The organism is Rhodopirellula sp. UH5 (assembly GCF_056839225.1).
The window spans coordinates 6,714,190-6,829,532 of record NZ_CM166390.1 but is presented as its reverse complement, the minus strand read 5'-3'; the positions used below and the strand labels follow the sequence as shown (position 1 = coordinate 6,829,532).

Annotated in this window: 85 protein-coding genes and 1 pseudogene (1 of these 86 running past the window's edge); 41 read left to right on the top strand and 45 right to left on the bottom strand. The window is 55.5% G+C overall.

Features of this window, described 5'->3' with window-relative positions; all coding sequences use genetic code 11:
* The 10 genes from UH5x_RS24520 to UH5x_RS24475 form a co-directional block, all read left to right on the top strand.
* Window positions 1-2, top strand: partial view of a group I intron-associated PD-(D/E)XK endonuclease gene (locus tag UH5x_RS24520; protein ID WP_482633979.1) — a 2-nt sliver only. 391 nt of this gene lie to the left of the window's left edge; just 2 of its 393 coding nucleotides fall inside the window; its start codon lies beyond the left edge, outside the window; the stop codon is cut by the window's left edge — 2 of its three bases fall inside, at window positions 1-2.
* 273 nt (window positions 3-275) lie between these two features.
* Complete coding sequence (locus tag UH5x_RS24515) at window positions 276-1,397, top strand: hypothetical protein (protein WP_482633978.1); 1,122 nt, start codon at window positions 276-278, stop codon at window positions 1,395-1,397.
* Window positions 1,398-1,458: 61 nt separating this feature from the next.
* The gene (locus UH5x_RS24510; RefSeq protein ID WP_482633977.1) at window positions 1,459-1,812 is read left to right on the top strand and encodes a hypothetical protein; all 354 of its coding nucleotides are present in this window, start codon (window positions 1,459-1,461) and stop codon (window positions 1,810-1,812) included.
* Between the two features lie 595 nt (window positions 1,813-2,407).
* The gene (locus tag UH5x_RS24505) at window positions 2,408-2,827 is read left to right on the top strand and encodes a hypothetical protein (protein WP_236696705.1); all 420 of its coding nucleotides are present in this window, start codon (window positions 2,408-2,410) and stop codon (window positions 2,825-2,827) included.
* Window positions 2,828-2,878: 51 nt separating this feature from the next.
* Window positions 2,879-3,175: a hypothetical protein gene (locus tag UH5x_RS24500; protein WP_047817187.1), complete on the top strand. Its 297-nt coding sequence runs from the start codon at window positions 2,879-2,881 to the stop codon at window positions 3,173-3,175.
* 1,051 nt (window positions 3,176-4,226) lie between these two features.
* Window positions 4,227-4,829: a transglutaminase-like domain-containing protein gene (locus UH5x_RS24495; protein WP_482633976.1), complete on the top strand. Its 603-nt coding sequence runs from the start codon at window positions 4,227-4,229 to the stop codon at window positions 4,827-4,829.
* 127 nt (window positions 4,830-4,956) lie between these two features.
* Complete coding sequence (locus UH5x_RS24490) at window positions 4,957-5,247, top strand: hypothetical protein (RefSeq protein ID WP_150122705.1); 291 nt, start codon at window positions 4,957-4,959, stop codon at window positions 5,245-5,247.
* 201 nt (window positions 5,248-5,448) lie between these two features.
* Window positions 5,449-6,702: an HlyD family secretion protein gene (locus UH5x_RS24485; RefSeq protein ID WP_482633975.1), complete on the top strand. Its 1,254-nt coding sequence runs from the start codon at window positions 5,449-5,451 to the stop codon at window positions 6,700-6,702.
* 25 nt (window positions 6,703-6,727) lie between these two features.
* On the top strand, window positions 6,728-8,017 hold the full coding sequence (locus tag UH5x_RS24480) for a prenyltransferase/squalene oxidase repeat-containing protein (protein WP_482633974.1): 1,290 nt from the start codon (window positions 6,728-6,730) through the stop codon (window positions 8,015-8,017).
* Window positions 8,018-8,571: 554 nt separating this feature from the next.
* Entirely contained in the window at window positions 8,572-9,975 is a 1,404-nt protein-coding gene (locus UH5x_RS24475; RefSeq protein WP_482636066.1) for an alkaline phosphatase D family protein, read from the top strand.
* Between the two features lie 1,245 nt (window positions 9,976-11,220).
* On the opposite strand, the gene UH5x_RS24470 is transcribed toward UH5x_RS24475, so the two are convergent.
* From UH5x_RS24470 to UH5x_RS24430, 9 genes are all read right to left on the bottom strand, one after another.
* Window positions 11,221-12,024 (bottom strand): hypothetical protein, encoded by an 804-nt coding sequence (locus UH5x_RS24470; protein WP_482633973.1) that lies wholly within the window; start codon window positions 12,022-12,024, stop codon window positions 11,221-11,223.
* Window positions 12,021-12,914, bottom strand: a complete 894-nt coding sequence (locus UH5x_RS24465; RefSeq protein ID WP_047817194.1) for a DUF1559 domain-containing protein — start codon at window positions 12,912-12,914, stop codon at window positions 12,021-12,023. Before UH5x_RS24465 ends, UH5x_RS24470 begins: the two co-directional genes overlap by 4 nt.
* A complete protein-coding gene (locus UH5x_RS24460) occupies window positions 12,911-13,297 on the bottom strand; it encodes a hypothetical protein (protein ID WP_482633972.1) in 387 nt (128 codons plus the stop codon). The genes UH5x_RS24465 and UH5x_RS24460 overlap by 4 nt, the downstream gene beginning before the upstream one ends.
* On the bottom strand, window positions 13,294-13,803 hold the full coding sequence (locus UH5x_RS24455; RefSeq protein ID WP_482633971.1) for a PulJ/GspJ family protein: 510 nt from the start codon (window positions 13,801-13,803) through the stop codon (window positions 13,294-13,296). Before UH5x_RS24455 ends, UH5x_RS24460 begins: the two co-directional genes overlap by 4 nt.
* Window positions 13,800-14,117, bottom strand: coding sequence for a hypothetical protein (locus UH5x_RS24450; protein WP_482633970.1), 318 nt, complete (start codon window positions 14,115-14,117; stop codon window positions 13,800-13,802). Before UH5x_RS24450 ends, UH5x_RS24455 begins: the two co-directional genes overlap by 4 nt.
* A gap of 70 nt (window positions 14,118-14,187) precedes the next feature.
* On the bottom strand, window positions 14,188-15,447 hold the full coding sequence (locus UH5x_RS24445) for a type II secretion system F family protein (RefSeq protein ID WP_482633969.1): 1,260 nt from the start codon (window positions 15,445-15,447) through the stop codon (window positions 14,188-14,190).
* 6 nt (window positions 15,448-15,453) lie between these two features.
* A complete protein-coding gene (locus tag UH5x_RS24440; protein WP_482633968.1) occupies window positions 15,454-16,260 on the bottom strand; it encodes a hypothetical protein in 807 nt (268 codons plus the stop codon).
* Window positions 16,257-17,312: a type II secretion system F family protein gene (locus UH5x_RS24435; protein WP_482633967.1), complete on the bottom strand. Its 1,056-nt coding sequence runs from the start codon at window positions 17,310-17,312 to the stop codon at window positions 16,257-16,259. Before UH5x_RS24435 ends, UH5x_RS24440 begins: the two co-directional genes overlap by 4 nt.
* Window positions 17,309-18,514: a GspE/PulE family protein gene (locus UH5x_RS24430; RefSeq protein ID WP_482633966.1), complete on the bottom strand. Its 1,206-nt coding sequence runs from the start codon at window positions 18,512-18,514 to the stop codon at window positions 17,309-17,311. Before UH5x_RS24430 ends, UH5x_RS24435 begins: the two co-directional genes overlap by 4 nt.
* Before the next feature lie 130 nt (window positions 18,515-18,644).
* On the opposite strand from UH5x_RS24430, the gene UH5x_RS24425 reads away from it, so the two are divergent.
* Window positions 18,645-19,919, top strand: a complete 1,275-nt coding sequence (locus UH5x_RS24425; protein ID WP_047817217.1) for a DUF1559 domain-containing protein — start codon at window positions 18,645-18,647, stop codon at window positions 19,917-19,919.
* 251 nt (window positions 19,920-20,170) lie between these two features.
* Here the strand turns inward: UH5x_RS24425 and ypfJ are convergent, their stop codons facing one another.
* Complete coding sequence (ypfJ, locus tag UH5x_RS24420; protein ID WP_047817199.1) at window positions 20,171-21,022, bottom strand: KPN_02809 family neutral zinc metallopeptidase; 852 nt, start codon at window positions 21,020-21,022, stop codon at window positions 20,171-20,173.
* Window positions 21,023-21,401: 379 nt separating this feature from the next.
* Between ypfJ and ygfZ the strand changes: the two genes are divergently transcribed.
* From ygfZ to UH5x_RS24405, 3 genes are all read left to right on the top strand, one after another.
* A complete protein-coding gene (gene ygfZ / locus UH5x_RS24415; protein ID WP_482633965.1) occupies window positions 21,402-22,430 on the top strand; it encodes a CAF17-like 4Fe-4S cluster assembly/insertion protein YgfZ in 1,029 nt (342 codons plus the stop codon).
* The gene (locus tag UH5x_RS24410) at window positions 22,427-23,071 is read left to right on the top strand and encodes an ECF-type sigma factor (protein WP_047817201.1); all 645 of its coding nucleotides are present in this window, start codon (window positions 22,427-22,429) and stop codon (window positions 23,069-23,071) included. The genes ygfZ and UH5x_RS24410 overlap by 4 nt, the downstream gene beginning before the upstream one ends.
* Before the next feature lie 62 nt (window positions 23,072-23,133).
* Window positions 23,134-26,094, top strand: a complete 2,961-nt coding sequence (locus UH5x_RS24405; RefSeq protein WP_482633964.1) for a protein kinase domain-containing protein — start codon at window positions 23,134-23,136, stop codon at window positions 26,092-26,094.
* Window positions 26,095-26,150: 56 nt separating this feature from the next.
* On the opposite strand, the gene UH5x_RS24400 is transcribed toward UH5x_RS24405, so the two are convergent.
* Genes UH5x_RS24400 through UH5x_RS24380 form a run of 5 tightly spaced genes read right to left on the bottom strand, consistent with a single transcriptional unit; the run spans window position 26,151 to window position 34,625 of the window.
* Window positions 26,151-28,406 (bottom strand): efflux RND transporter periplasmic adaptor subunit, encoded by a 2,256-nt coding sequence (locus UH5x_RS24400; RefSeq protein ID WP_482633963.1) that lies wholly within the window; start codon window positions 28,404-28,406, stop codon window positions 26,151-26,153.
* On the bottom strand, window positions 28,352-29,785 hold the full coding sequence (locus UH5x_RS24395) for an efflux RND transporter periplasmic adaptor subunit (RefSeq protein WP_482633962.1): 1,434 nt from the start codon (window positions 29,783-29,785) through the stop codon (window positions 28,352-28,354). Before UH5x_RS24395 ends, UH5x_RS24400 begins: the two co-directional genes overlap by 55 nt.
* A 3-nt stretch (window positions 29,786-29,788) precedes the next feature.
* On the bottom strand, window positions 29,789-30,706 hold the full coding sequence (locus UH5x_RS24390; RefSeq protein WP_083435176.1) for an efflux RND transporter periplasmic adaptor subunit: 918 nt from the start codon (window positions 30,704-30,706) through the stop codon (window positions 29,789-29,791).
* Window positions 30,703-32,730, bottom strand: a complete 2,028-nt coding sequence (locus UH5x_RS24385; RefSeq protein ID WP_482633961.1) for a preprotein translocase subunit SecA — start codon at window positions 32,728-32,730, stop codon at window positions 30,703-30,705. Before UH5x_RS24385 ends, UH5x_RS24390 begins: the two co-directional genes overlap by 4 nt.
* On the bottom strand, window positions 32,727-34,625 hold the full coding sequence (locus UH5x_RS24380) for a TolC family protein (protein WP_482636065.1): 1,899 nt from the start codon (window positions 34,623-34,625) through the stop codon (window positions 32,727-32,729). Before UH5x_RS24380 ends, UH5x_RS24385 begins: the two co-directional genes overlap by 4 nt.
* 501 nt (window positions 34,626-35,126) lie before the next feature.
* Between UH5x_RS24380 and UH5x_RS24375 the strand changes: the two genes are divergently transcribed.
* The 3 genes from UH5x_RS24375 to UH5x_RS24365 all read left to right on the top strand — a co-directional run bounded on the left by UH5x_RS24375 (window position 35,127) and on the right by UH5x_RS24365 (window position 48,320).
* Window positions 35,127-43,865, top strand: coding sequence for a DUF4347 domain-containing protein (locus UH5x_RS24375; protein WP_482633960.1), 8,739 nt, complete (start codon window positions 35,127-35,129; stop codon window positions 43,863-43,865).
* Complete coding sequence (locus tag UH5x_RS24370; protein WP_482633959.1) at window positions 43,862-46,825, top strand: hybrid sensor histidine kinase/response regulator; 2,964 nt, start codon at window positions 43,862-43,864, stop codon at window positions 46,823-46,825. Before UH5x_RS24375 ends, UH5x_RS24370 begins: the two co-directional genes overlap by 4 nt.
* A 214-nt stretch (window positions 46,826-47,039) precedes the next feature.
* Window positions 47,040-48,320, top strand: a complete 1,281-nt coding sequence (locus tag UH5x_RS24365; RefSeq protein ID WP_047816337.1) for an HD domain-containing phosphohydrolase — start codon at window positions 47,040-47,042, stop codon at window positions 48,318-48,320.
* 315 nt (window positions 48,321-48,635) lie between these two features.
* Here UH5x_RS24365 and UH5x_RS24360 read toward each other — a convergent pair whose 3' ends face one another.
* Window positions 48,636-49,562, bottom strand: coding sequence for a class I SAM-dependent methyltransferase (locus tag UH5x_RS24360; RefSeq protein WP_482633958.1), 927 nt, complete (start codon window positions 49,560-49,562; stop codon window positions 48,636-48,638).
* Window positions 49,563-49,815: 253 nt separating this feature from the next.
* On the opposite strand from UH5x_RS24360, the gene UH5x_RS24355 reads away from it, so the two are divergent.
* Window positions 49,816-50,913, top strand: coding sequence for a tyrosine-type recombinase/integrase (locus UH5x_RS24355; RefSeq protein WP_236696539.1), 1,098 nt, complete (start codon window positions 49,816-49,818; stop codon window positions 50,911-50,913).
* Between the two features lie 228 nt (window positions 50,914-51,141).
* Here the strand turns inward: UH5x_RS24355 and UH5x_RS24350 are convergent, their stop codons facing one another.
* From UH5x_RS24350 to UH5x_RS24340, 3 genes are read right to left on the bottom strand one after another with little or no spacing between them, the layout of a single operon-like run.
* On the bottom strand, window positions 51,142-52,116 hold the full coding sequence (locus UH5x_RS24350) for a DUF1559 family PulG-like putative transporter (protein ID WP_160311475.1): 975 nt from the start codon (window positions 52,114-52,116) through the stop codon (window positions 51,142-51,144).
* Between the two features lie 19 nt (window positions 52,117-52,135).
* Window positions 52,136-52,984, bottom strand: a complete 849-nt coding sequence (locus UH5x_RS24345; protein ID WP_053061259.1) for a carboxylesterase family protein — start codon at window positions 52,982-52,984, stop codon at window positions 52,136-52,138.
* The gene (locus tag UH5x_RS24340) at window positions 52,968-53,894 is read right to left on the bottom strand and encodes a MauE/DoxX family redox-associated membrane protein (RefSeq protein WP_150122656.1); all 927 of its coding nucleotides are present in this window, start codon (window positions 53,892-53,894) and stop codon (window positions 52,968-52,970) included. Before UH5x_RS24340 ends, UH5x_RS24345 begins: the two co-directional genes overlap by 17 nt.
* A gap of 1,408 nt (window positions 53,895-55,302) precedes the next feature.
* Between UH5x_RS24340 and UH5x_RS24335 the strand changes: the two genes are divergently transcribed.
* From UH5x_RS24335 to UH5x_RS24325, 3 genes are all read left to right on the top strand, one after another.
* Window positions 55,303-56,289 (top strand): hypothetical protein, encoded by a 987-nt coding sequence (locus UH5x_RS24335; RefSeq protein WP_160311476.1) that lies wholly within the window; start codon window positions 55,303-55,305, stop codon window positions 56,287-56,289.
* On the top strand, window positions 56,282-57,091 hold the full coding sequence (locus UH5x_RS24330) for a hypothetical protein (RefSeq protein WP_047816343.1): 810 nt from the start codon (window positions 56,282-56,284) through the stop codon (window positions 57,089-57,091). The genes UH5x_RS24335 and UH5x_RS24330 overlap by 8 nt, the downstream gene beginning before the upstream one ends.
* 573 nt (window positions 57,092-57,664) lie before the next feature.
* A complete protein-coding gene (locus UH5x_RS24325; protein ID WP_047816344.1) occupies window positions 57,665-59,563 on the top strand; it encodes an ArnT family glycosyltransferase in 1,899 nt (632 codons plus the stop codon).
* 24 nt (window positions 59,564-59,587) lie between these two features.
* Here the strand turns inward: UH5x_RS24325 and UH5x_RS24320 are convergent, their stop codons facing one another.
* The 3 genes from UH5x_RS24320 to UH5x_RS24310 form a co-directional block, all read right to left on the bottom strand.
* Window positions 59,588-61,720: a hypothetical protein gene (locus UH5x_RS24320; protein ID WP_150122658.1), complete on the bottom strand. Its 2,133-nt coding sequence runs from the start codon at window positions 61,718-61,720 to the stop codon at window positions 59,588-59,590.
* Between the two features lie 524 nt (window positions 61,721-62,244).
* On the bottom strand, window positions 62,245-63,369 hold the full coding sequence (locus tag UH5x_RS24315) for a DUF1559 domain-containing protein (RefSeq protein WP_160311477.1): 1,125 nt from the start codon (window positions 63,367-63,369) through the stop codon (window positions 62,245-62,247).
* Window position 63,370: 1 nt separating this feature from the next.
* Entirely contained in the window at window positions 63,371-65,575 is a 2,205-nt protein-coding gene (locus tag UH5x_RS24310) for an EF-hand domain-containing protein (protein WP_047816347.1), read from the bottom strand.
* A 743-nt stretch (window positions 65,576-66,318) separates the two neighbouring features.
* Here UH5x_RS24310 and UH5x_RS24305 point away from each other — a divergent pair.
* The gene (locus UH5x_RS24305; protein WP_047816348.1) at window positions 66,319-67,908 is read left to right on the top strand and encodes a type IV secretory system conjugative DNA transfer family protein; all 1,590 of its coding nucleotides are present in this window, start codon (window positions 66,319-66,321) and stop codon (window positions 67,906-67,908) included.
* Here UH5x_RS24305 and UH5x_RS24300 read toward each other — a convergent pair.
* The 14 genes from UH5x_RS24300 to UH5x_RS24235 all read right to left on the bottom strand — a co-directional run bounded on the left by UH5x_RS24300 (window position 67,890) and on the right by UH5x_RS24235 (window position 80,103).
* The gene (locus tag UH5x_RS24300; protein WP_150122659.1) at window positions 67,890-68,240 is read right to left on the bottom strand and encodes a hypothetical protein; all 351 of its coding nucleotides are present in this window, start codon (window positions 68,238-68,240) and stop codon (window positions 67,890-67,892) included. The two genes, UH5x_RS24305 and UH5x_RS24300, sit on opposite strands and share 19 nt — an antisense overlap.
* Before the next feature lie 47 nt (window positions 68,241-68,287).
* On the bottom strand, window positions 68,288-68,566 hold the full coding sequence (locus tag UH5x_RS24295; protein ID WP_047816350.1) for a hypothetical protein: 279 nt from the start codon (window positions 68,564-68,566) through the stop codon (window positions 68,288-68,290).
* Between the two features lie 497 nt (window positions 68,567-69,063).
* The gene (locus UH5x_RS24290; RefSeq protein ID WP_083435100.1) at window positions 69,064-69,270 is read right to left on the bottom strand and encodes a helix-turn-helix domain-containing protein; all 207 of its coding nucleotides are present in this window, start codon (window positions 69,268-69,270) and stop codon (window positions 69,064-69,066) included.
* Window positions 69,267-70,040 (bottom strand): hypothetical protein, encoded by a 774-nt coding sequence (locus UH5x_RS24285; RefSeq protein WP_047816352.1) that lies wholly within the window; start codon window positions 70,038-70,040, stop codon window positions 69,267-69,269. The genes UH5x_RS24290 and UH5x_RS24285 overlap by 4 nt, the downstream gene beginning before the upstream one ends.
* Before the next feature lie 128 nt (window positions 70,041-70,168).
* Window positions 70,169-70,867, bottom strand: a complete 699-nt coding sequence (locus UH5x_RS24280; protein ID WP_236696540.1) for a hypothetical protein — start codon at window positions 70,865-70,867, stop codon at window positions 70,169-70,171.
* A 34-nt stretch (window positions 70,868-70,901) separates the two neighbouring features.
* Window positions 70,902-71,441, bottom strand: a complete 540-nt coding sequence (locus UH5x_RS24275; RefSeq protein WP_150122660.1) for a hypothetical protein — start codon at window positions 71,439-71,441, stop codon at window positions 70,902-70,904.
* Between the two features lie 82 nt (window positions 71,442-71,523).
* Complete coding sequence (locus UH5x_RS24270; RefSeq protein WP_047816355.1) at window positions 71,524-72,432, bottom strand: hypothetical protein; 909 nt, start codon at window positions 72,430-72,432, stop codon at window positions 71,524-71,526.
* 248 nt (window positions 72,433-72,680) lie between these two features.
* A complete protein-coding gene (locus UH5x_RS24265; RefSeq protein ID WP_150122661.1) occupies window positions 72,681-73,700 on the bottom strand; it encodes a vWA domain-containing protein in 1,020 nt (339 codons plus the stop codon).
* Window positions 73,693-74,433: a MotA/TolQ/ExbB proton channel family protein gene (locus UH5x_RS24260; protein WP_083435101.1), complete on the bottom strand. Its 741-nt coding sequence runs from the start codon at window positions 74,431-74,433 to the stop codon at window positions 73,693-73,695. Before UH5x_RS24260 ends, UH5x_RS24265 begins: the two co-directional genes overlap by 8 nt.
* Window positions 74,430-75,257, bottom strand: coding sequence for a FliH/SctL family protein (locus UH5x_RS24255; RefSeq protein WP_047816359.1), 828 nt, complete (start codon window positions 75,255-75,257; stop codon window positions 74,430-74,432). Before UH5x_RS24255 ends, UH5x_RS24260 begins: the two co-directional genes overlap by 4 nt.
* 172 nt (window positions 75,258-75,429) lie before the next feature.
* On the bottom strand, window positions 75,430-75,969 hold the full coding sequence (locus tag UH5x_RS24250; RefSeq protein WP_160311479.1) for a SprT family zinc-dependent metalloprotease: 540 nt from the start codon (window positions 75,967-75,969) through the stop codon (window positions 75,430-75,432).
* A gap of 280 nt (window positions 75,970-76,249) precedes the next feature.
* Window positions 76,250-77,632: a hypothetical protein gene (locus tag UH5x_RS24245; RefSeq protein ID WP_047816361.1), complete on the bottom strand. Its 1,383-nt coding sequence runs from the start codon at window positions 77,630-77,632 to the stop codon at window positions 76,250-76,252.
* The gene (locus UH5x_RS24240) at window positions 77,632-78,684 is read right to left on the bottom strand and encodes a hypothetical protein (protein ID WP_047816362.1); all 1,053 of its coding nucleotides are present in this window, start codon (window positions 78,682-78,684) and stop codon (window positions 77,632-77,634) included. The genes UH5x_RS24245 and UH5x_RS24240 overlap by 1 nt, the downstream gene beginning before the upstream one ends.
* A 345-nt stretch (window positions 78,685-79,029) precedes the next feature.
* Window positions 79,030-80,103, bottom strand: a complete 1,074-nt coding sequence (locus UH5x_RS24235; RefSeq protein ID WP_047816363.1) for a replication initiator protein A — start codon at window positions 80,101-80,103, stop codon at window positions 79,030-79,032.
* A gap of 685 nt (window positions 80,104-80,788) precedes the next feature.
* Here UH5x_RS24235 and UH5x_RS24230 point away from each other — a divergent pair.
* A complete protein-coding gene (locus UH5x_RS24230; RefSeq protein WP_047816673.1) occupies window positions 80,789-81,763 on the top strand; it encodes a DUF3991 and TOPRIM domain-containing protein in 975 nt (324 codons plus the stop codon).
* Between the two features lie 637 nt (window positions 81,764-82,400).
* On the opposite strand, the gene UH5x_RS24225 is transcribed toward UH5x_RS24230, so the two are convergent.
* On the bottom strand, window positions 82,401-82,625 hold the full coding sequence (locus tag UH5x_RS24225; protein WP_047816365.1) for a hypothetical protein: 225 nt from the start codon (window positions 82,623-82,625) through the stop codon (window positions 82,401-82,403).
* A 273-nt stretch (window positions 82,626-82,898) separates the two neighbouring features.
* Here UH5x_RS24225 and UH5x_RS24220 point away from each other — a divergent pair, with 273 nt between their 5' ends.
* The 3 genes from UH5x_RS24220 to UH5x_RS24210 all read left to right on the top strand — a co-directional run bounded on the left by UH5x_RS24220 (window position 82,899) and on the right by UH5x_RS24210 (window position 84,980).
* Entirely contained in the window at window positions 82,899-83,342 is a 444-nt protein-coding gene (locus tag UH5x_RS24220; RefSeq protein ID WP_047816674.1) for a DUF6876 family protein, read from the top strand.
* A gap of 144 nt (window positions 83,343-83,486) precedes the next feature.
* Window positions 83,487-84,488 carry an ArdC family protein gene (locus UH5x_RS24215; protein ID WP_047816366.1) on the top strand — a complete coding sequence of 334 codons (1,002 nt, stop codon included), beginning with the start codon at window positions 83,487-83,489 and terminating at the stop codon, window positions 84,486-84,488.
* Between the two features lie 201 nt (window positions 84,489-84,689).
* Window positions 84,690-84,980 carry a hypothetical protein gene (locus tag UH5x_RS24210; protein ID WP_236696541.1) on the top strand — a complete coding sequence of 97 codons (291 nt, stop codon included), beginning with the start codon at window positions 84,690-84,692 and terminating at the stop codon, window positions 84,978-84,980.
* 209 nt (window positions 84,981-85,189) lie between these two features.
* Here the strand turns inward: UH5x_RS24210 and UH5x_RS24205 are convergent, their stop codons facing one another.
* Both UH5x_RS24205 and mobF read right to left on the bottom strand, forming a co-directional pair.
* Entirely contained in the window at window positions 85,190-85,597 is a 408-nt protein-coding gene (locus UH5x_RS24205) for a hypothetical protein (protein WP_047816368.1), read from the bottom strand.
* Window positions 85,598-85,599: 2 nt separating this feature from the next.
* Window positions 85,600-88,506 carry a MobF family relaxase gene (gene mobF / locus UH5x_RS24200; RefSeq protein WP_047816369.1) on the bottom strand — a complete coding sequence of 969 codons (2,907 nt, stop codon included), beginning with the start codon at window positions 88,504-88,506 and terminating at the stop codon, window positions 85,600-85,602.
* Window positions 88,507-88,696: 190 nt separating this feature from the next.
* On the opposite strand from mobF, the gene UH5x_RS24195 reads away from it, so the two are divergent.
* The 6 genes from UH5x_RS24195 to UH5x_RS24170 all read left to right on the top strand — a co-directional run bounded on the left by UH5x_RS24195 (window position 88,697) and on the right by UH5x_RS24170 (window position 92,542).
* Window positions 88,697-89,428, top strand: a complete 732-nt coding sequence (locus UH5x_RS24195) for a hypothetical protein (protein ID WP_047816370.1) — start codon at window positions 88,697-88,699, stop codon at window positions 89,426-89,428.
* A gap of 74 nt (window positions 89,429-89,502) precedes the next feature.
* Entirely contained in the window at window positions 89,503-89,652 is a 150-nt protein-coding gene (locus tag UH5x_RS24190; RefSeq protein ID WP_236696542.1) for a type I restriction-modification system subunit M N-terminal domain-containing protein, read from the top strand.
* Window positions 89,653-89,691: 39 nt separating this feature from the next.
* On the top strand, window positions 89,692-89,964 hold the full coding sequence (locus UH5x_RS24185; protein WP_047816371.1) for a hypothetical protein: 273 nt from the start codon (window positions 89,692-89,694) through the stop codon (window positions 89,962-89,964).
* A 286-nt stretch (window positions 89,965-90,250) separates the two neighbouring features.
* Complete coding sequence (locus tag UH5x_RS24180; protein WP_482633957.1) at window positions 90,251-90,697, top strand: hypothetical protein; 447 nt, start codon at window positions 90,251-90,253, stop codon at window positions 90,695-90,697.
* A 218-nt stretch (window positions 90,698-90,915) separates the two neighbouring features.
* On the top strand, window positions 90,916-91,533 hold the full coding sequence (locus UH5x_RS24175) for a DUF6088 family protein (RefSeq protein WP_063838448.1): 618 nt from the start codon (window positions 90,916-90,918) through the stop codon (window positions 91,531-91,533).
* Window positions 91,526-92,542, top strand: a complete 1,017-nt coding sequence (locus UH5x_RS24170; protein ID WP_047816372.1) for a nucleotidyl transferase AbiEii/AbiGii toxin family protein — start codon at window positions 91,526-91,528, stop codon at window positions 92,540-92,542. The genes UH5x_RS24175 and UH5x_RS24170 overlap by 8 nt, the downstream gene beginning before the upstream one ends.
* Window positions 92,543-92,647: 105 nt before the next feature.
* Here the strand turns inward: UH5x_RS24170 and UH5x_RS24165 are convergent, their stop codons facing one another.
* From UH5x_RS24165 to parA, 4 genes are all read right to left on the bottom strand, one after another.
* On the bottom strand, window positions 92,648-93,184 hold the full coding sequence (locus UH5x_RS24165) for a transposase (RefSeq protein WP_047816677.1): 537 nt from the start codon (window positions 93,182-93,184) through the stop codon (window positions 92,648-92,650).
* A 303-nt stretch (window positions 93,185-93,487) separates the two neighbouring features.
* A complete protein-coding gene (locus tag UH5x_RS24160) occupies window positions 93,488-95,068 on the bottom strand; it encodes a DUF4365 domain-containing protein (RefSeq protein ID WP_047816373.1) in 1,581 nt (526 codons plus the stop codon).
* A gap of 170 nt (window positions 95,069-95,238) precedes the next feature.
* Window positions 95,239-95,469 carry a plasmid partition protein ParG gene (locus UH5x_RS24155; RefSeq protein WP_047816374.1) on the bottom strand — a complete coding sequence of 77 codons (231 nt, stop codon included), beginning with the start codon at window positions 95,467-95,469 and terminating at the stop codon, window positions 95,239-95,241.
* Window positions 95,466-96,086: a ParA family partition ATPase gene (gene parA, locus UH5x_RS24150; RefSeq protein ID WP_047816375.1), complete on the bottom strand. Its 621-nt coding sequence runs from the start codon at window positions 96,084-96,086 to the stop codon at window positions 95,466-95,468. The genes UH5x_RS24155 and parA overlap by 4 nt, the downstream gene beginning before the upstream one ends.
* Window positions 96,087-96,318: 232 nt before the next feature.
* On the opposite strand from parA, the gene UH5x_RS24145 reads away from it, so the two are divergent.
* Entirely contained in the window at window positions 96,319-96,945 is a 627-nt protein-coding gene (locus UH5x_RS24145) for an ankyrin repeat domain-containing protein (protein ID WP_236696543.1), read from the top strand.
* A gap of 261 nt (window positions 96,946-97,206) precedes the next feature.
* On the opposite strand, the gene UH5x_RS24140 is transcribed toward UH5x_RS24145, so the two are convergent.
* Entirely contained in the window at window positions 97,207-98,535 is a 1,329-nt protein-coding gene (locus tag UH5x_RS24140) for a glycosyltransferase family 25 protein (RefSeq protein ID WP_047816376.1), read from the bottom strand.
* A gap of 299 nt (window positions 98,536-98,834) precedes the next feature.
* Between UH5x_RS24140 and UH5x_RS24135 the strand changes: the two genes are divergently transcribed.
* Both UH5x_RS24135 and UH5x_RS24130 read left to right on the top strand, forming a co-directional pair.
* Window positions 98,835-99,605, top strand: coding sequence for a sulfotransferase domain-containing protein (locus tag UH5x_RS24135; protein WP_236696544.1), 771 nt, complete (start codon window positions 98,835-98,837; stop codon window positions 99,603-99,605).
* Between the two features lie 184 nt (window positions 99,606-99,789).
* Window positions 99,790-99,894 (top strand): annotated as a pseudogene (locus UH5x_RS24130) (hypothetical protein); the annotation flags it as partial.
* A 35-nt stretch (window positions 99,895-99,929) separates the two neighbouring features.
* On the opposite strand, the gene UH5x_RS24125 reads toward UH5x_RS24130, so the two are convergent.
* A complete protein-coding gene (locus UH5x_RS24125) occupies window positions 99,930-100,379 on the bottom strand; it encodes a hypothetical protein (protein ID WP_053061264.1) in 450 nt (149 codons plus the stop codon).
* 355 nt (window positions 100,380-100,734) lie between these two features.
* Between UH5x_RS24125 and UH5x_RS24120 the strand changes: the two genes are divergently transcribed.
* The 6 genes from UH5x_RS24120 to UH5x_RS24095 all read left to right on the top strand — a co-directional run bounded on the left by UH5x_RS24120 (window position 100,735) and on the right by UH5x_RS24095 (window position 114,404).
* Window positions 100,735-107,631 (top strand): RHS repeat-associated core domain-containing protein, encoded by a 6,897-nt coding sequence (locus UH5x_RS24120; RefSeq protein ID WP_482636064.1) that lies wholly within the window; start codon window positions 100,735-100,737, stop codon window positions 107,629-107,631.
* 13 nt (window positions 107,632-107,644) lie between these two features.
* Window positions 107,645-108,682 (top strand): WG repeat-containing protein, encoded by a 1,038-nt coding sequence (locus UH5x_RS24115; protein WP_047816378.1) that lies wholly within the window; start codon window positions 107,645-107,647, stop codon window positions 108,680-108,682.
* Window positions 108,683-108,726: 44 nt separating this feature from the next.
* Window positions 108,727-111,009 carry an RHS repeat-associated core domain-containing protein gene (locus UH5x_RS24110; protein WP_083435105.1) on the top strand — a complete coding sequence of 761 codons (2,283 nt, stop codon included), beginning with the start codon at window positions 108,727-108,729 and terminating at the stop codon, window positions 111,007-111,009.
* Window positions 111,006-111,446 (top strand): hypothetical protein, encoded by a 441-nt coding sequence (locus UH5x_RS24105; protein ID WP_047816380.1) that lies wholly within the window; start codon window positions 111,006-111,008, stop codon window positions 111,444-111,446. The genes UH5x_RS24110 and UH5x_RS24105 overlap by 4 nt, the downstream gene beginning before the upstream one ends.
* A 993-nt stretch (window positions 111,447-112,439) precedes the next feature.
* Window positions 112,440-113,843, top strand: a complete 1,404-nt coding sequence (locus UH5x_RS24100) for a hypothetical protein (RefSeq protein WP_150122666.1) — start codon at window positions 112,440-112,442, stop codon at window positions 113,841-113,843.
* Window positions 113,844-113,876: 33 nt separating this feature from the next.
* Entirely contained in the window at window positions 113,877-114,404 is a 528-nt protein-coding gene (locus UH5x_RS24095; protein WP_150122667.1) for a hypothetical protein, read from the top strand.
* The last annotated feature ends 939 nt before the right edge of the window (window positions 114,405-115,343 follow it).

Sequence of the window (115,343 nt, the reverse complement as noted above, 5' to 3'; positions counted from 1 at the left end):
GACCGGATGGGGGCGATCTGGTTGTGAAGGTTGTTTTTCGATGCCTGGCGCCATTCGAGTTTCCACAGGCAGTGGCCCCGTCGAATCGCCAGAAGGCTCCCTGCCCGAAACCCCGAGATTGACTAGCATGGTGCACCGAGAGTTGTTCACGGGAATCCAAAATGACGCCCGTTGCCAGTCAAATCCATTGCCCTCCAAAGATATTTATCGTGCCGTACACCCGATTTTTCATCTGCTCCGTCTTTGCGTTACTCGCCGGAATTCCAATCAATGGAATGGCCCACGAAGGTCACGACCATGGCGATGCCGCCGAGACATCCACGGAATCCGCCGCTGCGTTTGACCCAACCGCTCCAACGAACAAGTTCCAAGCGAACGGCAAAACGTATCGTTGGGAACACCGGGCTGATCTTGGCAAGCAATCCGAAGCCATGTTCAACGCCGCAAAAGGCGGGCTGCACAACAACGCCGACCGGGATTTGCTGACGGGTGAGATCGTGACCGTGGTCGCCAAGCACGGGCTGGTGACGCTTGATCCCAAGTTGAAAGAATGGACGTTGGTCGACGACCAAAACGCCGTGTTCTCCGGCGGCATGAACGCTCACGGAACCGACTGTTTCGTACTGGACGGCGAATCGCACTGGGCATTTGCATCCACGAACACCCAACAAGTGTTCGTGACCAAACGCGGGAAAGTTCTTGCGACTCTGTCTCAGCCCAAGGGAGACGAATTCGACAACCCAACGGTCAACGAATACTTCCAGGCCGGCGGACGATTCACTCCTTGTGATGTCGTCTTTCTACCTGAAGCAAAACGATTGGTGGTTGTCATCGGTTACGCTCCTGGCGACTTTGCGTTGTCAGCCGAATTGGTGGACGGCCAGTGGCAATGGGGCGGCCCGGCATGGGGCGGACGAGAAGGCAACGGTGGCATGCTGAACACCGGCCATGGTGTGCAAGTTGCCACCGAAGGCGGGCGTGAAATCGTTGAAATTGCTTCTCGTTCTCACGGACGCATTTTCTCGTTCACACCCAATGGAGCACAAATCCGAACACCGGGTGCTGACAAGGATTACTTCATCCAACTGCCCAAGGGTTCGAACCCTTGCAACCTCTTCAATGTGGGCGACAACATGTTTTTGCCGCTGTTGAACTCACTGCCCAAGACCAATGGATCGGCGCCCGTGTTGGTGTTGGAAAACGGCAAGCCAGCCGGTGCCCTGGTGCCTGCGACCTACGACACGTTGAACTTGATGCAGCACATGCACGGTTTCTGCCCTGTCGAAATCGATGGCAAACTGTTCGGCATTGTCTTGTCATGGCGTAACGGTGGCGAGAATGCAAATGGCAAACCCAACGACGGTCAAATCGCGATTTTCGAAGCCGTCGAAGAGTAAGTCTGTCCTCTTGGCAGTGGACGTTTTCGTATCGCAGTCGCGGATTTGATGGATCGATGTCATGACCAGCTACCAACCGATTTTGATCTGGTTGCTGTTTGCGTTGATCTCAATTCCGCTGGCGGGGGTGGCTTGGAGTGCTCGCAAACAGTCGCGTCAACTGATGGCGACGACCGACTTCACTCCCAAGACAACTTACGAAGGTCCGTTGGTCGAAGATGATGATGGGACCCGTTCGCAAACCCTCACCGTATCGACGGTGACGTCAATTTCGGCCTGGCAAGTCGTTCGGCTGGGGCCGTTCGCCATCGTGGTGCACGCCCGGGAGTGGGCGGCCAATGCGGTTCTGCTGGCGATCGTTCTGATGGGAATTGGTTTGGCTGGGTTGCTGCACTTCCCCACCCAATCCCCCTAGTGGTTCGTCACGACTTATTTTTAGGGTAGTGGATGAGCTTTTAGGGTAGTGGACGAGGCCACGAGTCCTGAACTGGCGTCAAATCCAAGGACTCGTGACCTCGTCCACTACGATCAACCCTCACTTTTAGCTGTGACAGCTTTCCGAAGCGGCCAGCGCCCAAAATCTCGAGTGATCCAGCCTGACAAGGAAGCGTCAGTCAGCAAGCGTCTGGCATTGAGCAGGTCAGCAAGAGTCATTCGGCATTTGAGATATTTTGGTACGCGTTGTGGCTCCCACGTACAACCGGGGCTAACGCCCAAACGGCTCACATGATTAAGCCCGATCATTCCTGCCGTCCGGTACTAGTGGTCTGTCAAGACTTGTTTTTAGGGTAGTGGACGAGCTTTTAGGGTAGTGGACGAGCTTTTAGGGTAGTGGACGAGGCCACGAGTCCCGAACTGGCGTCAAATCCAAGGACTCGTGGCCTCGTCCACTACGATCAACCCTCACTTTTAGCTGTGACAGACCACTAGGATCATGTTTTAGCGAAACGGCTCCCACCTTCCCCTTGGATGTTCTCATGCAAAGAAGACACTTCCTTTCGATCTCTGCCATGACGGCCGCTGCCTCGGTGACCGGTTGTGGTTCAGGCGAGGTGACGAAGCCGATTGTTGCTTCAGCGGAGCGAGTGGCATCGGAGGTCGAAGAAGCCGTCGAAGAAACTTCGACCGAAAACTTGGAACGCTATCGCGTTGCCTTGCGAGGCTACGAAATCGTGTCGGGAATGATTGGCCCACGAGTGTTCTTCTTGCCATATCCTGGGATGCGAATTCTTTCCGTGGTGATCGTGGCCACCACGGTTTCTGCGAAGTTGGCGATCAAGTACATCGACACCGAATTGATTCAGCGACAGTTTGAAGAAGAGCTGACCGACGAAGAACGCTCGCTGGTCGAGTCCGATGGCCACGTCCGATTTGAAACTGAAAGCGGTGTCTCAGAGACGGTCATGCTGGGACCGAGCGAGTACGTCTGAGTTCCATTCATCGACCACCGGAAATCCCTGAGCTCAGCATCGGAGCCAATCTTGAAAGCCCCCCGCCCCACCATCACTCTCTGGTTCAATGTTCTGCTGATTTTGTACTCGGCGGGGACGGGGTTCATCACGTTCGCGTTTTCGGACAAAGCCCAGAACGTTCCCATCCAAGGCTTGGTGCTCACATCGTTGATCGATTTTGTTCGCTACCTGATCATGATGTTCATTTCCGCATGGTTCATTCGCGAATTCTGGAATCGCTTGGTCGCGGATTTGTTCACCGTGCGTCTGATCGCCTATCGCGAGGCCATCACCATGGTCGTCCTCTTGGGTTTGTTCGGTTTGTGATCGAACAACCATGGATTGCCGACTGGCAATTTGACTCGTCCCAGTCGGGGCAATAAGATCCTGTGATCGCTTCCCTTTCGTGACCATGGTCGACGGAGTGCCTTCGGCGAACTTTCCAGTCCATTTGTTTGTTGGAGAATTCAGCCATGCACCTTTCTGTCGGTATCCCTGAGCTCATCGCGCCCTTCGTTCTCGGGCTTCTTTCACTGCTTTTGCGGTGGCGTCGGAGCAAGCATCTGCAAACGGCGGCGATTGCCTTTGCCTGTTCCTGCGGTGCGACCTTGCTATCGCCTGCGGACCTTGCATCAACGTTGATCTTCACCATCGCGTTCTTTCTGTGTTTCCAACTTGGCACGCGTTCCAAGCATCCGGTGAAAACAGACGAGACGATGGAAAAGGACGTCGACCAATCACAATCGAGCTGGACGAATCCGCTTCGATTGGGAGCCGTGGTGGCTGCTCTTGGAGTCGCCTTCTTCGCATTCGGACAAATGCAACTCTGGCAGCAGGCCACCGAACCGCTGGCCCATCACGTTTTCCGAGCATGGGCAGCCAGTTGGATTGGAACCATGCTGCTTGTACTGTCAGCTACTTGGTGGGGCTACCATTTCGCGAGCCGACAAGTGCTGGTTAAGAAAGACGTCTCCAGTTGACCGCAATGGGGCAACGCGTGAGAAACGAATGACGCAACGGACGAGGCGACGAGCTGTTGATTGCTCGCAGTTCTTTTACGCCGGAGGCGTTGCAGCAGGTAGCCGGCGGTCGAGCGAAGCGAACACCGCCGGAGACGCGGTGAAAGACTCCCTGGCCGACCCCGAAGGTGGTCGCACATCGGCCAGATTGAATTCTGCGACGCCCTATCGGGGTCGAAACGCGATGGTGTCTTCCCATGATCCGTAGGTGCGCTACGCGACCTACGGCTACCGTCTTAAATCCCTCACGGGATAGGATTCTCACTTGTGGGCAATCGACACCTTGCTGATTTGTCCACTAAACACTCGCCAGTTGTTCTTCACACGTTTACCTCCCATTACCGTCCAACGGAACCCACATGAGTTCATCTCCCAATCCAGACGACTACCTGGGGCATTGCGAGGACATTGATGCTGACCATCCAGACATCATCGAGCGCGCCCAAAAGTTGGCGGGTGCGTCGATCGAAGAGACCGCGAAAAACTGCTTTGAGTTTGTGCGTGATTCGATCCAGCACACGGGAGACGAAGAGCGAAATCCGGTGACGTGCCGAGCTTCGGATGTGCTGTGGCATGGGATCGGATACTGCTACGCCAAGAGCCATTTGCTGTGTGCCTTGTTGCGTGCCAATCAGATTCCCGCGGGGCTTTGTTATCAGCGTCTCTCCATCGACGGCGACGGAGCTCCGTTTTGCTTGCACGGGCTCAACGCGGTCCATTTGCCCGACCATGGTTGGTATCGGATCGACGCTCGCGGAAACAAACCCGGTGTGGACGCTCAATTCATTCCTCCCCGAGAACAGTTGGCGTTTGCAACTGACATGGCAGGAGAACGGGACCTGGATGAGATTTGGCAGACGCCACATCCTGCCGTGATCGAATGCCTGCGGAGACATGAAGACTGGCTGGAATTGTCGCAAGATTTGCCCGATCAAGATTTGCCCGATATCGAAGAACGGTGAATGGCGTGCTGGAAACAGTACAATGGACGGTGCGGTCTTCGTTTCGGCGGTTGCAAAGATTGAGCCTGAACGACGTCGACGGCATTCGGATTTCATTTCAAACGTCCAAACTGAGCGGGGATTCCACATGCCAAACCCTTTCAAAACACGTGTGCAGTGCATCGCATTCCTTGGTGTCTGTGTGGCGGTCGGTTTCAGTTGTGCTGCCTCGATAGCAGTCGCGGAAATCTTCATGCCTGAGAACGCAGCCGGGCAACAAGGCGTGGCCACTTTCTATCGGACTTTCACACCGATGGCGGTCGTGTGGACCTTGCTTGGCATTTGGGCACACGCGTGCATGCCTCCTCGCGTTTGCGGACCGGATGACACGGAATCGAGAGAGGGGGCCGGCCCCTTGCCGCAAACCGCAACGCGCTGATGGCCCGCACTGGCTTGCTTCAGGGGATCTGAACGGACTCCTTGGATTTCAATTGATTGATTTGGCGGTGGATGGAGATACTCTGAACAGCCATGCTTCGAATTCGGCTGTGTGCCGCCTCTGTTGGAACCGCACCCTAAAGCCGACGAAAAGCATCCCGCCAATTACTGTCGTCCCGCATCGCCCTGAGAGAATGGCATCATGAAGTGTTTGTTTGATCTGATGACCCGAGCCGTCATCGTCACGTTCTGCGTGAGCCTTGCGTCCAACTCGATTTTGGCCCAAGACACTCCTGAGAAGGCCGCTCAGCCTGAGACAAAGAAGACGACGGACGACACAGACGAGGTCACCGTCAAAGTGCAAGGGACGTTCGAGTCGACTCAAAGCTGGGAACTGAGCCACGGGTTGGATCAGTTTGGTGAACTTGAAATCAAGAAAATCCTTCCGCATGGCACCGAAGTCAAAGAAGGCCAGACCGTCATTTGGTTCGACACCGAATCGATCGACAAAAAACTGTCCGCCGCCGAGATTGACATTCGCTTGGCCAGAATTGCTGCCGACGACGAACAGTTTGCTCATGATCAATTCGTTGCCGCTCAAAAACTCGATCGCCAAGATGCAGAGCGGGCACGTCAGGCTGCCAAGCAGGCCTATGACAACTACATGCAATTCGATCGCGATCGAAAAATCAAAAGTGCTGAATTCGACATCAAGATGTCCCAAGCCTCACTGGACAACGCGGCCGAGGAACTGAAGCAACTTCAGCAAATGTACGACGCCGACGACTTGACCGAGGAATCCGAGGAGATCGTTCTCAAACGCGCCAAGCAGTCCGTCGAGTCCGCTCAGTTTCGATTGGAAAGCACCGAGATTCGTTCCAATCGAACCCTGAAACAATCCATTCCTGCCGAAGAAGCGCGAACCGAGGCCACCTGGGAACGCGCCCAAATGGCGTACGAGAAAACCCTTCGCAATCTCGAGAGTGCGAAAAAGAAACGCGACCTGGAACGCCGCAAGGCCGCGGATGCCTTGTCCGAAAAGGAAACGGACTTCGAAGAACTCCGCGAACAACGCAAGTCGATTGTCATCCAGGCTCCCGGCAAAGGGATCCTGCTGTATGGAGAACTGAATCGAGGCGCACTCAATGCCAAGCCGAGCCCGATCAAGGTGGGGTCGAAAGTCTCCACCGATCAGGTCATCGCCACCGTGGTTCAGCCAAACAAGATGCGAGTTCGCTTGACGCTGAGCGAGGCTGATCTGGCCGGCATTCAAGTGGGCGACTCATGCGTTATCAAGCCAGCGATTGCCCCGAAGGAGGAGGTCAAGGGCAGCATTGATTCGATCGCATCGGTGCCGTTCATGGGAACGAAGTTTGATGCAACAGTGAAGATCACAGGCAAATTGCCCGAAGCGGTGAAACCGACGATGACCGCGACCGTTGAATTGACGAAATGATCGTGATCATCCTCGGGAAAATGCTATGAATATCAAGCAAACGGATCGCCCGGTCGCGACGACCAGGATTGCTCTGCGGGTTCGCCTTTTGTCGCTTCGCGTCGTCTTGATGCTGAGTGCCTTTTGTCTGCTAGTACACAGCGAGACATTGCCAGCGGAAGACGTGGCTGCGGTGAAGCCCTTTGATTTGTCACGCACTCCGGTGCCGCCAGAAATCGACGCCCCCACCGAATCGGAAATCCGCGCCGCGATCGTTCGCGGGGTGCAGTTCATGCTCGATGACCAGAACCCGAACGGTTCCTGGGGATCACCCACGCGGACGAAAGGCCTGAACATTTACGCCCCGACGCCCGGAGCCCACCATGCGTTCCGAGCCGCGACCACGTCGCTGGGAATCGCGGGGTTGATCGACACACTGGAACACCTGCCTGAGAACACACCGGAAAAAAATCTACGGGCGCAAGTCCGCGATTCAGTCGAACGAGCTGAGACGTGGCTGTACCGCGAATTACCGAAATTACGACGAGCAGATGGTTCGGCCATGTACAACGTCTGGGGTCATGGCTATTCGATCCAAGCACTCGTGCGGTTGCATGGTTGGCACAAAGGCGATGCGGATCGCCAAGCGAGCATCGTCAGCCTGATCGAAGACCAATTCGAAATGCTGCAGCGTTACGAATCGGTCGACGGCGGCTGGGGCTATTACGACTTCCGCTACCAAGCCGACCAACCAACCTCCTCGTCGACCAGCTTTGTCAACGGTGCCGTGTTGGTGGCACTCAAGGAAGCCGATTCCATCGGGGTGACTCCGCCAAAACGCATGGTGGATCGCGCCGTCGCAGCTTTGGGCCGACAACAGAAACCCGACTTCAGCTACTTGTACAGCGAAGACTCTCAGTACCGACCGATGCGAGAGATCAACCGCCCCGGCGGGAGTCTCGGTCGGTCCCAGTGCTGCAATGCAGCAATGCGATTGTGGGGCGATTCCCAAATCACCGACGACGTCGTGAAGGTCTGGCTGTGTCGACTCTATCTGCGCAACGGCTGGCTCGACATCGGCCGCAAGCGGCCGGTTCCCCACGAAGCTTGGATGCAGGTGGCTGGCTACTTCTACTACTTTGGTCACTACTACGCCGCAGTGGGAATGGACTTGTTGCCCGAAGAGGAACGTGCGCCGTATCAGTCGATGTTGGCCAAGCTGATGCTCGACCGTCAAGAATCCGATGGCTCGTGGTGGGACTACCCGCTGTACGACTACCATCAACCGTATGGCACCGGGTTTGTCCTGATGACGCTGGACGCCTGCTTGCCGTGAACGCGAAAAAGCCCAAGCGTTCGACCACGAGAAAGTTCAAACGCAGTGGAGGAGGCGACCGGCGCGTTCTCACCCCTCTGCGACTCCGCGTCTCTCCGCCTCTGCGTCCCATTTCAATCGCGATCGCATCAGTCCTCTCGATGCGTTGAAGCTGGCACGCAAACAGTGGAGAACAACTGTTCAAAGCAGGTACGCAGGAGTCATGGGGTATGTGAGCCGTTGGCGTTCGCCACGGTTTTCACGCACAACCGGGGCTAACGCCCAAACGACTCACATGGTTGTGCTTGATCATTCCTGCCGACTTTTGTTCCGTGTGCGAAACCCAACGCTTCAGCGCCCGCCTCCACCCAATCCAAACTCAAACAGTTCGAAACAGACCTTGGGTCGGTACCTTGCGAGACGGAACAGTTGAGGACAACTGTTCTACTCTGACGATGCCGGAGCCGCTTGTTCCGGCCCACTGGCATTCTCGCGCATCCGGCTGTGATAACATGGTTGCCCCACCTTGAAACGGGCCACGCCAGACTCTCTCCCAGAACGCCACCATGAAGAGAATGTTGTCCGGGATCCTCCTTGCGATCCTTCCTGCCGCAACGGTTTCCCTCGCCAAACCACCGATCCCAACGCCCCGCGAAACGCCGGTGGTGGGCGACATGGACCACTACTTCCTCGAGTCCATGTACGACCTCAAGGAGTCGGACGCTGGGTTGCAACACGTGGTCGATTCACCTGCGTTTCGTGAGTTGGTGGCGAAGCATGACCTCAAGCTTCTGGGCGGCCCCATGTTGGGCTGCGTCACCGATCACAGTGCCCGGATCTGGGTCCGGACAACGCAACCCGCCAGCGTGCAAGTCGTGATGGATGGGCAGTCCAGCGAGGTCGTCCAAACCTCGGCGGAGATGGACTACTCGGCACTCCTGGACCTCGAAAATCTGCAGCCTTCGACGTCGTACACCTACGACGTTTTGGTCGATGGACAAAGCGTGTTCGCCGACCAGCAACCAACCTTCCAGACTTATCCGTCCAAGGACGAGAAGGCAACGTTCAGCGTCGCGTTTGGCGGCGGAGCCCGCTACAACCCGCCGAAGGAAAAGATCTGGGATGTGATTGCGGGGCGTTCGCCGGAAGCGATCCTGTTGCTCGGTGACAATGTCTACATCGACCAACCCAAGTCGCGCACGAAGCAGCGTGTGCACTACTACCGTCGGCAACTGCGACCTGAGTTTCAACGCCTGACCGCGTCGACGTCGGTGTACGCGGTCTACGACGATCACGATTTGGGCGTGGATGACTCCTCGGGTGGCCCCCGCAAATTCAAACCGAGTTGGAAATTCGAATCCTGGAAAGTCTTCCGTGAAAACTGGAACAACCCATCGTACGGGGGCGGCGATGAACTTCCCGGTTGCTGGTTTGATTTCTCGATTGGGGACGTCGACTTCTTCATGCTCGACAATCGCTACTATCGATCGTTTGAAGACGGGACGATGCTGGGCCCGGAACAAAAGGAATGGTTGTTGGCGAAGTTGAAAGCATCGGATGCCACGTTCAAAGTTCTCGCTTCAGGGACGCTGTGGACGGAGCACGCTGACAAAGGCGGGAAAGATTCTTGGTGGGGCGTGAAGGAAGAACGCAACGAAATCTTTGACTTCATCGACCAAGAGAAAATCGGCGGCGTGATTCTGCTGTCGGCTGATCGACACCGCACCGACGTGTACAAGATCGAGCGTCCCAACGGCTACGACTTGTTCGAGTTCGAGACGTCGAAGATGACGAACGATCACACGCATCCCACCAAAGAAAAAGCCGTCTTCTCTTACAACGAAGGCAACTTCTTTGGGATGTTGCGATTTGATTTGGAGAAGGCCGATCCAGAAATGACGTTCCAGTGCATCACGATGGAAGACCAACAGGTCTACGAGATGACCTTGAAACGCAGCCAACTGCAGGCGGCAGAGTGACGCGACGAAATTCGATCGTTTCAATCGGTCTCGTCAATTGAGTCGTCCACAACGTTTCAACGAATGTAGGATGGGTACTCTTGCCCGTCAGAGTGGCGGACGTCGGCCAAGAGTGGCCAACCGACAGCAAATTCCACAAACCGGTCAGCGAGGCCCACGCGGCATGCCCGACGCCGGCCCCGTCCGGGGCGAGGATCGCCGCCATGATGCACGTTCGGTACGCACCCCGTCATCGCCTCCACCGTCCAGATTTTGAAATTTACAATTTACAATTTCACTTTTTCAATCCATCCCCCATCGCATCCCTCGCCACCTGTCGCCGCTCCGCGGCTTGTCGAGCGAGATCGTGACACCCAAGACCTCGGGTTGAAAACCCGAGGCTAACAACTGTCACCGCTCCGCGGTTGCTAGAACACCGAACCCCCACATCCAGTCGCGGAGCGACGGAAGACGAAAGCCTTGGGTTTTCAACCCAAGGTCACACACCAACGACACACAAGTCCTCAAGTCGCGGAGCGAAGACAGTTGATTGCAGCCCCGCCACCGAACGACCCACCGGTTCGCATCCTCGTACGATGGGCTTCCAAGCCCGTCGAATCGAAACCCCAACGCGTCACGGCTCGTCGATTGAGTCGTCCACGACGTTCTAACGAATGTAGGATGGGTACTCTTGCCCGTCAGAGTGGCGGACGTCGGCCAAGAGTGGCCAACCGACAGCAAATTCCACAAACCGGTCAGCAAGGCCCGCGCGGCATACCCGACGCCGGCCCCATCCGGGGCGACCGTCCGTGGTCCGCCATCAGTCTCGGGGCTCCCGCCCCGAGCTAAGGAAGCCGGCCCCATCCGGGGCGAGGATCGCCGCCATGATGCTCCTTCGGTACGAGCCCCGTCATCGCCTCCACCGTCCAGATTTTGAAATTTACAATTTACAATTTCACTTTTTCAATCCATCCCCCATCGCATCCCTCACCACCTGTCGCCGCTCCGCGGCTTGTCGAGCGAAATCGTGACACCCAAGACCTCGGGTTGAAAACCCGAGGCTATCAACTGTCACCGCTCCGCGGTTGTTAAAACACCGAACACCCACAACCAGTCGCGGAGCGACGGAAGCCGGAAGCCTTGGGTTTTCAACCCAAGGTCACACACCAACGACACACAAGTCCTCAAGTCGCGGAGCGACGACAGTTGTTCGCCCCGTCGCCGAATGATCCCCGGTTTGTGCCGGTCGTTGGTCTGCTTTTTATTTCAGATCGAACGAAACCACTTGTGTCCGCTTGATCTCAGCAGCAACACGTACAGCATCGCGAACAGATAGAAACCGATGAAGGTGCCGCTGACGATCATCGCTTGCTCGTCGGCGTTGCCGCTTTCCATGTCCACGATCAACAGGACCACAAAGGGTTGGCCGATGAGAAGCGGAATCAGCCCAAAGATCCAGGCCCATTGGCGGCTCAACAGTGTGAGTAAAAGCAGTGTCCAACCGACGGCGAGACTGAGCACCAGCGTGATCATCCCTTGGGACAAATCCATCCAGATACCGGCGATTTTGAAAAGCACATTGGCGACCGCGATCGTGAACGCCATCCCCAGAATCTGCCGGATGTTGCGTTGGCCGGTCGGAGGAGTCTTCCCTCGATAAATGGGACGCCGAAACCATTGCCAAATTAGAAATGGCCCCAAGCATGAAAGGCCGGCCACAAGCATCAACTGCGTCGCGATCGATGGCATGGACAGCCACGCCAATGCAATCACGATCGCATCGACGAGCAGGAAGCACCCCACGCCCATTTGACAACGTCGTGTACGCCTTCTGGAACGGCCTTCGGCAGGCACATGAATCAGCGAGCACCAAGTGCCCAACGCAACCCAACTCGCGGTGAGTCCACCAAGTGAACATGCCAGAAACAACTGGTTCTCGTCCGCTAAATCCTTGAGATTCTGCAACCCGCCGAAGCTTGCCGCAACAATTGAGAGAACGACCGACCAAACCAAGCACCATCCCAACAGCACCCCATCGACTTGATCCTCCTCCGGCAACGAGTCATTCATTCCAAACTCTGCTCGCGAAGAGACTCGATCGATTGAAACTGAAGTGGCAATTCACCGTCACGACGGTCGGCCATTTGCTGCAAGATCCGCGGGTCGGTTTGCGCCGACTGGAAACGAACTTCGCCAGATCCAAACAAGAAGTGGACACCGCCGGGATGGCGACTGCCGACCGAACCCACTGCTGACGCCGGTGGTTTGGCAAAGCGATCGTCGACGGTTTGGATTCCCCCACCGACATTCCGCAGCGTGGCGCGGGTCCCGCTCAACCATCCCAGATCATCGAGTGGCAACAACTTCTCTGAAACGAAGGCGGTGTTCGCCAATCCATCCGTCACATCGTCACGCGTGATCGCGACGTTGAGAAGGAAGACGCCATGGTCGCTCTCATCGATGGATTTTTCAGTCGGATGGTGCAACCCAACATAACTGCTGGCGTTGTCCGGCGTTCTCGCGGCAGATGGACACTGAACATGCGGGACACTCAATGCCAACACAGGCCGATTGGCCTCGTCGTAAACACTGACCGAACGAAGGATGCGATCACCAATGACGGGTTGGTCCATCAAGTCCATCAACCGCCCTAACCAATTGTGATGGTTCCCCACCGCGGTGCTGGCGATTGGTCCGGCGATCCCATCGTTTGGATCCAAGACCGTTCCCACGGGAAAGTGCATCCAACGATCGTGATAGCTTTGGATTGCCAAACCAATCGGGAGCATTTTCGATTGGCAGGACGCACGCCGGGACGTTTCGCGAATCGATTGGAGCGCCGGAGTGAGCATCCCAACCAGGACCCCGATGATCGCGATCGTGACCAGCAATTCGACCAAGGTGAAGCCGTGCTTTGTGCTGCCGAAACAAGCGAGAGGTTTTGACTGGCGAACGTTCATGAGTTGCCTCGTTGTAGACGTCGGATCGACATGCCAGGCTGGTTGTTGCGAACCAAAGTGGCTTCGATTTGGTTGGGTGGTTCACTGGAGGTGATGACTTTCACATCGATCCAAACTCCGGCGTCTTCGTCAACAGGCAGCCGAAGGTCGAATTCGAGCTCGTCGCCCAGCGTCTGAGCGGTCCGGATCGCGGATTCGAGCAACGCGACGGATTGATGATGCAGGTCATGTCGTCGTGATTGGGTGGCTCGTCCTCCCGTCGCGATGGCGAACGTTCCAACCAACAAGGCCAGCGCGAGCACCAACCCCATGGCGGCTAAACCGCGGCGAATTGGCAAAGGATGTCGGCGATGAATCCGGCGACGGGCGTGTGTCAAAATCAAGGGGACATCCTCGGGGCAGCCAGGATTTGAATCGGTTGAGTGGGACGATCAGGCAGTGCAACGGTTAGCTCGACGAGCGATGTTTCTCGATCGGAATCGGTGTCGTCTTGCGAAAGTGGCTGCAACCGGAGCTCGACCTGAGAACTTTCGTTGATCAGGTAGCGGTCGGATGCTTTCAACGAATCTTCAGTGGATTGGCCAATGGACTCAACGGTGCGAGCGAAAGCGGGTTCGGAACCGAAGTCGTACACGATTCGTGAATTAGAATCGCTGAAGTCGAGGATCAACTGCGCCCCCTCCACTTCGACTTGGTTGGCATCCGCAACATCCCGCCGGATGTCATTCGCCAATCGTCGAATCTCTTGCCGGTCGAGCGCGGCCGTCGTTGCGTGCTGGCTGCTGGTGCGCATCAACGACACCAACCCCAGCGTCCCGCCCAACATGGCGATGACGAGGGCCAGCGTGACCAGCGTTTCAATCAGGGTGAAGCCGTGTCGTTGATTCATTCGTTCGGCTCCATTCGCCACATATGATGCTGCAGCGTTTGCGAATGGACGGTGGTTTGGATCGTCAAATGCAAACCGTCTCGGGAATCCGTTTCAAAGGGCTCCATTTGGATCTGAACACTGGAATCCGGGTCACGTTGCTCGACGACGCCCGCCAGGTCGTCGTAGGGAATCAATGACAGTCGTTGGGCTTCATTTTCAATGGCAAGCTGGCGTTCCAGACGATCGGTGGAGACACGATCGAACGCTCGTCCACTGTGATGCATTTGCACCGCGAACCCAGTCGAAATGGCGAGGAACGCAACCCCAGCCATGGTTTCCATCAACGTGAAACCATGGTGTGCGTTCGTGCGTGATCGGTTGGAAGAAGCCGCTCTCATTCGTTCAACTGAGTGCTTGGGTGAGGGTGGTCAGAAACAAAAACACAGCCATGATGTGGGCCATCACGTAGACTCCCACCAAGACGGTCCCCAGCGGGACCAACCACGACATGCGAAGTTTCCATCGTAACGATCGACGACGCGTGAGATTGTCAACCAATTGATTGATCGCGGAGGGCAGATGATGGTTGCCGGCGGCGCTGGTCAGCCATGTTTGCTCTTTTGAAGTGACCACTCGCGAACGGTGGAGAGCATCCGGCAAGGTGGTGCCATTTTCGATCAACCGGGATGCCTTGCGGCATCGATTCCGAATCCAAGGAACCCGAGAGGATTGCGACGCAAGCGACAGCAACTCAGGTTCAGCGTGCCCCGCACGAATGCCGATGGCCAGCGACCGCAGAATTTCGCAACGCCAGCGTTCGATCGCGTCTTTCCCAAACCAAGGGATCCAGCGGATCAACCAGGTCGGTTGCCAACGAATCAGGATCGCCATCAAGAACCAGACCGAAAGAACGATCATCATCGTCTCGTAGACCGTCGTGATCGTTTGTAGCACACCACCGAAACTCGATCGCGTACTGACGAACTCGTCCCCAAATTCATCAAACAGTTCGATCAAGTTTGACCGAAACAAGCTTCCCATGCCCCATGCCAAGAACATGGTGGCAAGCAAGTAAATGAATTGTTCGGCAATGATGGGGGCGGACGCCGGAGTGGTGGCGTCGATGTCTTCGAATCGCGACGTTTCTTTCGCGGACGCGGCAGTCGATTGCGGCTGGGCATGCTGGATCGCCGCCAGCGTGTCGGCGGAAACCGGCAGTTTGGATCGCCGGACGGCTTTGACCAGTGACTCGCCTCGCATCAATCGGGCAGAGAATGATTTGGCTTGGCAGGCGATGCGGCTGGTCGAACCATTGGCGAGCGATTCTGCCAAGACGGGGTAGGACGCGCGTGTGCCCGCCGCCAATCGCATCCAACGATTCAGCGATTCCGCTTCGTCAAGGTAAGTCCAACGCCGGGCAACCAACAGCGTCCCCATCAGCATGGCCAACAACACGAAGGTGACGGGATGAGGCGCTGAAATTGCCAACGCCACCACGCAAGCCAACCAAAACAACCATTCAAAGAACGCAAAAATACGAACCGTTTTCGGGCGGAATTGCGAGGCTGGTTTTGCGATCAGATTCCGCTTGATGGTCCGCAAGGTCGCAGCGAACAGTCCGCAGACGATGGCAATGCCGATGAAAATGAATTGATGTGACACTGCTTCTCACCACCATCCAAAGTAGGTCAGGCCTTCGATCACCGAGACAATGGCTGTGTTCGCAGCCAAAATCGCGAAACCCGCCGTCAACACTGCCCCAATCAGTCCGATCCGAAACAGATGTCTGACACTGCGTTGGGATCTGGACTCAATCAGAGAATGACTGTCCGAGGCCGCCTGATACCACATGCGGATGGTTTCCTCCCGCGACAATTGACCTTGTCCGAGTGCCGTCACGGCTGCCAACGGATGATCCTTGATCGGAGGGTGACTCAGGGCATGTTCCCAAGACTGTCCGGCATCGAGCCGCAGAGCCGAATGAGCGGCCCAGTTTTGAAGCGGAGTGAAGCGTGCTTCCTGGGAGGCAAATCGAAACGCGTCCCCGTAGGTTTGCGACCCAACCACGGACCGGTAAATCGATTCGCAAAAATCCGCCAGAGCAATCGTTTGTATCGCTCGTCCGACACCAGGGATCTTCGCCGCAACCACTGAAGGGAAAACGGGCAAACGACCTTGCAAAGAAAGCAGAACCAACAACCATCCCGCCAATGCGATCACCGCCGCCCCCGCATAGATCCACATCAGGGTGTACATCCAAGTGACCACGAATTCTTCCTCTTCCCAACCGACGTAGTAGACCGCTCCTTCGCAAATCTGTGCGACCGCGAAAAGTAGAAACGCTCCGACTGCCAACGCCGCCAGCAGGTACAGCAGGCTGAGTGTGGCAGCTCGAGCGAGGCTGGAACGCCCGTTGTCACGGATGGCAGCCCAGGTCTCCACTTCGGCTTGGTCGGCAATGCTCCAGGGATTCATCGGGGAACCTCCCCGATGGCATGGAGCAGTGGCGAAATCGCAGCCTGCAACAAAACAATGATGATGGCAATCATCAGGATCCAAGCGATCCAGTGAGGAACGTTCTGCAGCCACCAAGTTTGCTGTTGATTCGCTCTTTGTTCGTGCAGTTCACTGAGTTTGCGCAAGTCATGGGCGATCGCTTGCGGATCGCGTTTTCCAGCCACCAAGTCCACGACGCACTCCTTGATCGGAGCGGGAGCCTGCTGAGGAATCTCGAGCGAGTGCTCGGAGGTAGCGCCGCGGCGAACGTTGGTGGCGACGGCCTTCCAGCCTCCCGGTGCTCCCGAAGCAGCGACTTCTGCGGCGCACTCGATCGCTCGAGCAGTGTCGATTTTCGCGTCAGGGATCTCGATTTGAATGGCCAACCATCGACAGAACGTCGCCAGAACACGAGAGGGCTGGGCTCGTCGAATCGAACGTCTGATTCCCCAGTGAATCCAAACGGCAAAGCACGCCAGGATACAAATCACAACCACGGCGGCGAGGGCGTAGTTCTGCGCAAATGTCTGGCAGATTTCTGTGACGGAAGGAGCAAAGGGCGATGGAATGGGTTCCGATTCCGAAATCGCTATCAAGATCCACGGCAACACGAAGAACGCCACGACCGAGGCGACCAACATGTTGAGAAGCGGGTTGATCGCAGCCAACCAAACGTGTCGTCGTTGGTCGTCGCGTTGCCGAATCAAGCGAACCGTTTCGTGAATGGGCTGCGTCGATCCCGTTTCCGCCATGATTTGCATGGCGATTCGAATCGGCGTTTGGTAGGGCAACGACAGCGAAGCCATCGCGACCGAAGGAGACTGACCTTGCTCGATTCGCGCACGAACAAAATCCGCTGCTCGACCGAGACGCCCGAGCGCCACGTCATTCAATCCAGCCAAGCCTGAGACGAGCGAACGTCCGGAGTTGGCCATCGCGGAAACTTCCTCCAACAACATCGCGAGCGACTCGTCGTTGAGTTGGATCGAGTCGGCGGTGGAGGCAGGCGTTGGAGCGGGGCCGCTGTTCATGAACGGTGTCCCAAAACGCGGAACACTTCTTCTCGATCCGTCACCCCCGCTTCGATCAAGCGTTCGGCTTGGGCTCGCAGGGAATCGATGCCCGCGTCTTCGATGATTCGATCCAGCTCGGATGCGGGAAGCTGATTGGCCAACGCGTCGAAGATGGCCGATCCACATTGGGAATCGTTCAGGTCCACGATTTGAGCGATCGGAATCCGCCCGGCGTAGCCCGCTCCGTGACACTGATGGCAATCACGGTTTGCGTCGGCATGGCAGGCATCACATCGTCGCCGCAGCAGGCGTTGGCACATCACGCCACGCAGTCCACTTTGAATCGCGAACGTTGGCAGGTTCATTTGCACCAACCGACGCAAAGTTCCTCCCACGGTTCCCGCATGAATCGACGAGAAACAAAGGTGACCTGTCATCGACGCTGCCAGCACAGCCTCGGCGGTTTCCACGTCGCGGATTTCGCTGACCAGCAACACCTCCGCGTCCTGGCGAACAGCGGCCCGCATGGCGGACGCCAACGTCAAACCGCTGCTGGACTGCAGTTGGCTTTGACTGATCGAGTCGATCACCGATTCGATCGGGTCTTCGATCGTCAACACACTGCGTCGGAAGTCCCCGCTGGCGATGTGTGACAGGCAAGCGTACAGAGTCGTCGTCTTCCCGCTTCCCGCAGGACCGGCCACCAACAACCAACCGTCGCGAGCGTTGCAAATTGTTTGCAGACGACTCCGTGTGTTTTCATCGAGCCCAAGTTCATGCAATTGCCGAACGTTTTCGCGGTCTTCCATGATTCGAATGGCAGCCCGATTGCCATGCACGGTCGGGAAGACTCCCAGTCGCATTTCACGTTCGGTGTCGCTTGCGTTGCGATCTGCGTCACCACTTCGCCATCGCAGCGGACCTTCTTGGGGCACGCCCATTCGATAGGACGGCAATCCCGCGAGCGCCATCAGTCGTGCCACCGGATCGCTTTCTTCGCTTCTCGGAAACGACTCGACCGTTTGCAGAACGCCATCGATTCGAAAGGAGATCTCCCATGACTCCGCGCGAGGCTGAAGGTGCACGTCGCTGGCACCGCGCTGAATCGCGGAGGTCAAGCAGTTCTGGATCACTTCGGTGGCGAAGTTCGGATCCATGGGGGACAGACGAGACGCGGGGCTGATCACCGATGAAAGTTCTCCTGCGAAAATCTTGGGCACGAAACCGCCACGCGCCGCGGAACGTTAGACTAGCGGATTCCCCCGAGGGAAGTATGCGATGAGCCTAAAAAGTTTCGAACAAAACGACAGGCTGGAAGCCGATCCCACTTTCTATCTGTGCGAGGATGACATGACGCGATCACAACGTCGAAACGGATTCACGCTGTTGGAGTTGCTTGTTGTGACGGGCGTCATCGGGATCTTGATCGCGCTGTTGTTGCCAGCGGTGCAAGCGGCACGAGAGGCAGCCAGACGGATGAGTTGTTCCAACAATTTCGGTCAGATCGCTTTGGGCGTGGCGCAGTACCACGATGCGTTCGGGCATCTGCCGCCGCATGGAACGGGGACCTTCAACAACGCCAATGATCCGCTGACAACGAATCAGTTTCGATTGAGCTTCTTAGTTTCCATCACACCCTTCGTTGGCCAGGTTCCTCTCTGGGAAGCGATCAACGAAAGCCATGAGGGTGATCCGCCGCAGGGTGACAGCAATGAGGGAGAGAACTACTACTCTGGATATGACTATGACGAGATGGAGTTCTACGACGAGATGGACTTCGGAGACCTGGGCGAGGGCGAAGTGCGACACACCTACCCGCCCATGGGCCCCGCACCTTCCATCTCCGCCTACGAACCGTGGCGGAATGAGGTGGGGACATTTCGTTGTCCGTCCGATCCGGGAATAGGACTCCCTGCACTCGGACGCACGAACTACGCCGCGTGTCTTGGCGACGCGATCCAAGGGTTGGACGAAGGCTTGTGGATACACGACGGAACCGCTTGGTCACCCAGTGGCAAATTGCAAATGGAAGCGACCGGTCGCGGCATGTTCGTGCCACGCATGATCACCTCTTACGACGACGTGAGGGACGGATTGTCCTCGACGATCATGTTGGGTGAGATCTGCACCGACTTGGGCGACAAAGACATCCGAACGTTTCCTTCGTTGAACAATGGTTGGGGCGGTGGCGTGCTGGATGACGCGGGGATGTGCAGGTCACAGCAAGATGTAGACCGGCCCATGTTTTGGGATGTTTCAGCGGGTTCGGCTCAGCTTTCATCCAACCAAGCTCAGGGGCGTGGTTTCCGCTGGGCCGACGCACTGCCGTTGATGACTGGATTCAACACAACGCTGCCTCCCAATGCAGCACTCTGTTTTGGAGGGGACGAAACCACGATTGGAACATTGACGATGAGCAGCCGTCACCAGGGTGGCGCGCATGTCGCGATGGCGGACGGCGCGATCAAGTTCATCACCGACTCGATCGACGCCGGTTACGAAATCCCCTCGGTCATTCTTGGCGGAGAAGGCGAGCAGGCTCCAGGGAATCCCAGCAACTTTGGATTGTGGGGTGCACTCGGCACTCGCGATCAAGGTGAATTGATTGACACTGGTTTTTATTGACACTGATTTTTGACGCAAGAGATGAACTGACGAGTCAACGCGTCGAGAAGCCAGAAGGCCATCGGCCAACCCAATCCTGTTTCTTTCCATCGCAGGGGCAATGTCCCTGACGATTCTCCGCCTTTGCGTCCAATTTCAATCGCAATCGCATTAAGCCTTTCGAAGCTTCGAAGCTGGCACGCAAACAGTTGGGGACAACTGTTCTACTCTGAACTGCCGGAGCGGCACCGAAGCGGCTTGATCGTGGCACTCTAAAGCTGGTCGGTTTGGAAGGTGTCGCCTTGGTTCAGGTCGCCGGTTTGCAGGCCCTTGGTGAACCAACGCAGACGCTGTTCGCTGGTGCCGTGGTTGAACGTTTCGGGTTGGACATAACCTCGACTGCGTTTTTGCAGCGTGTCGTCGCCGATGGCGCGCGCGGCCGTCATCGCTTCTTCGATGTCACCGTCTTCGATGATGCGGTATTTCTTTTCCGCATGGTGCAGCATCACGCCGGCGAAGAAGTCCGCTTGCAGTTCCAACTTGACTGAATACTTGTTGTATTCCACTTCCGGAACCCGTTGCCGAATTTGATCCAGTTGATCGGTGTAGCCAAGCAGGTTTTGGACGTGGTGGCCGACTTCGTGAGCGACCACATACGCTTGGGCAAAATCCCCCGGTGCACCGAGTTGGCGAGCGAGCTGGCCAAAGAAAGAGGTGTCCAGGTAAACCTTTTCATCCGCCGGGCAATAGAACGGTCCCGTGCCGCTGCTGGCCATGCCGCATCCACTGTTGACTTGGTCTTTGAACAGCACCAGTGTCGGTTTCTTGTATTCGCGGCCGGCCTGGGCAAACAGATCCGTCCAGACGTCTTCGGTATCGGCGAAGACGGTGCTGACAAATTCACCGGCTTCGATTTCTTGCGGTGTCAGCTCGACCTCGCCACCAGCACCACCCGGGGCAGGTTGCTGGGCGGCTTGTTGCAGGAACTGCTGAGGGTTGCCGCCCAGCAAGCCGATGATGATCGCGATCACGATCACGCCGATCCCACCGCCAACGACCGCGCCACCGCCACTGGTCCGACGATCTTCCACATTGTCACTTTGTCGTCGTCCACGCCAACGCATGCCGCACCTGTTGTTTGATTCGTTTTTTAGAAAAGAGCTGGGCGTCGACCCGAACGGGGACGCCGTTCAAATTGTCACACAATTGTTCAGGTGAGAAAAGCGTCGGGGGGCGAAGTGTGGCCCGGATTGAAAATCATCCGTCCGGCTGCGAACCAGCTCGGAGGTGATGGTCCAAGTCTATGAAATGGGGGTCAGCGGAAACGCCCACTTTGCGTTGGATTGTCGCAAAAGCGGTTGTGACCTAGGTTTGGCGTGAGAATCAGCTTTTGGGTGGTCAAATGAGACACATTGCCCCCTCAGCTGGCTGTTCCTGGATCGCGAATGGGCACCTTCACGGTAAGATGAACAGCCTCATCAGCCCTCTTTTCAATTCGCCAATATGCCATCTTCTTCGTTGCTGATCCGTTTGCCCGCCTTGTCCGTTGTGGATTTGGTCGGTGCAGACGCCACCGCGATCCTGCACAACTTGACCACCAACGATGTCAAAAAGCTGACCTCTGAAAGTCCGAACCGCTTCGGATTGGAGACGTTCATCACGAATGTTCGCGGCAAGTGCTTGGGCCACGTCGTCGCCTTTGCCACTGAAAACGGGTACCGAATGATCGGATCCCCTGGCGTCATCGCAACCGCGGATAGCGCCAGCAGCATGCGGCAATCGCAAGCCATCGCCGAGCACGCCGACCGCTACACGATCCGCGAAGACGCGGCGCCGGTGATTCGCGACGAAGACCTGGCCGCTTGGATGGTCATCGATGGCAACGAAGAACCGGCCCAGACGACTCCGTCGCCACGCATGACGACCCAAGACGGCATCGATTCGTATCGCTTGCCTTGGGTGAAGTCCGGCACGTTGTTCTTGCTGCCCGTGGAAACCGCCCCGGAACACCCCTCGGTGATTGCCGAACGATTGGGAGTGGAGTCCGATTCGTTGGTTGCGGGGGACGAAAACGATTTCCACGCTCATCGTCTTGCGGCCGGGTTCCCTTGGTTTGGAATCGATCTGACGGACGCTCATTTGCCTCAGGAAGCCGACCGAGAGACGCAAACGATCAGCTTCACCAAAGGCTGTTACTTAGGGCAGGAAACGGTCGCTCGCTTGGACGCACTGGGGCAAGTTCAAAAGAAACTGGTGCGTTGGAAGCTGTCTGGATTGCCAGCGGGGACCCAGCCCGAGGCGGACGACAAACTTCGTGCTCAAGACGCGGCCGCGGATGCCAAACCGGTGGGGCGAATCACCAGTGTGGGACGCATCAACGATCAAGGGGAAGGTTTGGCCATGGGATATGCTCGCCGCAGCCACTTTGAGGCGGGATCCGTTTTGGCGGGTTCGAGATTGGCGGAAGATGTGGGCGAAGTGACCTACACCGCAGAAGTGTTGCCGCCAGTGCGAGGAGAATCGCCAGAATGAACGATTTGACGCTCGAAGAGTTCGCCGATTTGCTGGAACTCGTTCGGCAAGGCGACGACGATGCCACCGCCGTTCTATGGGAACGCTACTTCCAACCCCTCGTTCGGCTGGCAGGAACCAGATTGCCCAAGAACCTTCGGCGGTCTGGCGACGAAGAAGACATTGCGCTTTCGGCGTTCCATAGTTTCATTGCGGGGGTTCGGCGAGAAAAGTTCCCTGATTTGTCAGGCCCGGATAATCTCTGGGGACTGCTGATCACGTTGACCAGTCGCAAGGTGAACGCTCATTTGCGTCGTCAAACGCGACAAAAACGGGGTGGCGGCCAGGTTCGAGGTGAGTCAGTCTTTCTGGACGCTTCGGGGGATTCCGGTCGTGCAGGGTTGGAGCAGTTCGCCGGACGAGGCGAATCCGACAACGCCCCGCCCGACTTGAGACTGGAGCTGGCCGAGGCATGTGAGAAATTATTGGATGATCTACCGGACGAGCAATTGCGGGAAATCGCAGTGATGCGAATGGACGGTTTTTTGGTAGATGAGATCGCGACCAAACTGGGCGTGAGCAAGCGAGCGGTCGAACGACGCCTGCAATTGATACGAAAAACATGGACGGAAGCGGCGGAGTCCGTGCCGGACCAAACATAGAAGCGTTGCCAAGCTCCTCGCACACACGCTTCGATCAGAGCACACTACGGAAGTGATTCCCGATGAATTTGAGTGATCTGCCTGCCCGCGAATTAGCCCGCCTCGACGCGGTGTGCTTGGAATATGAGTCCGCTCTTCGGCAAATCGCGGATGGAGAACCAGCAACCTCCGATTTGGTCAGCATTCAATCGCTTGTCGAACGACATGGCGGTGAGCACGCCGATCTGCTGCGTTCCGAATTGGAAGCGATTCGAGCCGAGATCGACGGGAACCTGGGTATCCACGGTGATTCAGGGGAGCTGACGCAGGTCCTGGCGTCTTCCAATGACACGCCGTCGCAGAACCTGGCATTGCTGAACACACCCGCCCTGGAAGCGAACGGGACCTCCAACGGCTTTGGATCGCCTGCCTCGGCGGAAGAACGCGTCCAAAAGGCCTTGGCGAAGGCATCGTCCAACGACCCGATCGATTCGCTGCCGCCGATGGGCACCGAAATCGGCCCGTACCGCTTGGATGGAGTTCTGGGACGTGGCGGGATGGGCGTGGTGTACCGTGCCACCGACACCCGACTGGAACGCAGCGTCGCCGTCAAAATGCTCTCGACCAACGGGCATCCCACCTTGGTCGAAAGATTCCAACGCGAGGCCAAGGCCGTGGCTTCGTTGACCCACCCCAACATCGTCGAACTGTTCGATGTCGGGGTGCACGATGGGATGCCCTACGCCGTGATGGAGCATCTGCGTGGCGAGACACTGATGCGACGGATGGAACAGCGGCGAACGGATGTGGCACCGGTCACCACGCAAATGGTCCGGGTCTGGGGCAGGCAACTGGCCGAAGCCCTGGCAACCTCTCACGCGGCCGGAGTGATTCACCGCGATTTGAAACCCGAAAACGTGATGTTGGTTGGACGTCGCAGTGGTTCTCCCACGCCGTCAGCAGCGACCACCAACACGATCAGCAGTCATTCCCTGGCGACACAGCCTTCGAGCGAAAACTCCTTGCCATCGGTCAAACTCTTTGACTTTGGGTTGTCGCGTGTCGGTCGCGCTGTGTTTGGCCCTGGGGAATCGGATCCTGAGAATCAACACGACGACGCCAGCAATGACGAAGATGACGCGAAAACCCGTGCGGGCATGATCCTGGGGACGCCAGGTTACATGGCGCCCGAACAGGCTCGCGGCGAAACGGTCACGCCTGCCGCGGACGTGTTCTCGCTCGGGTGCGTGTTGTTCGAAGCGTTCTACGGACGCCCCGCCTTCACCGGAAAATCACCGGCCAGCCGTTACGCAGCGGTTTTGGAGAAGACTCCCTTGCCTGATCCTGGCCGCCGTCGCGACGACATCGCGCTGGCAGATTTGATCATGGCGATGATGCGAAAAACTCCTGCAGAACGTCCCACTGCGGCGACGGTGGTCACTGCGCTTTCGAGTGGCGGTGCAACCATGCCGCCTCAGGAGGGCGAGACGCTGGCATTGCCAATGGACGGCGTGTCGCTCACGCAGCCGATTCATATGGCTGGCGGCATTTCTCGTCGTCGGTTCGCTGAAATGGTCGGCGGAAGTTTCGCGGGCGCGTTGGTTGGGATGTCTGGACTGAGCGGCAACTGGAGCAAGTTGAACCAGATTCGCTCGATTGGCGTGCTCAGCTTCACTCCCGCCACACAACCTGAATCGACCGCGCAGGTTGATCCTCAACCCGCCGGCGGACGCATGCTGCAACGCGGTGAACTGTTGGCTGGCTTGGTCGCCAATGAACTGAGCCGCTTGGAAGGGTTGTCGGTACCCAAGTATGTGCCGATGACCGCCAGCTTCCCCGATCAATATCGCGATGCGGCATCGAGACTCGAAGTGGATGCCTTGGTCGCCGGCACCTTCACCGAGGCAACGGGCGCTCAAGGCGGTGTGATGGATGTCAATGTCCAAATCATTTGTGCCGAAACCGGCACGCAGATTTGGGGCAAAGTCATTCGCACCACCGCGGGCGACAACCTGATCGAACAAACCGACCTCGCCCGGCAAGTCGCGACCGCGATCAATCGGAGCTTGCTCGAACATCCCGGCGAATCCAAACCGCGTGACCCGGGCGCCTTCACCTGTTTGCTCAAAGGACGAACTCAAGCCGACCCGGACAGCATCGACGGAATGCGTTCGGCACTGAAGTGCTTCGACAGTGCGCTTCGAGAAGACCCCAATTACGCACCCGCACACGCGGGAAAAGGCCTGACATCGTTGACCCTGGCAGGCCGCGTTGGCGACGAAGAGGCTCAAGAGTTGATCATCCAAGCCCGGCAATCCGTTCAGATCGCATTGGAAATCGATACATCAAACGTGGAAGCTCGCTTGGCGTCGGCGATGTTGATGTATCAGAGTCTCGGCGATCTGATGCCAGCTCGCGATATTCTGCGTGGTTTGGCGAACGAGACGAGAAACTCATGGCAAGTGCACCACCAACTCGGCTGGGTCGAATTGATGTTGTACGAGGAGATGGCCGGTGTTCGTTCCCTTCGCATTGCCGCGTCGATGCACCCTTCTTCCAAGTTGTTGCAGTCGGACTTGGCACGTGCCCAGTGGTTCATTGCAAACAAGACTCGCGCGGTCAATGAAGCCAAGGCCGTGATGCCCAAGAGCGACGGGGACAAAATCGGTCCCGAGAGTTTCACTCGTGGTCTGCTGATTGATTTATACGAACACAGCAGCGACTTCAAATCCGCGGCGGACTTGGATCCAGAACTCAAGTGGACTGCAACCGACGGTGCTGATCGCTACTGGGAACAACGCGAGACGCGTTTGCAAACGCTCCCGTATGGTCCCTACGGGCCTTCCTTGAACGAAACCATTCTGCAGCTCCGCCGCACCGATGTTCCAACGCGAGAACCGGCCGAGCAACGATTGGCGAGACTGCTTCAAACCCGCAGCCCGATGCTGCCGTTGCTGTTGATCAAACACCCGCAATTCGATTCCATGCGGACGCTGCCAGCGGCTGGTGAAGCGTTCCCGGTGCTGAACCCACGCAACATCTGAACCGTGATTCAGGACTGGAAACAGGCTCCATTCCTGCTTCCTGCTGCAACAACAGCTCATTCCGTGGCCTCGGCGGCTTCCGCCAGAGCGTTTTGGAACCAGCGTTTCAGTCGCGTGGCGATGGGAGCTTGATGCCAACCGAAATGGGCTTCCAAACGCATCCCTGCTGGCACGCGTTGGGCCTCGGTTGCCGACAGTTTCAGGACGCCTCGAAAATGCGGTTGCAGCAATCGCATCGCATCGATCGTTGCCTCTCCTAAACGATCATCACTCGAGGATACCGCCGAGGACTCATCCTTCATGCGAACCGCCAGTGGTCCCCCGTGAGTGGCGGCCAACGATGCGTTGGGCACTCGGTCGGATGCTCGTGGCTGAAGTTGATCGAGCGTGCCCCAAAACGTCTGCCGTCCAGCCGAAACCAACCGCACCGGTTCCCCGATTTGCTGTCGAACGTCTTCGACCTGAGACTGATTGATCACCGCCAAGACTTCTTTGTCCGTCGGCGTCGCAACCACCATCAGCACATCACCTTCGTTCACGTACGTGTTGAGTTTTGACAGCAAATCCTCGGCGATCACGCATCCCGATTGAACGGCCCGAACCTGCAACTGATCGGACTGCTTTCGAAGCGTTTGCAGTTTGTCCGAGATCGCTTGGCGATTGTCCAACAAAATCAGCCGCTCGGATTCCTCTCGTGACTCGATCGCTTTGCGAAGCCGGATGTCATTTTGCTGCTGTGCAATTTCCAACTCCGCGACTCGCTGCAGCAGCTCGCGGTTCTCGATGACCGCCAACCGGTCGCCCGCCTGAACCTGGTCTCCCGCATTCACCAACAGTTCCACCAGGAACCCTTCCGCACCGACTCGCACGGCCGACTCCGGGCGATACTGAACCACCACCGGAACTCGAACCGATGAGGGCACTGGCATCGCGACCAACATCCATCCGAGCATCCCCACTGCCAACGAACCGAGCCCCGCGCCGCGGCACACCTGAAGCGGGTGCGTGCGCCACAGCGTCCGCATCGATTGCAGCCAAGTCACAAACGGTTTGCCCCACCACATCCATCCTCCCAACACCGACAGCAAAACCCCTGCACCACCGAGCATTGTCGACGCCGCGATGCCCAGCGACACGCAGACGAGCACCCGCCAAGCGACCGCGCACCATCCGTAAACGAACACGGCCGTCCGTCGCCAACCCGTGTGGGAGCGAACCCAAGTGGCATCCCCCAAAAACCAACGCCGCAAGAACTGGCGCACCGATTGGTTGGCTTCGGTGGCCAAGTTGGGAACGTCCATCCCATCCGAAAGCATGAAGTAGCCATCGAATCGCATCAGCACGTTGGCATTGAACAGAACCGTCGAAAGTCCCGCCGTGAGAATCACATGGTGACACCACCAGCGGATCATCTCGCTCTCACAGAACACCCATCCCACGATCGCAAAGGAAGCAACAACGCCTTCGACAAACATGCCTGCCGAAGCAACTCCGATTCGCGACCAACGCGACGACAATCGCCAACAACTGGAGACATCAACGTAGGCCAGCGGTGTCATCAGCACCCAAACCACACCGGCTTCTCGCACCGTCCCGCCCGCGCGGTGACAGGCAATCGCATGCCCCAGCTCATGCACCAGTTTCAGCCCGATCGCCGTGAGCAACAACCAAGCCCAGTTGGACGGATCAAAGATCGACGCCGCCCCGGCAAGAAATTCCGACCACCGCGTCGTCAGCCCAAACAACGCCGCGACGATGAACAACACCCCGACCACCAACATCGACGTTGAGAACAGAAACCCCAGAGCGCGTGAAAGCGGCAACAGCAACTTCGCCGCACCCGGAACCGGTGTTTTGATCCAAAAAGGATTCCACCGCATCAGTGATTGGGCCTTGGATTCGCTGGAATTTGACGTCTGACCGGAACGCCCCCTGCGAGGTGGCGGTGCATCGGCAAAGTGAGCCAATCGATGATCGATCAGCCAGCGAGCGATCGACTCACATTGGGAAGACGAGGGAGCAGCACGTCCCATCTTCGCGGTGACCAACCCGCAGGCTTGCGCGATCGTACGATGCCCGTCGAGCGCAGACAGAAACGTGTACTCGGGCAGTCCCACGCGAAAGAATTCATGTGTGGCGGGAATTTCAATCCGATAGATCGGCTCCCCCGTTTCGCGGACGGGCCAGACCTTCACGTCACTCGCGATGCGAATCGGTTGTTGCTGCCAGTCGATGGTTCCGGGGTCACGCTGCGTCATCAGACACCCAACCAGCGAAGCAGCAAGTTCCACGGACGATGAAAGACGATCCATCCGATCGGACGCTTGTTCCCATAGATCGTCGCGCGGCCCTTCATACCGGGTCGCAGCAAACCGTCTTGATCATCCACTGTGACCTCGGCCAGAAACACATTCTCAGAATCACGCAGGGTCGCCGCAGGGTGAATTCGCGTGATCGCACCGTGCATGACTCGGTCTGGCATCGCATGCGTGTGGATCTGCGTTCGCATTCCAGCACCAACGTAGGCGATGTCTTTTTCAGGGACTTCGATCTCGACCTTCATCGCACCGACCGGCGCGATTTCAAACAATGTTTCACCGCGAGTCAGGGGAGCGCCTTCGGATTGCTTCCAATCACCACTGACGATGATCCCATCGATCGGGCTGCGGATTTCCAGGTTGTTTTTGCGATGGTTCAGCAGTTCCGTTTGCGTCTTCAACCGATCGGCTTCGAACGCCGCAATCTGGCTCTTGCCAAAGTCGTGTGTCGCCATCGACCCGCGTCGTTCCTGGTCGGCTTGGCCGTGCAACGCTCGCAACCCAGCCAGCTCGTATTCCAATTCGCGAGGGTTGATCTTCGCCAATAATTCGCCAGCCTTGACGGTGTCACCCGGACGCACCAAGCACTCCTGCAGCGGGCCATCAAAAGGAGCGGCGATGAAGCGTCGTTGGACCGGTTGCAATTGCACGTTCGTGCGAATGTTGTGGTGAGCGGGCAGGAACATCAACAGGATGACCGCTGCGACGACACACACGGTGGCCCGTTGCCAGGTGGCACGGAACGAGCGAATCCCACGCACCAAGGACGCTTCCACACCGGTGGGCTGCAGTCGCTGAATGCTTTGAAGTTTGCTGCTTAACAACGGACCGAACGCTTCCAAAATCGAAGCCGCAGAGGGTTCATGCGGGTCCAGCACCAACAACACACCAAGATTCTCACCCGCCGTGTCGGCCAACGGGCAAGCCATCAAATTCCCGGATCCGATCGTCTTCAGCCATTGTCGCATCGCCATCGTGCCGGGCGACGATGCCACCTCGGTCGCGGCGACTTGGCTCAGTCCGTCTCCCAAACAAGCTTCTTCCGCGGCGGCCAGAGCTTCTCGCTGCTGTGTTTCCCCGTGCGATGAAGATGAAGACGATTCGACCGCGAATTTGCCACCGTTGCAAGCGTGATCGCTGATGCACTTCAATCCAGCACCAGGACGATTTCGCCAGCACAAAACAGCGCCCTCGGCCTGCAACCACTGGCTCAACAAACGCGTGGCGATGGAGCCCGCTTCTTCGAATTCGTGACACCTGTCGAGCGTGGATTGCAGCTCAATCGCCGCCGCCAAAGTTTCGGCGCGACGCTGCAAATCGTGATGCGAGTCACGATCGAGCGAGTCGGGGGAATGGGTCGTGGCAGGGAACACGTGCTAGCGCACCGCAGGCGAAAGGGAAAGCGGTGCGTCGCTGACTCGGGTCCGTTTCGATTCGATCGATCGCGCCGACGCTTCCAAATCCAACCAGCAAACCACTCCACTGCGTAGGTCTCTGCTTTCGTTGTCCAAGACCACTCGAACGCGGACCGTTCCCGACTCGGCGTTGGCAACCGGCGAAATGTGTTCGAGCGTTCCCAGCACTGCGCGGCGAGCCCCACCGACGCGAACAACAACGGTTTGCCCTTCGGACAAGCGATCGACCCGTCGCAACGGGACGGAAAAGATGGCTTTCAGGCGATCGAGTTGCACCAATTGCAACAGCACCGGATCGGTTGGCGAAACAAACTCCCCCGCTTCCTTGGCAAACGAGACCACGACCCCATCCGCTGGTGCCTGAATCCGTCGTTGTTCCAACTGACAGATCACACGCTGGTGTTCCAACGCTCGAACGCTCAACTCCTCCGTGACGCTTTGCAATCTCGCCAAGGCTTGTCGGTGATCGTTTTCGGCGCGTTCCAGCTCGCGTGGCGTGGCATTGCCTTGCGTGAACAACCGGCGATAGCTTTGGACTTGTTGTTCACGAATGCCCACTTCGGCTTCCGCGGCCGTCTTGCCGCCAACGGCATCTTTCGCCGCTCGTGACACCTCCAGTGTTTTGCGCAACAACGCGTCCTCCAGTTGAGCCAACAGCTGACCTTCCTTGACCTCGTCGCCTTCACGAACTTTCAGTTCGGTGATCACGCCCATCTCGGATGAGGAGACGCTGATCCGGCGATAGGGTTCGGTGAAGGCTTCGTACTCATCCGCTGACACGGTGTTCACGTAGCCGGTCCCCAGGGCTCCTGAATCCAACCAGCCCAAGCACTGCACACTCACCAAGACGCAAAGCGTCGCTATCCATTTGTGGTTCATTGTCCTGCATCCAATGCATGAAGTTGTGGGGCCGGATCACGGTTTGATTGAGCCTTGCGAACCAATCCGCGATCGCGTTCGTCCGCTTCCAGCAATTGCCGTCGGGCCGCAGCGGCCCGTTTGGCTTGCCGCTGTTGGATCGAGGCGATCTGGGAATCCACGGAAAGTGTTTCCATTTGGTCAGTCGCGATGGCACGCCGAATCGCTCGACCAACCCACGGGGCGGATTGGCTGACCAAATCATCTTCGGCCGACAAAAATGGCCGGCAACTGCCCGAGTCACCGCAGCGAGCACAACGGCCGATCAGCTGCCGATCGACACGTGCCGAACGATGGTGCTCCGCCACGATCACGTGCAATCCGCCTTTGGCTGCCACATCGGGATGCAGCCGAATGTCCGTTCCGCGACCGGCCAAGTTGGTCGCGACCGTGATCGCGTGTGGTTGGCCCGCACGGGCGATCACCTCGGCTTCCTCGGTGTTTTGCAAGCCGTTGAGCAACTCACAGGAGAGGCCTTGCCGACGAATTTCCTCCGCAACGCAGTGGCTGGTCGCGATGTCCAGCGTGCCGACCAGAACGCAACGCCCCGCGTCGGTCATTCGGCGAGCTTCCCGGGCGATGGCAGCCACCTTTTCCTTGAACGTGTTGGTCACGTGGGTTGGGTGAACCACTCGTTGAGACGGCAGGCGAGGTGGCACCGTTTGCACATGCAAGCCATAGACCGACTTCAGCTCTTCCCGACAATCCCCCGCGGTTCCAGTGACTCCCGCCAAGTAGTCATACGAACGATAGAAACGCTGCCGGGTGATCTTCGCCAGTGCTTCGCTTTCACGCTGGATCGGCAACTCTTCTTTGGCCTCGATCGCTTGTTGCAAACCGCCGGACCAGGTTCGATCTTCAAATATTCGGCCCGTGGATTGATCGACGATCCGAACGGATTGTTCGTCGATCACATAGTCCATTTCGCGACGGAGCGAATGCTTGGCCTGCAACGACAACTCGACGTATTCGTGCCAAGGCCGCCGCAGCGAAGCATCCGACCAATCTTCCAATGATTGGTAGGCGAGATCCAATCCCATGTCTGTCAGCTCAATCAGTTGACCGGTTGTTCGAAAGTCAGCCCCTTCCCGGAGTGATTCCGCGACTGAGCGGGCATGTCGATGGACCGCGGCGTCCTCCGCCTCACCCGGCCGAGTGCCTGACAGCAACAAAGGTGACAATGCGTCATCAATCAGGACATGATCGATCTCGTCGACCAAAGCGACCGCGAGCCCACGTTGCAATCGTGCGTTGGTGGACGTCGTCGCACTCAGTCGGTTCAAGAGACCGGTGCCGGGACGCTGGCGAGCGGCCGTGTCCATGGCCAACTGGTCGCGAAGGTAGTCAAATCCAAACGCGTGCCCCGGCCCATAGGTCACATCGGCACGATACGCCGCCTGGCTCTGTTCCGGTGAGACGTCTTCGGGCAAGCAACGGGACTCGACGCCCAGCAACGCCCACGTTTCACGCAGCTCCTCATGATCCCGCTTGGCCAAGTACGCGTTGGGCGTTGCCACATGCACTCCTCGCCCCGGCAACGCGGCGATCAACGAAGCCACAAACAAAGCGTACGTTTTGCCTTCGCCGGTCTGCATTTCAGCAACGCCGCCGCGACGAGACATCCAGCCAGCCGAAACGATCAACCCAGCCCGCAATTGGACTTCAAACAATTCAATGCCGTGGGTTTGCTCCACGGCATCAAAGGCCAACACCAACGCGTCGACCAAACACTGTTCCCAGATCGCATCGTGTTGTCGCGATTTGCCGCGTGGATCACTGGCCAAATGTTGCACAAGACGAGTTCGCTGTGTCTGCCATCGACACGCCAAATCGCCGCGTGAACACTTCCGTCGTTCACTCAACTGGTCGCCGACGACTTGCAGAATCGTTTCGATTTCCATCGCTGGTCGTCCGGGCAACCAAGAGTGACCGGAGGCCGAAGTCAAAGCAGATCGCCAGTGGGTGGCCGCATTGAGAACGCTCATGGCAGGCTCCATTCCGGAACTGTTGGCAGCGTGAGTTGTTCGCCATCAATCATCCCGCCAAACGGTTCTGGCTCCGCTGGAATGAGCGTCGGTGTGTTGCTCAGAACGGGAGAAACATCCGCCACATCACACACCAACAGCACGCCCATGGCTTTGCGAAGCATGACCCATGAGAGAGCATGTGCAACTTGAGCTCGAACGAGACCACGTTCTTCGTCGGCCAAACGCTCTTGTGCATCGAGCAAATTCTCGATCAGCAAAATCGCGTTTTCATTCGGATCCGGCAGGTGAATCCAACGTTGCCGCAGGTATTCCACTTCGCGGGTCGCGGCGACGGTCGAATGTTGCTTGGCAATCAGCTCATTGAACAACGTTTGTGTTTCGCGAACGGCGATTTCGACTTCGGTGATCGCCGCTTCGGTGGTCTGCTGGAACTCGGCATACGAACGCGTCCATTCCCAGCGGTTGCGTCGCAAACGAGCTTGGTTGGCACGGTTTCCCCAAGGACGTTCAAAGATCAAACCCGCGGAGTAGGTCGGACGCCCTTCGCTGAACTGGCGGCCAATGGCGCCCACCGTGTTTCGACTGGTGTCCAACCCCGAAACATACGAACTGAGCAGCAAGTCCAATTGCGGCAACACTTGGTTGCGAGCGGCACCGACGCGTGTCGAAACCGCATGCATTTGTTGCAGGCTCTGCACAATGTCAGGACGATTGTCGAGGGCGGTCAGCGTCGCGTCACGCGTGCTCAACTCGATCGACTGCATCAACGGTCGCTCGACCGGCACCATTTCGAACTGCGCGAACTGGACGAATTGGCGGTCACCGGTCAGCAATCGCAACTTGGATTGCGCGTTGCGAATCCGAGTTTCGATGCGGACCAAATCCGCCTGACGTTTCGCCACCGCAACATTGGCACGCAAGATTTGCCGCTGTTGAGAATCGACCGCGCCGCGAGCATTGAGTACCGATTGCATTTCCACCGCACTGGCCAACAAGCGATGGCGTTGCAACCATTCGGCACGGGCTTGGTAAAGTTCCCAGTACGCAGTGGTGACATCGACAAGGTGCGTCTGGATTTCTTCACGCACTTCGCTGTTGGTGATCTGCGCATCAATCTTGGCCAGGATCACGCGAGTCCGATTGACCGCTTTGCCATGATCCCGAAGCAGCGGTTGCGAGAAGTTCAACTCCAACCGCGAGGTGCCTTGCGGGTTGGGTGTCAGGAAGGTGGAGTTATTGCTTTGAAAGCCACCACGCTGCACCACTTCCAGATTCCCGCCGCTGGTCAGCTTTTTGCGAACACCGGCCGAAGAGGCAAACAGATTGTCACGGAAACGATCGGATTGGTCACCGGTGGTCAGTTCGCTGCCGACCGGATCGTTTGTGTCCGTGTAATTTGCATCCAAGAAAGTCAGGGGGTCGAACTGCGCGTCAGCGATCACGATGTCCGTCATCGAGATCTGTGGTTCGGTCAGCAGGCTGCGGATGTAGGGTGAAGCGACCAGAGCCGTCTGAGCCAATCCCGACGCATCAACCGCAGTGTGTTGTTCGGCCAAACCCAGCGGACGCGAGACGTCGGCGTCCCACCACACGACTTGAGGATCGAGCTGGCTGACTTCACCACTGAGCGGTGCATAATTGGACAACGCAGGAGAATTACGGAACCAGCAATTCGCGTCGCCTTCGGCGGGCACTTCGCTCTCCAGAACTCGGTCCCGGTAAGGGTCCACTTGGTTCGCGTACGGACCGCTCGGAATCGCATCCGGGATCGGCAACTGAACCGTCACGTGAGAGCGATACGGATTCGGCTTGCTTTCGATGGAATGCTGGTTGGCAGAAATTGACTCGGCTGCATGAGACTCCGTGGAATGATCCAACGGTTCAACCGGCATCTCCCCCTTCAGCGTGACCTGACTCGATCCCGCGATCAAACCCAGCACCCCGATGGCACAAACCCACCTGCGGCTGACCGCAAGTGAATCGCGCAGCGCCCCGCAAAGTTTGCAAAGACGCAATCCTTCGTGGGGACCGTCGGTGGGTTTCACGCGTTGTTTCATTGAGTTGCTGAGGCAAGTTCGGTCTGGAATGGCAAATCGGTATGACTCCAGACACCTGTTCCTTGGTGTGATCGACCGAACCCGTGGAACTAATTCAGGTGCAACGATGCATTTATCCTGCACGACCGGCCCCGCGGATGAAACGAACGTTGCAAACCGCACATCTTCACCAGGCCAGAAAGAAAACTTGGTTTACCCAACCTGTTTTCGCGGCCTCCTGTTGTTTTGTCGCCTACGTTTCGGCGGACGACCGGCCCACACCAATGGGTTGTACCGTGAGCAAACCTGTGTCGAAGCTGTTGTCCCTTGTTCGAACACAGATGTGCGAGGGATCCAATGTCAAAATGGACGAAACACTGGTGGCAGCATTGCTGCTTGAGGGTGGATCACGTCGTGACATTGGCGCAGCATTCCGTTTGGTCTCGCGGCCCAGCGTCTCACGGCAAGCGATCCCCCAATGTCAGCACGCTCGAACCCATGGTGCTGTTCAGTGCCACGCCGATCGATCCCGCGATGATGGACGGGGCCTCCTTGGGGGAAGCGTCTGCCACCGCAACGGTGATGGAAATCCCCTTGGATTCGGAAACCGAAGCTCAACAGAGCACCACCTCATCGAGCGTTCAAAACCCCGAGGAACAGTCGGCCTCTGTCACCGGTGAACTCATCGTCATTGATGCGCTGACACCGGACCTGGAGGCGTTGCTGGAAGACCTGCGTCTGCATCGCGAGGGCAGCGAAGTGATTGTCCTGGACGCGGATCGAGATGGGATCGCGCAGATCACTGAGATTTTGGAATCACGCACCGGCATCCGTTCGTTGCAAATCATTTCGCACGCGGAAGATGCCTCCGTTCGACTGGGAAACCTGTGGCTTGGGGCGGACAACCTGGATGCCCACGCGGGTCAGATCGCATCTTGGCAGCACGCCCTGACATCGGATGCGGACATCCTTTTTTATGGCTGCGATCTGGCCGCCGATGCCTCGGGCAGAACGCTAGTCGACTCCATCGCGGCACTGACGGGCGCGGATGTGGCCGCCAGCGATGACGACACCGGACACGCTCGTTACAACGCGGACTGGGACCTGGAATATGCGACCGGGATCATTGACAGCGATGTCGTTGTCAGTGAAGCGTTCCAAGAGACCTGGGGTCACAAGCTGGCCACGATCACAGTCACCACGTGGATTGACGAGTCCAACGACAATGGCGAAATGTCGTTGAGAGAGGCCATCACATTGGCCAATGCGGGTGCCGGCGGGGACACAATCGTTTTCGACGCATCCCTGGACACATCGACGGTCTTCCAACTCACCCGTCATCAATCGGAAGATGACGTCAATTCCTATGGCGACCTCGATATCCTGAAGGATGTCACCATCGTCGGGCATGGGATCAACAACACGATCATTGACGGGGGAGAACTCAGCCGAATCTTTGACGTTCGTGGAGGCACGTTGACAATCTCGGATGTGACCTTGCAAGGCGGACGTTCTGGTTCCAACTCGGGCGGTGGCATTCAAGTCAACGCCTCGACCGGACTGATCGTGGATCGAGCTCTGCTGACGAACAACTCCGGGGTCGACGGTGGAGCAATCAGCAACTACGGAACCATTGAACTGACCGACGTTTCCATCATCGACAACGGTGGCATCGCCGGGCAAAGCACCAACACCGGCGGCGGGATCCAAAACCGCGGAACCGCCCACTTGAACCGTGTGACCTTGTCTGGCAATGTGGCAACCGTTGGTGGTGCTATCTTCGTTGAGGCAGATGCCACGCTGACATCGTTGACCAACGTCACCATCAGTGGCAACACGGGCACCAACGTCGGTGGCGGAATCTACACGAAGGCAGTCACGAACGTTGTTCATTCGACGATCACGCTCAACACCTCCACCGTCGGTGGGGGGATCTTTGTTGAGTCGGGCACCACAACCGTTGCCAATTCGATTGTCACTGGCAACACGGGAATCAACGCGAGTCCTGATGTCCAGGGGACATTCACTTCCAGCGGTGGCAACCTGATTGGAAATCTCGGATCGGCATCCGGGTTTGGCGGCGACGACCTCATCGGCCAAAACGCGGATTTGGGGACGCTCGCCAACAACGGCGGCTATGTCCAAACACACAAATTGCAAGGCAGCAGCGCGGCGATCGATGCTGGCCAACCAGAGAATGAAGTTGGCGAAGACGCACGCGGGTACAGTTCGCTGGACGGACGACTCGACAGCGGATCCTATCAAGCCCAGGCTGGCGTGATCGATCGTATCTTCTGGATCGACAGTGGAACCGATGAGATTCGTTCATCCAAACTGGATGGGACCGATGTCCAAACGGTCCGCAGTGGATTGTCAACGCCAGACGAACTGTTCGTGGATTCCGTCAATCAACACATCTATTTTTCAGAACCGAATAGCGATCGCATTCGCCGTGTCAACTTCGACGGCACAGGACTGGTGAATGTTCTCACGGGATTGGATGAGCCTCGAGGGATGGCGATTGATCTCGCCAACGACAAGATCTATTGGGTGGAAGACGGTGACGCCTACAATGCCGTCAAACGCTCGGACCTGGATGGCGGGAATACGGAAACACTTGCGTTGGTGACGGCGGGCTTTAACCTGACCAAACCAGACGACATCAAACTGGACCTCGTCAACGGCCATATCTATTGGAGTGACGAGCTGACAAAAAAGGTCGAACGCATGGACTTGGACGGGTCCAATCGCATCACTCTTTTCACCCAGGCTGGCTTTGGCAACGCAGTCAATGGTTTGGCTCTCGACATCGCCAATGACACGCTCTATTACACCGTCGCCGGAACTGACAATGAAATATGGCGTGCCGATCTCGACGGGACGAATCGCAGTGCCTTGATTGATTCCGGCCTGACTCACCCCGACGGGTTGACGATCGATCACGTCAACCAAAAGTTGTACTGGACCGATTCCAACTCGCCTGGGATCTCCATGTCTGATCTGGATGGCAACAATGTCACCAGTCTCGGAATCACAGGTTTGGGCACGCCGCGTGGGATCTCACTGGGAGCCTCGCAAACCAACCAAGCTCCCATTTCAATTGGGTTTCAACCCAATGAATTGGTCGAGAACACAAACACCGTGGCGGGCCTGAGTGTGGGTCAGTTGTCAGCCATCGATGCGGATGAAAACGAAACCTTCACCTACACCGTCGCGGGTGGCCCGGACGCCGCAAAGTTCACGATCGGTGGCGGAAATTCAGATGAATTGATTTTGACCGACGGGGTGTTGGATTACGAAAACCAATCGTCGTACTCCCTCGTTGTGAACGTCGCTGATTCCGAGGGAAACATCACGTCGCAAACCCTCACGCTGCGTGTTCAAAACCAAGCCGAACTCGACGGCCTTTGGTTCAGCACGGACAAGGATGTCAGCGAGTCAGGTGTCACAGGTTTGCCCAACTGGGGAAATGACCAAACGATTCAAATCAGTGACCCTGGATTGACTCTGGGGAACAGCACCAGCGGCTCGGCATCCACTTCCGGTTTCCGTTTAGAAAACTTCATCTCGGAAACGAATGTTTCCATTGCCGGGATGCATGCCGTTTGGTCCGGGTTGAGCGTCGGTTCGGGGACCAACAGCTTTGAGTTGCTGGCAGGCGACCTGATCTTTGCGATTGACAAGAGCGGCATCGATTTTTCGAGTGCCACGGAACCCGACAAGGAATTTGACAGCGAAGACGTGATTGTGTTTCGTGCGTCCACGCCAGGGGATTATTCCTCCGGAGACTTCTTTCTCTTGCTCGAAGATCCTCTGGGAGGAGATGACATCCAAGGGATTTCGCTGGTCGAAAGTGTCGGTGGCGTCACGGTTGGGGACACCACTCTCAGCCAAGGAACCTTCCTGTTCACCCGGTCGGGTAGCGAAGACGATCGAGTCTACACCTACACCGCAGACACAGTCGGCGAATCAAACACATCCGGTACCGAAGCAATCCTGATCGAAGGAGATGACTCCGTCGAAAACAACAACGGCGGCAACTTGGACTTCAACGAAGAAATCGCTGGGCTGCATCTCGTTGAGTCCAACACAACGATTGGCGGCGTCGCCGTCAACGCCGGCGATCTCCTGATTTCCGTTCATGCAGGTGGAGAATCGTCGACCACCATCGGTGGAGTGACCGGGACAAACCAAGACGTCTTTCGGTTGACCATGACGTCCACCCGAATTGGCGGCAATGCATCCGTCGCTTCCGTGGAATTGCTGTTCGATGGCACGGACATTGGACTGAACCAATTCGACGATCAAGAAATCAACTCACTCACCTTCGTGGAGGGAACCTCCGCCAATTCGCCGATTAGCTCGATCGCTGACAGCGACACCGATTCCAACGAAGTCGATGAAGATGCTGACATCGGCGACACGGTCGGCGTCCAGGCCTTCGCCGCCGACACGGATGGCGAAACGGTGACATACAGCTTGGTGAGTGATCCCGATTCTAAGTTCACGATCAACTCGGCAACCGGAATCGTCACACTGGCTGCCACACTGGACTACTCCACCGCATCCGAGCACAGCTTCACGGTCCGCGCCACCAGCACGGATTCATCGTTCACCGAAGAAACCTTCACGGTGGATGTCATCCAGGCCAACGCTGCTCCTTCCTTCAATATCACGACGGTGTTGGGATCCATTTCGGAAGACGCTGACCTAACCGGTGGCGTGCATGTGGCCAACGTCGTGCTCACCGATGATGGACAAGGAACCAACACATTCAATTTGTTTGGTGCCCACGCCGCCTTCTTTGAACTGCGTGATTCAAACACGAAGTTGTACCTAAAGGAGAGCGTGGAACTCGATTTTGACACTCAAAGCGTCTTAAATCTCTTTGTGTCGGTGGACGACGCAACCGTTGGTTCCAGTCCGGACGATACCGACCCGTTTTCGCTCACGGTCACCGATGTGAACTCCGCCCCGGTCGTTTCGCTGAGCCAGAGCGGCGACTCGTTGCCAGAATCCACCGCCACCGGTTCACGCATCAAGATGGCCGACATCATCCTCACCGATGATGGAACCGGCACGAACACGCTGTCGCTGTCAGGCACCGACGCCGGCCTGTTCGAAATCGACGGAACCGAATTGTTCTGGACCGGTGACTCAGCCCTCGACTTCGAATCAAAACCCGCCCTGAACGTGACCGTCAATGTCGACGACACCGCGCTGGGCGCGGGCATCGACTCATCGACCAACTTCACGTTGACCGTCACCGATGTCAACGAAGCACCCACGCTCAGTCTGTCCAACCTCGTCACAACCATCAGCGAAGGACAAGACACCTCGTCCGGAATGAAGGTCGCCGACATCACGATCACCGATGATGCCCTCGGTACCGAAACGTTGTCCCTGTCCGGTGCGGATGCCGCGTTGTTCCGAATCGATGGCACCGAGGTCTGGTTGATCGACAACGCCACACTCGACTACGACAGCAACAGCGTCCTCGATGTCACCGTTTCCGTTGACGACAACACCGTCGGATCCACGCCGGACGACAGCCAAGCGTTCTCGATCAACGTCACCGATGTGAACTCCGCCCCGGTCGTTTCGCTGAGCCAGAGCGGCGACTCGTTGCCGGAATCCACCGCCACCGGTTCGCGCATCAAGATGGCCGACATCATCCTCACCGATGATGGAACCGGCACGAACACGCTGTCGCTGTCAGGCACCGACGCCGGCCTGTTCGAAATCGACGGAACCGAATTGTTCTGGACCGGTGACTCAGCCCTCGACTTCGAATCAAAACCCGCCCTGAACGTGACCGTCAATGTCGACGACACCGCGCTGGGCGCGGGCATCGACTCATCGACCAACTTCACGTTGACCGTCACCGACGTCAATGAAGCCCCCACGCTCGGTCTGGCCAATCAAGTCACCACGATCAGCGAAGGTGCGGACCTGTCCTCCGGCATGAAGGTCGCTGACATCGTCGTCACGGATGATGCCTTAGGCACCGAAACGCTTGCGCTAGTCGGAGCCGATGCCGCCTTGTTCCGCATTGATGGCACAGAGCTCTGGTTGGTCAACGACGCCGCACTGGACTTCGATAGCAATCCGACGCTGGACGTGACGGTCGAAGTCTACGACGCGAGCTTGTCCGCCAGTGCTCTGGATAGCGTCGCTCATTCGATGTCCGTGACAGACGTGAACTCGTCGCCAACGGTGAGCCTGAGCCAAGCAGGAACGTCGCTTGCAGAAGACACCTCAACAGGCACACGAATCAAGATGGCGGACATCACCGTCACCGACGATGGCACGGGAACGAATGAGCTGTCTTTGTCAGGCGACGACGCGGCTTTGTTTGAGATCGATGGTAACGAATTGTTTCTGAAGAGCGGCACAAGCCTCGATTTCGAGACCGCATCGACGCTCGATGTGACAGTCAATGTAGACGACTCCTCGCTCGGCGCCGGAATCGATTCCTCGACAGACTTCACGTTGACCGTCACCGATGTCAACGAAGCCCCCACGCTCAGTCTGTCCAACCTCGTCACCACCATCAGCGAAGGACAAGACACCTCGTCCGGAATGAAGGTCGCCGACATCACGATCACCGATGATGCCCTCGGCACCGAAACATTGTCGCTGTCCGGTGCGGATGCAGGCCTGTTCCGAATCGATGGCACCGAGGTCTGGTTGATCGACAACGCCACGCTCGACTTTGACAGCAACAGCGTCCTCGACGTCACCGTTTCCGTTGATGACAACACCGTCGGTTCCACACCGGACGACAGCCAAGCGTTTTCGATCAACGTCACCGACGTGAACTCCGCCCCGGTCGTGACGCTCAGCCAGAGTGGCGACTCGTTGCCAGAATCCACCGCCACCGGTTCACGCATCAAGATGGCCGACATCATCCTCACCGATGATGGAACCGGCACGAACACGCTGTCTCTGTCAGGCACCGACGCCGGCCTGTTTGAAATCGACGGCACCGAATTGTTCTGGACCGGTGACTCGGCCCTCGACTACGAATCAAAACCCGCCTTGAACGTGACCGTCAATGTCAACGACACCTCGCTGGGTTCTGGCATCGATTCATCCACCAACTTCACTCTGACCGTCACTGATGTCAACGAAGCACCCACGCTCGGTCTGTCCAACCTGGTCACAACGATCAGCGAGGGACAAGACACTTCGTCCGGTATGAAAGTCGCCGACGTCACGATCACCGATGACGCCCTCGGCACCGAAACATTGTCGCTGTCCGGTGCGGATGCCGCGTTGTTCCGAATCGATGGCACCGAGGTCTGGTTGATCGACAACGCCACGCTCGACTTTGACACCAACAGCGTCCTCGACGTCACCGTTTCCGTGGACGACAACACGGTGGGTGGCACGCCCGACGACAGCCAAGCGTTCTCGATCAACGTCACCGATGTGAACTCCGCCCCGGTCGTGACGCTCAGCCAGAGCGGCGACTCGTTGCCAGAATCCACCGCCACCGGTTCACGCATCAAGATGGCCGACATCATCCTCACCGATGATGGAACCGGCACGAACACACTGTCGCTGTCAGGCACCGACGCCGGCCTGTTCGAAATCGACGGAACCGAATTGTTCTGGACCGGTGACTCGGCCCTCGACTTCGAATCAAAAGCCGCCCTGAACGTGACCGTCAATGTCAACGACACCTCGCTGGGCGCGGGCATCGATTCATCCACCAACTTCACTCTGACCGTCACTGACGTCAACGAAGCCCCCAGCTTCACCTTGGATTCTCCTCTGACCTTGGTGACCGAAGACGAGGATTTGTCGAGCGGGCTCAAAGTAGCGGACTTGTTGATCACAGACGATGCGATCGGATCTGAAACCTTTTCACTCCGTGGCGATGATGCCGCGTTGTTTGAAGTGATTGGAACAGAACTGAGACTCAAAGCGGGAGTCGCACTCGACGCCATCACGAACCCAAACTTGGACGTGACCATCGACCTGGATGACGCCAGCCTGGGTGGTGGTCCGGAAGACACGCAAACGCTGCAGATCCAAGTCACCACCACGAACACACCACCGACGCTCAACAACTGGCAAAACAGTTCGTTTGTCGGCCAGACCATGGAGATACCTGCCTCCGTGTTTGCGGGGCTATCCGACGACGTGGATGGTCAAACGCTGACGGCTCACCTTCATTCAGGACCATCCATTGGCACCTTGGACCTGCGCACCAACGGCGGATTCACCTTCACGCCGCCTCCTGGATTCATTGGTTCCATCACCTTTGAATGGACGTCGCACGACGGACGCCAACACAGTGCTGCTGCGACGGCCACCCTGACCTTCCTCCCCATTCCCACCATCCCGACGCCTCCTGCACCACCATCGCCGGATGATGGGTCAGGGTCCAATTCGGATGCGTCTGATAGCGACCAAACGGATTCCGAATCCGATTCCGATAGCAAAGACGATTCCGAAGACAGTTCCAGCGATTCGGAATCCGAATCCAATTCCGAAGCGGAATCAACCGACGTCCCAGTCGGCATTCCCAATGCTGTCACCGGCCCGGATGGAAGCGGGCAACCAGGATCCCAATCGGCTGGTGCCGAAGAGACATCGTCGGAACTCGAACGCATGAACGCCAGTGTCAACGAGGCACGGCTAGCGAACGAGGCTGCTGAACGCGAGCACGAATTCGCGAGCACGCAACTTGCACTGGGCCACTCGAGCGGACGCATCCAACGTTTGGATCTGGATTTCGACTTTGGCTCCGATGGTGCCACCATGACATCCATTGATTACGCCCTGATGAGCCAACCGGGTGAGATGTGGGACCAACTGGACAACTACCAACAAAAGGTCAACTCACAAATCAATGGTGACTTGATCGTGGTGGGCACCGCCGGTGCAGCCGCCTCCAGTGTGACCGTGGGTGTCGTTGCCTGGGCACTGCGAAGTGGATTGCTGTTATCAGGTTTGATCGCCCACATGCCCGCCTGGAGTGCCGTGGACCCGTTGTTGATCATGCAAGGGTTCTCTGGAAACGGTGACGGAGAAACTCTCGAAGAACTCATGGACCGCCACGATAAAGCGATGACAGACGAATGATGAGCCTCTATCAGCGTATCCCGATTCGCATTCGGATTTCACTCGGTCTGGTCGGTCTGATGGCTGGCAGTCTGCTGGTTGCCAGTGCCGCCGGTTTCTTCCCCAATGAACAGGAAGAAATCCTGCACGGCCGTGCGAGGTTGTGCGAGTCGTTGGCGATCAGCGGCACCGCCATGGCCAGTCATGGGCAAGTCGATTCGTTGCGGGTCACCCTGGAATCGGTCGTTCACCGAGACCCGCAGATCAACTCGATTGGCTTGGTTTCCAGTGAAGGACAACTGCTTGTCTCTGCCGGGGAACACGACGACTTCTGGGACGAAAGCCTCGAAGACGACGTCAATCAGATGCGTGTCCCGGTGTTTCGCTACGGCAAGCAGTGGGGCGAACTGCAGGTTGCGTTTGCCTCCACCGGCGGTCTGTTTGGTCTGAACTACTGGGCCCCCGCTTGGTTGTTGATCGTTCTGATCCCCGCCTGCCTGATTCAGTTTTCGTTCTTCCTGAAGAAGACGCTGGAAAGCCTGGATCCCTCCGGTGCCGTCCCCACCCACGTTGAAAACGCATTGGACACGATCACGGTCGGATTGGTCCTGCTCAATTCACGAGGCCGAATCCTGTTCACCAACCGGCGTCTGAACCAATTGCTCTCGCAAGAACCCACGGAGATGATGGGCAAAAAGATCGACGACCTGGAATGGCAAGCGCTCGCCGACAGCAATGAATTGTTGCCCTGGGAAGAAGCCAAGCAGAACGATGATTCGGTCATGGATCGAATCCTTCAATACGACAACAGCGGTCGCATGCTGACGTTCAGCGTCAACTGCACCCCGATCGCAGGCCAAGGTTACCTGGTCACCTTCGAAGACATCACTCTGATCGAAGAAAACAAAGTCGCACTGGCAAAAGCCCGTGACGCCGCGGAAAACGCCAACGCGGCCAAGAGTGACTTCCTGGCCAACATGAGTCACGAGATTCGCACGCCGCTCAACGCCGTCCTCGGTTTCACCGATGTGCTGCGCCGTGGGTTGGTTTCCAGCGGTGATGAAGCGGTTGACCACCTGAACATGATCCACCGCTCCGGCGCCCACCTGCTGGAACTGATCAACGACATCTTGGATCTGTCCAAGATCGAATCGGGACACCTGCAAGTCGAATCGATCGACACCAACCTCGACGACATCGTCACCGATGTTGCCAACACCTTGAAGGTCAAAGCCGATGAGCAAGGCCTGGAACTGAAAGTCGATTTCCGGACCGCCATCCCGCGAACGATCCAGTCCGACCCGACCCGACTGCGCCAGGTCGTCACCAACTTGGTCGGCAATGCGATCAAGTTCACCGAAAGCGGTTCCGTCTCCATTGTGACCTCCTTGCTGAAGACACCTTCGAACTCCATCGAAGGCTTCGACCCCATCATTCGAGTCGACATCATCGACACGGGGATCGGAATGACGCCGAATCAACAAGCCAAAATCTTTGACTCGTTTGTGCAGGCCGACAGCTCCACGACGCGCAAGTTCGGCGGCACCGGGCTGGGGCTTTCCATCAGCCGCCGGTTGGCCGAAGCCATGGGCGGAGCGTTGACGGTGCACAGCGAAGTTGGCATCGGCAGCACCTTCCGCGTCGAAATCCCAACCAGCGTCGCCAATCTACAGGACATGATCAGCCCCGAAGAATTGGCTCGCTTGGCACAAGAGAAATCGGCCGGTGAAGTCAGTTCCGAATTGCTGCGTTTGCCTTCCAAACGCGTCCTGGTCGTCGACGACGGGGAAGCCAACCGCCGCTTGATCGAGTTGGTGCTCAAACGGGCCGGTGCGGTGGTGTTGACCGCCGAACACGGACAAGAAGCCCTCGAGATGATCGAACAAGGCCATCAAGCCAGCGATCCGTACGCACTCGTGTTGATGGACATGCAAATGCCGGTCCTGGACGGGTACTCCGCCACTCGACAACTGCGAGCACAAGAGGACAAAACTCCCGTCATTGCCCTGACCGGGAACGCCATGCGTGGTGACCGTGAAAAATGCATCGATGCCGGTTGCGACGACTTCCTCACCAAACCCGTCAACCTGGACGAGTTGCTGCAAATGGTTTCGGAGTACCTCGGCCCGGTCGACCCAGGAACCTTGACCAACGCCAATGTTCTGTCTTCCCCCAATGTCCTCTCCCCTGAAACAACGTCTCGCTTGGCTCACAGCGGGCTGAGTGGCATCGCATCGCTGCCGTTGACACCAGTCACTCCCGCCACCACCACACTCTCATCGTCCGCGATTGTGCCGACCTTGCCGATGGACGACGAAGACTTCCGCGCCATCGCCGGCGACTTTGTCTCGCGTCTGCAAGCACGCTTGGACGGCATTGAACGGGCCATCGAAGAGGCCAAGTTCGATATCGTTCACGGCGAAGCCCACTGGCTCAAAGGTGCCGGGGGAACGGTTGGCCTGGACGTTTTCACTCAACCCGCACGCACGTTGGAACAAGCCGCCAAGGATGAATCGGCCGGCAACGCCCAATCGATCCTTCAACAAATCCGCAAATTGCACAGTCGGATCATGATCCCGGGAATGGACACGCTGTCCCCACCCGACGCAGACGGCTTGACCGACGCGTCCCACGCTCCCCTGGATCCGATGCAAATCGTCAATCCGATTCACTGCACCCTGCCCCTGGAAGACCCTGATTTCCATGCCATCGTCTCGGACTTCATCGTGCGACTCGATGCACGATTGAAGGACATGCGATCAGAATTGCACTCCGAACGATTTGAGGAATTGGGACTCAGCGCTCACTGGCTGAAGGGAGCCGGCGGAACAGTCGGCTATGGCGACTTGACCCAACCATCACGGGAATTGATTGATGCCGCACTGGCGTCCAATTTCGACGAATGCGAGTCCTGTCTGTCACAAATCGAGGCCGTGCGTCGCCGCATGATTCTTCCAGGCCCCGTGCCACACACCGTTTGATCCCACGAACCGGAAGTTCCCCAGGCATCAGCGCCTTCGCACACTCGTTTCCCTGCACCGCTGCAACCGTTGTAACCGCACAGGTCGGTCGGGGGGCAAAAAGCAATCCGCGACATTTTCAATCGCTTGATCGTTCGCTGCACGCCGTGAGGCATGTTTAGGAACGACATCTGTTTCACCACGTTTTGAAACCGCTTCCTTCGGAACAAACTCAATGCATGCTCCTAGCACCTCCACCGACACCGCCATCTTCAGCGCGCCGGTTGTCCCAGGAAGTCATGGTGTTCTCCCGCAAGGAAACTCAGCCAAGCCTGTCGCGGCGTTGCCCGGCAAGGTCATGATTGTGGACGATGAGATCGCCAATGTCCTGGTCGTGAAGAAGTACCTGGAACGAGCCGGCTACCGCGACTTTGAAACCACGACCGATTCCACGTCGGCGTTTCGGATCCTCGAAACCAGCATGCCAGATGTGCTGTTGCTCGACATCAACATGCCCAACGTCGATGGCATCCAAGTCTTGGAGCGGGTTCGACAAGACCCCCGTTTCAAACACCTGCCCGTGTTGATCCTCACCGCCAACACCGACGAACGAATCAAATTGGTGTGCTTGGAATTGGGCGCGACCGACTTTTTGCTCAAACCCGTCGACCCAATGGATTTGACGCCTCGCGTTCGCAACTCACTGCAAAACAAAAACTTCCAAGACCGACTGCAACACCACGCCGCTGAACTCGAACTCAAAGTCGAACAACGCACCCGGGAACTCGAAGCCTCCCGTCGCGAAGTCATTTACTGCTTGGCTCGCGCCGCCGAAATGCGTGACAACGACACCGGCAACCATGTGATCCGAGTGGGACGCTTCGCCGGAATCATCGCCGCCGGAATGGGATTGCCCGATTGGTTTGTTCGCGACATCGAAATGGCCGCGCAGCTGCACGACGTGGGCAAGATCGCCATCCCCGATGCGATCCTGTTGAAGCCAGGCAAACTTGAACCAGAAGAGTTCGATGTGATCCAAAATCACGTCAAATTCGGGCACCAAATCATCCAGCCCCACACCAGCACCGATGCTCGCCGGATGCGAACCCACGTCGAACTCGGCGCCGACATGCTCAGCAACGGCAGCGCGCTCATGCGACTGGCCGCCAGCATCGCGCAAACCCACCACGAGAAATTTGACGGTTCGGGATACCCGCTCGGATTGGCCGGAAACGATATCCCACTCGAAGGCCGAATCACCGCCGTCGCCGATGTGTTCGACGCACTCTCCGCCGAACGGCCCTACAAAAAAGCCATGCCCCGCGAAAAGTGCTTCTCCATCCTGGAAGAAGGCCGCGGCACCCACTTCGATCCCGACGTCTTGGACGCCTTCTTCGAATGCACCAAAGAGATCGTTCGCGTGCAGCTCGACTACATGGATCACTGCGAACCCACGCCCGCGACCACCACGGCCCAACCCACGACCACGGCCCCGCCCAGCAACAACGAAGCCTAAGCAGGTCGGCAGGAATGATCGGGCATCATCATGTGAGCCGTTTGGGCGTTCGCCCCGGTTGGACGTGGGAGCAACGACGCTTACCCAAACAGTCCAAATGCCGAAAGACTCCTGCCTACCTGCCTAACAAGCTTCGCCCCGGCTTTTCCACTCGCTGCACAGGGGCAATCCTCCCGTCCTAACCCGCCGCGTCAGCAAGATCGCTCGACCGACTTCGCTAGCGTTTGTACACCGTGTTGGCTGATGCTATCCCAACCCGAATGCGTCAGCGAGGGACCAGGCCCCCTGCAGGGCATCCCACGGCCACCGACACAACTAGCGTTCGTTCCAAACGCGAACAAAGAACCCCGCGTCCAGTTTCCGGCCTGCCTGATCTGGCAACCGCAATCGCCCGGTCTCGAACTGGAGCGTCCCTCCTGGTCGGACCACGCTCGGAATTCTCTCCGCCAAGTACGTCTGCACATCGACCTGAGTCACGTCCGGCGAATGCCCCGTGATCAGCAATCGAAACGCATCCGGTTCCAGCAACTTCAGGCTGTCGTCGATCAACGGCCACACATCGCGAGCCAATCGCCACGCCTTGCCGCTGGGACCGTGCCCGTACGCCGGCGGGTCCATCACAATCGTGTGATAGCGATTTTCGCGGCGGACTTCTCGAGCGGTGAACTTGACCGCATCATCGACCAAGAACCGGATCGGTGGATCCTCCCATCTATTCACCTTGGCCGCGTCGCGAGCCGATTGCACGTTCGGTTTGGCCGCGTCCACATGAGCGACCGCGAAGCCCGCCGACACCAGCGCCATCGTGGACGCCCCCGTGTAAGCGAACAAATTCAGAGCCTTCGGGCGATCGTCGGCCGAGATCTCTGGCAACGCATGCGTTCGCAGCCAATCCCAATTGGACTGTTGTTCCGGGAAGACGCCGATGTGCCCAGCGGGAGTCGGCGCGACCGGCATCCGGAATCCGCCACACTCCACGCTGCGTCCCGGTGTCCACTCCACCCGATGATTCCAACGTTTTTCATTTTCGTCGAAACGGCTGGCCACCACCTTCCACCGCGCTCGTTGCCTGCTGGCGTGACCCTCCGCGGCGGGCGAAGGTCGATCGATCAATCGACCTGCAACCCGTTCCAATTTCCGCCCGGCACCAAAATCAACCAGCTCGTACCGATCATCCGTGCGGCCACCAGCCATCCCCGAGGGAGGTGATTCAGTCGAGCGAGAGGGATCCGAAAAGTTCATGGCGAGCAGTGTATCCCCAACCTCCCGCCTCGTGTCCCCAGGGCAAATCAATTGTTCACTCCCAACCCGACCGCGTCAGCGAGGGACCGGTCATCCTGCGGAGATTCCCGCGCTCACCCACCAACCATCCCCCATCCGGCAATCGACTCTTGTCACACCGCGGCGCGGAAGTTAATCTTTCCGCCACGAAGCCCCTGATTCCGCCGCGAGTCCCACTCGCAGCGGAATCAGGCCCTTCGGGCGATTAGCTCAGTTGGTTAGAGCGCTGCTTTCACACGGCATCGAGAAACCATCGAAATTGCTTGCTTTTAGGCACTTCCACTCTGAGAATGCACGTATCAGTGCACGATTCCAGAGGGAACCTATGCCACGCAAACCAAAACCCTACTTCCGCAAGCAAACCAAAACCTGGTACTTCTCCACCGGCGGAAAGCAATTCAATCTCGGTAAAGACCGTGAAGCCGCGTTCACGAAATTCTACGAGATGATGGCCGATCAAGAGTGCCTGACGGTTTCGTCTGACACGCTCTACGATCTGTCCCAAGCCTATCTCGACTGGGTGCAAGCGAACCGCAAAGCCAACACCTACGACAAGCACAAGCACTATCTTGCCAGCTTCATTGGCAGTGTTGGCAAGCGGCTCAAACCGGTGGGACTCAAGCCGTTTCACTTGACCCAGTGGACGAACAAGGACAGTTGGAATTCCAGCAGCCGCCACGATGCCATTTCGATCGTCGGCCGAATGTTGAACTGGGCCGTCCGTGAAGGCCACCTCTCGTCTAATCCGATTGCCGGCATCAAGAAGCCGAAGATGAAGCGGCGAGAAATCGTCTACACAGCCGAACAGTGGATCCAGATCAAAGCTCATGCGACTGGTCCGCTGATTGATTTGATCGATTTTCTATGGAGCACAGGATGCCGCCCAAAAGAAGCACGCACCATGGAAGCCCGGCATGTGCACGAAGACCTCGTCATCTTTCCCCCGATCGAGTCCAAAGGTGAGGCCGATTCCCGCGTCATTTTCATGGCACCAGAGGCGAAAAACATCGCTCAAAGGTTAATCAAGCTTCATCCGACAGGGCCGATTTTTCTGAATAGCCGCGGAAATGCGTGGACGAAAGACGCCGTGGTTTGCAGGCTTAGGAGGATTAGCCGAAAAGTTGGTTTCCGAGTAATCGCATACGGCGCCCGGCACAGTTACGCAACGAATGCGTTGATCCGATCCGTGGATACGGTGTCACTTTCCCATTTGATGGGGCACAAGGACACGCGGATGATCAACAACTACGCTCATCTCAGCCAAAACACGAAATTTTTATTGCAGCAGGCGATCGCGGCCCAGGGTAGCTGATCGACAGCTTAACGTTGGTTGCTGAGCATCTTGATCCAGTCACAGACCTCCGATCTGTATCGGAGAAGGCTTTGGCGGTTAAATGGAAAACGTTCTGACGTCTACCAGCGGTAAAAACTCGTCCCAAAGAAAAAGGCTTGATCGCAACAACTTGCAGCCTTCGCTAGCAATCCGCTTGTGATCTAGATCCCACCTGTAGATCTGAAGCCGAATTACAAGCGAACGATACTATTCGAGTTGCCGGGTTGATGCGTCGGCCATTCCTCCAATCGCCTCTAGCAAGTCCAGCTCGATTGAATCTGTAGTGAACCGAACCGCACCGTCGGCGGTCACAATATTTAGACCACCAGTATGATGGCTGCCTGGCGTTTCGAAATGAGGCTTGTTTGGTGATCTGCAACCGTCACCGCATAGAGAAAAGTGTGTTGAGACTCCGCCTGTGGCCCAACCATCGTGACTGGTCGTTTCGTAATCTCCGTCATCGAGACGCTGAAGCTCTCCAAGCATTACTGTTTGGGACAAACCATCTAGGATCTCAGAGAACTTCGTTCCGTGATTCATTTTGTAGAAGATGCCTTTGAATTCAGAAAAGGTTCGTCCTTGGTAGTCCGTCTGCCAGAGTTCGTGAGAGCCGCAGTTGTGGTAACCATTCGTCGAGCCTAGGCAGGCACCATAGTCATTTCCGCCAGAAAGCCAACCGCGGAACATGATTGTGGGATTGTCTACCGAACTGCGTCTCGAGGGGCAGTAAAGAATTGGAAGGTCCAGCCGAGCAACCGATTCGTTTCCCACAACACTCGTCGAAAAATCCCACTTCTCGTATGCAGACGCTAGCTCAACGTGGGGCAGCAACGCCAGGATCCAGCTTGTCCCATGATGCCCGTCTCCTTGGGCAGCTTCATGCCAAATATTTGCTGCAGGTAAAATCGTTGCGGACCCGCAAACTGGCACGAGATGAATCTCTCGGGTCATAACGACGGGAGGCGGCAGCGACTTGAATGCGGTCTGGTAGTTATGCAGGCCCAATGCGAGTTGACGCAGGTTGTTTTGGCAACTTGAACGGCGCATTGCCTCACGTGCGGATTGAACCGCAGGTACGGTGATCGCCACTAAGACACCGATGATGCTTATCACCACCAATAGTTCAACAAGAGTGAATGCGTGTTTGGCTCGTAGCTGCGACCGGCATTTGTAATGACTCACTCTTCCTCCCCTCAGGTTGTCACTGCTTGAACAGCCATTCAAGGTACTTATTCGAAGGCTGCCTGACAACTTGAAAACTGTTGTGGCCAACGTTCTCCAGAATGGTCAACTTAGCTTTTCCGTTTGCGGCCAAGGCCGCGTCGACCATTTCCTGCGATTGCTCGGGAGGAACGACGCCATCGTTTTCACCGTGGATAGCCCAGACGGGAGTGCGGGCGATCGCGTCCGCCGCGCTCGGATCACCACCGCCGGCGACGGCAATGCAGCCGGCGAATCGATCCGGCATCTCCGCTAGGTAGTGCCAACAACCGTAGGCTCCCATCGAGTATCCCACCAGATAGATCCGAGACTCGTCGACCGCTTCTGATTCGACCAGTTCCATGATGATCCCAAGCACCGCACTTTGAATATCGAGCGGACCGCTCGATCGCCAATTTAGATTCTCAGGGCATTGCGGGGCGATCACGTAACAAGGCTGCGACGACTGGAATGATGGTTCGACGAGGAAGGTGCCCAAGGTGCTCAATTGAGCACGGCAATCGTTGCCCCGTTCCCCCGACCCGTGCAGCACGATAATCAGCGGCGCTTTTTGGGCTGCTTGCAAATCGGGCCGGAAAAGCAGGTAGGGCAGAGTGGCCTTTGCTTGTCCAGGTGCAGCAAAGCCCTTCGTTTCGTAACGGGACGCCTTCTGCTCGATACGCCAGTCGGCCAGCGATTGCTGACCGGATTCCCACAGACCGGGCGCGAACCAAAGAACAACATCCGCAGCGAGCCAGACCAGAAACAGTTTTAGGAACAATCTTCTGCGTCCATCGCTGGCCTCGCAAGTCGCACTAATTGCATCGGCGTCGCTATTCATCGGCAGCACCAAACAACTTTCGGATCCAGTCGTTTGTTTCAATCAATTCGGACGCATCCTTACCGGTCGCAACGCCGACGACAATTCGGTCCCGCACAGCAATAAAAGTCGGTGCGGCGATGAAGGGTTCTTCGGTGTCCTCCCAAGTGATCACAAATTCATCGCCCGCACCAATCGGCATCGGCGAAACCTCGTTCGGCATGACGGTCCATCGGCCCTCCGCTACGGAAATACCGATCACGCTCAATGCATCGCGTTGGCCTGCGTTCCGAGATTCCCACTCTGCCGCCACCTCGCGGCAATGCTCACAATCTGGCCTTAGCATCACAACTAATGCATCGCCCGTCGCAGGCATGGCTTCGGCAAATTTCTCGTCACAGAGTAGCGGAAACCACATCCCGATCAGGTTATCGCCAAACCACGTCGGAATTTCGTTAGGGCTACTGATCCGCTCAATCTGCCACATCGTCCCACCAGCGGCGAGCAAACCAGCGGTAACTGCAATGCCAGCCGGCATAAACAAGTGGCGTCGCAGAAGATTAAAGCCTTCGCGAAGTTGATGCTGTCCCAGCCCGCGACTGCAAAGCAGCAGCCCAACTACCGCCAGGTCGACGATCAAAGGCACACCCTTCGGTGTTCGTGCCCCGAAACAGCCGCAGTCGGCTTGAGTCAACCACGCCCACGCAGCGATGCAAGCAAGCGCGGAAAACACCAGCAAAGCAAAACGATGGGCAAAGCGTGGCGGTGCCATCGCGATCAATACTGCGGCGAACACCTCAAACCCAACCGCAAGCGAAAGCCGCACCGGCGATGCGAGCAAACCGCCCGACCCCAGAACCGCTGACGCACCAAGCATTTTCAACGCAGCAGTCAGCATCAGAAGAACGCTTAGGCAGATCCGCCCCGCATCGAAAAGCATTGCTTTGAAACCTGCCCATGTTCTGAACGTTTATTTCAGGATCTGCCGTCCGCCAAGGTTACCGTATATTTGCAACTATCGCGATGACAACGAACCCGCACGAACGCGTGTCGCAGGAAGACAACGCGTGTCGCGAACTTGATTGAACGTTCTCGCAGGCACCGGACAGGGCGACCGACACGTCGAACTCACCGGAGCGATTTAGTCGATTGCCCCAAACTGCGTGTTGCTGGCTTGTGACATCGGTTTTCTTCGGAGGCACCGGAACAAAGCCCTTCAAGCCAATAATCAGCGTTTTGGCACGCCCCACACCTCAGCGAGAATTCCCAGCGGTTGACCGAACTGCACCTCGTGCAATAGACTGCCGTAGCAGCAGCGATTCCAGAAGCGGCCCTCCTTCAGGATTGCTCTTGCTAAAGATGTCGTTTGGGCATTTGGGTGCGAAAGTGGGAGCATCCAATCGGTTCGGTCTTCTATAGGTTTTAGTTGCTCTTACAGTAAAAAATTATGTCGCACTCGAAAAAATCAAAGGTTCTGTGCTTGGCCCTGGGAATATGCGCCGCTGTATTGTGGAAAGCGGCGATTTCCGCACAAGAGTCACCACAAAGATGCGAGCCCCCGAAGACCTATCCTACAGGCCCTGACCCCGCGGGTGAATGTTGGTTCAATCCTATTTTGCAAGATTGTGGAATGGCGCCCGGCGCAGATGAACACTGCGGGGATTTTGTCGACCAAAATTTTGACGAAGGTACATGTGTTGACTCGGTGTATAATAACTCCTGTTCGACGACCGATGACGAAGGGGAACCGATTGAAGAGAATTTAACCATCATTACAGGAATCGAAACATGTTACGGAGACGGGGACGGCGGGTGCGAATGTGTTTATTATCTTCCAGTACCGCCTAGGACGCGTGTCGAAACGGTTCAAGGCTGCCGTACGATCGAACTGGGCGTAGCGTCAAGCGGTTTCCAAGCGGAGTCAAAAGCCTTTGTTGCGCTGATTTCTTTGTAAAGCCATCAGGACGAAGTGGAATGCGGTCCATGCCCCTACGCAGGGTTACAGGAGGTGCACAACTTGTTTCTGCATGTAAAAGTTAATGGCGTTGACTGCATTACCAGTGGGTGTGTATGGATAAAAAGCCTTCAGTCCTCGATTCTAGTCCATGCTTTACAGCTTGCTTGGCACAGCCTGCCTAGCGGTTGCATTGGCACTTCAAATGCAGTCCCGGAGTTCTTTCGTAGGTATGCACGCTTTCTCATCTAAAAACGTTTGCTCAAGATTCGAGCCTCCTGGGCGGGTCACGATTCCGCTCGGGGTGGTCCTATCGGCGATTCTATTTGTTGGACCGTCTGCTTGCGCGGAGGCCCCCGTGGGAATCGAGCAAACTTGGTCCAACTGGAGAGTCTTGCCTGCGACTGCTGATGTTTTACTGCTCCGGTATTCTCGTTCTCCCACGGAGCCAGTTTCCCCTTCTGAATTCGAGGCCCTTTTGGCTGCGAAAAACCTTATGGTTGCGGACGAGAGGGACGAGTTTCTGCGATCGCTTGACAAGGACCTGGCGCCAAACGAAAGCACGATGTCATCGACTAGGCTGCTTCTAAGGGGAGCAAGCGTGAAGGTGGTTGACAAGCATGACTCAGGTAGTCTTAGTTCACTCAGAACTGGCGACACTGATATCCTTTCGACTGACCTTAAGAGTCCAGAAAGCAGTAATTCCCAGATAGCTTTGTACCCAAGCGGAGGTCTTGGTCTGCGATCCCTGAAAATAAGTGACTTGTCTTTCGTTCTTTCGCAACGTAATTCCCGGCTTATTAAAATCCGAGAAAACACGTCATCCAGTTCGTATATCGTAGGGGACTTAAGGGAAGTGGTGGGTGGCACCGTTTCTGAAGCCGTGGTTTCGATTGAGCGAGATACTGCACTCGTGGCTAGCTACAGAGCCACGGTTCGTTCGGATGAAGGTGACGAAGGTTCAGTTCCGTTTTTTCGCCGGTTGATCTTCCAAGAGAACCTAGTGGACGATAGCCGAGAGTCGCCTCTGCCCCAGTTATTTGTAAAGGCTGATTTTCGCAAGGATGTGTTAACCATGCTAACGGTGAATTTGATTAGCTCCTCGGTTATTGATGGACTTATTGAACCGGAGTCATTTTCGGTTCCGGTTGATGAGGGGGCGGTTGTCGTAGACAGCAGGGAAAGCCTCTCAAGACCTAAGGTGTATGTTGCCAGCCGTGGCGATTCCGATGTTATCAAGCAGGCTGATCGAATGGCTGAGCCTACAGTAAATGTTATTGAAAGACCCGCGGCCAGAAGATTATTCCTCCCTTTGTCCGCTGGAGTTGGAGCTGCTCTCTTAGCCGCTTTCCTTTTTCTGGGTCGCAAGAGAAGTGAATAAGATTGCTGGGCCGGCATGGCATCGCTGGCTTTTCTGTATTGTTTTTGTTGTATTCGCTACTTTCGTGACGCTGGCCTTCCCCATCCGGGGTTCGCGAGAATGCGATCCTTTGATTGGGACTGAAGACCGGGCTGTTACGATTTACAGATTGCTTCAACCCGATTCAACCCTCTCGGAAACCTGCTTTACTTTTCCGTTGACACTGCGGGATGCAGGCTGCCCTGCTCGAAAGCTCAAGTATATGGGAATGAGCTGCAGCTGCGCGTCAGTTTATGCTGATCAACAGAAGCTATCGAAAGGTGACGCAGTTGTTGTAACTCCTGCTGAGCAGCGGAAAATTACAATGCTGTTGCCTGCAGTCGATCGCCCTACGGTTCGTTCGGTCAGTGTCGTGCTGCAGGATTCTGAAAGGTCGAATATTGTCTTGAAGTCCTCTTTGGTGCTCGTTGCGCCAATCTCAGTTTCGCCAGATGTTATTGACGAGATCGTGTTTGACGAAACAGGGCAATGCGGGACTTTCTCGTTAGATGCCAAGGTTACATCGGTTTCGAAGCTTGCGATTGGGGAGTTTAGCATTAATATTTCTGACGAGAGTGTTCACCTAATGAAATTGGAGTCAATTCGAAGTCAAGGTCTTAACGGAGATGCTCTAGTCTCTGAGACTTGGAGGTTAGCTTTCAAAATATCTGACGTCAAATCTAAGCCAGTTTCTTTTTATATTTCGCTGGTCAGCCACGAGGGGGTGGAGTTGGGTAAGGCAAAGGCTCTATTGAGGATTGACAAGGCACTGGAACGCCTGTGACTTTAGTCTTCGAGCGATGTTCGGAAATGGACCTCAGGTTCTGCTTGTCCGCGCTCGAGCTGAGCAAACGGCCCCAGTTGAGCTGGTTCAGCGGGAATCGGAAATCGACCGATGGATGGAAACGTAGCCTGATGGCGTCCTTCGCCTCGTGATTTAAGCATCCACTTTGGAAGTTTTTTCGCTTTTTGGCGTAGTCCCAGAGGGAAAGGTGACAGTCATCGACTCGCGAAAGCCGCCTGCCTTTCGGCCTCTAGGGCGATACAGTGTTGGTGCTCGGTGTTGAAGCGGCGACGCGCCGCTTTCTGTGTTAGCTCGGGATCTTTATCGCTGGCGATTTCGGTCACATCTATATCGTTATGCTTTCAACTCTGATGTAATTCAAAGTAGTCTTACGCATGTTGGGACAAATGGGAGGCGCCCCACGAACCTCTTTGATGCAGAATGTCAATGTTTCGACTTCATCCAGATAGGGTAGACTAACCTAAACGTCTAGGCGAAGATCAGAAGTCTCATCTTTATCACCGTTTAGCAGGTTGTTGACGGTTCGCTCTCCTGCGCGTTTGAGAAGTCTGATTGAATCGAAAACACTTCTCCCTTCGAAACTTGAAAATTTGCCTTGCATTGCTGCTCGGGGCACACACCATGCTGTTGGCGTACAGCGGGTGGTGGCAAAGTCCAACGCTGAATGAGCCTGGTCACTTAGTCGCCGGGTCGCACCACTGGAAGACCGGGGATTTTTCGCTGTACCGTGTCAATCCGCCACTAATTCGCTTGGTGGCCTCGGTTCCCGCTACGTTTCAGGGCTACGAAGAGGATTGGTTGGTTAACCAGGAGCATGTGGGCGGTCGACCGGTATTCGGCCTGGCCGAAGATTTCGTTAAAGCCAATGGGAGCCGTTCGCTGCTCTATTTCCGCCTGGCTCGTTGGTCGCTCATCCCGTTCAGCCTGTTGGGTGCCTGGGTTTGCTTCGCTTGGGCGAAAGATCTTTTTGGCGATCTGGCCGGACTGATGGCGGCGACGCTTTGGTGTTTCTCGCCGGTAGTGCTGGGACATGCCTGTATGATTGCACCGGATGCACACGCGACGTCGCTTGGGCTTTCTGCTTGCTATACGTTTTGGCGGTGGTTGACAACACCTTCTTGGCGGCAGGCCATCCTGACAGGTTTCGTGCTTGGCTTGGCCGAGTTATCGAAGACGACGATGATCCTGTTCTATCCGCTTTGGCCGATACTGTGGATCGCGTATCGGTGGAGTGAACGACCGTCGATGACGTTCCGTCGATGGCGTGATGAACCCGGGATGTTGATTCTGCGCATGTTGATCGGGCTGTACGTTCTCAACCTCGGCTACTTGGGCGAAGGTAGCTTTGCCCAGTTGAAAGACTTCCGATTCGTCAGCGACATGCTTACCGGCGACGATGATAACGTCGGTATCGGCGGCAACCGGTTTGCCGATACCTGGCTCGGCGAAGTGCCGGTTCCTCTTCCAGCCAATTACGTCATCGGCATTGATGTGCAGCAGCGAGATTTTGAAAATTTCAGTCGGCCATCATACTTGCGTGGTGAATATCAGGCAAAAGGTTGGTGGTACTACTACGCATACGCGATCTTGGTGAAGGCTCCGCTGGGGACGCTCGGTCTGATTCTGATGGCTTTGATGGGCTCGTTGTTCGGTTGTGGTCCGCGAGCCGACCGGCGGGATTTGCTTATCTTGCTGGCTCCGGCGGTGATCATCTTCGTGGTAGCCAGCTCAAAGTTCGGGTTCAGCCACCATAGCCGATACATTCTACCATGCGTCCCGTTCGTTTTCATTTGGATCGGCGGTCTGTCACGCCACGTCGTTTCGCTTTGGGAGACGGCCTCGGCAATCTGGCGACGACGAACCGTGCTGGTATCAATCAGCCATCGTCGTTGGCGGTCTACTGCGATAGGCTTCATTTCGATTTGCCTACTTAGCTGGACGACTGCCAGCAGCTTAGCGGTCTATCCCCATAGTATTTCGCACTTCAATGAACTGGCGGGTGGTCCGAAAAACGGGCCATCGCACTTGCTCAACAGCAACATCGATTGGGGGCAGGATCTACTGTTCCTCGAAGAGTGGATTCAAGATGAGGGCCACTCGCTAAAAACGCCAGTTCATCTTGCGTTTTACAACTACTACAACCCGTTTGATTTGGGAATCGAAGACATCGAGCCCTGGCCGTTCCGCCGTGACGACTCAAACGAACAATTGGTGCCCGACGGACTTTACGCGGTCAGCGTTAATCTGCTTTACGAATTTCCCTGGCCCGTTCGCGACCGCGATGGGCGGCGTTACTTCATTGACAACCGCCCTATGGCTTACCTGCGAAGCCAAGAACCGGTCGGCTGGGCTGGGTACTCAATTCGCATCTTTTCGGCTCAGCAGGTTCGCGATGCCTACGCCGCACCAACACAGCCACGACTTTGGTTAGGGTTCGATCGCGATCGGTGAATGAAACCTGGTACGTGAACTTCGTTATGTTGTTGTTGGGGTTCGATAACGTCTGAACCCGATGCCCATCATGACCAACCCGGCTAAGCATGCGGCTATGCGAGCAACTGAAGTCGTTGAAAAAGGGTAGTTTGATCCAGTCTGGGTAAGATGCCTAACTGACGGCACGAATGCTGACCTGATGCGCTGCCTCTCTCCGGAGTCCATCGTGACGTACTGCTGCTTTTCAACCTTATCGACGACCCACACATCGGGTTCGTTAAAACACTGTTCCGAACTATCCGTTGAATTTGCTGGAGTTTCACCGTCTGTTTGAGCGGACGCAACGTCGACAAATCGTATCGGTGCCTCCTTCGATTGGCCGTTGACGATTGTCCAGCCTGCCGGATTATTGCTCTCGTCGTAATTGATTTCGATGCACACGTCACCGAACATCGGTGGGAGCGGGCGGCCGTATTCGAACTCGATGGACTCGTCCGCAGTGATAACTTTTCCGTAGTAGCAGCGGATCAGCCCGCCTGCGTCCAAGTCAATCCAAAATCGCCGGATGTATCGATCGTCATCGGGATGGACCTCCTCGAATACTTCGCACTTGTGACCGGCGACGAATTGATCTGACGCAACTTGTTGCAGGTTGGTGATGTCGACATCGAATGGTTCGATGTCGATGCGTCCGAGAGACAACAACGCTGCGGATTGGTGCAGGGAGTCGATTTGGTCTGTTGGATCAAACTCTGGTGAAAGCCTTGCCCACGAAGCGGGATCGTCGAGAAGATTGGAGCGACGAACGGCTTTTGAAAGCCCATGGTCGCCGCAGTCTAGGAAATCGATTGACTCATTTGCTTTGATCCAGCGTTGGAAGGTTTTGACGTTCCGCTGCCGAGGTTGACGATTAGCGAAGCCATTGGCGATCGCTGTCGCAAAATCGGATGGTGCTTCTGGCATATTGAGCATGTATGGCCGGAACTGGACGACCGAGGCTTCATCGCCGCGCGCAAACGCTAAGTTCATTCGCGCCGGATCGTCGTCAATGCGTTGTGAAGCAAAGTAGGTTTGATCTGTGGCGACTTCGACGCGGCGTTCGAAATCGCTATCTGCGAAGCTTCGGACAAACTCGCTTGCACTCTGTCTGCTCCAGGTAATATGCTCGCCAATGGCTTGCTGGGAGCGGGCTTGCAGTAGCTCGATGGTTGATGGCTTGATCCTCTCGCGGTTGGTTCGCATAGCGGTGGCTTCGATCTCCGACGGAGTAATTGCCTCGACGATCACGGGTTCGGACTTCGCACTGTCCATTCGATATCGCAAACGTCGAAAAGCGGCTGTTGATTGCGGTTCTTCAGAAACATCCATCTGGCCGGAACGCGCATGCTGAATACTCAGTTGTGTGAATTCTGCCGCTCCATCGGGCAGGCTCCAGATGGGCCAGCCGTTGACCGATGCGGTGACTGCTTCACCGCTACGAGAGACGCTGACCGTGTTCCATTGCCCAGCTCGGATCGCAAAGCTGCCTGTGAGGTCGAGAGGTTCGTCCTGAGCGGTTGTTCGCGGAACGATCTGGTCGGGGCGAGCGACGCAAAGGCGATGTGACGATACTGGTTCGCTCAAACCACCGGAGTCCAAGATGAGATAAACCGGTTCAGCCAATGTGGCTTCGAAGACCAAATCGAAGTCCTGGCGTTCTTTGAAACTCAATTTTAGGTTAGTCGCCATTGCGTTGGACGATGGGGCCTGTGACTGGGGACTTGTTGTCTCGCCTTCTACTAAGGGTGTGGCAGAAAGCCCCTCACCCCCAGCCCCTCTCCCCGAAGCGGGGCGAGGGGAGCCAGATCTTTGGATAGGTTCTAAAGCTGCAGGGGAATTGATGGGCTGATAGGTTAGCGTTGCTTGATTGATCGGTCGTGATTTGGTGAGCAGCCAGCGATACATCGCGGGGTCGCGATAGGCGTAGTTCCAAGTATCATGCCCCGGTCGGTCGTACTCGGTGACTCGGTAGTCACAGCCCGCGGAATGCAACGCCGCGTTTAGCGATCGGTTTTGCTTGACGACGCCCGGATTGTCGCCTCCGTTGTAAAACAACCAAATCGGTAGTTTCTTTTCCCGCAATACATCAACGGTTGCGTTGGTATCGCCGTACGACGTCGCGGCGACAGAAACCACGGCCGCGAACCGATCGACATTGTCCCCGAGCATTTGAAACAGACCGGCACCGCCGGAAGAAACTCCCGACAAATACACTCGGTCGTCATCGCATTGGTAATCACTCAGCACGGTATTTAGAACTTCGAGCGCAATCGATGGATCGGGCTCACGCGACCATGAACCGCCTTCGGCACACTGCGGAGCGACCGCCAGAAACGGAAAGTCCCGCTGCATTTCCCAAACCGGTCGGCCGAAGTTGTTCGAAATTTGCAGCAGTCCATCCTCGCCGTTTTCTCCATGGCCGTTAAGGAAGAAGAAGACCGGATAGCCATCGCAGTCCGGTGGCGGATCGACGTGCGGAACGAAGACGATGTACCGATGCTCGGTCCCGTTGTCGTCAATCAACACTCGACGAACAAATCCGCGATCGTCTAGCTTGCGTTCATCCAAGAAACGAACGATGCGATCTTGCGTCAGCCAACTGGCAAGTCCCAACGCGTAGATCACGACACCGGCAATGATTGCGTTGCGTTTCCACCGCTTCATGGGCCGGCTCCTGATGCTGGCTCGCTCGTCTGCAAGCTGTCGTTACGAATACCAAGCTTCTGAAATAGTCCGAGTTTGTCGATGTTAGGAATTGGGTCGAGAGGATTGGCTCCTTCGGCTGGAATGGTGTTGTGGAAATCAATTTGGTCGTCGATAAATCGAACGCTTCCATCGGCCATCAAGAAGTTTGCTCCGCCGCCGAGGTGGTAGCTACCAAAGCCGTTCCTCGCCGTGTGTGGCCGGCTCACGGTCAGCCCGTTCTGGCGAGTCACTAATGTCGGGGGCTGGCCTGTCATCTCGGACGTGGTCGACTGGGGCAATTCGTTGATCCGCCACCAGACTCGCCCCAGGCACATCCCGCCGTCTCCGACGCCAACGCCTCGAATGTTGGCGGTCCCAACCCAGCTTGCGCCACCCTGATACCACGCTCGCTCTCCCACCGCGATCGTTTGGCTCACTCCGTCGACGATCTGGCGTCGATGAACTCGGCTGGCCGGATAGAACAGACCGTTGTTCCGTCCGGTGGCTTTCTGGAATTGCTTGGACCATTGGTTCGGCGGAGCCAAATAGAACGGGTGCTGCAGTTCAAAGTAACCAGCACTTCCAACGTAGCTGGACGCGCCGGCATACACACTACCGGAACCTCGATCGAGCGATCGCTGATATCGCGGCAATGGCGCGGAATCCATCGCTTCGCCCAGGCGGTCGCTGGCGCAGCGAAACTCGCCGACGTGGAAACGCAGCATGTTCGCTCTTGCCGGATCACGAATCGCCACCGGCAAGTCGCCGCTATCAATCTGCAGTGACTCATGTAATTCCGGATGCCCTAGATCGGACAACAACAGGGCTGACCAGGCGTACGATGGTTCATTCCATCCCCACGTTTCCGCTCCGTCGGAGTCAATGGTGTAGCCCGATGGAGCATAACCGCTCGGCATCGATAGGTGTCTTTCGTGATAGGCGTCCATTGCCACACCGATTTGACGCAGATTGTTCTGGCAACCCCAATTTCTGGCCGACTCACGCACGCTCAATAATTGCGGCAAGAAGAGGCCGACCACCAAACAGGCCGCACCGCATAGAAAGAACACCTCGGTCAGCCCAACACCGCGACGTAGCATCTCACGACTCCGAGGCGACATCGGTCGCGGCTGGCTGTTTGTTCTTTCCATGCAACCGGCGAATCACCGCACGTCCTATCAGGAACACTAGCAGGACATCGAAGATGACGATGACGACCGTCAGCCAGTTCATCGGCGAACCGATCAATCCGGCGATCCACGCCCAACGCTCGCGACCGGATCGACCGTTCTCCAGCCGGATAAACTCCTCTGGCGATAACGCCGCATCTTTGTCTTGGTCATAGTCATCGAAGACCACTTGTTCGCCCTGCTGAGCTTGCGGCGGAATCCAGCGTGCGTATTCCTCGAAGGTAAGCATTGCGTCGCCATCCGCGTCACGTTTGGCAAATATCACCTGCGGGATCGGCTCGTCCTTAGAAAGAAATTCATTTAGATCCAAGCTGCCGTTTCGATCCCGATCCAGCACGCGAAAGTAACGTTTCTCCTGGGTCTGAACGAACGATGACTCGCCATGACGCGACGCGAACTCGTCCTCGCTAAGCCGTGAATCCCGTGATTTGTCCAGCCTTGCAAAGCCACGTTCTTCCGGCGGCAGGCCACGAATACGTCGTTCTTCGGCCGCCTCCTCGTCAGTCGCTGTAAACTCATTTAAAGACAGCGAGCCATTTTCATCTTGATCGTGCAATTGGAACGTCCGCCGAGCGTGCGGCTCCCACTTCTTGCCAATCGCGTTGGCCAGAAACTCCGCTTGGCTGAGCGATCCATCGCCGTCTTCGTCTTTCTCCCCAAACTTAACTCGAATGTCATCCTTTGAAACGGAGAATTCATCCAACGACAACGTTCCGCTATCGTCAAAGTCGTGTGAGCGGAAAAAGATGCGATCCCACTTCTCGCCAGGATTGCCGAGGTTCTTAGCGACGTGCTCGTCAAGCGTCACGATCCCATCGCCATCGGCGTCTCGCCGGGAAAAATCGATGCGAGGGTCTTTATCGTCGATAATGAACTCTTCACGTGTTGTGATCCCGTCGCGATCCAGGTCGTGCCCGCGAAAGTTCAGTCGCCGCCATTCTTCGTACTGAGTGCCCACAACACCGGCAAGTTGTTCTTCCAATGTCAACTCGCCATCTTTATTTGCGTCTCGTTGAACGAAGAGCATCCGCCGGTCACCATCGGGTATGGAATATTCGTTCATCGACAACACGCCATCGTAATCGGTGTCTCTGCTATCGAAGTGCAATCGCCTCCATTTCTCATGTGGTTTGCCGCGGCTGTCGCCGATCTGTTCTGCGAGCGTCAAGGTTCCACTGCCATCGACGTCCCGAATCGCAAACTCGATTTGAGGTGTTTTCTCACTCAGGCGATTGATCTCTGTCTGTTCAAGTTGCTTGTCGCCATCACCGTCAAGAATGCTAAATAGTTGCTCAGCATGCTCCGGCGTTTTGCCTTCGCCAGCCAGCACGACTGTGAGCTCACGCGCCGTCACCAGGTTGTCGCGGTCGAGGTCGTAGGTTGCGAGGAGACGTTGCTCTTTTGGAAGTTTACTCAAGACGCGTCGGCGCGTGGCTTCCGTCTCAAGTTTATCGAACTCATCAATGGATAATTTTCGATTGCGATCTACATCGAACACCGAGAACTGACTTCTGCGTGAGCTCTCCCAAGACTTCCCGATGTCTTTGACAATGAACTCTTCCAGCGATAACTCCCCATCTCGATTAGAATCACGATATTGAAACTGAATACGAGGAAAGTCCCACAGGTTCGCACGATCTGCGTACTCACCTTCGTTGAGCGAGCCATCCTTGTCGCGATCCAGCACCGCGAACATCTCTTCTGCATATCGCTTATTCACTCCCTCTTTGTTGCCGATAAATTGCTCTCGGCTAAGTTCCCCATCTTCGTCCTTGTCTTCCCGTTTAAAGTCCTCACGGCGCATCACCTGTCGCTCTTCTTCCGTCCAATTTGCCGCTGCTAAGAACTCGTCAACGGTTAATTTCGCATCTCCGTTCAGGTCTTTTCGCTCAAACTCGGAGTCACTCCTTTCACGCATTTTGCCAATCGAACCACCCGAAAACTCCTCTTTGTCAAGAGAATCGTTGTTATCAAGGTCCTTCAACTGGAACACTTTCGAACGGCTGACCTGCTGCTGGGCGAAAGCCTCTCTGCTAGCGGGTATGAAAGCAAGCATGATCGCCGCGAAATACTGCAAGCGAGTAACCAGACGCGACTGAAGCCAACCGTGCGACATCTACGTTAACCTGTTGTACAAGGGAGAAATGGCCCACTATCGCTGCGGCAAACGGACTTGCCATCCAGCAGTGCCCTCGCGCCCCCCCATTGAACCAAAACCAACGGCCCGCTGCAGCTGCCTCGAGGCTTTTCTTTCGATTTACTTCAGCAAGTTTTCGCAGGTGAATCGTCATTCAGAAAATGCAAACGCGTTCGGACGCAGATGCTGATTTCTCGTCACCGCTCTTCAACGGACTGAAACCGTAAGCGATTCCCTCTCAAAGAACCCCTGCCAGCTGTATCTCGGAATGGACCAGCACGCAAATGCAATTTCCATTTCGCTGCGAGTTCAAGATGGAAACGTCTGACTTCGACCACCGGTCTCAACTCAGGTGGAGCGTTGCGTCGAATTCTTCAACAAGCTCCACAAGCAGACGTTCAAAGAAGATGAATATGTCGCCGTCGTCGAAGCCTGCGGCGTGAACGATTGGTTGCTTGTGTAGTTGCTGCAGTATGGTTGTGCTAAGGCGGTACTCATTCAACTTCGAAGAAGCTCGAGGTCACAACCGATCACCGTGATCTCCCATTCGCTTGCAATGTTGCTCTGACCAACTGCAATCGTATCCCGAGAGAGGTGACGGTCACCGAGGTAAGTCAAATTGGATTCCGTCATGATCGCGAGCTCCCGAGTTGCCAAACGCAATCCACGGTACAATCGCTTTTCGTCGTTGAGAAAGCCGCCACTTGTTCTTGGGATCGTTAATGTCAAAGAGTGCGCAACGCGAGTTCGAGCGTTTTGGAGAACTGCTCGAAGACCTGCCGCGTGGCCAATTTGCGAAACACGTCGGGCAGCCGCCGAGCAATTACTTCGAGCATCCTGCGTATGTTGCTTCGACCCCGTCGATGCGAATGGACGTGAAGCACAACCACGAATCGAAGTTGTTTTTGGGGGTGGTTGGTGGTCAAGTTGTCACCGGCAAACGACAAGCGGATGGCAGGATACCGCGGTGGGTTCATGGTGGTGTTCCGATCGGTGTGGCCGACGACCGCCATCACTTCCTTTTGGCCGGCAGCCGCGGCGGAAAGGGACGTGCGTTTCTCAACAACAATCTCTTCCTGGCTCCGAAGTCGACCTCCAATCTGGTTCTCGACCCCAAAGGCGACTTGGCGGCTGAGACTGCGGGCTATCGAGCGGAAGTACTCGGGCAAGACGTTGGTGTGATCGATCCGTTCGGGTGCTCCGGGTCTGGTACAAGCCGTTATCGGATCGGCTTCAACGTCATCGAGGAGTTGTTGCGTTCCGATCGCCAGGTTCTGACCGCGGATGCGATGCAGATCAGTGAAGCACTGGTGATTGAGAATGAATCAGCGAAAGATCCTCACTGGGATGCGGGTGCCAAGGACTTCATTGCTTGTCTTTGTGTCCACGTTGCAACGCATCCGAATTACGAGGGGCAGCGTGACCTTGTCACGGTTTGGGAACTGATGGCATCGGCGACCAAGCCAGATCCCAACGATCCGCATGCGTACGCACTGGAAACTGAGATGCTCGAATCCGATGCAGGCGGAGGCTATGTTCGCGCCGGGGCAAACGCGTTCTATTCGAGAACTGGCGATGAGTTTTCGAGCATGGTTTCGGGGACGCGGCGTCATTTGTCATTCATCGGCATTGAAGCGGTTCGAAACGTGCTGCGAGGACCGTCGGTCAATCCGCGGCAGTTGAAGAATGGTTCGCTCACGCTTTACGTTTCGATCCCGGCGATGCGAGACAAGGCGATGAAAGGATTCAAGCGTTTGGTTGTTCAAACTTGCCTTTCCGCTTGTGAGGCCGAGACGGTAGCCACGGGCAACCAGACCGTTTTTTACTTGGATGAATTCCACAGTCTTGGGCGTCTGGAATGCATCGAGATCGCAATCGCACAGTTTGCTGGTTTGGGCGTGAAGCTGGCGATCATCCTGCAGGACATTTCGCAGATTCAAGCCCTGTATCCAAAGTCATGGCAGACATTCCTGGGCAATGCGGGAACGTTTCAAACCTTTGCTGGATTCGACGAGGCTTCACTGACCTACATCAGCAAACGATTGGGCGAAGCCCTGACGTCCACGCCATCGAGTCATCAACCCAGTCGAGAGCAGGTTATGCAAGACGCCGCCACGGGGACTTCGTGGGCGATTGGAAACAAGCCGCTGATGACTCCCAATGAGATCGAGATGTTCTTTGCTCGGGACGATCCCAAGTTGCGGCAGTTGGTCCTTCGACCCGGCTATCGGCCAATGGTATTGCAGCGATGCTTTTACGACAAAAGCGAATTCATCAAAGATCGCTTGGGACGTCACACGTTGTCCCGTTGATTGGCCTTATTAATGAACGATGAGCTGAAAATCAGGTTTCGAGTGAGCCAGCGGGTCAGGACGAACGTTCCGACAGCCACCTTCGCTACGCAGAAGAAGACTGCACAGATGAAGCTCACGCCAATAAAAAGAAACGCGATCCAAGACGAACAGAAAAGAAGCAAGTAGCCGATCAGCACACTTTGTGGCGACTGCAGAGGACGGATCATGATTGGGCAATGCTCTTGCCAAAGCTGAAAGCCATTGTCATCCGATGCATCCAGGATGAGCAGTCCGGCCACCCAGCCAATCACAATGATCAGCCAAGCATACTCACTCGCAACCTCTGCCAAATCTTTTCGAGTGGCCTTCTCGGTCGCGGCAGAACTCGCGTATGGGTTCACTGGTCCCTGCTTTCCTCGTCCTCGCTGAAAGCGATGAAAAGATGTGCCACCGCATCTTGGAGACCAAGCGTGAATGGCAGTGAAAATTCTTTGACGGTGTCGTGCCCGAACTCGATCAGCTGTGCCGCGGTGAAGTGACCACCCTCGACCAGGAAGTCGTACTGTCCCCAGAACAACAGCGATTGCTCGACAACGATTGCGTTCCCAAGTCGGTCGGTCAGGGTTCGGCTTTTGTGGGTCAACCAGAACTCGGTTTTCTTTTCTGTCCAATACATGATCAACCCTAGCAAACTTGCGCAATGCCGCGCAAGCTTTAAGTTTGACGTGATGTGTTGAAGAGGACTTCGCTCTTTGATTCCGGATGCCTCCCTGCATTTGCAGGTACTCAATGACTTCGGCCGGCAGAGCCTTTGTTTCTCCTTCCGGCGGTGCGTTCAAATTGCTTGCGTATTGGCCGCTCCCGTGCGGGCCGAGTGTTGGGAAGTTTGCGGATATCAACGTTCCGTTTAGCGACGCTGCGTCGCGCTGCACCGCGTACGGCTCGGGACCCGGACGGTGTGAGCGTCAAGTGCCGTTCGGATAGCGTTTGCTTCAAGCGATCACGCACGACCGTCGCAAAGCTGGCGTGGATCTTCGGCACATGATGCGATCGTTTGAACGCTTCTTTCAAATTGACACGTGGCCGTTGGGCCCTTCTTGCGAAGATGCGTGCAATCCGTGGGATCTTGCAGCGTTTGCGATGGCTCATCAAGTTTCTCCGGCTGTAGGAAAGCTAAAAGTGACGGTGTTGGCGGCTGGGTAACTGCGTGGGTTCATGGCGGCGTTCATCCAAGAACCGATCGAGATCTTCTTCGCTAACCCGCCGGCAAGATCCGATTTGGTAGGATGGAAGGTCCCCCTTCGCGATCAAGGAATAGGCCAAGCTGGCGCTGATCTTCAGTCGTTGAGAAACTTCTTTGACCGTGAGAAGCATGCTCATCTCCTGCTCATCTGAGAAAGATCGAGGTCCATCGCGATGTTTCCTAGGAAGTGTCGGCCGGCATCTGTTTCCGGCTGTGTGAGTGAGATCGCCGCGTTTAGGACCACCGTCAAAGACTCACCTTGTGTGAGCGGGAGTGTCGCGACCGGTAGTGTTCTTAGGCGGTGGGGGCCAGAAGGATGCAGTTGCGGCGTATTGCCCGATCCGCCGACGATTACAAATTCCAGCTTTCGGGCATGACGGAAATGACACTTCGGCCAGATGCGAGGCTGCCCACCGGGCCGCGTCGTCGAGACATATTCGGAGTAACTTTCGGCTTCGAGATCAGACCGGATGGCGATCTTGATCTGAGTCGGTCGACCGCGAAAACGACGTGTGATTCGGACACCGTTGGAGTAAAACCAAGAGCGAAAGCCAATGGCATTGCTGGTAAAGAGGAACGTCAGCCGTTTTGAAAAGAAGAGTCCCGAAAAGCAACGCGGCATGAAATACCAGATTAGCGGTGAGGTCACGAGCGAGACAATCATGTATCCGAAAAGACCAATTGCGCCCCACACAATGACATCTTCTCCGGTCAATCCTCTGGCCGATGGCAAGGCGTTCCAAACCCAAAACAAGACGCCAAGGTGCATCAGAGGAAGGACCAATCGTGTCAATTGATAGCCGCGTTCAACTGCTCGCCAATCCACCACTCGGGTCGACACGTAAGCCTCTCCTCGTTCAGCGTCAAAGTAGAGCGCCGGCGAGGTTGGCAGTCCTGGATCAACCATTCGTCTCATCATCAGAGTGCCTTGAGTGAATTGAGTATGTCACGGAGAAAATCGGCACGTTGTCGATCGACCGAGACGTTCCCTCGGCCGACGAGGACGAGTACCGACACGGCCAAGTAAACCGCGTCCTAATAAAACTCAGGAAGCTCTGGCCTCGAGGTCAGGTCATTGTTGATGACGAATTGACCGGGCTCGAACCCGGCGCGTTCGATGATTTCCTTCCATCGCCAGACTTCGTCCTGTGCGACGTAGTACAGCGCCAGGTTGCCGCCGTGTTCGCGGTAACGGGTTAAGGACTCGAGCATCCGATACCCCTCTTTGGATTTTGTCGGTTGATCCGTTTCGGATTCGACCAAATCACTCAGCAACACGGTGAGCGTCCGCGTTTTCTCAGTCACGTCCGGCATCGTGTTGACGTAGTCGATGGTCTTGCGCGTGGCGATGTAGACCGGGGACTGATTGGGCACCGAACTATCTTTTAGAAACGCCGCCATCGCTTCGGGTGATTTGAAACGGTGCCGCAGTTCTTCTGGACTTCCCTCGAAAAGGACCACTTGAGCGTGACCGCTCATTTGCGACAAAACAATCTTGCAGTCACCTCCGATGGTTTGCTCGCCGAACGACTCGATCAAACCGAGTACCATCGGATAGGCTCGCTCGCCGAAGTCTTGGGAAAAGCTTCCGCTCAAATCGATGGAAATGACCAAACAGGCTTCCAACGGTTTCGGTGCGAACATTGGACGAGAAGCCGATTCGGTTTTCTTGACGCAGCCGCTCGCGCCCAACAAGCTCGCGAAGATGGCTGGTAAGATGATGAACATTGACATCGGGTGGGTCGATCGCATCGGGATCTCCTTTGAATTAAACGTGATCGGGGTGGTAATAGGACTGATGGAACGCAGCAAATGCTGCGATGCCGGCGGCGTACATGCAGGTGCAGACAACTGGAACGTAGGCCGGTGCATCGCTCCAGCCATTGTTGCGGGCCGCTAGGGCGATAAAGAACACGAAGGCGTCGGCGATCAAAATCGTGCTCGCGACAATGGCATAAAAACCAAAGGCGAACGGACGCGTCTTGCGATAGCCCATCACCGGCCCAACACCTTTGAATTCGCTAATGACACGTATCCAAATGACGGTCACGGCGAGAAACAAAAGGCAACTGGCGACATGGCTCAAATCCAGATTCTCGATGCTTTGATAGTCCCGTAAAAATTCGGCGCCAGGAACTGCCCGGTGCAGTCGCGTTCGCATGATGGGCAGTAGTTCCCGAATGCCCTGCGCCGCGATGGAAATTCCCAGCGTGCCAAACGACGGGATGACGATGGCATTGACCAAATAGAATTTGACAACTTCGCCGGCTGGCTTTTTCTTTTTGATCGGCTTGGGCATGGCGATCACATCTTCGTTCCCATCGTCACGCGGCAGGGCATCATCGAACGTGTCAATGTCATCGCTGACAAAATTTCGATCTAACAAGGGTCTACGCTCCTAGGTGGGAGGTTTCGAGGCCGCCCGCCACGATGGCGAGCACGGGGTGCTTCATTCGCAGTCTTTCGTAGGCCTGCTGCAGTCCGTAAAGGATCTCTTCAGGGGTTGGATCCCCTTCCTGCTTGACCGAGCGAATAAACACTTGCACGGCGTTGTCATGGTGAACGCACTTGCCCATGCCATCCGCCTTGAGCATCTTTTGCCGTTCGAGCTGGGCATGTCGCTTAGCAATGCCCTTCATCGCCTCGGCGTCGATCTGGCCGCGGCCTGAACAGGTACGAGTTGGAGCGGCTGGTCCTGACTTAACATCATTCGCCGTTCCTACGCTAACGTCTGAGACGTCAGACCGGCCCGACGCTTCGATCCTTTCAGGATTGAACTTGGTAGAAGGCGAGTGAGCCTTGATAATGGATTCGGCGACTTTGATCGTGATGATCTCACCATTGTGAGCACGCTTGATCGCTTCATAGCTCGCTGCTTCAGGAACCTTCGGTTCGCTGAGTAGTTTGATGGCTTCGGCGACGAAAAGTGCGGCGAGCCTAGGATTGGTGAGCAGCGTTCGACCAAACCTGAGGAAAGCATTTCGGCAGCGGTATTGCTGGCTACGACTCACACCCGTTTCTTCATACATCTCTTCGATCTGGTCGCCGCGTGCCATGTCTGGCGTCGCCAATATGAAAACGTGAATCATCATGCCGATTATCAACATGGATTGCGCTTTCAAGTGACGGATGCAGTCAACCGCCCGAACCGCGATTATTTGTTGTTGGTGCGGCGTAGCCCGAGCCAGGCACTCCCTCAGTTCGTCGTCGCCGACGCGACAGAGCGAGTCAATCAAACGACTCGAAAGCATCTCCGCGTCGATCCGTGCGCAAAGTTGTTTACAAAGGTCTTTCATCATTCGATCCCAATTCAATAACTAGAAAGTGCAGAAGCACCCGAACAAACCGGCGCTAAGTCCAACAAAGACAATGGTCCAAAACACGTTTTCAACTCGAATGTTCGGTTGGTCGTTGGTCTCAGGCGTTTCGTCACATGCCGATGTCGTCGGCGCGCGTGCTTGATCGTGAGGACGAGCAGAAGGAGCCTGCCCGGCGGGACGTCCGCGGGTCGAAAAATTCACCGAGTACAATTCATCGTCGCGAGTGATCATGGTTGATCGTCTCCCCCGGCGAAGGCTGCTTTGAGAATCAACTCGAAGAGCTGGGAATCCTGAGTCGAGAAAGTAGAATGCTCGTTGGATTGACCGAGTTGTTGAAAGAAACTCTCGTCGGCGGTGCCAGCAGATCCGGTATAGAGCGCCACGACCCGTCGGTGCTTTCCGGACTCTCGCGCCCACGTCCGAACATCGTCGAGCAGCGTGTCCTCGACGACTTGATCTTTGCCGGACACTTCGTGGGTTGAGACATCCCCGATGACGACAAGACATTCTCGTGGCGCGTCTGGGAATGCCCGCATCCTCGTCATGGACGATCGGACTGCTGCCTCAATGTTCGCCGTTCCCCCAGCTGCATCGAGGCGATCAACTAGATTTTGCACGCGTTTGATCGAGACGCCGTTATCGTCTTTGTCCGGAAGAACTGGTTCGATTGGCAATTCGACTAGTTTGAGATCGCGGTATGCCACAATGCCGATCGACACTTCACTGAGGACGTGAGGCAGCGTTCGCATCAACGAAGCAATCGTGGACTGCAAACTCAAAATTGCTTCACTCATTGAACCGGTGCAATCCAAGCAGATGTCAATACGCAAAGATTTCGCCGCTCTAGCCTTGGAAATGATGCTCTGGAGCTCATTGATTTCTTTGTCCTTATCGCGAAGTTGGCTCTCGCTGTTTGCCAGAGCGTCATTCGTCTGCTGTTGAGCATCCTCGGCCGCTTGCAGTGACTCCAACATGGCCAACAATTCCGCTGCCGTGCGTTCGCGTTCGCCATCTCGTTGACTCGACATCTGGGCAGCTCGACTGGCTGCGTCATCGAGGCTCGCTTGTTGCATAACCATCAGGTTTTGCAAAAGCTCTTGATCGACCTTGGTCGCCATCGCTCGCACACCCTGATTCACCATAAAGATGAACAGGAGCAACAAAAAGATGAGCACGCAATTCATCATGAGGTCGCCAAACCCCGTTGCGTCATTCTGCATGCGTTTACGTTTTTCTCTACTACGCATCGTTCTCTCCTTCATTCCGTAGTGGGAACATGTCGAGCTGAGCATCGAGCTCATCAATGAACTGATCGACCCTTGCCTGCGCAACGCTGATCAAACCGAACAACAACACGGAACCAAAGAATGCGGCGGTCAACGTTGTCGAAATGGCGACAGCCATGGACGGCAGGGATTCGCCGATCGCCGTCCCTACCGCCTGAACATCGGTGACATCCGCCGCACCAATCCCAATCGCGTTGAGCATTCCGATCATGCCGATGCAGGTTCCAACGAGACCCATCGATGGCAACGTGCTTGCAATCAAGGTCAGCGGATGAAGTTCACGTGTAAGTGACCCCTCCAAGCTGTTTAGAATGCTTTGATGGCCCGTCTCGCGTCCGCGGATTGACTTCAATGCGAGCGTCTTGATGGCTTGCAGTGCGATGGGATTATCAATTTCGTCGTGAGCGACAATTTCGTGCACATTCATCTTCGCGCAGAGCCAAAGCACTTGCTCAGATCGTCCAATGTGATGACGAAGCCTCGACAACCACGTCCAAACTTTCAGGACGCCGCCGACCGCCACGAAGATCAAGTAAGCATTCATCGCGGTACTGGTATATCCAGTCAATATTCCAACGATGCCGAAGACGGCGTATAAGGCAGCGACAAGAATCCACTTGCTCGCGCCGCTTGTCGTATTAACGTCGAGCAACCGTCCTGGATCTTGATGAGGGGGTGTACGCGGAGCGCTCATTTTGCCACCTCCACCGTCTCGATCGGAGCGTCAGTTTGTTTGTCGACTTGAGATATGCGGGGGATGACCGCACGTTCGAGTAACGCTAGCAAACGTTCCTCACGCTCTTGCTCCTGCAGGCGGAGGAGAGTGTTTTGTCTTTGGATCACAAGTGCCGATCCAGGTTCGCGATGAACGAGAACGAAGAACAGAACCGCAACGAAAGAACACGACACGCAAACGACCACCGAAGCAATCTTCCAAAAGCTTTCCCGGCGTTGTTGTTCCTTTCCCGCCTCGAAACCTTCAACCTTTCCGATCTTCAGGCCTCTCGCTTCGCCCATCTCCTCGGCCAGCTCGATCTTCTGAGCCGCCTCTTTCTCTGCTTCGCTGCGACCTTTTATTTCCCCATAGATAGCCCCCTGCTCCTGCCCTTTTCGAAACTCGTCGGCGGCGGCCTTGGCGTAGCCGGTTGCTTCGCCCTGTTTGAAGCCTGCCTGATGTCCTTTCAGTTCACCTTCGATCATCCCGGTTTGGTGCCCCAGCTTGCGGGCAATCTCTTTTTGCTCATTAACATCCTCCATCGCGGCGTTACGTCCGCTCGCCTCGCCGGCTTGGAAGCCTTCTTGCCGCGCCGCTTGAACGACGGACTGCTGAGAGAGAAGTGTTTGCGTGGTCGCGGTCGCCGAGGCCGTTTGCTGCGTCATTTGCAACTCACGTCGATGCCGGGCTTCGGCTTCTTGTTGCTTTCTCGCGGCTTGTGGATCTGGACAACCGGCGATCGTAGTGATGACGCTGATTAGCAACGCATTCCATGCGATGCTGTGGTTCTGTTTATTGTTCATGATCGTTATGTGACTTTCAGCAAGGGCATATCGCTAGCGAGTCGGTTCAAGTACCGATTTGAAATAGGAACAGGGCAATAGGAATGAGGCTGGCGGGTCTAGCCCGTGCCATTCCGAGTGATGCTGATCGGTGGCGGCCGATCGCAGTCGCGACAGCTAGTGACGTATGTCATCACGCACCTCGTTCTTCAAAGAGCCTGCCGCAGTACTCGCAGCGGACGCGAGGGTTCGAGCGTGCGATTCGCAGTTTAAACGGCAAAGCACATTTGCACTCCCAAAGCTTGAGCTTCGTCGGTGCCGTCTTCGCCGGTGTGTTTAGTATCGGTGCGAGCTGAGGCACTGATACGCCGTATTCCTCTAGTAGAGCAACGAACGGGCTGTCTGGGATGATCCCCAAGGAGTAGCCACGCTCATCGACAAGCAAGCCCATTTGCTCAGCTTTCTTGCGAAAAACGACCGTGTGATAGCGTCCGCCTTTATTGCGGCCGCACTGAACGTGTTCCCAGTGATGGATGCATTCGTGTGCAAGGGTACGCAATACCTCGATCCACCCCTCGGGCGATTGCAAGCCGCGATTGAGGTGATTGATGTCGATCGCGATTTCATGGTTTAAACCAAAACCATTGCGGCTCAAACGGTAATGACCACACGCCCCACGCAGCTTTAGAAAGCAAAGTGCCGGATCACCGATCTTCAAGTTGAAGCGGTCCACGATGCGAGGCAACCAAAGCTGTAGCTCCTGGCTTACGGCAGCGAACTCCCAATCGCTATGAGCTTGGTGTTCGAGCAGTTGCCCGTTGATGACATGGTCTTCGCTCTGACGGATTTCGTCTCCACATGATCCCCACCGCAACATGGTCAGCCTCCCCTGGTGGCTGTATGTGTTCGAGTTGGGGCCTCTTGCCGTCTCTCAAAGTGTTGCCGTGATCGCAGCGGCTTTGAGATCGATCAATCCGATCGACAGATACACTCTAGCGGATTGGTTATTCATGTCAACGCGAATCACCAACAAATTTAATTGGGGGTGGCGACCAGAAGGTTTGCACTTCTTTTGGCTTGCCAAGCGGTAGCATTGTCGCGAATGCTATGTCCTTCGCCTTGTAAGGTGTTTTCAGTCCCAACCTTACCTCGGTGCCGTCAAGCTCGACTTTGCGATCGGCATCACGGTAAGCCCGAACCAAATCGACGTAGCGCTGCTTTTTCGCTTTGCCCGTGAAATCTGCTGGGCTGCACAGTGAAGCCGCTGCAAACTGATCGGTCAGGTCCTGATCCGTAATGGTTTCCTGCTTCGCCAGATCGGGGAATAATCGCCTGGCCATGTCGAACACGACACTTAGTTTGGCATCGCTTTCAGCGTCCGCTTTTCTTTTGGCGAGAATCGCTTCGGCTTCATCAATGTGCTCTGCTGGTAGAGTCGCGATCGCGTGCTTGACCGCGGGCCAATCCATCGGGGCGGTGTCGATGACCGGAACAGCTCCTTCCACCTTCGACTTTTGCGACTTAGACTGTCGGGGCTTTGACCGCTTACGGTCTTTTTTGGGTACTCCATCCTTTGGCACCTTGGCATCCTGTCTACGATGCCGCTTCTCTCCCCCCTCCGGCTCATCCGGTTGTTCTGCATCGCCTGCCGACCCTATATCATGTCGCTCGGGTTCGTCAAATTTCGGATCGGAGCGATAAGCTCGGACGAAATCGTCAAACGCTTTCCAGTGTTGTGCCGGCGCACGTTCTGGGTACCAAGCTAGGTCTTGAAAGAGAGATTTGCACGCTGATTTTTCAAGCGGATCATCATCGTCGGTCCAGTGCAATTCGTCCTGTTTAGCCCAATCGACTGTTTGTGACTGAGCGTTCAAAAGTGAATCGGTAGATAGTTGAACAGCGACAGAGCCGTAAGGCGGTACTGACAAAAGCGTCGAATCACCGTTCTCAATCGAGCGTGCATTCTTGACCGCGAACAGTGCAATGGCTTCGGAGACTGCCTTGCGCGTAACCAGAGACAAATTTCGGAAAGCACGGGGCCTTCCGGAATCTAGAAAAAGCACATCTTTTGAAAATGCAAACGAAAGAGCGTTCGCCGAGAAACCGCGCAGTCTAGACGCGACTAACAAATACGTCGTTTCACAAGCGCACTTCTGAACGAGTTCATGTCCCACAGACTCAAGCTTTTTTTGGAAGCCAACGGCGTTATCGCCTAGTGGGGCATCGACTGGCTGCTTGACGAAGAAGCGACCGTGAAGCGGTGCGACACTCAACTCAATAGCGACTTCGACCGGAGGCAGCGACGTGGTGCCTTGATCGTTGGTTTCAATTGACCGTTGATCCTGGGCCGGATTGATTCGTACAGCCGCCTCCTCGTTCTCACAATCGTCAGGCATTAAATGGCACGATGACTGATAGTAGAACGGATCAACTCAAACATGTCTTCGTAAATCATCATGAAGCGGTGGAGCGTAGTCTCGCTGTACTCATAATTAAGGATCTGGTCCGGACGGTTTTCAACGCCTCTTATTTGCTTTCCCCGAAGTATGCCACCGTTCAGGTTGAAAATAAGATGATGAACGACTGGAATCCTGTCCTCGTGGCTGATGCGGATGAGGTTAATGCCGATTGTATCGGTAAAGCCGAGACCATCAGTCTGTTCCCGTAGGGGGCGAGTGTTTTCGAAGTAACCCTCGTGATTGTCTTGAACACTTTCATATTCCTGGAAAGTTGCTCGCCCGGGGCCAACCTGGAACATGGATTCAGGGAAGTAGTCATCCACACCATGCTGTGTAAAATATTTCGAAATTTCGCGAGTCCAGAGCCTCGCGTCTGGATCGTCATGGCAATTTGCGAACTGCCACGGAAAGGGGCGATCCAAGCTGGTAAGAGGGTTGGTCAGAGTGGGCACCGGCAACTGTGCTACGTGCAGTTGCCGTGGGTTGGTGACGACGTCCACATAGTCTAAAGCCTTCGTGTATTTGAGACCGTACTTTGCGAAAGAACGGGCGTAGCGAAGATGTCCGACATTGACCATGACGATGGCGAGCGATTCTCGTTTTAGTGATGCGGAAGCGAAGTAAGAGCGACATGCTTGCACTAAGTACTCTCGAATTCTCCGGGGCGACTTCCCCTCGAAAATGATTTGCATGCATTGATCGGCGACCGAATTCGCGACAGTGTCCGTTCCACGGAAATCTGCTGCTTGACCGAACCAGACGTGCTTATGGACTCCTGAAAAATCGAATTCCCCACCCTTCGTCAAGTCATCAGTGCTTATGAAATCTTTGCGACAACGCCGGGAATATCGGGTGTATAAGAAACCGCGGTCGATGCCACCAAAAGGTTCGATTGCCCATAAATGTCCCGTCTGCGACGGGTCAAAGAAAGCAGCAACTCCGGTTTTGAGAGCAACGCGACGATTGAAATCAAATGATGAAAATGGCATCTTAAACTCGTTCAGGAAAGAGACTGAAAAGCTAAGTGAGACATCCAAATCAGACGCAATGTCTACCGAGCGAACATTGACTAGGGCAGTTGAAAAGGGACTCCTGAAACAAACGAGAACACGTTATTCTTGGAACATTCCACTGCGAAAGGTTACCATCCCTGACTTGGTTTTGCGATCAATGGTCTGGCGTCCGTGGTTGAATCAAATTTCAAAATCGGGCAGCATCGCCCCCAATGAAGCGAGTTTTCCCGATTCAGCGCCAGTATTCGTCGCTCGACGCGTTATCTTTGACGGCACTGCGCTCCATGGATTTGAGCTCGCAAGTAAGTGTAACTTCTTCCTTTACGGCATGCCCTTCCGCTGAAACCACTTTCGGCAGAAGCCCAGAAAAGCCGCCTCTGGGTGGCGAGGCGGTTCGGCACCTGAGAGTGAGATCCAGTCCCGCCACTGATTTTCGAGCTCGCGCACGTCCCAGCCGGGCGCGGCCAGTCTCGCCTCGTGGTACACGTCGTCTTTCAGCTTGCGAATGGGATCATTTTTCGACTGCCCCCCGGTACTCGAGGGAATCGTTCCACGGTTTGTAAACACGACAATGTCGCGGTCGCCCTCCTCCAGCGTGACCGCGTAGTCGGGCATGTGGTTGGCCACCTGGTCACGCTCGACCACTTTTTTGAGCGCGCGTTTGAATTCTTTGCGTGTGCTGTTGGATCCGGTCTTCTTTCGCAGAAGGTCGAGGCCAATCCGCCACTGGGACTTGCGGCCGCAATGCTTCCGGGCGAGTTCGTAGATGCGACGTTCCAAAGGACGTCTGAGCCTGAAGAAATCACGATGAAGCGTGAGTACCTCTTTGGATTTGACGGCCTGATACACCCAGTCGCTGACCTTGATTTCGATCTCTTGCATCCGGCCGTCGCGGCCTTCGCGAACAATCTCGTAATGCTCGATCAATCCGAAGCCGCGGGTGATCTCCTTTTCGCCCGTCAAGATGTTCGTGGTGATCCGGGTTCCGACTAATCGTTCGAGTGCCGACTTGAGTAGGTCGTACCCGCGGCCGGACGTCTCACGGTTGGTGGCCGTCAATAGTTCAATGGCCTGGAAGCGGAGCACCGAGTGAACCTCCCTGCCCTCGTTCATCGCGGCAACGAGTTGGCTGATCGCGAAGATTAAGATGTCACGGTCGAAGACCGTGGCAAGGCCTTCGGCGCCGGGACGGACTTCCAGCCAATCGCCATTGTGATCGTAGCGGCGGAACTTGTGATCCGGTTTGGTGGACAGGCTAAAGATCGGATGCTCCATCCCGGCCATATCACCCTTGGGCGCGGCATCAACGACATCGCAAATGAAGAAGTCCCCAATCGGGTGCCGCTCTGGCAAGAGCGCCTGAGGTTCGATCGCGGCGGAAGAAGAATCGGTCATTCTTCATCAAACGTCATTTCAGACACTGTGTCAATCGTTTCGTCACTTCTCCCACCCGAAACGTCATTTCACCCACTTGTAGCTGCGCATCGTCACATCAAACACCGAAGTGGCTACAACGTCATTTCACACACCTTGCCACGTCACTTCACCCGCCTTCGAACGTCATTTCACCCACCGAGCCTGAAATTTCTCGGATTGATTCCAAGGGGTTGACGGGCAATTCAAACGGCCTAACACCTACTTAACACATATTAAACACCCACCCCATCGCGAAACGCGGACTAGTCATCCACGAATTACCTGACCATCAATCGAAGTCGGCAATTGGAAAATGAGCCGACGGACTGCTGTATCGGATTGCGGTTGAAGAGCATGCCGCCACCTTTGCACCGGTCGCCGGACCGTGAATGAACTGCCCGCCCCTCCTCCGCTGTTGCGGAGCCGTGTTACTCATGACCGTCCCGCATGGTCCCGTTGCCTCTTGGTGTGCGTCCTTCAACGCAACCAATGAAAGGAACCCATCATGGGACAGGATGAAATTACAACCGCAACTTTGGTGATGAATTGCGACGAGGCGACTGATCGCATCAACGATCAATCGCAAATGTCGCCACCAATCAAGTTGTGGACTGCTTCGTTTAATAACTTGCCGATTAATTCTGGTTCGGGATACTCTCGATCCATGGCCTCATCACGTTCAGATGAACTCGACCGTTTCAAACGCATCGATCTTGTTGCGTACGCCGGTCAGCGGGGTTACGTCGTCGATCGACGAGCCAGTAGTCGGAACAGCATCGTGATGCGTCATGCCAACGGAGACAAAATCGGCGTCGGTAAAACACCCGCTGGCACGTTCGTGTACTACAACTTCAAAGGTGATGATTCCGGAACGATCATCGACTTGGTGCAGACCCTCGATGGTGGATCGCTTGGAGATGTTCGCAAGACCCTTCGCAATTTCGACGGGTCAGTCGCGATGCATGCCCCCTCCCCCACTCTTCCTTTCAAGCTGCAGCCTTCCCAACACGACGCCTCCCGTGTTTTGGCGGGATGGATGAATACGAAACCAATCGGAGCAAAGGGGCATCCCTATCTCGCCGAATTTCGAGGGATTTCAGTGGATGTGCAGCACGATCCGATCTTCAAGGGACGCATTCACATCGATGCACGTGGCAATGCGGTATTCCCCCACTACAACCAATCTGGTTTGTGCGGGTACGAACTCAAAAATGGAAACGCCTCGGGAACCACGTTTACGGGTTTCAGCCCGGGCGGAGTCAAAGGTCTGGCGTGCTCTCGGCCTCGGCCCGATGACCGCGAGATGATCGTTTGCGAGACGGCGATCGATATGCTCAGCGTCGCGACACTCGAGGGCGCACACGGGAAACGCTTCTTCAGTACCGCTGGGCAGATCAGCCCAATGCAAGCGGAATGCTTGCGATCAGCGGCCGACAAAATGCCCCGTACAGATTCTCGGATTTTGCTGGCACTGGACCATGATCAGGGCGGGCAGATGATTGCGGCTCGAATACGCGAAGCGTTGGGTTCGATGTCGCTGCCGATTATCGAGCACTACCCACCCAATAAAGGCAGTGACTGGAATGATATTCTGCTAGATCGTCGCAAATGCGATGGTACGACGCTACAGCTCGGCTGATCATCTCATCGCTGCTTGTGCGATCAATCGTGATTGCGAACCCAAGTCGATCCGATGCCAAGGTTCTACGACTTGCCGTGAATGCGATCGAGCGTCTTTGCGATTAGTCGTCGATGCGACGATACAGCGAATCGCATCGGCTGATCGTCGTGTGCCCGCAAGCACGGTCAATCGTCTCGACTGAAAAACGACGGGCTGGCGACGTGGTGTTACGATTTTTCGTTTATGCGATTCGGTGTTTGTACGGTTTCAAGACGACACGTTGATACGTTTGACCGTGAATGCGACGAAGCGTTTGCGCACGGATGCGATCGCCTCAGAAATGTCGTCCCGGAAGAGAGGAAGGGGGCTCAGACGCGCCAGATTCTTTTTCAACTGCCCCCGCCGAGCGATTCTTCTTTTTCGATGTTCGTTTTCGCGTGGGAAGGTTGTCGTTTGTCGAGGTGAAGATCGATCGTAAAAGCCCGTTCAGTTCATCAATGCTACCGCGAAGGCGGCGGATTTTCTGAAGCAATTCTCGGTGTTCAGAATCGAACATGTCAGAACAGTCGCCCTAAAGCCGGTGCCAGCGGTGGTTCGACGTGACTGAATCGTTCATCAATGTCAGCAGATTTTGACGAGGCCATCACGATCGCCGCTAACCGAGATGGGGCGAGGGGTCTGCCTTGGCGTCGGAAAGAATGGATCGGCAAGCCGCTCGGCAGAAGTCCTTCGCCAGCATTCCAGCGATCATCACGCCCGACCGATCTCCAACAGCGATCGAGAACGAGGGCGCGAACCCGCCTTTTTCGAGCCACTGTTGCAGATTGTGTGCATGCTCTTTGGCCGCATCGTTCATGCCATGTGATTGCGCTTCAAGCATTGCAGCAAAGGTTTCTTCCGGATCTATGATGCGGATAGTGCGATTTTCTGGGCCTGCGTGTCAACCATTTTGTTGGTTGGGCGATCGGTTCCTTTCGGTTGACTGACTTTTTCACGCAGCTTCCCGCCTTGCCCGCATCGCCGCAAGGGTTTTCCTGCCAGAGCATCGCTTCGCTTGTCTTCGGAAAATCGCTCCGCGAAGACCCTTGCCCCGACGCCGGCGAACCAGGCGGGGGTTCGCTTGCATGGTCAATCAACAGAAAGGAACGACACCATGAACAACAACATCTCAACCACAAACGCAGAGCGAGGCGATCGAAAACAAAATCCGCTAACGAGTGGCGACCTGCGAAACTTCAGCGGCGATCTCGAACGGTTCCGATATGCACTCAATCGAAACGTCATCTACACGCCCGGCGTGCAATACGTGGCCGAGAAAGGGGAGGCGTACTGGCTGATCGACGCGATCGCATCCTGGATCGGTAGTGAACCATTCAACGAAGCTGTCGCGAAAGACGACCGGATCGGCGAGATGCATTTTTGGACGCTCCGACGGATCCAAGGCAACGCCGCCACACTGGAAGCGAAGGCGGATAGCCCCGAGAAACCATTCATTGTCCAAGACATCGAGTTTACCGACTTTCCGCTCGACAAGATTGACATTTGGGCCGGGTTCGATGGAAAGCACTGGACGCTCTATCTACCGAGCGAGCACTAACCAACTGGCGTTGCGGGCGTCGGCGGTTTCTCGTTGACGCTCGCATCGATTCCGTGCCAAAACGGCATCAAACAACAATCAATTGATAGAAAGGGCAGTCCCATGACACGCAGTTTAGAGACCGCCGCCGAAAGGTAGGGCGGCATGGCAAAGAAAAAACACGGCAACAAGCCGAAACGAGACATCTACCGGGAGGTTACCGATCGCATCATCGGCTATTTGGAACAAGGGACTGCCCCGTGGAAGAACCCGATCCGTGGCGGCACCGGAGATGGGTGGCCGAAGAACCTTGAAAGCGGAAAACGGTATCGCGGGATCAATGTTCTCTTGCTGGGGATGCGATCCTTTGAAGCCGGATTCAGTTCGGATTACTGGATGACGTACCGGCAGGCACAAGCCAAGAATGGCCAGGTCAAGAAAGGTGAAAAGGGCTCACTGGTCACGTTCTGGAAAATGTACGCCACCCGAGACAAAGCAACCGGTGAACCGATTGAGATCCCCATGCTCAAACACTACACGGCGTTCAACGTCGAACAAATAGACGGCATCGAGATCCCTGATGCGCCGCATGACTTGTCTGATGCGGAACCGTTTGAACCAATCATCGAGGCCGAACGGATCGTTGCCGGATACCAGGACAAGCCGAGTATCGAACATGACGGCGGAAACCGAGCTTTCTATCGACCTAGCACCGATGGCGTTCACATGCCAAAACCAGAGAAATTCGAGTCACCAGAAAATTACTATTCCGTTTTGTTCCATGAACTGACCCACTCAAGCGGCCACAGTAGCCGACTGAACCGAGGCTTGGACACGGAGTTGGCGCCATTCGGATCGCCAGACTACAGCCGTGAAGAACTGATTGCCGAGATGGGAGCCGCGTTTCTTTGTGCCGCCAGTGGCATTAGTCGGCCCACCATTGAACAGTCCGCGTCCTATCTGCAGAGTTGGATCGACGTGCTCAAGGGCGATAGCAAACTTGTCATTGGTGCAGCCGGAGCAGCCCAAAAAGCTGTCGATCACATCCTGGGTGAAACTTTCCAGGACGCTGCCAATGTCGCCCCGACAAAAAACAAGCCGGTGACAACAGAATCGATCGTCGCCGCGGGGACCGATACCAATTCTGCTCAGCTCGATCTGTTTTGAACGCGGTGATGGGACGTTCCGGCCAAGTCATTCCCTTTCGTTGTCAATTGACTATCAGGATACGCTGCCACGCTCGCGATCTCGTCAGCAAGGGGCCGTGTTGTCGCTTCGCTTCTGCCCGCACCAAAACCCCTTGCTGACGAGATCCCGATCGTGGCTGGGACGCGGACCATGGTCAACCAACAAAGAAAGGAAAAAGCCATGACACAAACAAACAACAATCAACCCGCCAGCACCGTTCGAACCGGAGCACTCAAAGGCGTCATCTGGAAGAACGCAGGCAAAGACGGCAAACCTGATCGCTACTCGGTTAACTATGTCCGAGCCTACAAAACGGCCGAAGGTCAGTGGAAAGACACCAGTAGTTTCAGTGAAGTTGACAATCTGAAACTGGGCTACCTGATCCCGAAGGTGAATGACCGGATCGCGGAGCTCAAAGCCAGCGACCGTGAACAAGAGCAAAGCAACGATGCAGAGGAGGAGGGCCAATAGGCCATTCTCCCATTACGGGGCACGGCGACACGACGCATCGTATCGTCGTGTCGTTCATTGCAACGCGAAACCTGCAAACAATCAGCGGCTTGGCTTCACTCGAATCGAGTTTGTCCCAAATTTGGGACGAGCTTCTCGCTGTGCCTCAACTGCAGTCGGACCAACCCAATGCACGAGTCGCAGCCGTCCCAAATTTGGGACGTGACCCTTCATGCTGCCTGAGCCGTTTCCACGTTGATCTTCATGATCTCTGCACTGGATTCGGGTCTTCGTCGCCCGCGAGGGTCGGCCTCCTCGAGCCAACGCACGGACGCCATCCCAAACAGTGTTGCCAATTCTCGCAGATTGCGACCTTCGATCGTGATCAGCGTTCGGGAGGCGGCGAATACAGTGAGCTTGATCTGGCCCGCGTCGCGACTTTCGATCTCGCGAACATCGGAATAGGAATAGCTCAACCAACGACCGTCATTGAGTCGCAGCTGGAACATCATCGGCGGCATCTCTGCGGGAAGTGCCGACGCGTAGGGTGGTGTCTCAGTGTTCTGCGTAGAGACTGGAACCGATCGCAAGGTAGGTCCGCCTTGGCTGTTTTGAAATGCTCTGGACGCTTGGGACATGACTAGATGCTCCTTCGAACATGTGGCGTTAGACGACGATCGTTGCGTTGGTGAACACGGCGATCTGGGGACTGCGGTGGGCGTTGACGGTTCATGGCATTCGATCTCAGCCATGTTCGGACGCGACTACGGAACGCTTCGAAGTGACGCCGGTGACTCGATCGCTGACGCATCGGGAGATTAGTCTGTGGAGTAGGGGACTCGCTCCGTTTTGTCTTGGTGGGACCCTGCGGTTGCTGGCCAACGAGTTCTGTTGCTGACATCTGTTGGCCGCTGCGTTCAATCGCTCGTCTGACCTTGGATTTGTCGTCGACGTAGATCACCACATCTTCGCTACCGCGTGACGCAGTCACGTACAGCGTTTTGGCGTTGATCGCGGGCAGGGAAGTCGCACCCATCGCAGAGATTACCACGTCCCTGTCTTTGCCCTGACTGGCATGGCTCGTGATGACATATCCAAGGTCCAAATGCCCGTAGTCCCTGGAGACAACCTGGCCGCCCTTCAAAACAAGGTTTCCGCTCGAGTCAAAGCCTTTGACTTCGTCCAGTCGCCCATTGCTCAAGCGGGTTTGTCCGTTCTTGGTTGTTCCACCCAGGCTAAAACGGATCTTGTCGCCAGCGGCAAGTCGAACCTCGTCTTCGCGGTAAACCTCGAATCGATCAGGTGTCGCGATTGGAAGCTTCTTGCGGTCACCATTGCCTATCGAGATCAACTCGACTTCATTTTCGACTGCCCCCGCGACGCGGTAGCGTTCGCCTCGTTGGATGCCCCCGCGTGCATTCTGGTGAAATTGAACAATCGCCCCGGCTTGCTCCGCGTAGGTGGCGGCTTCACGCTTTTGGGCTTCTGTCAGGTTCATTGATTGCAGCTGAAGGAAGGGGCGTTCCTGCTCGGCAAGCTTGCCTCGCTCGCGAAGCGATCGTCGAATTTCCCTGGTCGCGGCGGCGGCTTCCGCATGCGTAGGAGCCACGACCAGTGTTGACTTGCCCTTGTCCATTGCCGAAAGGAATCCTGCTGCCAAGACTTCATGTTTGTTGTCGGCGTCGATCTCTTGGATCTTCCCCATCGCATCGAGCATGTCAAACCCGGCCAGCAGTCCGGACTTGCCGGAACGCTCGTCGATTTCGTGTCCACGACTGATCGATTCCACGGCTTTGCGATACTGGCCCTTCTGGCGTTGGATGACTTCCACGCGGGCAATGTTCAAGCCGGCTTCTCTTTCGAGCAGCCGCATCGCTTCCCCTCGGCGTGGCGACGCGTGCTGCCGTGTGTCACCAGAGAGCACCACGCGGGCATTCTGCTCTTTGGCGATATCGAAAACGGCATTGAGTGACCGCACGTCCATCAATCCCGCTTCATCGATCCAAATCACTTGGTCGCGGACCTCGGGATGCAACTTGGTGTTCCGGATCAAATGCTCGACCGTTTGCGTTTGTTGGAACCCTTTACTTTGCAGGACTTCCTTCGCGCCCGTGCTGGGTGCGAACGTAAACAGTTTCTTGTCGTTCTGCGCAATCGCATCGGCAGCCTCCTGCATGAGCGACGACTTACCCGTGCCCGCGCCACCCGTGACAGCCATCACGGTATCGCGGCTCGTCAGGACATGATTGACGGCCGCTTTTTGTTGCTCGTTCAGCCAGTCGCGATCAAATCGATGTTCTTGCTTCCCAATTGCTTGCCTGGTTCCGCGTCCATCGCGTGCGAAATCGATCAAACGTTTTTCAGCATCAAGCACTTCTTGGGTCGTGACGAACGACCGGGATGCACCATCCTGGTCGAGGCTTCGCTGAATGATTGGTTGTCGATCGAGTGTTCGTTCAATCTCTTCAGGTGTGAACGTCAGCCCATGCTCCAATGCGGTTGCAACGACCTGATGCCGCTCCACGGTAGAATGACGGAACAGGTGATGATCGAGAGCGTATTCGACCGAGACGTTCGCCTCGCAATGCTCTTCACCGCCATTGCCTTGGACGCTTAGCGTTGCCAATCGTTCGAACGCCTTGCGTTCCTCATCGTTCAAACGCGATGACCATTCGTCCCGTAATCGTTCGACTGACGTGCCAAGTTCCTTCTTCTCGCGAGTCTGTTTGCCGAGCGTTGCCTTCTTTGCCGCGTCATGGACGCCTTTGGCTCGAGCGGCTGCCTCGACCTGCTGGGTTCGTTTGCTGAACTTTTCAATCGTCTTGCGATCCAATCCATCGATCTCCCAGCCCGCTTTGATGCGTCCTGATTGGGCAAAGCGAGTAGGGCTCACGGCGTAACCAAGTTGATCACGCAGCCGCCGAGCAAGTCGCGATTCGAACTTGGCCTGAAGACTGGCTCGCTGGCGAACGATCTCCTCCATCTGCCCCGCGTAGTGCTTGCCGTCTTGATGGGTCCAATTGATGACAAAAGCATGGATGTGCAAATGCGGATCCGCTTTGCCATCGACTGGGCGAGACGTTGTGTGGAGGAAATCAGCGTAGATCAATTCACCGGTGGTCGACTTCTGCTCGCTGCTGTGATGTTCGCCGTGCCGGACACGGCGTTGCATCAACGGTTCGACGTCTTTGGTCATTGTCTCGCGAACCGCATCACGCAAAGCGTCCACCAATCGTTCGTCTACGTTGATCGCCCACGCGAGGGAGACCGACTTTGGGACGGAAAATGTCAGATCCATCCCCGGACGACGGTCCTTGCGATTGCGCTGTGTCAGTGATCTGCCGGTGTTCGGATGTTGGCCTTGAAGCAGTGCGGAAAACTGATCTTTGGTCACATCCGTGCCACGACCTAATCCCAGTGTCTCGGCTCCTTTGCCGTGCCATTGACCATTGATCTCTTGGCCGAGGTAGTAGTCACCCTGAGTGAGCACCTGGTCAAAATATTGACGCGTCGCAGCGATGTTTTTGCTCTGTGTCGCGATCAGCATGATGCACCCGATGACGTTCCAGGATGGGCGTCAGTATGGAAGAAAAAATTAGATAGGCTTGTCCCCTAAGCACTGCTTAGGCATTAAACCGTGACACGAAAAAAACGCAAATGCAACGCGTCACTGCGACTCTATCCACAGAGCACTCCATGCGAGATAATTTCAGCTTTCGCGATCATGAGAACCATCAATGAACCCACGAAACGAACCAACACTCAACGGAACGACAATAGCTACTTGGGCTGCCACTGGTGTCGGTTGGATCGCCACAGTGATTGGCTTCTTTATCACAAGCGGAATTGCGAGCTACGCCTGCTACCAATCCGATCAGGCTGGTCAAACCGCTGCGGAAGCAAACAAACTCGCTTGGGATGCGATGCAACAAAACAAAATGCTGCAACGCGACAATCAAATGTTTGCACACAGGATGCAAGAATACGAAATTTCGCTGACCACGCCCCGACTGTCGCTGCTGCGGTTCAAAAGGCTTTCTGCTACCCGGTACATCGCGACGATCCAAAACGACGGGCAACGACAGGCGGTTATCTTTGGCGCTCAACTTCATCCCGGCCATGAAGAACCAAAGGTCGGGTCTATGGACGAGCGTCCAACGGTACCGGAATCGATGAAAGTTCCGACTATCAAAATCCCATTTGCCAATCCAAATGAGCTGAGCGTCGAGCTGCCGATCCCAGCCGTTGTCGATGCTGGCGATATCGTATCCGTTGAGATCACCTTCACAGTCGAATTTACCGAGGGGAGCATTCACATCGACCAAGGGATTGGACAGCCGTTGTGGGCGGGCCGATACCAAATTCAAAAGACACTCAATCTCCTTCCAGGAGATGCCCCGCCAACCGAAGGCGAATTGGACGATATCTTCGGTTTTCCGCCGCCTCCCGCTCAAAGGTTCGATCGGTAAAATGCTACGTTGATCAGGACCCGAAAACTCGCTAAACAGGATCTGCAGCAACCGATTCGAAGGAACGAGCCACGATGGCATTGAAGAAATCCGAACTCTATTCGTCGCTCTGGGCGTCCTGCGACGAACTGCGGGGCGGCATGGACGCGAGCCAGTACAAAGACTACGTCCTCGTGCTGCTGTTCCTGAAATACATCTCCGACAAATACGCCGGCCAGCCCTAGGCACCGATCACGATCCCCGATGGGGCCAGCTTTGCCGACATGACGCGGCTGAAGGGGGCGACGGATGTCGGCGATCAGATCAACGAGAAGATCATCGCGCCGCTTGTTGCCGCTAACGATCAACTCGACCGATCTGACTTTCCTGACTTTGATGACGCCAGCAAATTGGGCGATGGGAAAGAGAAATCGGAACGGCTGACTAAACTGATCGCAATTTTCGAGAGTAGGGCACTCGACTTTTCCATGAACCGCGCCGATGGCGGTGACATTCTGGGCGATGCCTACGAATACCTGATGCGGCACAGCTTTTAGCCGGCCGGATTCGTTTCTCGTAAATTTTCCCTGTCATCAGTCCGTTCAGTTTCGACTGCACCAAAGGTCATATTCAATGAGTGTTGAGCGAATTCGACAAAGGTTCGAGCAGTTGGCAAACGATGCGATGCCAATCAGAGGCTCCAAGAATCTCGTTCGTGGCGGCCAAATGTTTGCAGACCGCAACGTGGTCGATTCCGCTTTGCTCACCAAGTGGCAAACGTCCGTCGAGACACTGCTGGCAAGCGTGTTTGGGGAGTCATCCCCCACAACTGTTCGTTTCGGCGTGGAGTGCAAACGCTCCCACTTTGAAGACTTCGAGCGTCAAGAAGCCGTTCTTCTCTCTGCGAAGGAACAATTTGAGGGTGGTTTTTTGTTCGACGTTCGGAATCTAGTTCACGCTTCGGTGTTTTCCGACGAGCTTGAGCAGGCGGAGCATTTTCTCGAAAGCAATTACAAAGTTCCTGCTGCAGTCATTGCGGGCACAGTGCTCGAAACCACTCTCCGAGAATTGTGCGAACAGCATCCGGAAACCACCGTCGGTAAGGCTGACACAATGATCAGCGACATTGCGAAGCAGGGCATGGTCAACAAAATGATGGTTGATCAGCTTCGTGCCTGGATGAAGATCAGAAATTCCGCAGCCCACGGAAAGCCGGACGAATTTGCAGAAAGCGATGTTGCTCGCATGATTCAAGGCATTCGCGACTTTGTCACATGGCACATGACCTGACGACGCCAGGTCGATTGCTATGCCGCAAAATTGATCCGATAAGCGGTGCTCTTGTGTTCACCGTCTTCTGCGAAAGTACGATTTATGCCCGTGGTTATCCGTGTCCGCAGCCCATTCCCTACGATCGGAGATCGTAGGGAATGGGCTGCGGACAGTCAAACTGCTTGCTTTTGCAGCAAAAAGTGTGTATTTTTTGCTGCAAAAGGAGGCTCGTACAGATGCCACAAACCATTGCTGCTAAAGCACTTTCGAGAATTTACGGGAAGGGGAGGGGTTGGGCCTTCTCTCAGGCTGACTTCGCTGATTTGGCGGGTGGCAAAACCATCAACTCAGTGTTTCGTCGACTGGCGGAAGAGGAGACGATTCGGCGAGTTCAAACCGGACTGTACGATTACCCGCGTTACAGCGAATTGCTGGACCGGACTCTTGGGCCGGATATTTTCCAGGTTGCCAGTGCCCTTGCCCGGAAATTTAAGTGGGAGATTCAGCCTGATGGAGCGTCGGCGCTCAATCTGATGGGGCTATCTACGCAGGTTCCTGCCCAATACCTGTTTCATTCCGATGGCCCGACTCGGGAGTACCAGATCAACAGAACAAAACTTCGTTTCAAACGAGTGGCAACCCGCGAAATGAAGTTTAAGCAGCCCGAAAGTGCGGTCATTGTCCATGGCCTGAAATCGCTCGGTCCCGACCACATCAATGACAAAACGATTGCCAAGGTTCGCGATTGGTTGCCTGAGGCCAAACGTAGGCAGGTGCTGCGGGACACCCAAACCGTGACCCAATGGGTTCGCGCTGCCATTCGAGAAATCTGTAAGGAGCCAGTTCATGGATAAAGTAGCTGGCCTATCAGCGAGACAGCGAAGCGAACTTTTCGAGGAATCGGCAAGCCTGCGAAACCTTCAAACGGCGATCATTGAAAAGGACTTTTGGGTTTGCTGGCTGCTGAAAAAGTTATTCAACGCGCGGGAACTGAAAGGCAAAATGGTCTTCAAAGGCGGCACCTCGCTATCGAAGGTTCACGGTCTGATCGAACGTTTCTCGGAGGACATTGACCTCGTACTTGCTTGGGGATTGATTGGATACGGGGAGGAGGGCGTTGATCCTTGGCAAGAGATGCCGTCAGCCAACCAACAGAACCGCTTCAACGCCACCTTCAATGAGAAAGCGGCGAAATACATTCGCGAAACGCTCTGCCCGCTCGTCGAAAAGATCACGTCGTCAGTCGATGGTATTGAATGTGTCATCCCCGATGACCCGCATGTGATCGAAGTTCATTATCCAGCTGCGTTCGGATCGACCGCGTTCATGCCCGAGGTGAAGCTGGAAATTGGTCCGCTCGCCTCGTGGGTGCCCCAAGGCAATCACATCGTCCGCCCGTATGCTGCCGAAGACTTCCCGCAGGTCTTCGATGATCCCGATTGTCCGGTGGTCGCGATCACCGCCGAACGGACGTTTTGGGAAAAGGCAACGATCCTGCATCAACAAGCTCACCGCGCTGAAGACAAGCCGATGCCGTCGCGATACTCACGGCACTACTACGACCTGTTTCAAATGACCAGCAGCAACGTCGCCACAAACGCGATTGCCGATCTCTCGCTGCTTGACGACGTGGTGAAGTTCAAGCAGCGTTTCTATCGAAGTCCGTGGGCAAGCTACGAAACGGCAAAGCCGGGATCGTTTCGGTTAATGCCGACCGCAGCAGGTGATCTGGTTTTGCGGAAGGATTACAACGCAATGCGTCCCATGTTCTTCTCTGATCCACCCACGTGGGGCGATATAATCGCAGGACTGCATGTTCTCGAAAATCAAATCAATACAATAGCAAAGGATAAAGCTGAATGAATTCGGGTGAGCTGGATTTAATCAGAGACGCCGACATCAAGATTCTTCAGCTAGTGCCTCCGGAACGATTTTGTGCCGCTTGAAGACCTCATTTCCCCCAGACCCTCAAGCAGCCAGAAGCGTGCCCTGATAGGTCCACTTATATGGCCTTGCCAGCGTGCTGTTGTAGTATTCGATGAAAGCCAGGATTCGATCTTCCAGATGCTCGATCGATGTGAAGCTCATTCGCCTCAGCAGTTTTCGACGTAGCGTTCCAAACCAGATTTCAATTTGGTTGAGCCATGAGCAATGGCGAGGTGTGAAGATAAATCGAATCCGATGAGACGGATCACTGAGAAATTCGCGACGACTGGCTGTCGACTGCAATATCCCTTTGCGGCCCTTGAGCCCAAGGTCGTCCTCAAAGCCGATCATCGTAGCGATCATCCTCACCAGTGTTTCACTGCAGTGAGTATTTAGATTGTCCATCACGAACCGGTAGGTTGCGTCTACACCACCTAGGCTGATTACATTGTTGATGTTTTCGAGCATGTCCAGTTCGCCACGCGTGTCTCGAAGAAGCGGTGCCCAGATCTGTCCCGTTGCAACGTGGAGATTGCCAAAGAGTCCTGTTGTTCCATGGCGTTGGTACTTGTATTCCAGGCGAGCGACATCGTGACGGCGAACCGGTGTGCAGGCCAATCGATAGCGGACTGGGGCATCCTGTCAATCGACTTTGGGTGTGATAATGTATCTTACGGAAAATTGGATTAGCCCAGCATCAAAGTAGACATGCATCCGTAATGGGGTTATGCCCCGTGCATTTGTCGGTTTCGGGTAGCAGATCCCATTTCGGAAATTGAATTATGGACTGGGTTTTTGGAAAGCTTCCGTGATTCTGCTCAGGCGTTCACTGTCGATGGATGCCGGTCATATGGGATCGAATGGCGGTTGAGCAAAGCGACTTTATGAATCGATTGGCTGCTTGCCAAGGTTATCAAGATAGCCCTCAACCGTCATGCGCTTACCGCCTACGAATTCAAGCAGCACTTGATCTTCACGCAACTTAGCAATGTGGCTCGCATCTTCCTTCAGCCGAGTCTCAATATCACGGTATTCGAGTGTTATTGGTCCCAATTCAATTGGCTCGCCAAATAAGTCAAAAGTCAGGCTCGAAAATACTTGTCTTAAACCAGGGCATTCGAATCGCTTCGATTTATTTGGAAGTGATTTGCGATCTACTGCAGCCAGCGCAAGGCTCGGATCGTCGTCCAGGAAAAAGATGTGAGATGTGTGTCTTCTTTTTCGGTCGAATGTCAACCAATGAAGTACATCTATATCCGATAGGTCGCAATCGAGGTCCAGTGGGGGATTCAACTTGTAGTGATAGGCAAGTTCGCGGGACTTACTTAGCATCTCAAGTGCGTGTCCGATGTGCGTCAACTGGCCGGGCACCGGCACTGGAATACTCGGAAGCTGAACATTGTCCTTTGTAATTATGGTTTGCACGGAGTCGCAATCACCAAGTTTTCTGAAGAAAGCGAGCGTCGCATCGAAATGTGGAAGGTCGAGAATGCGGTGACTATTCCATTTCGCGAGCGAACAGTTCCATTGCGTCGTCGGAACGCTGCTACTGCCAAGCTTCCAGATTCCGTTCACTGTGATCGGATGCGATTCAGATGTTTCGATTCGAACTTCTGTCGTTCCACCCGAGACTCGGGTTTCGGTCAGGTCTATCGAGGCAACTGGTCGGCGGCTTTCAAAACCAACGATCTTGATAGAAAACCCTGTGTCTGGCCGGCGTCTTAGCGAGATTCGGCCGATACCCATCTCTTCCATTAATTTCGATCCGCTGACCTCCGCGTTGAACTCGACCGAATTTTCTCTCTGTTCAAACCGACGGAGGGTCTCCGCGTCTTGCTGCGACATCTTCAACGCTAATTTGACGGGCTCCTTCGGTGTGAAATTCAAACGCAAATACTCTCCCGTTGAAGCAACGTTGAGCTCAAATCGATTGTCGAGCGAACTGTATTCGTTTCGAGCTCTCCGCAGGGCCGCCTCTACACTGCTTGGGTGTAGCTCTTTCATGAATTCAAGGTGTTGATTGAAGTGCGATTCGAAATCTTCGAGATCGTCAAGATTCTGTGACACAGGAAGACGAATGGTGACTTCTTTTTGCCACCGCCACTTGCGACTCAGCTCCCTTGCATGTTCCTGGAGAAACGTCCAGTAAGTTTTCGCGTTCACAACGTCTACATGGAATAGGTAGATAGGGTAGCGGCGTTTGTCGACATGGTCCACGAGATTTTCGACCTCGATCGCACACGAGATGAAATCGCCCTTCTTACTCTTCTTTACCTTTTCCGTTCCACGGACTTGCACACCGAATTCAAAACCTGAGTGTCGTTCGTCACGGAATACCTCAAATTTCAGATCAACCCCGTAGTCGCGGTTCTGTTCCTGATGCACCCAATGATCAGGTGCGCGCGACAACGCTATTTTGACCGCTCGATCACCGATTTCATGTTCCCGCCTTCGCTTTGCCATGTATTAGGTTTAACGCTTCTTTCGGCCCAATCAAGGGGGATAGGTTAGGGCCTCCGTCGAATTCCGATTGCTGGCCATGGCGGTCAAAACCGAAAAAGTGAGAGAGGATAGTCACTTGGTATGCGAATTGGGCTCGATCTCAATATTTAACTGTCTGAGGCGGGTTGCCCTCAGCTGTTGAGATCTCGCTCGATTAGCGCTCTGAGCAAGTCAGCAATCTGAATTCCGCGTTTGGCACAACTGACCTTCAGTTCGGTGTGAAGCGACGGATCGATGTCGATAGTTAGGCGTTTCTGTTTGACGACTGGCTTCTCCGCGATGGCCGGCTCTCGCGTCTCGACCCACTTGTCGAGTTCGGCTTTTGGTTTGGGGCGAGCTGTCATCGTGATTTTCTTGTTCATTGGATCCTTCTCAATTCATTGACAAATTTCGTAATTTCCTTCGCGGCTTTCGATCGTTTTTGATCCAAAACCGTCGTTCCGCTTGCGGCGCTCTCGGCGAAGGCCACTCGTTGTCCGATGTCGCTTTTCAGGATCGGCACGTCAAGTTCCACCAACGCCTCTCGCACGTCCCTTCCAATTGCCGTGTTGGCGATCTTTCGATTCAAAGCCAAGCAGCATTTGATTTCGGGGTTAAACACCTGTGCCTCGCGAACCAAGTCAACCGTTTCGGCTGCAGCCCAAACGTCCATTGGTGATGGTTGCAGCGGAATGACCACAATGTCTGCGGCCAGGATGATCGATCTCGCCAATTCGGTGACTCGCGGCGGACCGTCGATCACAACGTCGTCGTAGTCTTGGGCGAGGCTCTCGATCTCTTTGTGGAGGGTCGCTTTTGCCATCCCGACGACTGTGAAATCAGCCGTCTCGCGATGGTTCGACCACCCAAGCGAGCTGCCCTGCGGATCCGCATCGATCAGCAGTACACGCCGTCCTCGGTTGGAGAGCTCGGCGGCGGTGTGGATGGAAAGCGTTGTCTTGCCGACACCACCTTTTTGGTTCAGGAATGCATAAATCATGTTCGTCGTATTTCTGTGCATGAGGCTGCGCGTTGTTACGACTTTACGTTACAGGACTTTTCCACGACGCGCAACAGTTTTCTGTATCACCATGTCGACGTGATTCATTGCTTGCGCTCGCGCGCTCGCCGTGGCAGTCTGCCACGCGATGTTGCCAGACTTTCAACTTGTCCATGCGATGCAAAGCGGATGCACTGCAGATTTCAACGAAGCCATGCGAAGAGGCGCGACCATGCGTGCTCGCGATCTCAATGGTCGGTGCTTGTTGGAAGTTGCTCTGCGACAGGGGCGTCCCGATCTCGCTCGGCGACTCTTGAGCTTGGGAGCCGATCCGAACGAGGCAATCGGAAAGAAGGGCGATCATCTGATTCATCTTGCCGCCCGGACTGGTGACATCGGATTCTTAGCTGTTTTGCTCGAAGCGGAAGTAAGCCCAGATTGTCGAGGAAACCTCCGACGCACCGCACTTCATCACGTTACCAAAGGCAAATTTGAGTTCATGGTGAACATGCTGCTGGAGAACGGTGCCAATCCCGATGCGGTTGATGCCCGTGGCGATACTCCTTTGCACTTGGCGGCGGAGGTAAACAGTCTGTCAATCATCAAGCTGCTGCTCAGGTACAACGCAGATGCCTCAATCACCAACAATCAGCTTTACACTCCAGTCCACAACGCGGCGGCGGCCGGGAATACCGAAGTCGCGAGGTTGTTGCTCGAACACGAGCAGGCAATCAGGCCACAGCATGAATCAGCCGAGCTTGCCAGGCGTGTTCTCCGGGTAGCCGAACTTCACGGCCAGGATAAAACACGGCTCGCCCTTACAGAACGTTTGGCCGGTCCCGCTTTGGAACTTCATTAGCCGAGGTTCGGACTACTTGTTGAAGCGAGTTGGAGGTGTTCACGCAAAGGGCAAGCGAAGTCCATTCGCGAAACGCGCACGCTTCCCGCGAGGAACAGTCCGATATCGTGCGCTCCCTGAATCCGGATTCGCATAGAATCCGTCAAAAAAGCGGGTTTGCGAGTCGGGAAGCTCGGCCGGGAGTGCTGCTGATCTAGGCGGGCACGTGGGGAACGGCATTGCGTCGCTGCCTGGCGGTTCGTGCAGCGGCGGCCCGTCCGGCTAGTAAGAGAGCCCATCTTTCAAGTGCTGTCTCAGGAAGTTGCTGGCTGCCGCCAACTGCTCTGCAGGAACAGTGGCTCCCAGGTCCGCCGCAATTTTCTCTAGGCAGCGATCTGGAGCATGAAGCTCCCTTTCCGTGCACCGAATCAGCTTGCTAGGATCAATTTCATTGATGTCCCGCCAGGCTTCCGAAAGTTTACGGTGCCGAACCTGTGTAGCTGCCGTTGGACTGGAGGGCAAGCTTCTTGGTTTCGTGGACTCAACGAGCAAAAGCATTGGTGCGTTCCATGCGGCGAGCACTTCCCGCCACATGATTGGCAGGCACTCGTGGTAGGCAGCCAGTAACGTGCGGTGTCGGTTCTTTATCGCAGTGCAGCGACGGCTAGCCCATTGCCGTAGCAGTGCCACGCGATGATCGAAATGAGTCGAAGGTTCCCACCAGACCGAATCGTAGAGGTGTCCAATGGTCCGGTTCAACCCGGGCGCCACGGATTGGGCAATCAGCGGTGAACCAATGCGTTCAGCACGCCGGTTTTCCCCGACAGGGATTCCCAGCAGGTGAATCGCCGATGCCACCGCCATTGTTAATTGATCATTGTTCCCAGCAATCGCTACGAACTGCTTTCCCACTGGCGCATTGCAAAGCCAGTCAGCGTCTGGGAAGAACTCGTCCGGGTTCTCGGAACTGCGGATCGTGCTGCGTCCTGCACGATGTCCAGCGAGCCATTTGGCGGGCACGTAGACGCCGCCCGGGTATGTGTGGTGCATCTCGCCTAGGCGATGGTCGATGCAGTGCCCTCTTCCCCATTGCTCAGGTGAATTGATGTGTTCGTAAACTTGCTCGATTGTCGAACGTCCACGCAATCCATAGGCGAATGCGGAGTGGACATTGAATGGCCGGTACACCTCGGGATTCACGTGAATCGGCAGCTGAACCTCTTTGTGCAAATGCTTTCCGCCTAGGTAAATGATCTCCCAGTCGGCAGGTAAAGCAGCAAAGAACGTTTGAGCACGCTCCGCAAATTCAGGTACAAACGCGACATCGTCTTCAAAGATCAGGATCGAATCGAGGCCATCGTTCAGTGCGTCTTCTAGCACGCGGTAGTGAGACCGGAAACAGCCCCAGCTACCCGCAGGCGGCTTCGCTTGGTATCCAGGAGGCGGCTTTACCATTTTGCCGTCAATCGCTCGCATGACGCTGGGAGGAGCGAACGGCCAAGGCGAGGGCAGTTGGCTGTAAAAAGCTTCCAAGCGATCTCTGCTACGTGCCAGGCTAATTACCACCACGCGGTCAAAAAAATCGGCTAGCTCTTGCATCTCGTCACTCATCCATTTGCCAATGTGTAAAGTTTGGTCGCGTCATCTGGGCAACACTGCATTGATCGCACGCACGGGCTGTATCGCGAGAGCGTGGCTCGGCGCCAGCTTTCCGTGGCGTCCTTTTTAGCACCGCCAAAAGCCGCTCCGTTACGATTGCTCGCCTTCCAGGCGGTAAGTGCTTGCTTACCCAAATATTAAAATATCAAAGGACTTCAATTTTGAGCGAAACGAACATGGGTGCGGAAAATCGAAGAATCTGTTGGCTCGCATCGTATCCCAAGTCTGGAAACACGTGGACACGAGCGTTCTTGCGCGCATACCAAGTCGATGCTCGTAGCCCCATAAACCCAAATGACATCGGGAAAATCTCTCGTTCTGAAAGTCGCCGCAGGTATTTTGGATTGGTTTCCGGAATTGAGGAATCTAGTCTAGATGAAGCTGCTATTCGAAGTTACCGACGGGATGTACAGGAGTTGATTGCGAAAGAAATTGGAGACTTTCAAGTCGCCAAGACACACAATGCGACAGTCTCGCCTTTTGGGGAACGATTGATTTTCCCGGAATTTACTCGGTGCGCGGTTTATCTCGTCCGAAACCCTGTGGACGTTGTCGATTCTCTTGCGGACCACAACGGATTGTCGATCAAAGACGCAATCAAGCTGATGAATGACCCGGGCCATCAGATTGGAGGGCCAGGAGATCCATTCGTGACGCAATTTCTAGGGACTTGGTCTGACCACGTCCGGTCCTGGACTCAGCAAGATTCCTTTCCGGTTTTGATTGTTCGCTACGAGGACCTAAAGCAAAATGCGATTGCCGTGTTCACTCAGGTTCTCAGGTTCATCGGTTGGCCAGTGGATCATCAACGAATTGCCAGAGCGAATGAATACTGTTCATTTGAGCATCTTCAGGAGTTTGAGATGCGAAACGGCTTCGGTGAGCTAAGCGATCGTTCGGTGAGCGGAAAATTTTTTCGTGAAGGAAGGGTAGGAACGGGAAAGAAACGCTTGACTTCCGAGCAGGCAGAGCAGATAAACGCTCACCATGAAGCTGTGATTCAGCAATTGAAGTATTGCTAGTTTTACACATGGGCGTGGGAACTGGCGAAACCGGGCAGTGATGCAGTACTGACAAGGGCACATATCAGTTGGCGAGCATCCGCAGTTTGCGGGCTTTGCGTGTCGCCATCTTTTTCGCTCATTCAGTTTGTGGCTGTCGATCATCACCTGAACAGAATGACTCCATCAGACACGGGCATAGAAGATGTCAAAGCGGGGCAGGAAATCGCGAATTGGTGGTCAGCGAATCTTTCGTCGGCGACATCGGATGCCACGAGTTGAGTCACTCGAACGAAGAGTGCTGCTTGCCGCCGACATTGCAGCAGTGCCTGATGAGCTCTCGGTTCAGCGAGAGGTCGCCACCATTTCGAGCCCGAGTTTATCGACTAGCTCAGAAGCATTTAGTCCAAATGTAACCTTCGCATCCGCTTCACCGTTTGAGCCAAGCGAGGTTGCTGCTGAATTGCCAAGTGGCCCCCTGCCACTTCCGAAGCGTTCTGTTCTAAACCCGAATGATGGAGGAATGCAATCTTCAGAAATTCGCGGCTCGTACACGCCGACCGCATCACCAAGTAGGTCGCCTTCAGGCAGTCCCAGTTCGTCAGGTAGCCCGAGTTCGTCGAGTAGTTCGAGTTCGTCGAGCAGTTCGAGTTCGTCGAGCAGTTCGAGTTCGTCAAGCAGCTCGAGTTCGTCAAGCAGCTCGAGTTCGTCAAGCAGCTCGAGTTCGTCAAGCAGCTCGAGCTCGTCAAGCAGTTCGAGCTCGTCCGTGCCGATGCCGCTTGGAGATCTGGACACCGAAGCGGAAGAGCCGCACTTGATTTACTGCGAAGACACTGAGGAGCAAGGTAGTGTCGAAATTGATATCCCAGCTGCATTCGGAGGTGGAAATGTCGATATTGAAATTTCTGGCTCCGCGATTCGTGGTACCGATTATTCGCTCGGAACGAATATTGGGATAACGTCGAGCTTTAGCGGCGATATATGGACGCTTAGTCTACCGGCTGGGCCCGCTTCCTTTGTGATTTACGTCACCGCGTTGCAGGACGGATCTGAGCCGGGTGGGACTAACGAATCTGCAACCGAGAACGTCACGTTTGCATGGGCACCTGGTCAGAATATTCCCGGGATCGACCTGCAAGGGTCAGGCTCTGTGTCGATCGTTGACGAAGATGAATCGCTCGAGCTAACAACGCCAGTCAGCTACACCTCGGAACTGGGGCCACCTGCTGGCGTATTTAGCCTGAAGCCAAGCGATTCAGGCAACACGGTCAACACGACCATCTACTGGGAAGTGAACACAAATGATGTTGAGAGCGACGAATTCTATCAAGCCATACTAGGCGTCGATTACACATTGACCGACGACGATCCCACGACACTCATTTTCAATGAGACGTATTCAGGGTCTGGGATTTTCCGATCAAACGCGAGATCGATCGCGTGTGATGATGACTTTCAATTGCTCGTTCACGCGATCAATGATCGTTTGCTCGAAGGCATCGAGACAGTCGATGTTCGGGCCCATATACCCATTTTAAGCGACCCATCAGAGAACGAATACACCTCTGAAGAAACAGTGCAGATCAAGGAAAACTACCACGACAGCGAAGTAAGGGAAGACAAGTACGGCTGCTCGTGTTCGTGTCCAACATGCCCAGATGGAGTGCCAGTCAGTACCGATGGCGCTCAGGCGGTTGCGACATTTCAACCGTCCGCAGGCACGATTGAAATCACAACTTCGTATCAGGGAGGGGCGCAGCCTGTTTTTGATATCGGCTTCACCGTTCCGAATGACACAGCTGTTCCATATAGCGTTGACGTGTTTTTTCAGATCATCGAAGCCGACCAGAGAGACGATGGTTCGCTGAAATCGCTAGGGCGAAAGCCGGTTGATGCCAATGCGGTTGTCACCGCCTCGTTCAACTTGGCTGTGCCGGTAGGTGCTTCGCCGGGCGACACACTTTGGTTCAGAAGACAAACAGACTTAACAGCTCATTTGGATTCCTGGACTCGTGGCTCGGGCGATACGAAGGATGGGTCGAATGGAATCACTCAGCAGATTATCCCGATCGAGATTTTAGCGCACCCAAATTACCCACCGACTTGGCCTGGTGGAGCACCCCTGGAAACCGATGATATGGTCAGCGGTTGGGTCGGACGGGTGAATCATGGTGCGACTGACCGTCGTGCAAGCTCGCTCGGAGAGAACCAAGCGCCAGGCTCGTCGATAGCGTCCCTCGAACGAATGATACTCGGCTATGACTCGATGGTTGCAGATTCGTCTGGCGGGCAGCCCTCCGGTGGAAAGGTGAAGTTTGAGAACGGATCCATGCTTTTCAATGCCTCTGGCGCTTCGTATTGGTTTCAGGGAAATTCGGGGTCTGCTCCAGGTATTCAGGACACGCTCTCTGGTGGGACGCTGACTGATCGATATGGAAACACGCGAGAGTTCAACGCTAACGGTGACTTGGTTGCTCGAACTGATTCAGCGGGGAATGCAATTTCCTATTCCTACAACAGTGATGGGACTGTCGCTGAAATAACGGATCACCGAGGCCTGAAAACCTCGTTTTCCTATGGTGTCAATGCAGTGTCCGGCCGCAACACAGTTTCGATTGAAACCGTCACTTCAACCTCCGACTCCACGCTGAATCGCCATATCCAGATGGAGTACCTCCCCTACACAGCGAGCACCCCAGGTGAATTGTCAATCGTCTTCGACGATCCTGACGGTGCAGGCTCTCGGAAGTCCAGAGAAGAGGTCTTTACCTATGACAATGAGGGAAGAGTTACCAGCCTCTCTGTTGGCGAAGTCGGTGCAGCTTCCCATACGACAAGCATGGCCTACAACTCATTGGACGGGCGTCTGTCATCCATTAGCTACCCCGATGGTTCTAGCTTGACATTCAACCTTTCTCGCCAGCAGAATGGGCTCATTGGCAAGGACTATGCTGGCGGGACGATCCTGGCCAGTGACCCGCGTGCAATTCGCGTCACTTCGGCTGGCAGTGGGAACGAGAACCCAATCCCCAATTATGCGATCTCGACATGGAAGCGGTCTGTCTCGAGTGACCCGCAACGGTCGATTTCTCAATTCGATCATCGTGGACGTTTGCTGCGGACATGGGACCCGAAACAGGTTGAGGCTCTTGGGTTAACCAGTGTCGGCACTCTCGGTGACACCGAGATCTCATTGCTTCAAGCGAATGTGGACTTGAGCACGGAATTCACTCGCACACCCACGAGCTGGGATGAACTTGGTAAGGTCACCGGTAACGATTGGGGAGAGGTTCTTTCTGTCTCAACGCCGGACCCTGATAAAACGTTGCTCAATGGTGTTTTGCAGAGCAACGGCCCGGCGGGGCGCCAATCCACTTCCTACACCTACAGCAACAACAACCCTGTCAGTTCCTCGATGCCGGAAAGCACGTCCGCGTCGTGGACCTGGAACGACACCTTCGATGTGATGACTTCATCGACGGATGCCACTGGCAACACGTATCATCAGCAGGTGGATGCATCCGGTCGCGTGACCCAGATGCAGTGGAAGCAAAATGCTTCTTTGGGCCAAAACCCGACTCGTCCGCTCGATGTAAGCGTTGATACTTATGTCTCCGCAATCGACGCTCTGCGGATCATGAACTACATCAGTGCAAACGGTGAGACTCGGACTCCCGTTGGCGGTGGTGGGACATCTTTCTACGACGTTGATGGTGACGGTTGGGTCACCTCGGTCGATGCGGCCCTCGTTATTCGCTATCTCGAGAATCCCGGCGTTGGCAACGAGGTTGATCCAGAGCCCGAAATCATTGGGCAGGTCGATCTCACCTACGTTAGCACTGCTGGCCTCCCAACATACTTGGTCTCGCAGCGTGTGATTGACACGGGGCGATCCTCGGGTGATACCGTCGTCGACTACGAGTACTACAACACGCCCAGTGACCCGGCCCGGCATGCCAAGTTAAAAACCGTGACCGAGTCGGATGGCACGGCGATTGAGGCGGTCACCGAATACAGCTACGACGACCGCGGCAACTTGAGTGAGTTGTCCGATCCCTCCGGACGCGTTACGAAGTATTATTACGACTCCCGTGACCGGATGATTGCGCAGCAGTCATCGGATCCAGATGGTGCCGGATCTCTTCTTCCAGTGCTCGTGCGCTATGACTACGACGTCTTCGGGAATGCTATCGCAAGTGAGCAGATCAATTCCTTTGTGGAGGGAGGGCAGCTCTTGGTCACCTCGCTGACGGAGAGTTCGACTTACGATGCGGGAAACCGCCTGACGGCTCACTACACTCAGAATCCGAGTGTCACTTGGTACCTCTACAAAGACGGGAGCGGAGACATCGTTCGCACCCAGAGCAAAGTAACCGCTTTGGCTGGAACCACGCTGACGGCAGCGGATCTAGAAGCTTACGGTGGAAGCAACGATGCGATCCCCAATACGCCTGTGACGTCGGTCAGCTACCAAGGTCTCAAAACCACGATCGATTACTACTCGACAGCGAACGTGATCACGGTTTCTGAGACCGACATGACCGCCGCCAGTCCATCGACAACGACTCGGACGACGAAAACAACGCTTGACCGCCTTGGGCAGGTTGTCAAAACGGTCAGCCCCGATCCGGTGAGCGGACTGACAACCACCGGCTCGGATCAGAGAGAGGGCGGTGGCTTCGTTACTTCCTTCGAGTACGACAATCTAGGTAATCTCGTTGGGGTCGTTGATGGGCTCAACAACGAATCCAGTTTCTCCTACGACGATCTCAATCGCCTCGTCAAAACGTCCACTCCAAACCCGGTTTCCGGCAGCCCATACGAGACAACGGTTAGCTACACGCCCAATGCGATTGGCTGGGACATTGAGACGACTGACCCTTCGGGCATTTCCGTCGTGGCTCAACTCGATGCGATGGGGCGTCAGCGTACGATCATCGGCGACATCCCGACCAGCAATGTTCGTTATTGGAACGATGGTAACGTTCGGAGCGTTACCGATGCCGAAGGCAATTTTACGAGCTACGACTACGACGACCGCGGCCGACTGACGGAAGTGGAGTCGCTGGATCTACGTCGCTCCGTCTGGGCACCGACCACCAGCTACAGCTACACCGTTGATTCGTTGGTGGATTCGATCACTGACCCATTGGGGCGAGCGACCACGTTTGAATACGACGATGGTGGCAGGCTGGTCAAATCGATTCAGCCGGATCCAGATGGTGCAGGTGCGTTGGTTTCAGCTTTCACCGAGTACGGATTGGACAGCCTCGGGAATGTTCATTCGGTGGAAGATGCCTTTGGACAGGTCACTTCGTTGGATCTCGATTCTTGGTATCGCCCGACGACAACGACCGATCCGGCTTCGGGCGCCACTGATTCCCAGTACGATGTGTTTGGTAACGTCACGTCGGTCACTGATCCGCTCGGGAATGTCACCAACTTCACCTTCAATCACCTCAATCAGTTGGTGACGGAGGGCAAGGTCTACAGCGGTGGCACCGAAAGCCGATCTTATTCCTACGATGGTGTTGGTAACTTACGGTCACTGACGGATCGCAACGGACGCGTCACCGAATACGTCTACGACAATCGATACCGATTGGAGACGGAGACGTGGAAGACTGGCGGAACGACCGATCGGACGTTCGATTATGCTTACGATACATCCGACCGCCTGATTTCGATTGATGACAGTGACGTTCTCGCCACCGATTTTGAGTTCGCTTACGACGACCGGTCGCAGCTCGTGGCTGAAAGCCAATTGATCGGCTTGGTCGGGACCGCGATCAACTTCAATCGTGAATTTGACAATCGAGGCAATCGCATTGAACTGGGGGCCAATTTCGGGGGAACGCTTTCAGGCGGCGTGATCTCCGGTGGCGTGGGCGACTTCGAAAATGGCTATGAATACGATTACCTGAATCGGTTGACGTCGATCGTTCAGCAATCGCAGTCCGGCGGGCATGCTGTTGCTCCTAAACTGGCTGAATTCGACTACAGCCGCGCGTCTCAACTGACGGACTTGCACCGCTACTCCGCAACGACTGCTGGCTCATCGGATTTGGAGGTGCACAGCCGGATGGCGTATGATGACGCAGGTCGGCTCAGCAGTTTGACTCATGGATCGTCAGCGATCTCCTACGGTGAGAACTGGGGCGGGACGTCGACACTCCCCTCCTCGCTTGGCAGTTCTGATCTGCTGGCCGCTTACACGTTCCAGTATGACGCGGACAACCGCTTGACGCAGTTCAATTCTTATCGCGATGGCACCTCGACCGCCTATGGCTACGACGTGCGTGATCAGCTGACCTCGGCTTCAAGCACGGCGATCAGCGAGCTGTCTCAGCCGTTTGGGCTTGCGACTGCAGAGTCCTACGACTTCGATGCCGGCGGGAATCGCAAATCCAGTGGTGGTGCGTCGCAGTCGGCTGCCAACACGCATAATCAACTGCAGAGCGACGGAACGTACAACTACACATACGACGATGAGGGCAACACGCTCAGTCGAACGTTGATCAGCACGGGCGAGGTGACCCTGTACGAATGGGACCACCGCAATCGCTTGGCATCGATCACCGAGAAGACATCGTCCGTGGGCAGCGTGACGCAGAAGATCGAATACGTTTACGATGCCTTTGACAATCGCGTTGGCAAACGGCTGGACAGCGACGGGGACGGGGATTTCGACCGTGACGAAGCGTTTGCCTGGACGGAAGGACAGACGGTCCTGCGTGCGGTCGACTCTGATGGCGAGGCGGCGAGCGAGACGTTCACGCTTTCCAGCCGCTACCTGTACGGCGAGATGGTGGACCAGTTGTTGGCCGACGAGCAGTATGACGATGGAGCTGGCCCGGAGATCTCAACGACGACCGCGGCTGCAACGTCCGGTGAGACCTTCTGGGCATTGACCGATCACCTGGGCAGCGTACGTGACTTGGTGGACAACAACGGCGAGATCCGCCAGCACGTCGCTTACGACAGCTTCGGCAATCGAATCGTTGAGCAGGATTACGACGCTTCAGGAACCGCAATCTCCAGCAGTCACCCCGATGCGATCGATGAGCTGTTCGGCTACACGGGCCGCGACTGGGACGCCGACGCGGGCTTGCAAAACAACCGAGCCCGTTGGTACGACCCGGCAACGGGCCGCTGGCTCAGCCAAGACCCTATCGGCTTCGCAGCCGGTGATGCGAACTTGTATCGGTATGTGGGGAATGCGCCAACGAATTCTACCGATCCAAGCGGCCTTGCTGATCCGCGCGTTGTCGGCGGGCACACTGTTGTTGGCACAGGTCACCATCTTGTGCCGGTAGAAGTTTGGGAAGAGTTCGGATTCTCACAAGAGGTTTACGAGTTTTTGGATAGCGACTACGCGAGGATCGAAACACCGAACGGCCACAACTACACCGCTCACGGCGAGCTGACAGGGTATTCCGGTTACATTCGGGCAGAGATGCGCGGTGAGCTACGCAAATACATGGGAGGACGAACGAGTGGCAAGCTATCGGTGCACGAACAAATGGCCTTCGCAAAACAGTTTGTTGACAAAGTGAAATTCGGTAACTGCAGTAAAGCGTTTATCAAGGAGTTCAACAAGCACGCGAAAGAAGGACCGGATGCAGTGCTTGAGTGGTGGAATCGTCGAGGGCATAAACTTCCTTGGTATGACGATGTTCCCGAAGTCAAAATAACTGGAATTGCAGTTCGCACTCCCTCTCAGTTTCGGAAGTGGGTTGGAAAGCGAGCTCGTACGATCTTGCCCTTCATCGGTGCAGTCGCGGTGTACAACACTGCCAGAGCAAATGGAAATTCACCCGCTGAAGCCGGGATGATCGCCGGCCTTGAAGAGGTTAATCCGTGTCCTGTCGGCTACGAAGAGTTTCACGATGCAGGAATGGCGTATCAGAATCTCGCCAACCGAGCGCTTGAAACGAACAGAACACGATTCGAAGCAATTCTTGGAATACAAAATGGCGGAAACATACCGATACATGCTGGCACCCGTCCCGGCGGAGTCAGCGACAACGTGAGACCAAAGAGATAATGCCGTGACTCGAATGAATGTGTTTCTCCCTTATCGCCTCGGGGAGAATTGGGGCTACTTAGATAAATCGGGACAAATCGTAATTCAAGCAAGGTTTGAATCCACAGGAAAAGTCGACGGTGGCAACCCTTATGGGATTCGCGATGACGGTATCGCGATACTGTCATTGTCGGGAGAAGAATTAAGCTTTGTTCCAAATGCTTGGTCAATGAACCCTTTTTCGCAGGGACTGCTTGCGATTCATCGTGACGACAAAGTTGGGTACTGCAATCAGCGCGGAGAAGTTGTAATAGCGCCACAGTTCGAGGTTGCAACAACTTTCGGAAAAGTATCAGCAACAGCATGCGTCGGAACAGCGGACGCAGAAAGATGGGGACGCTTGAGCCCGCAGGGCAAATGGCACGAAGAACCACGCTACGCATTCCTACGCGACCTTGCCAATATTGGGAGGTTCAGTGGCGGAAGGCTCGTCGACTCGGACAAGTACGTCGTCGTTGATGAGTTAGGTAGGCGTACGATCGAAGAAGAGTTTCTAGACGTCAGGTTGGAATCAGAAGGACTGATTCCGGTTCGATACACGAAATCAAGAAAGATGGGGTGGATCGACATACAAGGGAATCGTGTCTGCGCAGATAGATTTGATGATCTTGGTGGTTACTTCACGAGCGGCATGATTGCAGCGAAGGTAAACGATCACTGGGGCGTGGTTGATGTCCAAGGAAATTGGGTATTTGAAGCGACGTTTTCGTTTATCGGGCACCGGTCATCAGGATTGTGGTCAGCCGTAATCAAGGGTGATTATCGCGGTGACTTTGGTATGCCTTGTGATGAGCTTCAAGGATTTGTGGACGATAAGGGGGCTGTCGCAATCCCACCTAAATTTATGCGCGTCCACGATTTCAAGAGTGATCGCTCATTAGTCTACTTTCCGCGTTCCAACGACGCTTCCATCCGAACGCCAATACCGTTTGGCTACGTCGATCCACAAGGGACAATTGTTTGGCAAGAAGAATCGGGAGGAGGAAAAGGTGTCGGACACCGAAATGCCTAATTAGGCAAGCAGGAGGTGGTATTCTTCTTGGCGAAAGTTGGCTGATGCCAACCACCGTTCGATTGCGATCAACTTCAGCCGTGGATTTAACAATCGCGGCAACCGCATCGAATTTGGGGGGCAATTGGGGTGGAACGCTCTCGGGAGGCGTGATCTCCGGTGGCGTGGACGACTTCGAAAATGGCTATGAATACGATTACCTGAATCGGTTGACCTCGATCGTTCAGCAATCGCAGTCCGGCGGGCATGCTGTTGATCCCAAGCTGGCTGAATTCGACTACAACCGCGCGTCTCAATTGACGGACTTGCACCGCTACTCCGCAACGACTGCTGGCTCATCGGATTTGGAAGTGCACAGCCGGATGGCGTATGATGACGCAGGTCGGCTCAGCAGTTTGACTCATGGATCGTCAGCGATCTCCTCCGGTGAGAACTGGGGCGGGACGTCGACACTCCCCTCCTCGCTTGGCAGTTCTGGTTTGCTGGCCGCTTACACGTTCCAGTACGACGCGGACAATCGCTTGACGCAGTTCTCTTCTTATCGTGATGGCACCTCGACCGCTTACGGCTACGACGTGCGTGATCAGCTGACCTCGGCTTCAAGCACAGCGATCAGCGGGCTGTCTCAGCCGTTTGGGCTTGCGAGTGCAGAGTCCTACGACTTCGATGCCGGCGGGAATCGCAAATCCAGTGGCGGTGCGTCGCAGTCGTCTGCCAACACGCATAATCAACTGCAGAGCGACGGAACGTACAACTACACCTACGACGATGAAGGCAACACGCTCAGTCGAACGTCGATCAGCACGGGCGAGGTGACCCTGTACGAATGGGACCATCGCAATCGCTTGGAATCGATCACCGAGAAGACGTCGTCCGTGGGCAGCGTGACGCAGAAGATCGAGTACGTTTACGATGCCTTTGACAATCGCGTCGGCAAACGCCTGGACAGCGACGGGGATGGCGATTTTGATCGTGACGAAGCGTTTGTCTGGACGGAGGGACAGACGGTGCTGCGTGCGGTCGACTCTGACGGAGAGGCGGCGAGCGAGACGTTCACACTGTCTAGTCGCTACCTGTACGGCGAGATGGTGGACCAGTTGCTGGCCGACGAGCAGTATGACGATGGAGCAGGACCCGAGATCTCAACGACGACCGCGGCTGCAACGTCCGGTGAGACCTACTGGGCGTTGAACGATCACCTGGGCAGCGTGCGTGACTTGGTGGACAACAGCGGCGAAATCCGCCAGCACGTCGCCTATGACAGCTTCGGCAACCGAATCGTTGAGCAGGATTACGACGCTTCAGGAACCGCAATCTCCAGCAGTCACCCCGATGCGATTGACGCACTGTTCGGCTACACGGGTCGCGACTGGGACGCTGACGCGGATCTGCAGAACAACCGAGCCCGTTGGTACGACCCGGCAACGGGCCGATGGCTCAGCAATGACCCTATCGGCTTCGCGGCGGGGGATGCGAATCTGTATCGGTATGTTGGGAACGGGCCAACCAATGCAATTGACCCGAGTGGTCTAGCCGAGGATGACCCAAGATGGTGGGGTGACACGTATTGGTTTCAAGTATGGGGTTGGTGGGGGCCTCACCGCTGGGCGATTAACAGAGTAACGGGATACCATTCGGCGGAAAACCTCGCAATAGAACTCGATCGCCAACTGCGGGCGAATGATCGCGTCGCGGGCGTTAACGGTTGTGACACAAATGGCAATGGTGTCATCGATCCATTGGAAAGACTCGACAGTCTTGATCGCTTGAACCGAAGCAAACGACTTTCGGCGGCAGAGTCAGCTCGAGTGAAAACGTTGGCTGAGTCAGCCATCGAAGGAAATGCGGCGATGTTGGGAGGTGGTCTTGTTGGTTCTGTTTCCAGGCGAACAAGCCACCGAATTCTTGCCCAGGTCGATCATCTAGATGAACTGGATAATCTTGGAACCCACGTTGCATCTGGCAAACCATCGCAAAGAGTTACCGCAGTTCCGCACACCTACGTCAACCCAGGGCATCACGTTCCAGGAACTCCAACGTACGTTGCGGGCAAGAGCGTATTGCCAACAAATCACGTCCAGTTATTCGCTCGAAGTGTCGGGGTCCGAAACCAGCAAGGTAAGATTCTTCGTTGGGCCCGAGAGCAACGCGGTAACCAGACGATCTATCATCGTTTTGAACCACACTCGAGCGGTGAGTATCACTGGAGCGGTTCAACTTGCGGTGTCGATAGCCGAGGAACGAACCGAGCAATCGCCTTACGCGATGTTCCCGTTCGGGAAATTGGGCGTCAAACACCAAACGGAGGCTGGGCGATTCAAGAATGATTCAGGATTTCAAATTCACGACTCCGACAGTCACTGTTAACGCTTCTCCAAGAGCGGAAAGCAAGGTGCCCTATGGTTCCGTCCTTCTTCTGGTTGGTGGAAAGAATCTGTTTCGTTGGCCTAGCAATCATCCGTTTTACTTCGAGTCGATACTCGATGTATTAAACGAACTAGCAAACGCACCGGAGGCTTCGCCCGATGGAGCCACGCGTCTCCAACGGTTGTCAACTACAGAATGTCTTGACGGTGCATCCTTTGAAATCGTGTCTAATGGAGACACGATTCAAATTCAAAGAGAGATTTGGCCTGATTGGGGCGACATCGCTGTTTCTGAATCTGATTGGACCGCCGCCACTGCAAAGAGGGATGACATGCGTAATGCGTCGTCAGAGTTCGCCAGGTATCTAACTGAGTTAGATTCAACAGAAATCGTTTAAGGGTAGCCAACACGATCGGAAGCGACCGCGGCGATGGCAGGAAGCCATCGCAACGATCGGGCCGGAAGCCCGCCACGCTGGACGACCGCGCACACCCCGAACGCACCGGAGCGGTAGCGACAGCGACGACAGGATGTCGTCGCGGGTCCTCTGGCACGATGCCCGCCGCTTTGGGCTTAGAGCGCACTCGCCGAAGGCAGGCGGGCCCGGATGGCCCGCCAATGACGTGGCGCGGCGGCACGATGCCGCCCGGAGGAACGCGACACGAAGGGCAGCTAAAGAAAAAACGGTTGAAACTCCGATGGATTCGACCAATGCGAAGATGGTTGAATCACCGATCAATCGCCCAACGTCGCGTGTAGCCGGGTCGTAGCGACCAAGCGTAGGGAAGGCGCGGCGACGAGGAACGAGGAGCGGAGACCGCACCGCAGCGCCCGAGCGGAGACCGGGCGTCGAGAGGAGGGAGCTCGCGCAGCCATGGATGGCGCAGCGCACGACCGACGAACCAAGGCAGGATGCCGATAAAGACTGTATGAGGCAGGAGGCCGAGTTCCGCCCTAGAGTGCGGTAGCGACCGCGAACGAGCCTAAGCGAGTGAGCCGGGAGCGGTGGACCACCAGTGGACTTGCAAGGCGGCGGCGGAGTAACGCAGCGACAGCGAGCACACGCAGTCCGTCCGCGAGTGACGATCAGAACCACGCCCCGCGGACCGCGCACCGGCGCTACGGGTAACGTCTACATCGAAGTGAACCCAAACCGCCCAACCCGACCTTGCCAACAGATTCTTCTTTTTAGCTGCTGCGAGAACGGCTTGCGGCTCTTGACAACCAGGCGAAGGTGTCGCGTCATCAAGAAACGGCCCGTGCCTTTCTTGATGTTCGCACCGCAGCCGGACCACTGCGGGTAAACGTCGCCCCTGCTTTTTCACGTCCTCCAAGGCGTCACGGCTACCGCTGCGCGCTGACCGGATCACCTTCAATGGAACCCAAACCGATGACCACGAAAACTTTCACTCAAAGACTTCTTGATTCACCGCTGGCAACCGTCGCCGACTACTACACCCGGCACCTGAACGACAACGCCCATCCTTTCCTTTCAAAGAATTGCCTCTCAGCCGATGATTCGCTACGCGTTGGATTTGCTGACCGAACACTCGGCAAGCAGATTCCGGCGAAACAACTCAAGCTCGGCCGCGACATCCGAGCGAGGCTCAAACAAGTCGGCATCCTCAAAGCATCCGGCCACGAATCCCTACGCGGCTTCGTCACCGTGCCGCTAACCGACCGCGAAGGAAACACGACAGGCATCTACGGTCTGCGCATCGACAACAAAGGTAAGGACCAACCGCAACTGACTTTCGGCAACGGCATCTTCAACGCCACAGCGCTGACGCCCTTCAATGAAATCATCCTCTGTGACAGTCTCCTCGATGCGTGGACCTTCCACGCTGCCGGTCATGCCAATGCCATCGCAGCCGAAGGCCAGCAGCTAAACAAAGAATACTTAGCAAACGTCAAATACATCTTGCTTGCGGACGTTTCACTTGATGAATCTTCCTTCGATGGAATCGAGCTGATGCGCATTCACTTTCCCGAAGAAACAACCGTCAACCAATACGCGATTCAAAACCGAACGGTTGACGATGCGTTGGGAAAGCGCATCCGTGCCGCTTCGGTCATTGAATGTGGCGCGGGCTTGCAACCTGTGAACAAGCCAACCACGAAAGACGAGCAGCTAATGAAAGAAACGCCAACGGCATCACCAACGCCTGCGCCGATCGACGACATCCAGGTTGAGCATAGCAAAGCCAACGGGGAAATCACACTGCGCATCGAAACCCGTCGCTGCCGAGTCCGCGGCGTGGAACGCAATACGACCACCGGCGTGATGAAAATCAACTTGATGATCTTCAACGAGCGAAACGAACGCGTCCACGTCGATAAAGGGAAGATTGCTGATTTTCAAAAAGGCCTTAAAAAGAGACTTCGTGACGGTACCGAAAAGCTCCGCGATGAAGAGAATGCAATGAAACGCTACTATGAACGACAGGCCAGTCTCGCGGCATTTGCGTTTTTAGGAAACAGCAAGGGATTTCAAGAGGCTCAAGACGCGATAGCCAATTCCGTGTTTGATGAATTGGAAGTATTGAGCAAACAACGCTCAGATGGCGCGCTTGCATGCACCGAGAATTGGCTCGGCGATGGTTGGCTTGGGTGGACTGTTGATTTTTTCAATCCAGCAAGCGATGCCGCGTCGTTAGCGCAGCTTGAGTACATGCTACATGTTATCGGTGGTGGAAATCCTTACGGCGAAACTCCCTCTCAAGAAAACGCTCGCCAACATCACGAAATAACTGGTACTCCGCTAATTAGCCTCGGAGCAGGTCCCAAATTTTAGAACAATACACATCACACCAATTTTGACTAATTCATGAAGATTGAACTGTATCAAACAGAGAATCGAGGAAGCAATCTGATTCGTCTCGGAAATTTTGTTGATGAGAGAGGCGGTTCATGGTGCCCCAGCGATCCTAGAACGGCGAGAGCACTTAACTGTGAACTTGTCCACGGCACACAGTTTGTGGATTTTCCTGGCACCTTTTCGGCAGTTGGACCAATAGTATCAAATCGCATTTTCGAAGAATTTAAAGGTTTTTCCATACATCCATCATTGGATTGGATAAGAACTGTTGTGGACGGTCATAAGTTGCCTTTGGAGCAGCGTGTATTCTGGGTTGGGCATTTCGATTACGATGAATTGCCCATTGTTACCGTACCGGATCCAGAGGATGAGTTTTTCGGTCCGCGTCGATTGGCAACGAATGCTCAAATTGATTCAAAAATGGACTTTGTTGTCGATAGCGACACACAGGTCCTATTTTCCTCGTCTTTAAAGAACCACTTGACCAAGTTTCTTTCGCCGGAAGTTCATTTCGTTGAATTAGGAAGGGGATGGTGACACGAGCGACAAAAGCAGCTTTGTGAATTGGCGAATATTTCATTATCGCTGATGAACTGAACATTTTTTGCGGCAGAACGTTTTTAGGCGGCCAGTGTGTGCTCTGCAGGCCTTGTTCACTCCCACATTTCGCTCCGCTCTTGCCTAACTTTGCTGCACATGCCATCTTGTTCCTCATTTTGCTCTATCAGCTTTGCTCGAAGCGCAGCTGCTGCCCGCAACACATTCTAACCAGCCACTTTCAACATCGCGCTTCGCGTCACCGACGGTCGACCGCGAACCCGAAGACGACCAAGGCCCGTTACGCGTTCGAGAATACTGTTGGTCGCTTCGATCCCGCCACGCATCTGATAACGCTCGGTGGGAGCTTCGCGTAGGGTCAGACGCGGGGTTCGGGTTTCAAACGGTAGCGATTGGCCCCGACGGTGAACCGATCTCTCAAACGCCCTGGAATGACGGAGAGGCAGGGCAAACAATACGCTGAGAATGAAGGAGATGCTTTGATGCCAGATCAGATCTTAGCTTGCGTAAGAACGAGTTCTGACACTCCCGATCTTATTGATCTTAATCGCCGTTTTCGATGGGCAAGTTTGCGAGTGTTTAGCGAGGTGAAATTGGAGGTTTCCGGACGCCATACGAGTCGAAGAATTTTTGTGGTCGGTGACAGTCATGGCGTGTACAACGGGTGTCTTGGTCCACCACCGCAACCGCTGATACGACGTGGCAAGAAGATGCCACCGGTCCGAACATCAAGTGAGCTACATATCGCTGGAAGTCGAGTTGGACGAAGTGAATTCGCATCGTTCTTGAAGTCGCTGTGCGGGAAAATGTCCTGTGTTTTTGCACTCTGTATGGAAAGCGAATCTGTCGAAACAGGGATTCGATTGGCCGCGAAAGAAGCGACAGAAATTTCGTTGACTGAGGCGGTTAACGACTGGC

What these genes read in the sequence shown, in the direction of transcription:
- UH5x_RS24515 (WP_482633978.1), top strand. Translation starts at nt 276, where the DNA reads ATGGCCCACGAAGGTCACGACCATGGCGATGCCGCCGAGACATCCACG.
- UH5x_RS24510 (WP_482633977.1), top strand. Translation starts at nt 1,459, where the DNA reads ATGACCAGCTACCAACCGATTTTGATCTGGTTGCTGTTTGCGTTGATC.
- UH5x_RS24505 (WP_236696705.1), top strand. Translation starts at nt 2,408, where the DNA reads ATGACGGCCGCTGCCTCGGTGACCGGTTGTGGTTCAGGCGAGGTGACG.
- UH5x_RS24495 (WP_482633976.1), top strand. Translation starts at nt 4,227, where the DNA reads ATGAGTTCATCTCCCAATCCAGACGACTACCTGGGGCATTGCGAGGAC.
- UH5x_RS24490 (WP_150122705.1), top strand. Translation starts at nt 4,957, where the DNA reads ATGCCAAACCCTTTCAAAACACGTGTGCAGTGCATCGCATTCCTTGGT.
- UH5x_RS24485 (WP_482633975.1), top strand. Translation starts at nt 5,449, where the DNA reads ATGAAGTGTTTGTTTGATCTGATGACCCGAGCCGTCATCGTCACGTTC.
- UH5x_RS24480 (WP_482633974.1), top strand. Translation starts at nt 6,728, where the DNA reads ATGAATATCAAGCAAACGGATCGCCCGGTCGCGACGACCAGGATTGCT.
- UH5x_RS24475 (WP_482636066.1), top strand. Translation starts at nt 8,572, where the DNA reads ATGTTGTCCGGGATCCTCCTTGCGATCCTTCCTGCCGCAACGGTTTCC.
- UH5x_RS24470 (WP_482633973.1), bottom strand. Translation starts at nt 12,024, where the DNA reads ATGAATGACTCGTTGCCGGAGGAGGATCAAGTCGATGGGGTGCTGTTG.
- UH5x_RS24465 (WP_047817194.1), bottom strand. Translation starts at nt 12,914, where the DNA reads ATGAACGTTCGCCAGTCAAAACCTCTCGCTTGTTTCGGCAGCACAAAG.
- UH5x_RS24455 (WP_482633971.1), bottom strand. Translation starts at nt 13,803, where the DNA reads ATGAATCAACGACACGGCTTCACCCTGATTGAAACGCTGGTCACGCTG.
- UH5x_RS24450 (WP_482633970.1), bottom strand. Translation starts at nt 14,117, where the DNA reads ATGGCTGGGGTTGCGTTCCTCGCCATTTCGACTGGGTTCGCGGTGCAA.
- UH5x_RS24440 (WP_482633968.1), bottom strand. Translation starts at nt 16,260, where the DNA reads ATGAATCCCTGGAGCATTGCCGACCAAGCCGAAGTGGAGACCTGGGCT.
- UH5x_RS24435 (WP_482633967.1), bottom strand. Translation starts at nt 17,312, where the DNA reads ATGAACAGCGGCCCCGCTCCAACGCCTGCCTCCACCGCCGACTCGATC.
- UH5x_RS24425 (WP_047817217.1), top strand. Translation starts at nt 18,645, where the DNA reads ATGACGCGATCACAACGTCGAAACGGATTCACGCTGTTGGAGTTGCTT.
- ypfJ (WP_047817199.1), bottom strand. Translation starts at nt 21,022, where the DNA reads ATGCGTTGGCGTGGACGACGACAAAGTGACAATGTGGAAGATCGTCGG.
- ygfZ (WP_482633965.1), top strand. Translation starts at nt 21,402, where the DNA reads ATGCCATCTTCTTCGTTGCTGATCCGTTTGCCCGCCTTGTCCGTTGTG.
- UH5x_RS24410 (WP_047817201.1), top strand. Translation starts at nt 22,427, where the DNA reads ATGAACGATTTGACGCTCGAAGAGTTCGCCGATTTGCTGGAACTCGTT.
- UH5x_RS24405 (WP_482633964.1), top strand. Translation starts at nt 23,134, where the DNA reads ATGAATTTGAGTGATCTGCCTGCCCGCGAATTAGCCCGCCTCGACGCG.
- UH5x_RS24400 (WP_482633963.1), bottom strand. Translation starts at nt 28,406, where the DNA reads ATGGATCGTCTTTCATCGTCCGTGGAACTTGCTGCTTCGCTGGTTGGG.
- UH5x_RS24390 (WP_083435176.1), bottom strand. Translation starts at nt 30,706, where the DNA reads ATGAACCACAAATGGATAGCGACGCTTTGCGTCTTGGTGAGTGTGCAG.
- UH5x_RS24385 (WP_482633961.1), bottom strand. Translation starts at nt 32,730, where the DNA reads ATGAGCGTTCTCAATGCGGCCACCCACTGGCGATCTGCTTTGACTTCG.
- UH5x_RS24380 (WP_482636065.1), bottom strand. Translation starts at nt 34,625, where the DNA reads ATGCCGGTTGAACCGTTGGATCATTCCACGGAGTCTCATGCAGCCGAG.
- UH5x_RS24375 (WP_482633960.1), top strand. Translation starts at nt 35,127, where the DNA reads ATGTCAAAATGGACGAAACACTGGTGGCAGCATTGCTGCTTGAGGGTG.
- UH5x_RS24370 (WP_482633959.1), top strand. Translation starts at nt 43,862, where the DNA reads ATGATGAGCCTCTATCAGCGTATCCCGATTCGCATTCGGATTTCACTC.
- UH5x_RS24365 (WP_047816337.1), top strand. Translation starts at nt 47,040, where the DNA reads ATGCATGCTCCTAGCACCTCCACCGACACCGCCATCTTCAGCGCGCCG.
- UH5x_RS24360 (WP_482633958.1), bottom strand. Translation starts at nt 49,562, where the DNA reads ATGAACTTTTCGGATCCCTCTCGCTCGACTGAATCACCTCCCTCGGGG.
- UH5x_RS24340 (WP_150122656.1), bottom strand. Translation starts at nt 53,894, where the DNA reads ATGCTTTTCGATGCGGGGCGGATCTGCCTAAGCGTTCTTCTGATGCTG.
- UH5x_RS24315 (WP_160311477.1), bottom strand. Translation starts at nt 63,369, where the DNA reads ATGCTACGTCGCGGTGTTGGGCTGACCGAGGTGTTCTTTCTATGCGGT.
- UH5x_RS24310 (WP_047816347.1), bottom strand. Translation starts at nt 65,575, where the DNA reads ATGTCGCACGGTTGGCTTCAGTCGCGTCTGGTTACTCGCTTGCAGTAT.
- UH5x_RS24305 (WP_047816348.1), top strand. Translation starts at nt 66,319, where the DNA reads ATGTCAAAGAGTGCGCAACGCGAGTTCGAGCGTTTTGGAGAACTGCTC.
- UH5x_RS24295 (WP_047816350.1), bottom strand. Translation starts at nt 68,566, where the DNA reads ATGTATTGGACAGAAAAGAAAACCGAGTTCTGGTTGACCCACAAAAGC.
- UH5x_RS24290 (WP_083435100.1), bottom strand. Translation starts at nt 69,270, where the DNA reads ATGAGCATGCTTCTCACGGTCAAAGAAGTTTCTCAACGACTGAAGATC.
- UH5x_RS24285 (WP_047816352.1), bottom strand. Translation starts at nt 70,040, where the DNA reads ATGGTTGATCCAGGACTGCCAACCTCGCCGGCGCTCTACTTTGACGCT.
- UH5x_RS24280 (WP_236696540.1), bottom strand. Translation starts at nt 70,867, where the DNA reads ATGTCAATGTTCATCATCTTACCAGCCATCTTCGCGAGCTTGTTGGGC.
- UH5x_RS24270 (WP_047816355.1), bottom strand. Translation starts at nt 72,432, where the DNA reads ATGATGAAAGACCTTTGTAAACAACTTTGCGCACGGATCGACGCGGAG.
- UH5x_RS24265 (WP_150122661.1), bottom strand. Translation starts at nt 73,700, where the DNA reads ATGCGTAGTAGAGAAAAACGTAAACGCATGCAGAATGACGCAACGGGG.
- UH5x_RS24260 (WP_083435101.1), bottom strand. Translation starts at nt 74,433, where the DNA reads ATGAGCGCTCCGCGTACACCCCCTCATCAAGATCCAGGACGGTTGCTC.
- UH5x_RS24255 (WP_047816359.1), bottom strand. Translation starts at nt 75,257, where the DNA reads ATGAACAATAAACAGAACCACAGCATCGCATGGAATGCGTTGCTAATC.
- UH5x_RS24245 (WP_047816361.1), bottom strand. Translation starts at nt 77,632, where the DNA reads ATGCCTGACGATTGTGAGAACGAGGAGGCGGCTGTACGAATCAATCCG.
- UH5x_RS24240 (WP_047816362.1), bottom strand. Translation starts at nt 78,684, where the DNA reads ATGCCATTTTCATCATTTGATTTCAATCGTCGCGTTGCTCTCAAAACC.
- UH5x_RS24235 (WP_047816363.1), bottom strand. Translation starts at nt 80,103, where the DNA reads ATGACCGATTCTTCTTCCGCCGCGATCGAACCTCAGGCGCTCTTGCCA.
- UH5x_RS24230 (WP_047816673.1), top strand. Translation starts at nt 80,789, where the DNA reads ATGGCCTCATCACGTTCAGATGAACTCGACCGTTTCAAACGCATCGAT.
- UH5x_RS24225 (WP_047816365.1), bottom strand. Translation starts at nt 82,625, where the DNA reads ATGCTTGAAGCGCAATCACATGGCATGAACGATGCGGCCAAAGAGCAT.
- UH5x_RS24220 (WP_047816674.1), top strand. Translation starts at nt 82,899, where the DNA reads ATGAACAACAACATCTCAACCACAAACGCAGAGCGAGGCGATCGAAAA.
- UH5x_RS24215 (WP_047816366.1), top strand. Translation starts at nt 83,487, where the DNA reads ATGGCAAAGAAAAAACACGGCAACAAGCCGAAACGAGACATCTACCGG.
- UH5x_RS24210 (WP_236696541.1), top strand. Translation starts at nt 84,690, where the DNA reads ATGACACAAACAAACAACAATCAACCCGCCAGCACCGTTCGAACCGGA.
- UH5x_RS24205 (WP_047816368.1), bottom strand. Translation starts at nt 85,597, where the DNA reads ATGTCCCAAGCGTCCAGAGCATTTCAAAACAGCCAAGGCGGACCTACC.
- mobF (WP_047816369.1), bottom strand. Translation starts at nt 88,506, where the DNA reads ATGCTGATCGCGACACAGAGCAAAAACATCGCTGCGACGCGTCAATAT.
- UH5x_RS24195 (WP_047816370.1), top strand. Translation starts at nt 88,697, where the DNA reads ATGAACCCACGAAACGAACCAACACTCAACGGAACGACAATAGCTACT.
- UH5x_RS24190 (WP_236696542.1), top strand. Translation starts at nt 89,503, where the DNA reads ATGGCATTGAAGAAATCCGAACTCTATTCGTCGCTCTGGGCGTCCTGC.
- UH5x_RS24185 (WP_047816371.1), top strand. Translation starts at nt 89,692, where the DNA reads ATGACGCGGCTGAAGGGGGCGACGGATGTCGGCGATCAGATCAACGAG.
- UH5x_RS24175 (WP_063838448.1), top strand. Translation starts at nt 90,916, where the DNA reads ATGCCACAAACCATTGCTGCTAAAGCACTTTCGAGAATTTACGGGAAG.
- UH5x_RS24170 (WP_047816372.1), top strand. Translation starts at nt 91,526, where the DNA reads ATGGATAAAGTAGCTGGCCTATCAGCGAGACAGCGAAGCGAACTTTTC.
- UH5x_RS24160 (WP_047816373.1), bottom strand. Translation starts at nt 95,068, where the DNA reads ATGGCAAAGCGAAGGCGGGAACATGAAATCGGTGATCGAGCGGTCAAA.
- UH5x_RS24155 (WP_047816374.1), bottom strand. Translation starts at nt 95,469, where the DNA reads ATGAACAAGAAAATCACGATGACAGCTCGCCCCAAACCAAAAGCCGAA.
- parA (WP_047816375.1), bottom strand. Translation starts at nt 96,086, where the DNA reads ATGATTTATGCATTCCTGAACCAAAAAGGTGGTGTCGGCAAGACAACG.
- UH5x_RS24145 (WP_236696543.1), top strand. Translation starts at nt 96,319, where the DNA reads ATGCGTGCTCGCGATCTCAATGGTCGGTGCTTGTTGGAAGTTGCTCTG.
- UH5x_RS24140 (WP_047816376.1), bottom strand. Translation starts at nt 98,535, where the DNA reads ATGAGTGACGAGATGCAAGAGCTAGCCGATTTTTTTGACCGCGTGGTG.
- UH5x_RS24115 (WP_047816378.1), top strand. Translation starts at nt 107,645, where the DNA reads ATGAATGTGTTTCTCCCTTATCGCCTCGGGGAGAATTGGGGCTACTTA.
- UH5x_RS24110 (WP_083435105.1), top strand. Translation starts at nt 108,727, where the DNA reads ATGCCAACCACCGTTCGATTGCGATCAACTTCAGCCGTGGATTTAACA.
- UH5x_RS24105 (WP_047816380.1), top strand. Translation starts at nt 111,006, where the DNA reads ATGATTCAGGATTTCAAATTCACGACTCCGACAGTCACTGTTAACGCT.
- UH5x_RS24100 (WP_150122666.1), top strand. Translation starts at nt 112,440, where the DNA reads ATGACCACGAAAACTTTCACTCAAAGACTTCTTGATTCACCGCTGGCA.
- UH5x_RS24095 (WP_150122667.1), top strand. Translation starts at nt 113,877, where the DNA reads ATGAAGATTGAACTGTATCAAACAGAGAATCGAGGAAGCAATCTGATT.